Source organism: Planococcus sp. MB-3u-03 (genome assembly GCF_002833405.1).
Taxonomy (GTDB): Bacteria; Bacillota; Bacilli; order Bacillales_A; family Planococcaceae; genus Planococcus.
In genome coordinates this window covers 1,948,652-2,063,994 of sequence record NZ_CP025135.1, presented here as the reverse complement: position 1 = coordinate 2,063,994, position 115,343 = coordinate 1,948,652, and the positions used below count along the sequence as shown (strand labels likewise).

Genomic DNA, 115,343 nt, shown 5'->3' with positions numbered 1-115,343 from the left:
GATTGCCGCTTGAAATTGCAGGGCAAGGCTTCGCCATGACACAAAGCGTGGCAGAAGGAGCAGTGCCGGAGAAGGGTGAATCTGTTATCATCGAATTGCAGCCGCCCGAAGTGTTCTATCCGGAGCAATCGCTGAATGCTGAAGAGCCACAACAACAGCCTGATACGGAACCTGCTGCAACGGAAAGTCAAGAAGCTGCTGAACCCGCAACAGAACAGACAACAGAAGAACCAACTGAACAACCCGTGAATAACGAAAATGAATAAATGAACGAGTGTACTCGTCTTTAAAGGAGCTCTATTAATGGAAGGTATAAATATATTTGGATTTGGGATCGCATTGATCATGACTGTAGCATTGATGCCAGTATTCATCCCGCTATTGAAACGCATGAAATTCGGTCAAAGCATTCGCGAAGAAGGCCCGGAATCGCATTTGAAAAAAACGGGAACACCGACGATGGGCGGGTTGGTGTTCCTAATCTCCATCATCGTGACAGTATTGGTAGTCGCTGCATTTAACGGGGTATTGACGACTCAAGTGGTCATTTTGCTGATTGTCTTATTCGGTTACGGATTGATCGGATTTTTGGATGATTTCATCAAAGTGGTGCTCAAGCGCAATCTTGGGCTGACTTCGCTCCAGAAACTGCTGGCACAAATCGTTATCGCCGTGTTGTCATTCTTTTTGCTGCGCGCGAACGGATTTGACACAGCGCTCGGCATTCCGTTTACGGATGCATCCATCGAGCTCGGCTGGGTATATGTCTTGTTCATCGTATTCTGGTTGGTCGGCTTCTCAAACGCCGTCAACTTGACGGATGGGCTTGATGGGCTAGTCGCAGGAACGGCATCCATCGCTTTTGCTGCGTTCGGCATACTGGCAATCGTCCAGCAAGAAACCGAATCGCTTTGTTCACCTTTGCCGTAGCAGGCGGATTGATCGGATTTCTTGTCTTCAATAAATACCCAGCAAAAGTATTCATGGGCGATACAGGATCTTTGGCTCTTGGCGGTGCACTGGCCATGGTGTCGATCCTATTGAAACAGGAATTGCTCCTGCTCTTGATCGGTTTGGTGTTCGTCATTGAAACCGCTTCGGTCATTTTGCAGGTCGGAAGCTTTAAACTACGGAAAAACGCATATTCAAAATGAGCCCGATCCATCACCATTTTGAATTGAGCGGCTGGTCTGAGTGGAAAGTGGTCACCGTATTTTGGGGTGTCGGTTTCATCAGCGCCGCGATTGCCGTTTTATTGGAGGTCATGTAAATGAAAGATTTGCCGCAATTGCATCAAAAGAAAGTACTTGTGCTCGGATTGGCGAAAAGCGGCTTTACAGCTGCCCGCCTGTTACATAAACTCGGAGCATTCGTAACGGTCAATGATTCCAAGCCCTTCGAAGAAAATCCCGAAGCCCAGGAGCTATTGAATTTGGGTGTCACGGTCATTTGCGGGCGCCATCCGGAAGATTTGTTGGATGAAGGTTTCGAATTGGTCATCAAAAACCCAGGTATCCCATACCGCAACCACCTGATTCAAAAAGCTTTGGAAAAAGACATCCCGGTGTGGACGGAAATCGAGTTGGCTTACCGTATAAGCGAAGCGCCGTTTATCGGCATCACGGGATCGAACGGCAAAACCACGACGACGACCTTGTTGTTCCACATGCTCAACCAGGACGGCAAGTCACCGCTGATTGCAGGGAATATCGGCACGGTGGCAAGCGGCGTAGCAGAAAAAGCAACAGCTGACCACGTCATTGTCACTGAGCTTTCTTCCTTCCAATTAAAAGGGACGGAATCTTTCCGCCCACATATCTCGATCATCACCAATCTATACGAAGCGCATCTTGATTATCATGGATCGCTGGAAGATTATATCGGATCGAAAAAGAAAATCACAGAAAACCAGACTGCTGAAGATTATTTCATCTACAATGCTGACCAGCAAATGCTCGTAGACCATGCCAAGACGGTCAAAGCACAAGGCATTCCTTTCACATTGAAAGACCGTACAGAAGAAAGCATCAGCGCAGACAGCGAATATATTTATTGGCAAGGCGAGCCGTTGATCGAACGCAAACGGATCATGCTGGCAGGCGAGCACAATCTGGAGAATATTTTGTCCGCCACTGCGGCAATGCTTCTTTCCGGTGGAACGAAAGAAACCATCATCCGTGTATTGACTTCTTTCACTGGTGTCAAGCACCGTTCTCAATTTGTCGGGGAATGGCAAGGCAGACGGTTCTATAACGATTCGAAAGCTACGAATGAACTTGCCACTAAAAGTGCGCTGGAAGCTTTCAACGACAACATCATTTTGCTCGCGGGCGGACTGGAGCGACAGCATTCGCTGGAAGAATTGCGCCCATACATGGACCGCGTGAAAGTGCTCGTCACTTTCGGCGAAACGGCGGACCGTTTTGCTGAATTTGCAGAAAGCTGCCATGTCCCAACGGTCATCAAAGCCGGTTTGATGGACGATGCTGTCGAAAAAGCGGTCAGCAGTTCATCACCAGAGGATACGATCCTATTGTCTCCTGCTTGTGCGAGCTGGGATCAATACGAAAGTTTTGAAGTTCGGGGAGATGCGTTCATCGAAGCGGCCCGAAAATATACAGAAGCGAACGAATAAGGCGAAGGAGCGGCGGATATGGACAAAGTTATAGACATCGAAGAACGCATACCAACGCTCCGGGAGCGGCGCAGAAAAAGGTCGAACCGCAAGTTTGCGGCTTTATTGATCGTTTTCGTATCGTTGCTGTTCATTCTCTTATACAGCCAGTCCACTTACAGCGAAATTCGTGACATCAAAGTCACAGGCGCTGAATTATTCGATGGTGAGAGCTATAAGCAGGCCAGCACTTTGGCGGTTGGGGATTCGATGTGGTCATTTGACAGCGGGGAGATCGAACAAGAAATCGAATCGCTCGAGTGGGTCGAATCGGCAACTGTCGAAAAGAAATGGCTGAGCTCTGTTGAAATCGAAATCAAGGAATTTGTCGAGATGGGGTATTTGGACCAAGGCAATAGCTACCAGGTGGTCTTGTCGAATGGCGTCGTGCTCAATCAGCCAATCAGCGTCGTCGAAGGACCGATCTTTTCGAATTTCGAAGATGAAGCGAAACGGGAAGCGTTGATTGAACAATTGGTCAAAACCGACCCGGAAGTGCAGAACCTCATCTCCCAAGTTATTTTGGATACAGAAGAGGAACGTGCGGATTACATCACGATCTATATGAATGACGGAAACGAAATCAAGGCGATTCTATCGACTTTGGCAGAGAAGATTAATTATTATCCATCTGTCACCGCCCAACTGGAAGACCGCAAAGGCATTATCGACATGGAAGTCGGCATCTATTTCCGTTCCTATAACGATGTGTTTGGATTGGCGGAAGCGGGTGAGGAACTTGAAAATGTCGAAGAAGAATGACCGCAAAAGCATCAGCAAGTCGATCATCTTCTCGCTCGTTTTCTTGGTTCTCGGATTCATCATGGCCTATTCCTACAGTTTGTCGAACCAGCGGGAAACGGAAAATGATTTTACGGGAGCCAGCTTTTTCGAGCAAAAAGAACAATACCGTAAAGAATTGATCGAACAACAAGAGCGCAATAAAGAATTGCGCGCAGAGTTGGATGATAAGCAAAAAGCCGTCCAGGAATTCGAACGGTCTGTGGTGGATGGTGAGGAAAATTATACGGCATACGCCCGGGAGGCAGAAGAATTGAGACGCTTCCTCGGGCTTGTTCCGGTTAAAGGGCAAGGTTTGAAAGTAACTTTGCAGGATGGTGATTACACGGCTGACCATGTGAATCCGAACGACTATATTGTCCACGAAAGCCATGTATTTCAAGTGATTAACGAACTCTATATTTCTGGAGCAGAGGCCATTGCAGTGAACGGTCAGCGGATTCACGGCAATTCCCATATTGTCTGCACGGGCCCTGTCATCACAGTCGACGGCATCCAGCATCCTGCGCCATTCACCATCGAAGCGATCGGCAGCCCAGATGTTTTGACTGCCTCCATGAAGCTGTCGGGCGGCGTCCAGGACCAGCTCGTCAACGATAATATCATTGTAACGCTTGATTCAGGGCAAGCCATCCGCATGCCGGCACTTTTGTCGGAGTTGGATACAGGGGGATGACGATGAAAAAACGCATTACTGGCCGGTTTACGGTCATTCTTTTTGTCATCGGTTTCATGACTGCGACACAATACAATACTGTGAATACGGATGACAGCCGGGATTCCCGAGATACGTGGGAAATCCGCCAGCAATTATCGCGGGAAAAGCAACTGCATTCGGAATTGCTTTCGGAAATCAGTTTGCTTGATGATACACTCGGCAAGTATAGCGACGAGGCGACTCAAGATCCGGAGGCGGTGTTGAAAGAAACGGTCGAAGATTTACGGGTCTCCGCTGGATTTTCGCAAGTGACCGGCCCTGGAATCGAACTCGAGATCAGTCCATCCCTTGAAGCGATTGCGCTTGGAACCGAGATAACGGAAATTCCGCCGGATTTATTGATCCGCTTAGTGAATGAAATCAACCGCTTTAACGGCATCGAATTAGCGATCGCAGGCGAGCGTGTCATCAACACGACCGCCATACGCGATATCAATGGCTACACCACAGTGAACACAAAGCCAATCTCGACGCCGCCATTCACAATCGGCATTACGGCAACGAGCATGGAGGAAGCGCGGAAACTTGCAAGTCATCTGACGGCATCCGCGATTCATGATGATTTTTACATAGACGATTTGACGATAACTATTTCTGAGCCGCAGGAAAAATTGGCATTGCCGGCTTTTGATGGAGAAATCAATATGGAGCATCTTCAAGCCGGGGAGGGGGAGTAGGGATGTGGATATCGATTCTAGGATTGCTGTTGGGCATTTCGCTCGGCTTGTTGACAGATATCCAAATACCGCCTGAATACGCCAGTTATTTATCGATAGCAGTGCTGGCTTCACTTGATACGCTGTTTGGGGGCATACGGGCCCATTTGCAGCAGGTATACGATGATAAAGTTTTCGTTTCGGGTTTTTTCTTCAATATTGTGCTTGCGGCAGGCCTCGCTTTTCTCGGCGTCCATTTAGGTGTAGATTTGTATTTGGCAGCCATTTTCGCGTTCGGCGTCCGGCTATTCCAGAATATTGCGGTGATCCGCCGCATTTTGCTTTCGAAATGGGCTGAAAAAAAGAAGCTTGGTGAGGCAAATTGACGAATTGCAGGAAAATTTTCTAAGTTTCGCTATTTTACTTAGACAAGGTGTGTATTTTACAATAGAATGTAATGTAGAGAAGTTTTATAAGGAGGTGCCACGAGTTGAGTCAATCAGAATTATATGTAAGTTTGGATATCGGGTCTTCCTCCGTCAAAGTATTGATCGGGGAAATGACCAATAAATCGTTGCACGTCATCGGCGTTGGCAACGTCAAATCTAATGGAATTAAAAAAGGTGCGATTGTTGATATAGATGCAACTGTCCAGTCCATTAAAAAAGCTGTCGATCAGGCAGAGCGCATGATCGGCAAAGAAATCCACGAAGTCGTGCTGGGCATTCCAGCTAACCAAGTGGCATTGCAGCCCGTTAAAGGAATCGTTGCTGTAAACAGCGAGAACCGTGAAATCACAGACGAAGACCTAGAACGTGTTTTGGAAGCGGCACAAGTAATGTCGATCCCACCGGAACGTGAGCTGGTCAACATCATTCCTGAAGAATATGTCGTCGACCACCTCGGCGAAATCAAAGACCCTAGAGGCATGATCGGCATCCGTCTTGAAATGGATGGTACAATGGTGACGACTTCGAAAACGGTCTTGCACAATGTGCTTCGCTGTGTTGAACGCGCGGGCCTTGAAATCCGCGAGATATACGTCCAGCCGCTAGTAGCTGGAAGCTATGCGTTGACGGAAGATGAGAAAAACCACGGAACGGCCTGCATCGATATTGGCGGTGGATCGACTTCAATCGCAGTATTCCGCGATGGTCATCTGCGTGCGGCATCCGTCATTCCAGTCGGAGGCGATCATGTAACGAAAGATTTGTCGATTGTCTTGAAAACTCCGACAGAGCAGGCTGAAAAAATCAAGCTCGAACATGGCCACGCGTTCTTCGACGACGCTTCTGAAGAAGAAGTATTCGAAGTGCCGGTGATCGGTTCGGATTCAAGAGAACAATACAGCCAAAAATACATATCTGAAATAATCGGAGTTCGCATGGAAGAACTTTTCGAATTGATTTTGGATGAGTTATATCGCCTCGGCATCGATGAGCTGCCTGGCGGTGTCGTATTGACAGGCGGAATGGCTAAAATGGACGGCCTTCCTGAATTGGCAAGAAGCATTCTCCAAACGCGGGTGCGCCTGTTCACGCCTGAATTCATCGGAGTTCGTGAGCCGCAATACACAACAGCGGTCGGATTGATCCAATACGCTTATGCAGAAGATTTATTCTACGGAAACGTCGGCCATAGTTCAGCGACTGCACATTCGCAGAAACCCGAGTATGTGGAGCAGCAGCCGAAAAAGCAAAAACAGCCGAAACAACCGAAACAGGATAACGAAGGTGTCGTAAGCAAAGCCAAAAAAATGTTTGATCGTTTTTTTGAATAAAATCATCATTGTGTCCGGCTTATGTTCAAAAGCTGAGCAATCTTAGGAGGAAAAAAGAATGTTGGAATTTGATACAAATATCGATGCATTAGCCGTAATTAAAGTCATTGGTGTCGGTGGCGGCGGAAACAACGCAGTCAACCGGATGATCGAACATGGAGTTCAAGGGGTGGAATTCATCGCTGTCAACACAGATGCGCAAGCCTTGAACCTTTCGAAAGCGGAAACACGCCTGCAAATCGGCGGAAAACTGACGCGCGGCCTTGGCGCCGGCGCTAACCCGGATGTCGGGAAAAAAGCAGCGGAAGAAAGCAAAGAACAGATCGAAGAAGCTTTGCGCGGAGCCGATATGGTCTTCGTAACTGCCGGCATGGGTGGAGGCACTGGTACGGGTGCAGCACCTGTCATCGCAGGAATCGCAAAAGAGCTTGGCGCATTGACAGTGGGCGTCGTCACTCGCCCGTTCACATTCGAAGGGCGCAAGCGTTCGACTCAGGCTATCGGCGGAATCGCGACGATGAAAGAATCAGTCGATACATTGATCGTCATCCCGAACGACCGTCTACTCGAAATCGTCGACAAGAACACGCCGATGCTTGAAGCATTCCGTGAAGCGGATAATGTCCTTCGCCAAGGTGTACAAGGCATCTCTGATTTGATCGCAGTTCCTGGTCTTATCAACCTTGACTTCGCCGACGTGAAAACGATCATGTCGAACAAAGGCTCAGCACTTATGGGTATCGGTGTCTCTTCTGGAGAAAACCGCGCTGCCGAAGCTGCGAAAAAAGCTGTATCGAGCCCATTGCTTGAAGTATCTGTCGATGGAGCAAAAGGCGTCTTGATGAACATTACAGGCGGTTCGAACTTGAGCTTGTATGAAGTACAAGAAGCAGCCGATATCGTTGCATCCGCTTCTGATGAAGAAGTGAACATGATCTTCGGTTCCGTCATCAACGACAACTTGAAAGATGAAATCGTGGTAACGGTCATCGCTACAGGATTCAACGAAGAACAATTGAACCCAGCTGGACGCGCACCGCGTGGATCTGGATTGAACGCGAACCGCATCCAATCGATCCAGCAGCAAAACCCGGCTCCTTCCATCCGTGAAGCACGCCGCGAAGAACAGTCCCAGCGCCGCGAAGAGCAAACTCCTTACTACAACCAAGAGCCTCAGCGCCAGGATAAGCAAAGTGAAGATGCACTTGATATCCCGACATTCTTGCGCAACAGACAAAAACGCCGTTAATATGAAAACAGCTGCCGATTTGGCAGCTGTTTTTTTTATTATAGGCATCATTTAATGCTCTTTTAATGCAACTACCGCTTATACTTCATAATTTTGTTGAAAAATAGGCGGCTTTATTGTTTTAATGCCGGGCTGAATTGATAAATCAGCTTTGGCTTGGTACAATAAAGTAAACGTCTATAGAAAAGTTGTGAGCAGATGAAAGCGATTAAACCGAAATTTGAAGAAATGGCCCATACATTAAATCAAATCCATAGCGGCATTGAAATCGTCGCAGTCACTAAACAAGTCGGAGTCAATAGAACCCAGGAAGCTGTCGATGCGGGCATCCGCCATCTCGGCGAAAACCGCCCGGAAGGCCTCAAGCTGAAGCATGGGGAGATTAAAGGCGATGTCGCTTGGCATTATATCGGTACGCTTCAGTCTCGGAAAGTCAAAGAAGTGATCGGCCTCATCGATTATCTTCATTCACTGGACCGTCTGAGTTTGGCGAAAGAAATCCAAAAACGAGCCGATCACCCTGTCAATTGCTTTATCCAAGTCAATGTTTCAGGCGAGGATTCCAAAAGCGGCTTTTCTCCTGAGGAAGTTCCCGCTTTTATCGAATCTTTGAAGGAATTCGATAAGGTGCATGTGGTCGGGTTGATGACCATGGCGCCGAACACAGCAGATGAAACTTTATTGAGAGCGACATTTAAAGGATTGAAAGACTTGCAGCTGCAAATCGCAGCGAATAACTGGGAGCACGCCCCTTGCACAGAATTGTCGATGGGCATGTCGAACGATTACCTGATTGCGGCAGAAGAAGGCGCGACATTTGTCCGCGTCGGGACCGCTTTGGTAGGGTCGGAAAGTGAGGCGGAAAGATGAGCATGAAGGATAAATTCAAAAATTTCTTTTATCTGGACGAGTACGAGGAAGAGCCCGTCCAGGAAGAACGCAAGCAACGGCCCGTGCAGCGTTATGAAAAACCCGCACCGGCAGCTGCCGAACAGCCGCAAAAGAAAGCAATAAAAGCACCAAAGCCAGTGAAAGAACGCCGTGAGAATTTGGAGGAACCTACCGTGCAGAATTTAGTCAATTTGCAGAATTCATCTGCTTCTTCATCGAAAGTCAGCTTAGCGGAACCGCGTGTCTATGCGGAAGCGCAGGATATTGCAGAGAGCCTGAAAACAAAACAGGCCGTCGTGGTCAACTTGCAGCGCATTGAACGGGACCAGGGCCTCCGGATCATCGATTTCCTGAGCGGCACCGTCTATGCACTGGGTGGGGACATTCAGCGCATCGGGACCGACATTTTCCTCTGTGTGCCAGACACGGTCGAAGTGGATGGCGCCATCTCCGACTATTATCACGACGATCAACAATAGAAAGGTGCTAAAAATCGAATGTATCTTCTTGTAAATTTATTATTGAGCGCTATAAACATCTACTTTTATATCCTGATTATCAGCGTCTTCATGAGCTGGGTGCCGAGCATCAAGGAATCCGCGTTCGGGCAGATGATCTCCCGGATTACTGATCCTTATCTGGATATTTTCCGCCGCTTCATCCCGCCGATCGGCATGATCGATATCTCGCCGATCGTGGCAATTTTCACGTTGAGCCTCGCGAGCCAAGGAATCATTACATTGGCTGATTACCTTCTCTGATAAGAAGCTGAATAGATAGCAGCTGACATAGGAAGACGGAGAATCCATTTCTCTGTCTTTTTTATTTGCAACAAACTGCGAAAGGGTTTTTCTGCTGTTTGTAGAATGCTTGTTAAACAATGAACGAATCCAAGAACCGGGGGGAACCGCCCATGGAAGAGATATTCCAGCATTTCAGAAAAGATGAACAACAATTTATCGAACAGGCATCGGACTGGCTGCGAGATGTAGAAGATATGTATGCGCCGAAGCTGACGGACTTTCTGGACCCGCGCCAGCGTTTTATCGTCAAATCGCTGATCGGCGCCCAGGAAGTGGAAATGGCGGCGTCCGGCTTGTTCAGCCAGGCAGAGCGCCAGCGCGTGTTGTTACATCCCGCGTATTATGTCCCGGAAGAAAGTGATTTCCAAGTCACCATGTTTGAGCTGCGTTATCCGGTTAAATTCGTTACATTGAAGCATCCGGACATTCTTGGTGCGCTCATGTCGCTCGGTTTGGAACGTGGGAAATTCGGGGATATCCGGATTGGTGAAGGGACCGTACAGCTCGCGGTGATGGCAGAAGTCGCCCCGTATTTGCGCGCTAACTTCATCAGCGCCGGAAAAGTGAAAGTCCAGCTCGAAGAAGTGACCGATCCCGCCGACTATCTTCCGGTCATCGAGGAGTGGACGGAAGAAGCGCATACGGTCAGTTCGCTGCGGCTCGACACGGTCATGAGCTCGGTCTATAAAATTTCCCGCCAAAAAGCAGCCGCATTGATTAGCGGCGGCAAAGTGAAAGTCAATTGGACAGCACAAGAAAGTGTCTCGTTCGAATTGCACGAATCCGATTTGATTTCAGCGAGAGGGCTCGGGCGGGTGCAAATCATCGCAATCGAAGGACGGACGAAGAAGGACAAGATCCGCCTGCAGGTCGGTAAATTGGAATTGAAAAAATAAAACACTGGCGAATGTGGTGAATATTACTGAAATTTCTCGCCATGAGCGGTATAATGAGTGTAACCATGCAGAGAGTAAGGAGAGATACGATGCCTTTATCACCATTAGATATACATAATAAAGAGTTCAGCCGCGCATTCCGCGGTTATCAAGAAGATGAGGTCAATGAATTCCTCGAACAGATCATGAAAGATTACGAAAAAGTCATTAAAGAACGGACTGAAATGGAAGAGCGCATGAAATCCACGGATGAGCGCATGGGCCATTTCACCAATCTGGAAACGACTTTGCAGAAATCGATCTTCGTCGCTCAGGAAGCGTCAGAAGAAGTCCGCCGCAACGCCCAGAAAGAAGCGGATTTGATCGTTCAGGAAGCGGAGAAGAATGCAGACCGCATCGTCAATGAATCTTTGGCGAAAGCACGCCGCATCGCGACCGAAATCGAAGAGTTGAAAAAACAGTCGAAGATTTTCCGCAACCGCTTCAAGATGCTGGTGGAAGCCCAGTTGGATTTGATCGAAACGGAAGATTGGAACACATTGCTTGAATACGACCTGGACACGGATAATATCGACCAGATCGAAAAGAATGAAGCCGGAAGCGCCAAGGAATAAGCCCGCTCTTGACTGAGACCTATTCTGCTTCTATAATTACGACATACTTATAAACGCATTGATGGAGACAGTACGAAACGGAAATCCGATCGAGCGAGCCGGGGGCGGTGGAAGCCTGGCGCGGAGCCGTCTTGGAAAATCACTCCTGAGCTGGACCGGTGAACGCAAGTAGCCGGGCCCGTCCCCGCCACGTTACGGTGTAGAGTTGGCAGCATAAAGCTGCAACAAGGGTGGTACCGCGAGCTTCTCGTCCCTTTCCAGGGATGGGGGCTTTTTATTATGCTTACAGGAGGAATGGAAAATGGATTATAAAAACACATTATTGATGCCGAAAACCGAGTTCCCGATGCGCGGCAATTTGCCGAACCGGGAACCTGAAATGCAAAAGAAATGGGAAGAAATGGACATCTATAAAAAAGTCCAGGACCGGACGAAAGGCCGCCCGTTCTTCGTTCTTCATGACGGGCCGCCATATGCAAACGGCGATCTTCACATGGGACACGCCTTGAACAAAGTATTGAAGGATATGATCGTCCGCTCGCGCAGCATGATGGGCTTCCATGCCCCGTACGTTCCAGGCTGGGATACGCACGGTTTGCCGATCGAACAGGCATTGACCAATAAGGGCGTAAACCGCAAAGAATTGTCACTCGCGGAATTCCGCAAGCTATGCGAAGAATATGCATATGAACAGATCGACAGCCAGCGTTCACAATTCAAACGGATCGGCGTTCGCGGTGACTGGGAAAACCCATATGTGACCTTGAAACCTTCCTATGAAGCGCGCCAGATCGAAGTATTCGGCAAAATGGCCAATAAAGGCTATATCTATAAAGGCTTGAAACCGGTCTACTGGTCCCCTTCAAGTGAATCGTCACTTGCTGAAGCGGAAATCGAGTATCACGATAAAAAATCACCATCGATTTATGTATCCTTCTTGGTTACAGACGGAAAAGGCGTATTGGATGAAGGTGTCAAGTTGGTCATCTGGACGACGACGCCTTGGACGATCCCTGCCAACCTCGGAATTTCCGTGCATGCAGATCTGGATTACGTAGAAGTCGCACACGGCGGTTCGAAATTCGTCGTCGCGAAAGATTTGCTCGAAGAAGTGGCGAAAGAGCTGGAATGGGCGGATTATGAAGTCGTTCGCACAGTGAAAGGCCAGGAACTGGAGCATATCCAGGCGAAACACCCATTGTATGACCGTACGTCACTCGTCATGCTTGGCGATCACGTCACGACCGATTCCGGGACAGGCTGCGTCCATACAGCTCCTGGACACGGGGAAGATGACTTTTTGATCGGCAAGAAATACGGCTTGGATGTTCTATGCCCAGTTGATGAGCGCGGCGTCATGACAGACGAAGCGCCAGGATTTGCTGGCGAGTTCTATGACAAAGCGAACAAGTCGATCACCGAAGCGCTCGACGAAGCAGGCGCTCTAGAAGCCCTGTCATTCATCACCCACTCCTATCCGCATGACTGGCGCACGAAAAAGCCGGTCATCTACCGCGCGACGGCGCAGTGGTTCGTCTCGATCGATGCGTTCCGCGACCAGATCTTAAAAGCGATCGATGAGACATCGTTCACGCCAGCTTGGGGCGAGACCCGCCTTTACAATATGCTGCGCGACCGCGGAGACTGGAACATCTCCCGCCAACGTGTATGGGGCGTCCCGATTCCAGTATTCTACGCAGAAAACGGCGATCCGGTCATCACGGAAGAAACAATTGCGCATATCGCCGATCTATTCCGTGAGCATGGATCGAATATCTGGTTTGAACGTCCTGCAGCGGAATTATTGCCGGAAGGCTTTACGCACCCGAGCAGCCCGAATGGCATCTTCACGAAAGAAATGGACATCATGGACGTCTGGTTCGATTCCGGTTCGTCCCATCAGGCAGTGCTTGATGAGCGCGAAGACCTGCAATATCCTGCTGACCTCTACCTGGAAGGCTCTGACCAATACCGCGGTTGGTTCAACTCATCGCTTACAACGAGCGTCGCCATCAACGGCATCGCCCCGTATAAAGGCGTCTTGAGCCATGGCTTTACATTGGACGGCAACGGCCGCAAAATGAGCAAATCGCTCGGTAATACAATCGTGCCGGCAAAAGTCATGAACCAAATGGGAGCGGACATCCTGCGACTATGGGTTTCTTCTGTCGACTACACGGCGGATGTGCGCGTATCGGATGACAACTTCAAGCAAGTGTCTGAAGTGTACCGCAAAATCCGCAACACGCTGAAATTCCTTCACGGCAACTTGGCTGATTTCGATGAAAAGACAAATCGCGTGCCGTTTGAAGAGATGCGTGAAATGGACCAGTACATGGTCATGAAATTGAACAAATTGATCGATACGGCCACAAAAGGCTACGAGAAATATGAATTCTCTTCTGTCTATCACGCATTGAACGGCTATTGTGCCAATGACCTCAGCTCGTTCTATCTCGATGTCGCAAAAGACGTCGTCTATATCGAACGCGCCGACCATCCACACCGCCGTGCCATGCAGACAGTCATGTTCGACAGCTTGATGGCACTCGTTAAGCTTGCTTCACCGATCCTGCCGCATACGGCGGATGAAATGTGGTCGTATCTGGAATCCGCTTCTGAAGAAAGCGTCCAGTTGACGGACTTCCCAGAAGCAGTGGAACGTCCTGAATTCAAGGATCTTGAAGCGAAATGGAGCCGTTTCATGGACGTCCGCGACGATGTCCTGAAAGCACTTGAAGAAGCACGTGCGGCGAAAACGATCGGAAAATCGCTGGAAGCGAAAGTAACGGTCTTTGCCAGCGAAGAACTGGCGAACTTATTGCCAGCGATCGATTCGAATCTCGCGCAATTGTTCATCGTTTCCGAATATGAATTCGGTGGAGCGAGAGAGCAAGCGCCGGAAAACGCACTTTCACTTGATGAAGTATCAGTCGTCGTCGAAAAAGCGGAAGGCGAGAAATGCGGCCGCTGCTGGACGATCTCCAAGCACGTCGGCGAATCAGAAGCACATCCTGAGCTTTGCCCACGTTGTGCGGAAGTCGTTGAAATCGAATACGCTTGAGTTTGAACGGTCCGAAAGCCGGTTATCCGGTTTTCGGACTTTTTTCTTTTTTCGCCCGCTCTGTGTTAAAATGAATAGACTGATGAATGACGGAGGAAATACAAGTGATTTATTATGGGATTGCTCTACTTATTATTGCGTTGGATCAATGGACCAAATGGCTGGTCGTCAAAAATATGGAGCTCGGGGAACGGATTCCTGTGCTCGAACCGTATCTGGGATGGCTTTCCCACCGCAATCGCGGCGCGGCGTGGGGGATGCTGGAAGGGCAGATGTGGCTGTTTGCCATCATCACTGTCGTGGTGATCGTGGCGATTCTTTATTATTTCCATAAGCATGCCGGAGGGCAGCCGCTGTTTCAATTGGCACTGATGGTGCTATTAGGAGGCGCAATCGGTAATTTTATCGACCGGATGTACCGCGGTGAAGTCGTCGATTTTGTCGATGTGCTGATTCCAGTAATCAATTATGATTTTCCGATCTTCAATGTAGCGGATGCTGCATTGACCATTGGTGTCGTCTTAATGGTCATTTACGTGATCATGGATGAAAAACAACAAAAGAAAAAGGTGTCTTAATGGAAGAACTGACGATAAACATTACAGAAGAACAAAAAGGCGAACGTATTGACAAAGTGATTTCTGCCGTCGATGAGGAATGGTCGCGTTCACAGATCAGCAATTGGGTCAAAGATGGCCATATCAAAGTAAATGGTGAAACGGTGAAGCCGAATTATAAAGTGCGCCTGGAAGATGAGATCCTCATCACGCCGCCGCTGCTGGAAGAATTGGATGCAGAACCGGAAAATTTGAACCTCGATATCGTCTATGAAGATGAAGACGTGCTCGTCGTCAACAAACCGAAAGGCATGGTCGTCCACCCGGCGCCAGGACATGCGAGCGGGACGCTCGTCAACGGCCTCATGTACCATTGCACCGATCTTTCGGGCATCAATGGCATCGTGCGCCCAGGCATTGTCCACCGCATCGATAAAGATACGTCTGGCTTATTGATGGTCGCAAAAAACGACCTCGCACATGCATCTTTAGTGGATCAATTGGTCGAAAAATCGGTGACGCGCAAATACATCGCACTTGTCCACGGGCATATCGCCCACGACAAAGGCACCATTGATGCACCAATCGCGAGAGACCCGAAAGAGCGCCAGAAGATGGCTGTGGTCGATAAAGGCAAGCACGCAGTAACTCATTTCACCGTGCTTGAGCGTTTCGGCGATTTCACGTTGGTGGAATGCCGACTTGAAACCGGCCGCACGCACCAAATCCGTGTCCATATGCGTTATATCGGCTTCCCGCTTGTCGGCGACCCGAAATACGGACCGAGAAAAACGATGGATATCGGCGGCCAGGCCTTGCATGCAGCCGTCATCGGTTTTATCCATCCACGGACGAAGGAATACCTGGAGTTCTCGTCGGCTTTGCCGACAGAATTCGAGGAACTTCTCGAGACTCTCCGCTAAGGGGGCTTGACAAACGAAATGGCTGTTCTTTATACTTAGACCAGTCAACTGAATACGCATCACCTTTAAGAACAGTCCAGAGAGGCTGAAAAGGGATATTCGCAAAGCCGGAAGTGTGTCTTCCGGAAGGTTTTTTTCTGCGCTTATGCACCCTTCGCCTCTTCGGCGGAGGGTTTTTTCATGCAGAAATTTCGATGCAATCATAAAGGAGTGAAACACATGGCAGAAAAAGCGGTCATTCTCGATGATAAGGCAATCGGACGCGCGATTACACGGATCGCTCACGAAATCATCGAGCGCAATAAAGGGATCGACGGATGCATCTTAGTCGGCATCAAAACAAGGGGCGCATTCATCGCCAAGCGTTTGGCGGAGAAAATCGAACAAATCGAAGGCAAGCCCATTCTGACAGGCGAACTGGATATCACGCTTTACCGGGATGATTTAAGCCAGAAAAATCCGGGCCAGGAACCGCTTGTCCAGCAAGTCGATATCGAGCATAGCATTAAAGACCAGAAAGTCATCCTGGTCGATGATGTGCTTTATACGGGCCGTACAGTCCGCGCCGCAATGGACGCGGTCATGGACCTCGGCCGGCCGGCACAAATACAGCTCGCCGTATTGATCGACCGGGGACACCGGGAGTTGCCGATCCGCTCCGATTATGTCGGAAAAAACATCCCGACATCGAGCGAAGAACGGATCGTCGTGGAAATGACAGAAAGCGACAGCACCGACCGCGTCACCATCAACGATTAAGAATTACTATAGAGACAGGGGAGAAACAGCTTGAGCAATGCCATTCTAGACATACACGATAAACCAAAAACGGGGCAATGGATTTCCCTTAGCCTGCAGCACATGTTCGCCATGTTCGGCGCAACAATACTTGTGCCGCAGCTAGTTGGCTTGAGCCCCGCGATCGCGCTATTGACGAGCGGCATCGCCACCATCATCTTCGTCCTCATCACCCAATTCAAAGTTCCGGCTTACCTCGGGTCTTCATTCGCCTTTATCGTCCCGATACAGATCGCGACGGAAACAGGGGGCATCGGCTCAGCGATGATCGGCGCGATGTTCGTCTCGCTCGTCTACGCGATCGTCGCGCTAGTCATTTGGAAGACCGGCTACAAATGGCTCATGAAACTGCTGCCGCCGATTGTCGTCGGCCCGGTCATCATCGTCATCGGGCTGGCTCTGTCCGGCACAGCGGTCGACATGGCCATGAACATCCCGACGGCAGACGGCGGCTCTGAGTACAGCCTGCTGCATTTCTCAGCCGCTTTGGTTACGCTCGCTACCGCCATCATCTGCAATATTTACTTCAAGAACATCATCTCGCTCATGCCGATCCTGATCGGCATCATCGCCGGTTACGTCTACTCGGCACTGATCGGCATCATCGACTTCAGCCCGGTAGCTGCTGCGAACTGGTTCCAAGTACCGGAATTCCTGGTGCCGGGCGTCGATTATTCTTTCCAAGTGACGCCGACACTGCTGTTCGTCATGGTGCCGATCGCCATTGTCACGATCTCTGAGCATATTGGGCATCAGCTTGTCCTCGGGAAGATCGTCGACCGCAATTACATAAAAGACCCGGGACTTCACCGCTCGATTTTGGGCGACGGCATCGGGACGTTCATCTCCTCGCTTGTCGGGGGGCCGCCGAAAACCACTTACGGCGAGAACATCGGCGTACTTGCCATCACGAAAGTGTTCAGCGTCTATGTCATCATCGGCGCGGCAGTGTTCGCGATCCTGTTCTCCTTCTTCGGAAAACTGATGGCGGTCATCGACACCATCCCGACAGCGGTGCTCGGAGGCATCTCGATCTTGTTGTTCGGCATCATCGCCTCATCGGGACTGCGAATGCTTGTCGATAACGGCATCGACTTCGGCAACAACCGCAACTTGGTCATCTCGTCGGTCATCCTGGTCATCGGGATCGGCGGTGCGAAACTCGAGTTCAGTGAATCGTTCGCGATCGAAGGAATGGCGCTGGCCGCTATCGTCGGTGTGATACTGAACATGATCCTCCCTGGGCTTGATAAACAGGAGTTGGATGATGGAACTGAATAAACTTACCTTTTAAGGAATGTCCAGAGAGGCATGGAAAGGGTTATGGATAGGGGTGCAGTCTACCCTTATTTCCTTACACCTTCCTGCCCCTGGGAAGGTGTTTTTTTGTACAGTCAACGAAAGGGCGTGAGCAAATTGCCGAATCTGTTAACGATGAACAATCTTGAAAACGACAAAATCATGAACTTGCTGAAGCGTGCCGAGCAGTTTGAAAGTGGCGAAAAGGCCTCACTCGACGGGGCAGTCGTCAATTTATTCTTTGAACCAAGCACACGGACGAAGATGAGCTTCGAGATGGCTGAACATCGGCTTGGGCTATCCGTATTGCCATTCGAAACGGCCTTTTCCAGTATTCTAAAAGGTGAAACGCTCTATGACACGGTGAAAACGATGGAAGCAATCGGCGTCAAAGCGGTCATCATCCGCCACGAGGAAGAAGAGTATTACCAGCAGCTAGCAGGCTGTAAGGTAGCCGTCATCAACGGCGGCGACGGCTCGGGCCAGCACCCGACGCAATCATTGCTCGATTTGTACACGATCCACCAAGAGTTCGGGCGCATCGACGGCATCCACGTAACGATCGTCGGGGATATCGCCCATAGCCGTGTCGCCAAATCGAATGCAGCCGCACTGAAACAACTCGGTGCAAAAGTCAGCTTCGTATGCCCGGAGGAATGGAGCGGCGAGTACGACACAAGCGATGATTTAGATGCCTTGATCGACGAAACCGACGTCGTCATGATGCTCCGCGTGCAACATGAACGGCACGCCGTCTCCGCTCTTTTTTCCAAAGAACGCTATCATATTGAGTTCGGGTTGACAGAAGCACGAGAGCGCAAAATGAAGAAAGACGCCATCATCATGCATCCGGCACCGATCAACCGGGGAGTGGAGATTGCGGATTCGCTAGTCGAGTGCAAGCGCTCGAGAATCTTCAAACAAATGGAAAACGGCGTCTTCGTCCGAATGGCAGTACTAGAATATGCAATGAAAGGGAGAGAATAAAATGGGATTATTCATTAAGAACGTAAAGATGTTGAACGGAGAACAATTGGAGGAAACGAACATCCGCGTCAAGGATGGCCGCATCGAGGAGATCGGCGCACACTTGCACGGGCAGGGAGAAACGGAAATCGACGGCAAAGGCCGAATGATTGCACCAGGATTTGTGGACGTCCATGTCCATCTGCGTGAACCGGGGGGAGAGAAAAAGGAAACCATCGAAAGCGGCACGAAATCAGCGGCGCGCGGCGGCTATACGACCATCTGCGCCATGCCAAATACACGGCCGGTACCGGACACGAAAGAAAATCTCGATCACGTCAATGGCTTGATCGAAAAAAATGCGCTCATTCGGGTTTTGCCGTACGCCTCCATCACAATCCGCGAAGCGGGCAAAGAACGGACCAATTTGAAAGAGCTGAAAGAACATGGAGCGTTCGCGTTTACCGACGACGGGGTAGGCATCCAGGAAGCGGGGATGATGCTCGAGACGATGAAAGAAGCGGCAGGGCTCGATATGGCTGTCGTCGCGCATTGCGAAGACAATAGCTTGATCTACGGCGGCGTCATGCATGACGGCAAACGAAGCCGAGAGCTAGGGCTTCCGGGAATCCCGTCAGTTGCGGAATCGGTGCATATCGCACGCGACATCCTGCTCGCTGAAGCGGCCGGCGCCCATTATCACGTCTGCCACGTCAGCACGAAAGAGTCGGTGCGCGTCATCCGCGATGCAAAACGGGCAGGCGTCCGCGTCACGGCGGAAGTGACACCCCATCATCTCTTGCTGACAGAAGATGACATCCCGGGCGACGATGCGAATTACAAAATGAACCCGCCGCTTCGCGCACAAGAAGATTACCAAGCGCTTCACGAAGGGTTGCTCGACGGCACACTCGATTTCATCGCGACCGACCACGCCCCGCATGCTGCGGAAGAAAAAGCGAACGGCATGGAAAAAGCGCCATTCGGCATCGTCGGATTCGAAACGGCATTCCCGCTCCTTTATACGGAATTTGTCCAAAGCGGCAAATGGACACTCCAGCAATTGATCGGCTGGTTGACGAAAAAGCCGGCAGATGTGTTCGGCCTTCCATACGGGACGATTGAGGGAGGGCAAGCAGCCGACCTGGTGCTGCTCGACTTGGACAAACAGCAGGAAATCCGCACAGAAGATTTCCTTTCCAAAGGAACGAATACGCCATTTGGCGGACAAACTTGCACCGGCTGGCCAGTAATGACCATTTTCGGAGGTGACATCGTATGGCAGGAGGAAAACTGATGAAACGTTATTTGATCTTAGAAGACGGCACAGTATTCGCGGGGGAAGCATTCGGCGCACAAACGGCATCATTCGGGGAAGTGGTGTTCAACACGAGCATGACCGGCTATCAGGAAATCCTCTCCGACCCATCCTATTGCGGGCAGATCGTCACCATGACTTACCCGCTGCAAGGCAATTACGGCATCAACAGTGATGACTTCGAATCGATCGACCCAGCTGTCAAAGGCATGGTCGTCCGGGAAGCAGCAGATTTCCCGTCGAATTTCAGAAGCACGATGAGCTTAAGCGAATTGCTCGAGAAAAAGGGCATCCCGGGTATCGCGGGAATCGATACACGAAAGTTGACTCGGCTGATCCGCGTCAATGGATCGATCAAAGGGATTTTGACGGCTGCTGGGGAAGAACCGGATTTTGCACAAGTAATCGCGAAGCTGAAAGAAACCCATTTACCGACCGACCAAGTGGCGCAAGTGTCGATTTCGCGCCCTTATCCAAGCCCGGGACGCGGCAAGCGCGTCGTATTGATCGATTACGGCATGAAGCACGGGATTTTGCGTGAATTGAACAAACGCAAATGTGACGTCATCGTCGTGCCGCATAATACGAGCGCGCAGGAAATTCTCGCCTGGGGTCCGGACGGCGTCATGCTGTCAAATGGCCCGGGAGACCCGAAAAACGTTCCTGAATGTGTGGAAGTCGTCGGCGAATTGCTCGGCGAAGTGCCGATTTTCGGAATTTGCCTCGGCCATCAATTGTTCGCAAGAGCGTGCGGTGCCGAGACGTTCAAGCTGAAGTTCGGCCACCGCGGCGGCAACCATCCAGTGCGCGATCTTGTAACCGGCAAAATCGAAATCACTTCACAAAACCACGGCTACGCAGTCGATGAAGAAACCTTGCAAGGAACGCGCCTGAAAGTGACGCATAGCGCACTCAATGATGGAACGAACGAAGGGCTCGCGCATCTCGATTACCCAGCTTTCACCGTGCAATACCACCCGGAATCCTCACCGGGTCCGGAAGACTCGAATTATCTATTCGACCGATTTTTGGAAATGATGAACGCACAGCGGAAGGAGCAACAACATGCCTAAAAGACAAGATATCAAAAGCATCCTCGTAATTGGTTCAGGCCCGATCGTCATCGGCCAAGCTGCAGAATTCGACTACGCGGGCACACAAGCCTGCCTCGCCTTGAAAGAAGAAGGCTACCGCGTCATCTTGATCAACTCCAATCCGGCGACGATCATGACCGATACCGAAATCGCCGATAAAGTGTATATCGAGCCGATCACTTTGGAATTTGTCAGCCGCATCTTGCGCAAGGAACGGCCGGATGCCCTGCTTGCGACACTTGGCGGGCAGACGGGGCTGAACATGGCTATCGAACTGGACGAATCTGGGATTTTGGATGAACTGGAGATTGAAATCTTAGGGACCAAGCTGGAAGCGATCCATAAAGCGGAAGACCGCGATTTGTTCCGCACCTTGATGAACGAACTCGGTGAACCGGTACCGGATTCTGACATCATCCACAATATGGAAGAAGCGAAGCGGTTTGTAGAGAGAATTGGTTATCCAGTCATCGTCCGTCCAGCCTTCACGCTTGGCGGAACGGGCGGCGGCATCTGCCATAACGACGAGCAATTGCACGAAATCGTAGCGAGCGGCTTGAAATACAGCCCGGTGACACAATGCTTGCTGGAAAAATCGATCGCCGGATTCAAGGAAATCGAATACGAAGTGATGCGCGATGCGGAAGATACCGCCATCGTCGTCTGCAATATGGAAAACATCGACCCTGTCGGCATCCATACCGGTGACTCGATCGTCGTTGCGCCGAGCCAGACTTTATCGGACCGCGAATACCAGATGCTCCGCAACGTGTCATTGAAAATCATCCGCGCCTTGAAGATTGAAGGCGGCTGCAACGTCCAGCTCGCGCTCGACCCGCATAGCTTCGATTATTACATCATCGAAGTGAACCCGCGCGTCAGCCGTTCCTCTGCGCTGGCATCGAAAGCGACCGGCTACCCGATCGCCAAACTGGCGGCTAAAATCGCGGTCGGTTTAACGCTTGGGGAAATGATGAACCCGGTGACAGGGCGCACTTACGCCGCATTCGAACCGGCACTCGACTATGTCGTATCGAAAATCCCGCGCTGGCCGTTCGATAAATTCGAATCGGCAAAACGCAACCTCGGCACGCAAATGAAAGCAACCGGCGAAGTCATGGCAATGGGCCGGACGTTTGAGGAATCGATGCTGAAAGCGGTCCGTTCGCTGGAAACAGGGCAATTCCATCTCGAGCTGAAAAACGGCACGGACATGAGCGATGAATGGATCGAAAAACGCATCCGCAAAGCCGGCGACGAGCGGCTGTTCTTTATCGGTGAAGCGCTGCGCCGCGGGGTGACGATCGAAACGATTCACGACTGGAGCCAAATCGATTTGTTCTTCCTGGAGAAGTTCGATAAAATCGTCCGCTTTGAAGAAGTTTTGCAGCAAAACCCGTTTGACTATGAGACAACGAGAAAAGCCAAACGCATGGGCTTTGCAGACAGAACGATCGCCAAACTATGGGATACGCAAGAAGCAAAAGTATACGAATGGCGCAAAGAGCAAAACTTGATGCCGGTCTATAAAATGGTCGACACATGCGCTGCGGAATTCGAATCGGAAACGCCTTATTTCTATGCCAGCTACGAAGACGAAAACGAATCGATTCGCACCGACAAAGAAAGCGTCATCGTGCTCGGATCAGGCCCGATCCGCATCGGCCAAGGCGTCGAATTTGATTACGCAACGGTCCATTCCGTCTGGGCGATCAAAGAAGCCGGGTACGAAGCAATCATCATCAACAACAACCCGGAGACGGTGTCGACCGATTTCTCCATTTCCGACAAGCTCTACTTTGAACCGCTGACAATTGAAGATGTCATGCACATCATCGACCTCGAACAACCGAAAGGCGTCGTCGTCCAGTTCGGTGGGCAGACGGCAATTAACTTGGCCGACAAGCTCGAGAAAAATGGCGTGAAGATTCTCGGCACGACGCTTGAAGACATCGACAGAGCGGAAAACCGCAATAAATTCGAAGCGGCGCTCCATGAAATCGGCATCCCGCAGCCACTCGGTAAAACGGCCGTGTCGACAGAAGAAGCGGTGGTCATCGCTTCGGACATCGGCTACCCGGTGCTGGTCCGCCCGTCTTACGTACTCGGCGGCCGTGCAATGGAAATCGTCTACAACGAAAGTGACTTGATCCACTACATGGAACACGCAGTCGAAGCAAGCCCTGAGCATCCGGTGTTAGTCGACCGTTACTTGACAGGCGAAGAAATTGAAGTCGATGCGATCTGCGACGGCGAGAATGTCCTGATTCCTGGAATCATGGAACATATTGAACGGGCAGGGGTACACTCCGGTGACTCGATTGCCGTCTATCCGCCGCAAAACATCTCGCAACAGCAAATCGAGACTTTGAAGGATTACACGACACGGCTTGCCAAAGGCTTAAACATCGTCGGCCTGTTGAACATCCAGTACGTCATCTCAAAAGGTGAAGTGTTCGTCATCGAAGTCAATCCGCGCTCAAGCCGCACGGTGCCGTTCCTCAGCAAAATCACCGGCATTCCGATGGCGAATATCGCAACGAAAGCAATTTTGGGACAGAGCATTATTGAACAAGGTTACACCACGGGGCTAGCGCCGCTGAAAAAAGGCGTCTACGTCAAAGTGCCGGTCTTCTCATTCGCGAAACTGCGCCGCGTCGATATTACGCTCGGGCCGGAAATGAAATCGACCGGAGAAGTGATGGGCAAAGACGTCACGCTTGAAAAAGCACTCTATAAAGGGCTAGCTGCAGCTGGCATGGAAGTAAAAGACCATGGCACCGTGCTTCTCACCGTCTCGGATAAGGATAAAGAAGAAGCAGTTGGACTGGCGAAGCGCTTCCGAGATATCGGATACCAAATTATGGCAACTGGCGGTACGGCTCAAGCTTTCGAAACTGCAGGCATTGCCGTTGCTGAAGTTGGGAAAATCGGTGCGGAAGGACGTACTTTGCTAGATGTCATCCAAAACGGCGACGCGCAGATTGTCATCAACACGCTGACAAAAGGCAAGCAGCCAGAACGTGACGGGTTCCGCATCCGCCGGGAATCGGTTGAAAACGGAGTGCCGTGCCTGACTTCACTCGACACAGCGGAAGCGATGCTTCGCGTCATCGAATCGATGACATTCCAAGCAGAGGAAATGGGGGCAGGTGTATGATCAAACAGGAGAAAATGGCGATCGTCTCCCAAATCGAAATCGCAAAGAACATTTTTGAACTGACCGTAGCAGGATCTTTAGTGCAGGAAATGAACGAACCGGGGCAATTTGTCCATGTGCGCGTGGCGGACAGCTTTGAACCGCTATTACGCCGGCCGATCTCGGTGGCGAAAATCGACAAGGAAGCATCGAGCTTCACGATGATCTACCGTTCGGAAGGGCGCGGGACCAGCTTATTGTCCCAAAAGACAGAACGCGACACACTTGATGTCCTGGGGCCGCTCGGACATGGTTTCCCGGTTGATGAAGCTGGAAAAAAAGCTTATTTGATCGGCGGGGGGATCGGCGTGCCGCCGCTATACGAACTGGCATTGCAATTGAATGCGAGAGGTGTGGAAACCGTCCACATTCTCGGCTTCGAAAGCAGTGAAGCGGTGTTTTATGAAGACAAATTCAGGGCTCTCGGTGATACGCATATTGCGACAGTCGATGGTTCGCACGGGACGGAAGGTTTCGTGACCCATATTTTGAATGCCTTGCCGAACGATTTCGATACCTATTATTCCTGCGGGCCGACGCCAATGCTCGAAGCGGTGCAATGGGCGTACCCGCAGAAAAAAGGGTTTTTATCTTATGAACAGCGCATGGGCTGCGGCATCGGTGCCTGCTTCGCGTGCGTCTGCCGGACGACTAGAAGCGAAACGGATTACATCAAAGTATGTTCAGATGGCCCCGTATTTCCAGCAGGGGTGGTGATTTCATGACGGATTTAAGCGTGAAATTGCCTGGCCTCGACTTGAAAAACCCGATCATGCCGGCATCCGGCTGTTTCGGATTCGGGAAAGAATACGCCCAGCTCTATGATTTATCGAAACTCGGCTCAATCATGATCAAAGCGACAACTGCCGAGATGCGGCTCGGAAATCCGACGCCGCGCGTTGCGGAAACTTCATCCGGCATGCTCAATGCCATCGGGCTGCAAAACCCTGGGCTTGAAAAAGTGTTCGGCGAAGAACTGCCGTGGCTCAATCAATTCGACGTGCCGATCATCGCCAATGTTGCCGGGTCGCTCGCAGAGGATTATGTGGAAGTGGCAAGAACCATTTCACAAGCGCCGAATGTCCATGCACTGGAATTGAATATTTCCTGCCCGAACGTCAAGCAAGGCGGCATCACCTTCGGGACAGATCCGAATGTTGCAAAAGAATTGACGCGCATGGTAAAAGACGTATCGGATGTGCCGGTCTATGTGAAACTATCGCCGAACGTCACCGATGTCGTCCAGTTGGCCAAAGCAGTCGAAGAAGGCGGAGCGGATGGGATCACGATGATCAATACGCTGCTCGGCATGCGGCTTGACCCGAAAACGGGACGCCCGGTCATCGCCAATATCACAGGCGGTTTGTCAGGCCCCGCGATCAAACCCGTGGCATTGCGCATGGTTTACGAGGTGAGACGCCATACAGATTTGCCGATCATCGGCATGGGCGGCGTCGCGGAAGTAGATGACGTCATCGACTTTCTGTCAGCGGGAGCGAATGCTGTCGCGGTCGGCACAGCGAACTTCGTCAATCCGTTCGTGTGCCCTGAACTGATCGACAAACTGCCGGAACGATTGCATGAACTGGGCTATGAATCGGTTCATGAGTTAATTGGAAGGAGCCATCGCCTATGACCAGCAAACCGATCATTGCACTCGATTTCCCGTCGAAGCTCGATGTGGAAGAATTTTTATCGGAGTTTACGGAACCCTTGTTCCTGAAAGTCGGAATGGAATTGTTCTACCAGGAAGGGCCGGAACTCGTCCAGACATTGAATCACTACGGCCACGACATTTTCCTGGATTTAAAATTGCACGATATCCCGAATACCGTCGAATCTGCCATGCGCCGCATTGCAGAACTCGGCGTCGATATGGTCAATGTCCACGCGGCGGGAGGCCTTGCCATGATGGAAGCCGCAAAACGCGGGCTTGCAGGCAGCGGCACAAAGTTGATCGCTGTGACGCAATTGACCTCGACAAGCGAAGAACAGATGCAACAAGAACAATTGATTGCAGTGAGCCTGGAACAATCGGTCTTGCATTACGCGAAACTGGCGAAACATGCGGGGCTTGACGGTGTCGTCTGTTCAGTCCATGAAGCGAAAGCGATCGGCGAAGCATGCGGCGGCGATTTCCTGCGCGTCACTCCAGGCATCCGCCCGGCTGCATCGGAAAGCCATGACCAAAAGCGCATCGCGACACCGAGTGATGCAAAAGCACTTGGCTCGACCCATATCGTCGTCGGGAGAGCCATCACCCGCTCGGAAAACCCGCAAAAAAGCTATCACTACATTAACGGAGAATGGAGCGGTCGTTCATGAAAAAACAAATTGCACAACAGCTATTATCAATCGGCGCGGTGGAGCTGCGCCCGAACGATCCTTTTACTTGGGCCTCAGGCGTCAAATCGCCGATTTACTGCGACAATCGGCTGACGATGTCCTATCCGGAAGTCCGCAAGGCGATCGCTGATGGGCTCGCGGAAACGATACGCCGCGAGTATCCGGATGCGCAAGTGATTGCAGGAACCGCGACGGCGGGCATCCCGCATGCGGCATGGGTGGCCGAACGCCTTGATCTGCCAATGGTCTATGTGCGTTCGAAACCGAAAGGCCACGGACAATCGAATTTGATTGAAGGAAAAATAGAGCGAGGCCAAAAAGCGGTCGTCATCGAAGACTTGATCTCCAAAGGCGGATCCGTGCTGCAGGCGGCACAAGCCTTACAAGATGCCGGCTTTGAAGTGGCTGGAATTGCTGCGATCTTCACTTATGGGCTGCCTCAAGCACAGCAAGCGATAGAGGAAGCCGGATTCACCTTCCATACTTTGACGGATTTCCCGGCACTGGTTGAACAAGCCCAAGAAAGCGGAGCGATAGCGGCAGAAGATTTGCCGATGCTCAGCGAATGGCACGAAAAACTAAAAGCCGGCGCATTGACTTCATAAGAAAACCTTCGCCCATCAACAGGATGGGCGAAGGTTTTTTTTAGCTGGTCAGGGAAATAAAGAAAGCGAAAAGTGGTATGGTACAACTAACGATAAGGAGGCGGTAGACATGGGGCTTACCAAACAAGAAATCCACAAATGGACGGATGAGCATCCGCTGATGGCAGATTTGCTCGACTTGAAGCCAGTCGTCTGGCTGAACCCGAAGCGCAGGGAAATGGATCAAGTACAAGGCTTGCCGGTGACGATCGATGACCTGGAGGAGGCGGAGCAATTGTGGATGCGCTTCGCCCCGTATTTGGTGAAAGTGTTCCCCGAGACGGTTAAAACGGGAGGGATCATCGAATCGGAATTGCGGGAAGCCGAGCACATGCATACGCAATTGGAATCGTATTACGGCCAGCAGCTGCCAGGAAAATTATACGTCAAATGCGACAACGAACTGCCCGTTGCAGGATCGGTGAAGGCACGAGGCGGATTTTTTGAAGTGCTGTGCTATGCAGAGAACCTGGCACTAAAAGAAGGGCTTATTACGCATGAGGATTCTTATGAATGGTTTGCAACGGAACAAGCAAAAAAATTCTTCGGAAGCTATCCTGTCGGCGTCGGCTCGACCGGTAATTTGGGGCTTAGCATCGGCATCATCAGTGCCGAGCTCGGCTTCAAGGTCTCCGTCTATATGTCAGCCGATGCCAAAGGGTGGAAAAAAGAATTGCTTCGGAAAAAAGGCGTCCGCGTCGTCGAATTCAGCGGCGACTTCAGTGAAGCGGTCACGGCAGGTCGCGAAGAGACGCTTCATCTGCCGAACGGTTATTTTGTCGATGACGAGAAATCACGCGAATTGTTTCTCGGCTATAGCGTGGCGGCACTTCGTTTGAAACATCAACTGGAACAAAGGGATATTCCGGTAGACAAAGAGCATCCGCTATTCGTCTACTTGCCATGCGGTGTCGGCGGTGCACCAGGAGGGATCGCATTCGGGCTGCGCCACATGTTCGGTGATCACGTCCACCCGGTGTTCATCGAACCGACGCATTCGCCGGCTGTCTTGCTCGGTCTCATGACGGGCTTGAAGAGCGGCATCTGCGTCCAGGACATTGGTATCGACAACAGGACAGAAGCGGACGGGCTCGCAGTCGGCAGGGCATCGAGCTTCGCGTCGACAAGTTCTGAGCAATTGATTTCAGGGATTGCGACGGTCGAAGATGAAGAGTTGTTTCCGCTGCTCGCCATGCTGAAGGATAGCGAAGAAATCAAAATCGAACCTTCCGCAGCAGCCGGGTTTGCCGGGCCGTTCATGATGGCAGCGACAAACTATACTGAAGACCATGGCATCGATCCGGAAAAAGCGACACATATCGTTTGGCTGACAGGAGGGGCGCTCGTCCCCGAACAAGAGATGGCAGGATTTTATGCAAGAGGGTTGAAGAAACTGAAATGATAGGCAGGATTTTCAGTTCATTCCACGAATAGGAGAGTGAACGATAAACGAAAAAGAAGGGAAGCGGAGACATGGCCATTCAAGCGAACCAGATTTTCGTTAATTTGCCGGTTAAGGATTTGGAGAGATCGATGAAGTTTTTTGGCGAGATGGGCTTTGATTTCGATGAGCGGATGACGGACAATAACGCCACCTGCATGATCATCGGCCACAATATGTACGCCATGCTGCTGGTGGAAGACTTCTTCAAAAGCTTCACCCATAAAGACATTGCCGACACATCCAAATGTGCAGAGGCGATCATTGCCTTATCGGCGTCTAGCCGGGAGGCCGTTGATGAATGGGTGGAAAAAGCGATGGCAGCCGGCGGCAGTTCCGCAAACGAGCCGATGGACAATAAGTTTATGTATTCTTGGAGTTTTCACGACCCGGACGGCCATTTATGGGAAGTCATGTATATGGAAGACGAGGCATTCGAATAAAAAAACCGCACCGGATAAAGTTCCGGTGCGGTTTTCAGGCTGTCAAGAAACTCAGGAAACCGTATTTTCCGAAGCTTATCGCTCGCTTTCCGTGGGGCGGGAATCGAGCCTCCTCAGTCGCTTTGAAACCCTTGTGCTCTCACATCTGCGTGGCAGATGCGTCGCAAATGAATGTGCTCAGCTAAACTTCGCTCATTCATTCCTTGCGGGGTCTCAGTCGTCTCGCTGATCCACTGGAAAGATAAGGTCGACCTACGGGAGACCTTATCTTTGCGAAAGTAATGCGCAGCATTATTGAGCAGAAGGGGTTACGAGCGAACGCTTCTCCAAATACTTAGAAAGATCATTGATTTTTGAATGTAGAAAAAAACACTTCATTCTAATTCGTAATGGATTAATAGACTTCTTCAACACTCTGAAAACCGCACCGGATAAAGTTCCGGTGCGGTTTTAGGTTTATAGGTATTCAGCGTAGCGTTTTTCCAGATAGTTCTGCAGCACGGTCATGACTGTGCAGATGGCCCAGTAGATGAGTGCGACCAGGATGAGCAACGTCAACAGGTCGTATTCCCGTGCGCCGACAATTCGCGCTTTTTGGAAAATCTCAGGCACCGTGATCATGGCCGCGAGCGATGATGCTTTGATCAGGTCCAAATAGACATTCGATAAAGGTGGCACCGCAATGCGCACCGATTGCGGCAGGATGATCCGGCGCATGGTCTGCCAATAGCTGAGGCCGAGTGCAGTGGATGATTCCCATTGGCCTTTGTCGACAGAGGCAAGAGCCGACCGGAACACTTCCGCGATATAGGCGGCGCTATTGATCGTGAAGCCGATGAGCGCTGCTTGCAAGGCGGTGAATTCAAGGCCGATGACAGGGAGTGCGAAATACAGCAAAAACAAGATGACGAGAATCGGCACACCGCGCATAAAGGAAATATAAAGGCGCGCCGGCAGATGGAGCAGCGGCTGTTTTGATGTCCTGGCGAGCGCCAGGAAAAAGCCGATGACCAGTCCGCCCAGCATGCTGCCCATTGAAATCAACAGCGTTAACCAAATGCCCTCGAGCACATAGGGCAGGGAATTGATCGCAAGTTCAGGATCAAATAACAGCCCCCATTCGATATCGCTCATGAAAGTGGCCTCCTTTAGTTTTCCTCTTCGATGTCTGGTTCAATGGAGACATCGGCTCCGTCGAAAAACTCAGCTGAAATCTCGCTGATGGTGCCGTCCGACAGCATTTCCTCGAGCGTCGCATTCACTTGTTCAAGCAATTCTTCGTTGTCTTCATTGACGACAAGGCCGACTTCAGAAGGCAAGTATTTGATGTCCGGGTGGATGGTGATGTTGAGCTCCGGGAAAGCTGCCACTCCGAAAGTCGATAAATAATAATCGTTTAGGATGACGTCGGTTCGGCCGATCGACACATCGCGCAGATAGATTTCATTTGTCGCGTTGTCATAGGTCACTTCTTCCGCCCCATAATCGCGGGCGATCTGCATATAGACCGATGTCGAGACGCCGGCTGCTTTTTTGCCTTCCAAGTCTTCCAGTGATTCGATGCCGGATAAGTCATCTTTTCGGACGACTGCCGTCCCGTAGGAATATTTGATCGGAGTGGAGAACAGGAATTGATCGGTCATGTCTTCCGTCACCTCGATATCGTTCGCTGCCATATCGAGCTGCCCCGTACTGACGCTTGTCAACATTTCGTCGAATCCGAGTTCGCGGAATTCGATTTCAAGGTCCAGGCGTTCGCCGAGTTCCCGTACGACTTCAACTTCAAAGCCCGTCAATTCTCCGCTTTCCTCGTCGCGGAACGAAGTGGCCAACAGCGTTCCGGAAGTACCGACAGTCAAGACGCCTTCTTCCTGGATGCCGTCCCATTCCGATGGCTGTTCAGTTTCTGCAGCTTCATCTCCGCAAGCTGATAATGCAATTGCTGCCGTGCCGAACAGGGCGGCAGTTATGTATGTTCGTTTCGTCATGATATTCAATGATAGGCCCCCTTAATTGATGTCCTATAAAAAGATAGCATTAACTATAGCTTGGGGCAATGCTTTGTCGAATAAATTTTATTATAATATTATTATGTAAACTAAATAGGTTTTATAAGAAATACCCGCACTGGCAAAAGGCCGGTACGGGCAGGTCAAAACTCATTTTTTCAATTTCAACACCAAGTCTTCATCAGGCGTGACGTAGACGGTTTTCTGTTCGAAATAAATCACGAAGCCCGGCTTGGCGCCGCTCGGTTTTTTCACTTGGCGGACTTCGGTGTAATCGACCGGGACGGAAGCGGATTCGCGCGCTTTGCTGAAATAAGCGGCGATGCTGGCAGCTTCTAGGATGGTGTCTTCATCCGGTTCTTGCGAGTGGATGATGACATGGGACCCTGGAATGTCTTTCGTATGCAGCCATGTATCGGATTTCGATGCGACCTTGAAGGTCACATAATCGTTTTGTTTATTGTTTTTGCCGACTGAAATCGGAATGCCGGTGCTCGATACATAATGCTCGACATTCGGCTTTTGCGGCTTTTTCTTTTTCTTCGATTTCTGTGCTTTCATATAGCCTTGTTCAGCCAATTCTTCGCGGATTTCTTCGATATCGGAGAGCCCCGCCTGTTGCACTTGTTGCATGAGCAATTCGAAATAGCGGATGTCTTCTTCGGTCTTTTCGATTTGCTCATGCGTTTTGACGACGGCCGTTTTGGCTTTTTGGTAACGCGAGTAGTATTTCTGGGAATTCTCGATCGGTGTCTTGCGCGGGTCGAGCGTGATCGTCACAGTTTCTTCATTATAATAATTGACGACTTCCGCTTGTTTCATTCCCTTTTTGATGGTGTGCAGATTGGCCATGATCAATTCGCCGTTCAATTGCAATTGATCGCGTTTTTGTGCTTGGTCCTGTTCTTTCTGAAGCTTTTTCAGCTTTAGTTTCAATTTGGAGATTTCGTTTTGAAGCCAGCGCTCCAAATCGCCTGCCTGTTGTTTGACACGGTCGCGCTCGGCTTTCGCATAAAAAATCCGGTCGAGCAGTTCGGATAAATTGTCAAAACGCATATTGTCCTGTCCGAGATGCGTCAATTCTGTTGCGGAAAAATAGCTTTTTCCTTGCTGTTCGACGTAATAGCCGGTCGGTTCCGGAGCATTGAAATCCTGCAAAAAGGCAGCTGCGCTTTCCGGATCCTGTTCGAGCCGGTAGTTCAGCTCTTTCGCCGTCAGCGGGGAAAAGCCGGCAAACTGGGAGACGATTTCCTTGTCGGTGAGTCCGCTGAAGTCTGCATCCGCCGCAAATGGATCTTGTTTATCTTGGGACGGCGGGAAAATATAATCCTGGCCCGGCAAAATCGTCCGGTAGGAGTTGACGCTCGGCGGCAAATGCTTGAGGCTGTCGAGAATCATGTCGCGTTCGGCGTCGACTAAAATGATATTCGAATGCCGGCCCATCATTTCAACATGGAGCTCGCGTTCGATTTCATCGCCGATTTCGTTGCGGGCGCGGATGCGCAGGATGATCAGCCGGTCGGATCCGTGCTGCTCGACGCCTGTGATGACGCCGCCTTCAATATGCTTGCGGAGCAGCATGCAGAACATCGGCGGTTCCGATGGATTGACGTTTGCCGTGTTGGTCAAATGAATCCGCGAATAGGACGGGTGGATCGAGATGAGCAATTTATGGTTTTTTCCTTGTGCGCGTATATGCAGGAGTAGTTCGAGCTGATTAGGCTGATGAACTTTTGAAATCCTTCCGGTGATGAGCTGTTGCAATTCGCTCGTCATCGCTTTCGTAAATAATCCATCAAATGCCATGAAAAATCCCTCTTTCAAATCGTTTTGTTCCATCTTATCATTTTCACGGAAGAATATGATATAATAAGACAGTTAGTTTTAAGCGTGAATATATTACTTGAGCATCGATGGCGGTGAGGAAGATGAAGAGAAAGCTGAAGTTCATATCCATCGGGGCGGGAAATGCGGTGTCAGTGAACCGCATCGTTTCGATGATCCAGCCGGATTCGGCGCCTTCCAAGCGCTTGATGCAGGAAGCGCGCAGCAAAGGCTTGCTCGTCGATGCGACAGGCGGCAAGAAGACCAAGTCGATCTTTATCATGGATAGCGATCATGTGGTCATTTCCGCTTTGTCGATCGAGACGGCACTTGCGCGGATTGAAGAAAATGATGATGAGGCAAGCGAGGGATAAAATGAGAAAACATCGTGGACTGCTCATCGTGCTGTCCGGGCCTTCGGGCGTCGGCAAAGGCACGGTGCGAAAAGAGCTGTTCCAACAGCCGGATACAAATTATGAATATTCCATCTCCATGACGACACGCGCGCCGCGTGAAGGGGAAGTGGACGAAGTCGATTATTTCTTCAAGACCCGTCATGAGTTTGAAGAACTGATCGACCAGGGACAATTGCTTGAATATGCCGAGTACGTCGGCAATTATTACGGCACGCCGCTCGAGTACGTCAATAAAATGCGCGATGCCGGACGTGATGTGTTCCTAGAAATCGAAGTGCAAGGGGCAGCGCAAGTGCGCGATAAAGTGCCGGATGGCTTGTTCATCTTCCTTGCGCCGCCTAGCCTTTTGGAACTCGAAGAGCGCTTGGTCGGCCGCGGCACGGAGTCGGATGAAGTGATCGCATCACGCATCCATGCCGCCAGGAAAGAACTCGAGATGATGAACCTATATGATTACGTCGTCGAAAACGATGAAGTCGAACACGCATGCGATCGCATCAATGCCATCATCATCGCAGAACATTGCAAGCGGGAACGCGTCGAAAAAAGATACTTAGATATGCTAAAGGAGAATGCCTGATGTTATACCCATCCGTTGATAAACTAAAAAGCCGCATCGATTCGAAATACTCACTGGTCGCTTTGGCGTCCAAGAGAGCCCGCCAATTGCACGAACATGGCGATGAGAAACTGGATTCCTACGTATCCCATAAAGCGGTTGGAAAAGCGCTTGAAGAGATTGCAGCTGGCGCATTGACGCCGGTTCAGCAAGATGCATCCGCGATTTACGAAGACGAAATTTAACTTATGATCTCAATTGACGACTCCCAGAGCGAAACTGTTCTTTGGGAGTTTGTTGTTTAGAAAGGGTGTTTAGCGGTGTTGGCAAATCGAAAAATCCTATTATGTGTAAGCGGCGGCATCGCCGTCTATAAAGCGGTCGCCCTCGTCAGCAAATTGTCCCAGGCAGGGGCGGAAGTGAAAGTCATCATGACAGAATCGGCGAAGCAATTCGTCCAGCCTTTATCGTTCCAAGTCATGTCCAGAAACGATGTCTATTTTGATACATTCGATGAAAAAGATTCTTCAGTCATTGCCCATATCGATTTGGCGGATTGGGCAGACCTCGTGATCGTCGCGCCTGCGACCGCCAATATGATCGCTAAAATGGCGAATGGTTTAGGCGATGATATGGTATCGACGGTGCTACTTGCGACGACTGCACCGATTTGGGTTGCTCCTGCGATGAACGTCCATATGTACGACCATCCGGCAGTCAAACGCAATATCGACCGTTTGCATCATGACGGCATCCGTTTCATCGAGCCGTCTGAAGGCTTTTTGGCCTGTGGTTATGTCGGCAAAGGGCGTTTGGAGGAACCGGAGAAAATCACTGAACTGGTGGCCGGCCATTTTACAAAAAACAAGCCGTTAAAAGGCAAGAAAGTGGTCGTGACGGCTGGGCCGACTCGGGAACGAATCGACCCGGTGCGTTTCTTGACGAATTTTTCAAGCGGCAAGATGGGCTATGCCATGGCAGAAGCGGCAGCGGAACTCGGTGCTGACACGATATTGATTAGCGGCCCAGTGTCATTGCCGGTGCCAAGCGGTGTCAAGCGAGTTCAAGTCGAGAGCGCACAGCAGATGCTTGAAGCGGTGCTTGGTGAATACGATAGTGCAGACTTGGTTGTCAAGACAGCAGCTGTCGCAGATTACCGCCCGGCGGCTATTGCGGGGCAGAAGCTTAAGAAAAAAGAAGGCAATTCGGTTCTTGAGCTGGAGCGCACGACAGATATCCTGCAGCAGCTCGGCCAACTGAAGAGCCATCAAATCCTGGTCGGCTTCGCGGCAGAGACCGATCATGTGGCGCACTATGCCAAAGATAAACTCGAGCGGAAAAATGCTGATTATATCATCGCCAACGACGTCAGTGCAGACCAAGCGGGCTTTGATCATGATACGAATGCAGTGACGGTATACGGGCGCGGGGAATTCGAGAAGACCTTCCCGGTCATGCCGAAAAAAGCGCTTGCGCTCGATTTGCTATCGCTCATCACTGAAAAGGAATTTGCAAAATGATTGCCGAAGTCATCGTCGATGTTGCCGCACATCCGATTGACCGGCCGTTCGATTATGCAGTGCCGGAAAAATTCCAGGCGCTCACCGAGCCGGGCATGCGCGTCAAAGTGCCTTTTGGCAACCGCAAAGTGCTCGGCTTTATTACAACTATCAAAGAAACATCTGAATTTGACCCGAAACGGCTGAAGCCGATCCACGAATTGATGGATGTCGTGCCCGTTTTGAACGGAGAAATGCTCGAGCTTGCACAGTGGATGAAACGGCAGACGGTCTGTTTTGAAATCGATGCCCTGCAAGTCATGGTGCCAGCAGCACTTCGCGCCAAATACGAGAAGCGGTTCGTGTTGAATGCCGCTATTGAAGAGCTGCCGAAAGAGCTGCATCCGTATTTCGGCACGCGTGACTTTGTCCGTGCCCAGGAAGCGGAAGCGGTCTATGGGCTGATGAAAAAGGAAATGGACAAAGGCACGGTGTTGGCGGATACGAATATCCAGCAGAAAACCGGTGTGAAAAAGTACGCATGATCCATATTACAGATTCTGTAGAGGATATAGAAAATATTTCCATAAGAGCGAACGCCAAGCAGCAATTGAAGCTGCAAGAGTTTTCCTGAAACATTTGGGCCAAAGCTTTGAATCTTCCCAACTGCAAAAGCTGGCGGGTGTTTCGCTCCCGACAATCAACGCATTGGCGGAAAAAGGCATGGCCAATTTTTCGTCTATGGAATCGTATAGAGACCCTTCACTTCTGACAGCCATTGAACAAAAGATCGCCTTGGATTTGACGGATGAACAGCAAACGGCATTCGATGCTATTCAATCCTCGCTCAACACGGAAAAAACCTTTTTGCTTCATGGCATCACCGGCAGTGGAAAAACGGAGATTTATTTACAGACGATCGCCCAAGTGCTTGAAGAAGGCAAGGAAGCGATCATGCTCGTCCCGGAAATTTCCTTGACGCCCCAGATGACCATCCGTTTCAAGGAACGTTTCGGCGATTTGGTCGCAGTGCTGCACAGTGGCTTATCAGCAGGGGAAAAATACGATGAATGGCGTAAAATCCAGCGTGCGGAAGTGAAAGTCGTCGTAGGGGCCCGTTCGGCGATTTTTGCGCCGTTTCAAAATCTCGGCTTGATCATCCTCGACGAAGAGCACGAATCGAGCTATAAACAAGACGATTCGCCCCGCTACCACGCACGGGATGTGGCGATTTGGCGCAGCCAGCAGCATCAATGCCCCGTCATTCTTGGAAGCGCGACGCCATCACTTGAATCGTATGCGCGCGCCCAAAAAGGCGTCTATGAATTACTGGCGCTGAAAAACCGGGCGAAAAACCAGCCGCTGCCTGAGGTTCATATTGTCGATATGCGCGAAGAGCTGCGCACCGGCAACCGGTCGATGTTTTCTGTGGTATTGGCAGAAGCGATACGGGAGCGCCTGGCGCGGAAAGAGCAAGTCGTACTGTTTTTGAACAAGCGCGGCTACTCGTCATTCGTCTTATGCCGCGATTGCGGAACGGTGTTGCAATGCCCGAACTGCGATATTTCGCTAACCTATCACCGGGCGAGCGAACGCATGAAATGCCATTATTGCGGCTATGATGAACCCGTGCCTACGACTTGCCCGGAATGCGAAAGCGACCATATCCGCTTTTTCGGCACAGGGACCCAAAAAGTTGAAGAGGAACTGGCGAAGCTCGTGCCGGATGCGCGCGTGTTGCGGATGGATGTCGATACGACCCGCAATAAAGGCGCACATGAAAAGATCTTGTCAGCATTCGGCGAGGGCAAAGCCGATATTCTCCTCGGCACGCAAATGATCGCCAAAGGCTTGGATTTCCCGAATATTACATTGGTCGGAGTCTTGTCAGCGGATACGACTTTGCATTTGCCGGATTTCCGGGCAGCTGAGAAAACCTATCAATTATTGACGCAAGTGAGCGGGCGTGCAGGACGCGACGTATTGCCGGGAGAAGTGTATGTGCAGACCTATACGCCGGAGCATTATGCGATCACGCTCGCAAAAGACCAATTATACGAACCATTCTATGAGCAGGAAATGGCCATGCGACGGGCGAGCGGATACCCTCCGTATTATTATGTCGTCAATATCCAGTTCACCCATGAGGATTTGATGACGGTGTCGGGCTATGCCCAGCAGATGACTGAATACCTGCGCCACCGCCTGTCGCCCAAAACCATTATTATCGGGCCTTCCGCATCGCTCGTTGCGCGTGTGAACAATAGATATCGCTATCAATGTTTGATAAAATACAAAAATGAACCGAAGCTGGCTGAAGCGCTGCAGCAATTGATCAAAATCTACCGCAGCGACTGGATTAAAACGGGTGCAACTTTGTCCATCGACATGAATCCAACAACAGTCATGTAGCAGAAATGAGGAATAGAAATGGCAATCCGTAAAATTGTGAAACATCCGAACGAAGTATTGGAAACCCCTTGCAAGACGGTCACTGAATTCGACCGTCAGCTCGCTGTTTTATTGGACGATATGCACGAGACAATGATCGAAGCGGACGGTGTCGGCATTGCCGCACCGCAAGTAGGTGTCTCACTGCGCGTCGCGATCGTTGATTTCCAAGAAGGTCAGGAGCCGATTGAAATGATCAATCCGGAACTCGCGCTATTCGAAGGGAAAGAGACGGATATCGAAGGCTGTTTGAGCTTCCCGGGTATTTTCGGGGAAGTCGAGCGCCACGGCCGCATCAAAATCAAAGCCCAGGAACGCGACGGCTCTTGGTATGAGCTAGAGGCAGAAGGTTACGAAGCGCGTGCTATCCTTCATGAAATGGACCACTTGGACGGCGTGCTGTTCACGAGCAAAATCGAGAAATATGTCACCCAAGAAGAATTGGACGAACTGATCCGCCAGCAGGAAGAGGAGGATTCGCTTTGACCAAAATTGTTTTCATGGGAACGCCGGCATTTTCGGCTCCAATCCTGAAGATGCTTGCCGAAGAAGGATACGACATCGTTTCGGTCGTCACACAGCCCGACCGCCCTGTCGGCAGGAAGAAAATCCTGACGCCGACGCCGGTGAAAGAGCAAGCCTTGGAACTTGGATTGCCGGTCTACCAACCGGAAAAACTGAAAGATCCAGAACAAGCGCAAAAAATTCTCGACCTAAAGCCGGATTTGATCGTGACAGCGGCATTCGGGCAAATCTTGCCGACATCGGTACTCGAAGCCCCGAAACTGGGCGCCATCAACGTGCACGCCTCGCTGCTTCCGGAATACCGCGGCGGTGCACCGATCCACCAGGCGATCATTGACGGCAAAAAAGAAACTGGTGTAACGATCATGTATATGGTGGACCGTTTGGATGCAGGGGATATCATTTCACAAAAATCGGTACCGATCGAAGAAACGGACCATACCGGCAGCATGTTCGAGAAATTGAGTGTGGCAGGAATGGAGTTGTTGAAAGCAACCTTGCCGTCGATCATCGACGGGACCAATGCGCGAACTCCACAGGACGAAGAGCGTGTCACGTTTGCGCGCAATATTTCACGGGAGCAGGAACGCATCGACTGGAACAAATCCGCAAGCGAACTCTACAACCAAGTGCGCGGGTTGCATCCATGGCCGGTCGCGTTCACGACTTTAGCAGACGCCAATGTCAAATTGTGGTGGACGGAAATTGCCGACAGCCAGAAAACCGGCGCGCCGGGTGAAATCATCGAATTGACAAAAGATGCCATTATCGTCCAAACCGGTGAAGGTGCGCTTGCCATCAAAGAATTGCAGCCGGCTGGGAAAAAACGCATGACGGCTGAAGATTATTTACGCGGGCCGAAATTACAGGCAGGGGACCGATTCGAATGAAAAACAAAAAAATCCACGGCAATGTAAGAGATGCAGCATTGTCGATTCTCTATGCCGTGGAAAACAAACAGGCATATAGCAACCTCTTATTGAATACAACAATGGACAGCTACGGCATTTCCGCCAAAAACAAAGGCTTGTTGACGGAAATCACTTATGGCACGCTGCAGCATCAAATGACCTTGGACTATTATTTAGAACCGTATATTAAAGGCAAGCTCGATCCATGGGTGCGGACGCTTCTGCGCTTATCGCTCTATCAAATCGTTTACTTGGACCGCATCCCGTTCCATGCCGTCATCAACGAAGCAGTGGAAATCGCCAAACGGCGCGGGCATGGCGGCATTGCGTCTGTCGTTAACGGCATTCTGCGTTCCGTCCAGCGTACAGGCGTGCGTTCATTCAATGAAATTGCCGACCCAATCGAAAAGATTTCCATCGAAACGAGCCACCCGGCTTGGATGATCAAGCGCTGGTCGGAACAATTCGGCATGCAAAAAGCCCGCGAAATGGCGCTCGAGAACAATAAAGCGCCACTCCAGACGGTGCGTGTCAATACCGTGCAGGCGACGCCGGAACAAGTAATCGAAATGCTTGAGTCGGAAGGATTGACTGCCGAACCGAGCAAGATCATCCCGGAATGCCTTGTCGTTACGGGCGGGCAACCGGTTCGCACACAAACATTCGAAAAAGGCTTCATCACCATACAAGATGAAAGTTCAATGCTGCCGGCTTATGCACTGCAAGTGGAGCCTGGCATGACCGTGCTCGATATGTGTGCGGCGCCTGGCGGGAAGACGACCCATATCGCCGAAAAGCTTGAAGGACATGGGGCGGTGCTGGCGATGGATTTGCACGCCCATAAAGTTAAATTGATTGAAGAAACCGCAAAACGCTTGGGCCACCAGACAATCGAAACCACAGTCGGAGACGGCCGTGAAAGCAGCGAGCGCTTCGGCGAAGAAAAATTCGACCGGATCCTGGTGGACGCACCTTGCAGCGGGCTTGGTGTCATCAAGCGCAAGCCGGATATCAAATACACGAAAACGCCGGATGATTTCGGGCGCTTGCAGACGATTCAGCTTGCGCTTCTCGATGAAGCGGTGAAGCTGTTGAAGCCCGGCGGCATTCTCGTCTACAGCACGTGTACGGTCGATACCGAAGAGAACCGCGGAACTGCCGAGAAATTCATGAACACACATCCGCAAATGGAACAGATCCCTGCTGAATTGCCTGCTGCTTTCAAAAGCAAAGGCAAAGGATTTGTCCAAGTCTTCCCGCAGGATTTCGGGAGTGACGGATTTTTTATCGCAAGCTTCAGAAAAACCGACGGCCAAGTTGCCGAAAGCTAAAAAGCGGGGTGTACACTATTGTTTCAGTATGTAATTGAAAGCGATACCGGTAGAAAAAGGGAAGTCAATGAAGACCGCGTCGCTGTGCTCAAACGCCCTGGCGGATTGTTGCTCGCACTTGTCGCAGACGGCATGGGCGGCCATAATGCAGGAGACGTTGCAAGCCGGATGACAGTCGATGAACTCGGCAGAAGATTCATGGAAGCGGACGGAGCAAGGTTCGAGAACACAGAAGAAAAGACGGCCTGGCTGTCTGGCCAAGTATTGCAAGTCAACCGGCTTGTGTATGAACATTCCATCACCCATAGTGAATGCAAAGGGATGGGCACGACTCTGATCGCCGCATTGATCGAAGAGGATGATTGCGTGCTGTGCCATATCGGCGACAGCCGTGCGTATGTCATCGGCCCGTCGATGGCGCAAGTGACACGGGACCATTCCTATGTCAACGTGCTGGTCGATAACGGGGAAATTACGCAACAGCAGGCGGAAGATCATCCGAAGAAAAACTGGATCCTGCGCTCACTTGGCACAGAACCTGACATCGAACGGGAAATGCACCATTTTTCTCTCGCTGGCACTTCTTATTTCTTGATATGCACTGATGGCTTAAGCAATAAATTGAACGAGCGGGACATTTCGTCGATTGTCCGCTCGAAAGCCTCATTGTCACAAAAAGGCAAAGCCTTAATTGCGCTGGCCAATGACCTCGGCGGAGAAGACAATATTTCATTTGTATTGTTGACGGCGCTTGGTGAGGAGGTGTAGCGATGTTAGTTGGAAAACGAATCAACGGCCGCTATAAGGTGCTAGAAGCGATCGGCAGCGGAGGCATGTCCAATGTTTATTTGGCGCATGATATGATCCTTGACCGCGACGTCGCCATCAAAGTGCTGCGCTACGACTTCAACAATGAAGAGGAATTGCGCCGCCGCTTTAAACGGGAAGCGCTGTCTTCGACAAGTCTTGGCCACCCGAACATCGTCAGTATTTTTGATGTCGGGGAAGACAATGACTTGCCGTATCTCGTCATGGAGTATGTACCTGGAGATACGTTGAAAGAATACATCATCAAGCATTCACCGGTTGAACCGGAACGCGCTGTGGAAATCATGAAGCAATTGGCATCTGCCCTTGCGCATGCCCACCATAATCATATTGTCCACCGGGATATCAAGCCGCAAAACGTGCTGGTGGACGAAGACGGCAACGTCAAAATTTCGGATTTTGGCATTGCCATGGCATTGAGTGCCACTTCCTACACACAGACCAACTCGGTGCTCGGGACTGTTCATTACTTGTCTCCCGAACAGGCGAGAGGCGGCACCGCCAATAAGAAATCCGATATTTATTCGCTCGGCATCGTCATGTATGAATTGTTGACTGGAAAGCTGCCGTTTTCAGGTGAATCAGCTGTGGCTATCGCCTTGAAGCATCTGCAAACGGAAACGCCTTCATTGAAAGAAACTGTACCGGACCTGCCGCAAAGCCTTGAAAATATCGTATTGAAAGCGACTGCCAAAAATCCACAATACCGCTATGCCTCAGCAGATGAAATGGCAGAAGACCTTTCGACGGCGCTCACTCCGGAACGAATCAACGAACCGAAATTTGCTGTGCCGGTAGACGAAGGGGAAACCCGTGCCATGCCGGCGATTAAAGATTCGGGCACATATGAACAGGCCGATGCGACCAAAACGATGGCGCTGCCGGTCCAAGAAGATAAAAAAGCGCCGAAAAAACCAGCTGACAAGAAAAAACGCAAGAAGACACCGATTGTCCTGGCGATTATTGCAGCTTTGGTATTGATTGGCTTAATCCTGGTATTCGCCTTTCCCGAATTGTTCCAGCCGCGGCAAGTCGCCGTGCCGGATGTTTCCGGAATGGAACGGGAAGCGGCACATGAAGAACTGACCGCTGCCGGCTTTGTCGTTGCTGAAGAATCCGAACAATTCTCTGAAGAAGTCGATGAGAACCATGTAATCCGCACCATTCCTGAAGCCGGAAAAATGCGCGATCCGGAGTCGAGCATCAGCTTATTTATTAGCATGGGCAAAGAAACGGCTGAGTTCGGCGATTATGTCGGCGATTCGCTTGACCAGGCACAGCGTATGCTCGAAGATTCGAATTATGCTTCAGTCGATTCACGGGAAGAATTTTCCGATGAAGCGCCCGGCACGATCTTGAGCCAAAGCCCTGAAGCGGGAAGTGAAGTCGTCATCAGTGAAACCGCTGTCGAATTCGTCGTCAGCAAAGGGCCGGACATGCGCGAAGTGGAAGATTTGAGCGGCTACGGTGAAGCGGAATTAAATGAATACGCCCGTTCTTCAGGTTTCAATATCCGCATCGTCCGTGAAGAAGAATCCGATTCCGTGGAAGCGGGGTTGGTGCTGTCACAGAACGTTGCGGGAGGAGAGATGCTCGAAGTCGGAAGCACGATTGAAGTCGTGTTGTCTTCTGGCAGTGCGGAACTTCCGGTGAATACCTATGTCGAAACGGTGGAAATCCCTTATGAGCCGGCAGAGCCTGCAGAAGAAGGTGAAGACCCGGTCGAACAGACAATCCGCGTCTATATCCAGGACCAGAACCAAACCATGGTCGAACCCGTCGAGGAATTCACCATTACGGAGACGACTGAACACCAGATTGAAATGCAGATTGTCGAAGGCGGCAGTGCTTCTTACCGAATCGTCAGGGATGCCACGATCATTCTGGAAGAGACAGTGGACTATGAGAACGCAGATTGAGGAAATTACAATAAAGGATAAGGGGTGGTGCTATGCCGAAAGGTCAGATCAGAAAAGCGTTAAGCGGCTTCTATTATGTACTCGATGAAGATGGGGAGCGTTACACGCAATGCCGCGGACGCGGGATTTTCCGCAACCGCCAAATCACGCCGCTTGTCGGGGATTTTGTCGAGTACAAAGCGGATAACGAGCGCGAAGGGACGATACTGGATATTGAAGAACGCAAAAATGAACTGGTGCGCCCGCCGATCGCCAATATCGACCAAGCGATTCTAGTGTTTTCGGCCAAGCAGCCCGATTTCCATCCGCTGCTATTGGACCGTTTTCTAGTAGCTGTTGAATCGTTCGATATCCAGCCGGTCATTTGCTTGACGAAAACCGACCTATTGTCGGATGCGGAACGCGAAGAACTGGACCGCTATGCAGACGATTACCGGACAATCGGCTATGATGTCATTGAATCTTTCATAGACGACCCGACATTGCAGGAGAGGCTGATGCCGGTCCTCGAAGGCAAGACAAGCGTGCTTGCCGGGCAGTCTGGCGTCGGGAAATCAACTTTGCTGAATACGATTTTGCCGTCGCTGAAGTTGAAGACCGATGACATCTCGCAAGCCTTGAACCGAGGCAAGCATACAACGCGCCATGTGGAATTGATCGAAGTGAATGGCGGCTTGCTGGCGGATACGCCGGGATTCAGCTCGTTCGACTTTGAACAGCTCGAGAAAGAACAATTGTCGGCATGCTTCCCGGAAATGGAACAACGCGCAGGCGGCTGTAAATTCCGCGAATGCCTGCATTTGAATGAACCGAAATGCGTTATCAAAAAAGCGGTTGAGACAGGGGACATCCCTGAATACCGCTATAAGCACTACTTGAAATTTTTGGAAGAAATAATGAATCGAAAGCCGAGGTATTCACATGATTAAAATTGCACCGTCTATTCTAGCAGCAGATTTTGCAAAACTTGGACAAGAAGTACAGGAAGTCGAAAAAGCAGGAGCCGATTGGATCCATATCGATGTCATGGATGGCCATTTCGTCCCGAATATCACGATGGGGCCGATTGTGGTCGACGCGCTCCGCCCGTTGACAGAGCTTCCGCTTGATGTCCATTTGATGATCGAGAACCCGGACCGCTATATCGAGGATTTTGCCAAGGCGGGGGCGGATTATATTACCGTCCATGTCGAAGCATGCCCGCATCTTCACCGCACCATCCAATTGATCCGTTCGTTCGGCGTCAAACCGGGTGTCGTCTTGAACCCGCATACGCCGATCGAAACGATCCAGCATGTTCTGGAAGATATCGATTTAGTGCTGTTCATGACCGTTAACCCTGGATTTGGCGGACAGAAGTTCATCCATTCAGTGGTCCCGAAAGTTGCGGCATTGTCGCAATTGATTAAAGACAAAGGCTTGTCTGTCGATATCCAGATCGACGGCGGCATCAATGAAGAAACGATCGTACCGTGCGCGCAAGCTGGTGCGAACGTATTTGTGGCCGGTTCTGCCATTTTCGGCAAACAAGACCGCACGCAAGCGTTGCAGGCGATCAAAAAAGCGGGGCAAGGAGTTATCTCGTGATTATCGTAGTAACAGCAGGAGGTCCGGCAGACGAACTGCCGGACCTTTCTTCATATAAAGGAGCGTCCTATATCGGGGTGGATGCAGGGGTCATGACGCTGCTCGGGCAAGGCATTGAACCAGTGGAAGCAGTCGGGGATTTTGATTCGGTGACAGACAGCGAGTATGAAAAAATCCGCTCGGTTTTTCCGTCACTGGAACGGTCGCCGGCGGAGAAAGATGAATCGGATACAGAATTGGCTTTGAATAAAGCGATGCATTACAATCCCGATACTGTCATTGTCACCGGCGTGACCGGCGGCAGGCTCGACCATTATATGGCTGCCTTGCACACCGTCTTTGCCTACCAAAGAAGCTATCCGCAAATCGATTTCAGGATCGTGAACAAGCAGAATCGCATCCGTTTCATGGAACCCGGAACGTATCGCCTGGAAGCTGATCAAGCTTTCAAATACGTTTCCTTTTATCCGTTCGCGGAAGAAGTGAGCGGCTTTACGATAAAAGGGGTTAAATATCCAGTGACAGAGGAGCGGATTCCGTTCGGCTCGACACGCTTTATCAGCAACGAATTGCTGGAAGAGGCAAAGCTTGAATTCACGGGTGGCCATTTAATCGTCATCGAAAGTTCCGATTGAACGCACGAAAAAATGCCAGGCTGACGGATGTCAGACCTGGCATTATTCATGAGCGGTTTAGACGCGCTCAACTTTTCCTGATTTCAATGCTCTCGCGGAAACCCATACACGTTTCGGCTTGCCGTCTACAAGGATGCGAACTTTTTGAAGGTTTGCTCCCCATGTACGTTTTGTCGAGTTCAACGCGTGTGAACGGCTGTTTCCTGCACGAGCTTTACGTCCAGATACTGCACATACTTTTGGCATGTAAGTCCCTCCTCACAAGTGAAGCTGAAAATTATAATAGAATTTCAGTTCGTTTTTCGTTTCACATACTTTAATAATTTACCATAGAAAAAAGACAGGCGCAAGTGAAATTCACAGCCTTTCAAGAAAAAAACCTTTACAGGCTAAAACGTTGGCTTTTCTTATAAAGGGCTTTCATGTAGAATGAAAAGAGTGAAATAGGACTCGAGGAGGAATTTTAATGTCGATTGAGTTGAATAATGAATATGGTCAAATCGATATTTCCAATGATGTGATAGCCCAAATAGCCGGCGGTGCTGCGATCGAATGCTACGGCATCGTAGGAATGGCAACTAAACACCAGATCCGCGACGGCCTCACGGACATTCTCCGCAAAGAGAACTTCGCCAAAGGAGTCCTTGTGCGCCAAGAAGACGGCGATTTGGTCATTGATATGTATGTAATTATCAGCTACGGAACGAAAATTTCGGAAGTGGCGTATCAAGTCCAATCCAAAGTGAAATATACAATTACAAAAACATTGGGCATGCCGGTTAAAGCGGTAAACATTTATGTCCAGGGCGTTCGTGTGACGAACCCGTAAGAGGAGGAAAATTCGGTTATGAAGTCATTAAACGGAGTGAAATTCGCTGAAATGGTGCAGATGGGTTCGCATCATCTATACCAAAATGCGGATTATGTAGATGCATTGAACGTCTTCCCGGTGCCGGACGGCGATACTGGGACGAACATGAATTTATCGATGACATCCGGTGCAAAAGAGACAGAAGCCCATGCGCAAGAACATATCGGGAAAACAGCAAGCGCTTTATCAAAAGGCTTGCTTATGGGCGCGCGCGGCAACTCAGGCGTTATTTTGTCCCAGTTGTTCCGCGGGTTCGGCAAATTTATTGTCGATGAGCAGGAGCTTTCTGCGAAGAAACTGGCGCACGCTTTGCAACACGGCGTCGAGACCGCTTATAAAGCCGTCATGAAACCGGTCGAAGGCACCATTCTGACGGTCGCGAAAGATGCGGCGGCTAAAGGAATGAGCCTGGCAGACAGTGAAGAAGATATCATCGTGCTGTTCGAAGCAATCGTCACTGAATCGAAAGCATCGCTTGAGAGAACACCGGACCTGTTGCCGGTACTGAAAGAAGTTGGAGTTGTCGACAGCGGCGGGCAAGGCCTCGTCTATGTCTACGAAGGATTTCTTGCATCATTGAAAGGCGAAGCATTGCCGGAGAAGCATGTCGATAATTCGATGGATGAATTGGTCAGTGCCGAGCACCATAAGAACATCGCGGGCTTCATGAACACAGAAGATATCGAATTCGGCTATTGCACGGAATTCATGGTCAAATTTGAAGACGACAAACGCTCATTCAATGAAGCCGCATTCCGGACAGATTTGAGCGCTTACGGCGATTCCCTACTGGTCATTTCAGATGATGAAATCGCGAAAATCCATATCCACTCCGAAGAGCCTGGGAAAGTCCTTACATACGGCCAGGAATACGGAAGCCTGATCAGCATGAAAATCGAGAACATGCGTCAGCAGCATACCGACATTGTCGGCGAAGGCCATAAAAAGACCGCTGCCGTTGAAGAAGCCAAGCATCCATATGCGATCGTCACGGTAGCGATGGGCGAAGGCGTAGCGGAATTGCTCCGTTCAATCGGCGCTTCCTACGTCATCGAAGGCGGCCAGACGATGAACCCGTCAACGGAAGATATCGTCAATGCCGTCCGTTCGATCGGCGCAGAGCGAGTGCTGATTTTACCGAACAATAAAAACATCATCATGGCAGCGGAACAAGCGGCAGAGCTTCTTGATATCGAAGCGGCTGTCGTGCCGACAAAAGATGTCCCACAAGGCATGTCGGCTCTTCTTGCTTTCAATCCGGAAGCGGCTGTCGCGGACAACCAACAAGCGATGGGAGATGCGATCAAGCACGTCAAGTCGGGGTCGGTCACTTTTGCGGTGCGCGATACATCGATCGACGGCGTCTCCATCAAGAAAGACGATTTCATGGGAATTTCTGAAGGCAAGATCGTCGTGTCGGATGAAAGCCTTGAAAAAGTCACGGAAGAACTATGCAAAAAGCTGGTCGATGCTGATGCAGAGATCGTCACGATCCTCTTCGGCGAAGATGTTAGTGAAGCGGATGCCGAAAAGCTCGGCGCGTTCATCGAATCATTGAACGGCGACGTCGAAGTGGAAATCCACAACGGCAAGCAGCCGCTCTATCCATATATCTGGCAGTTGAATAATGTTAGGCGGAGGTCCGGGAACAAGACACCGGGTTTCCGCTTTTATTTTCCACAATAGAAAAGCGCCGTGCGAAGTGGGGAATGGCGCTAAACGCGAAAAGCCTTTACGGGCAGCGGGAAAAGCCCACGGTTAAGACTATGTATGCGCTTTATTATCTTTGTTTCCTCGGCGCTTTTCATGTAAAATGAAATTATACGAGACGGAAAGTGAGGGGTTTGAGCATGAAGTTCAAATCTGTTTTTGATATAATCGGCCCGGTAATGATCGGGCCATCATCTTCGCATACTGCAGGTGCGGCACGCATCGGCAGGGTAGCGCGCGACCTGTTCGGCAGGCAGCCTTCATGGGCGAAGATCCATTTGTACGGGTCTTTCGCAGAAACCTTTAAAGGGCATTCGACCGATGTAGCGATCGTCGGCGGCCTACTAGATTACGATACATTCGATGAACGCATCAAAACCGCTTTTGAAGAAGCGGAAAAGCTCGGCATGAGCTATGAATTCATTCCGGAAACGGGGAATGTCGATCATCCGAATACGGCGCGCATCGTCATCGGGGATGAAAAATCCGAAATGTCGATGATGGGAATCTCTATCGGCGGAGGCAAGATCGAAATTACGGAACTGAACGGTTTCCCGCTCAGGCTATCCGGCAACCACCCGGCGATCCTCGTCGTCCACGACGACCGCTCGGGATGTATCGCAAGCGTAGCGAATTGTTTATATAAATACGACATCAATATCGGCCATATGGAAGTATCCCGCAAAGAGCGCGGGGACATGGCGTTGATGGTCATCGAAGTCGATCAGACGGTAGATGTAGAAGTAATGGGCGAATTGCGCGAGTTGCCGAATATTACGCAAGTCACACGCATCGCCGACTAAACTGGAGGTAAGAGAAATGGATGTTCTATTCCGAAATGTAAGGGAGCTCGTCGAACGGGCAGAGAAAGAAGGCAAGCTCATTTCCGAGATCATGATTGAACAGGAAATGCTCATCACAGACCGTTCACGGGAAGATATCATGCAGCAGATGGAGCGCAATTTGACTGTCATGGAAGAAGCGGTCGAAAAAGGCTTGCAAGGCGTTCATTCCGTTTCCGGTTTGACCGGTGGCGACGCAGTGCTTCTCCAAAAATACATGCAGCAAGGCAATAGCCTGTCCGGCGATCTGCTGCTTGATGCCGTCAGCAAGGCCGTCGCGACCAATGAAGTGAACGCAGCGATGGGCACGATCTGTGCAACGCCGACTGCAGGATCCGCAGGGGTTGTCCCGGGCACTTTATTTGCTGTGAAGAATAAATTGAACCCGACGCGTGAACAGATGATCCGTTACCTGTTCACATCCGGTGCTTTCGGCTTTGTCGTGGCCAATAACGCCTCGATTTCCGGAGCAGCTGGCGGATGCCAGGCGGAAGTCGGCTCTGCAGCGGCGATGGCTTCTGCTGCCATCATCGAAATGGCTGGAGGCACACCTCAGCAAAGTTCTGAAGCTTTTGCCATTACCTTGAAGAATATGCTCGGTCTAGTCTGCGACCCTGTGGCGGGGCTCGTAGAAGTGCCATGCGTGAAGCGCAATGCGATGGGTGCATCCAATGCGGTCGTCGCAGCCGATATGGCGCTCGCTGGCGTGACCAGTCGCATTCCGTGCGACGAAGTCATCAGCGCGATGTTCGAAATCGGGCAAGCGATGCCTAGCGCGTTCCGTGAAACGGCAAAAGGCGGATTGGCAGCGACACCGACCGGCAAATGGCTTGAATCGAAAATCTTCGGCGGATCGGTAGTCGGCAGTGGACAATAAAGCACCCGTCTCGTCATTGAAGGGTGTCGGGAAGCAAGCGGCTGAGACCTTGCGGGACATGAAGATCGAAAGTCTTGAAGACTTGATCATGACCTTCCCGTATCGCCACGAGGATTTCCAGCTCAAAGATCTGGCTGAAACGCCCCATAATGAACGGGTAACGGTGGAGGGAAGGGTCGAAAATGAGCCTTCCGTCCTTTTTTTAGGAAAAAATAAATCACGGACGACTGTGACGGTGCTTGTCGGCCGCCATCTCGTCAAAGCGGTATTCTTCAACCAGCATTACGTGAAAGCCAAACTTCAAATCGGGGCGGTCGTCACTTTGACCGGTAAATGGGACCGGGGCCGCCAATTGATCACGGTTTCCAGCCATTCGATCGGCCCGCGGACAGATGGCGCGGATTTTGAGCCGGTTTACAGCCTGAAAGGTTCGATGCATCAGAAAACGTTCCGCAAGCTGATGCGGCAGGGACTGGATGCCACAAAAGGCGGTCTCCAGGATTGCCTGCCCGTATCAATCCGCGAAGAATATCAGTTGCTGCCGTTTGAAGAAGCGCTCGAGACCGTCCATTTTCCGGAAGATGCAGCATCACTCAAGCAGGCGCGCCGGCGCTTTGTGTATGAAGAGCTATTGCTGTTTCAATTGAAGATGCAGGCGCTGCGCAAGAAAAATCGCGAAGCGGAGGGCGGTTCGTTCATCGATTACGATTTGAATCGCTTGAAAGCGTTCATCGATGCCTTGCCGTTCGATTTGACCAGTGCCCAAAAGCGCGTCGTCAATGAAATCTGCCGAGACATGAAAGAACCGTTCCGGATGAACCGCCTATTGCAGGGGGATGTCGGTTCCGGCAAGACCGTCGTCGCCGCGATCGCTTTGTATGCCGCCGTCACAGCAGGCAAACAAGGGGCGCTCATGGCCCCGACGGAAATCCTCGCTGAGCAGCATGCCAATACGCTCGAAGAATGGTTCCGGCCCTTTGGCGTCAGCGTCGCCTTATTGACGGGATCGGTTAAAGGCAAGAGGCGCAAGGAAGTGTTGAAACGTCTAGTGGACGGCGAAATCGACATTCTGATCGGCACTCATGCATTAATCCAGCCGGAAGTTTTGTTCAAAAGCCTAGGATTGGTCATCACAGATGAGCAGCACCGCTTCGGCGTGGATCAGCGGCGTGTGCTGAAAGATAAAGCCTTGAACCCGGATGTCCTGTTCATGACCGCGACGCCGATTCCACGTACGCTCGCGATTTCGGCTTTCGGTGAAATGGATGTCTCGATCATCGATGAAATGCCGGCCGGGCGAAAAGAGATCGAAACCTATTGGATGAAAAAAGAAATGTTCGGCAAGATTGTCGGCCGAATGGAAAAAGAACTTCTCGCCGGACGGCAGGCGTATGTCATCGCACCGCTAATCGAAGAATCCGAAACTTTGGAATATCAGAATGCGGTCGAGCTGTACCAGCAATTGACGGTATATTTCGAAGGCCGCCATACCGTGGGCTTGATGCACGGCCGTCTGCATCCTGACGAAAAAGAGCAAACGATGCGCGAATTTGCGGAAGGAAAGATTGCAGTGCTTGTATCGACGACCGTCGTCGAAGTCGGCGTCAACGTCCCGAATGCTTCCTTCATGCTTATTTATGACGCGGAACGCTTTGGGTTGTCCCAGCTCCATCAATTGCGTGGGCGTGTGGGCCGCGGCAGCGATCAGTCCTATTGTGTGCTATTGGCGGACCCGAAAACGGAGATTGGCAAAGAGCGCATGAATTCGATGACGGAAACGAACGACGGCTTTATCCTTGCCGAAAAGGATCTGGAGCTGCGCGGCCCTGGCGATTTCTTCGGCCGCAAGCAAAGCGGCATCCCGGAATTCCGCATGGCGGATTTGGTCCATGATTACCGTGCGCTGGAAGCGGCGAGAAAAGACGCGGAAGCATTGATCGCGAGCGAGTCATTTTGGGTCTCGGATGAAACGAAATGCCTGCGGGCGATGCTTGAAGAGTCCGGCATTCTCGAAGGCGGAAGGCTTGATTAGGATGCAGGGAGACCGATTTTCCTTGCATTCTTTTTTTGTTGTTTATATACTCATATTAGTACCAAGTGCTAATAGCGGGCGGTGACATAGTGAGAAAACCTAAAAAAGAGCGGCAGGCTGCGCTGAAATCCTCTATCAAATACAATCCGTTCGTTACCGATGAAGAATTGTCGGCCGAGTTCGGGGTCAGTGTCCAGACCATCCGTCTCGACAGGATGGAGCTTTCGATTCCTGAACTTCGGGAGCGCATTAAACATGTTGCCGAGAAGACTTTTGATGATGAAGTGAAATCCTTGCCGATTGACGAAGTGATTGGCGAGATTATCGATATAGAATTGGACAATAAAGCCATTTCGATTTTTGATGTCAAGCCGGAACACGTTTTCCAGCGCAATAGAATTGCCAGGGGGCATCATCTGTTTGCACAGGCGAATTCCTTGGCGGTAGCGGTGATGAACGAGGAATTGGCGTTGACGGTGAAATCGGAATTGCAATTTTTGAAGCCGGTTAAAGCCGGGCAGCGGGTCGTCGCGAAAGCGCAAGTGACCGACAGGCAGCCGCAAAAGCACCGCGCATTTGTCAAAGTGGTGTCGACGGTTGACCAGGCAGTAGTTTTTATCGGGACATTTGAAATGTACCGCATGACTGAACAAAGTGAAGGTGACAATTCGTGAAAATAGCGATTGATGCAATGGGCGGGGACAACGCCCCGAAAGAAATTATCGAAGGTGTCAAACAAGCACTCGAAGCGTTCAGCGACGTGGAGATTTTGCTTTACGGGCAACAGGACAAAATTGACGAATACATAAAACCGCAAGACCATTTGACCATTATCCATTGCGCTGAAGTGATCGAATCGGAAGACGATCCGGTCCGTTCGGTGCGACGCAAAAAAGATGCATCGATGGTCCGTATGGCCGAAGCGGTCAAAGAAGGAACCGCGGACGCGGCAGTATCTGCCGGCAATACAGGAGCCCTTATGTCAGCTGGCTTGTTTATCGTCGGCCGCATCGACGGTGTCGACCGCCCGGCGCTTGCACCGACTTTGCCGACGATGGACGGAAAAGGCTTTCTCATGCTGGACCTCGGCGCCAATGCCGATGCCAAGCCGGAGCACCTTGTGCAATACGCCATCATGGGCAGCATTTACGCCGAAAAAGTACGCGGCGTTCAAAATCCGACAGTCGGCTTGCTGAATATCGGAACAGAAGAGAAAAAAGGCAATGAACTGACGAAAGCGGCATTTCCGCTGCTTAAAGAAGCGCCCGTCAATTTCATCGGAAACGTGGAGTCGCGTGACTTGTTGAACGGCGCCGCCGATGTGGTCGTCACGGACGGCTTTACCGGCAATATGGTATTGAAGACGATCGAAGGGACTGCGATGAATGTATTCGCGATGATCAAAGATGTCTTTATGGCTTCAACCAAAACCAAAATTGCGGCGATGCTCGTGAAAAATGATTTGAGTGCGTTAAAAGGCATGTTGGATTACAGCGAATACGGCGGTGCAGGATTATTCGGGCTAAAGGCGCCGGTCATCAAAGCGCACGGTTCATCCAATGGCACCGCATTTTATAACGCCATCCGCCAGGCGCGGACGATGGTCGAGCATGATGTGGCCGGCAAGATTTACAGCACTTTGAAGGAGGAACAATCGTCATGAGAAAGCAAATCGCATTTATCTATCCTGGGCAAGGCTCACAGACAGTGGGCATGGGCGAAAGCTTTCTGGAAGATGATAAGAGCCGCCAATTTTACGAAAGCGCCGACCAAGTGCTTGGTATGGGTTTGTCGAAATTGATGCTCGAAGGCCCGCAAGAAGAATTGACCTTGACTTATCATGCACAGCCAGCGCTTTTGACAGTCAGCTCGATGATTACGGAACGACTGATTCGTGCAGGCGTTCGTCCGGATTATACAGCTGGGCATAGCCTTGGTGAATACAGTGCCCTTGTCGCTTCGAATGTCCTGGAATTTCCGAAAGCGGTGGAAGTGGTCCACAAGCGCGGATTATTCATGAATGAAGCAGTCCCTGCCGGTGAAGGCGCAATGGCCGCCATTCTGGGAATGGACGCAGACAAGCTGGAGGAAGTGACGGATGATGCGACCCATAGCGCAGGAGTTGTCCAATTGGCAAACTTGAACTGTCCTGGTCAAATCGTTATTTCCGGAACGAAAGCAGGCGTGGAAAAAGCGTGTGAGTTGGCGAAAGAGCGCGGTGCAAAGCGTGCCATCCCGCTCGATGTCAGCGGCCCGTTCCACTCGGAATTGATGCGCTCCGCGTCCCATGACTTGGCAAAAGTGCTGAGTGATTCATTCTTGCTTAATGCGAAAATTCCTGTCGTGACGAATTTTAGAGCCGAACCGGAAACAAACGCGACGCAATTGCAGGACATGTTGATCCATCAATTGTACTCGCCTGTTCTATGGGAACAATCGGTGCGGAAGATGATCGACCTTGGCGTTACCACCTTTGTCGAAGTTGGTCCTGGCAAGGTGTTGAGCGGCTTGGTGAAGAAAATCGACCGTTCGGTCACAGTGATTCCGGTCCATGACCTGGCGTCATTCGAAAAAGCGGTAGAGGAGTTGACAACATGAGCAAATTAACTGGAAAAACAGCCATCGTTACAGGGGCATCTCGCGGTATCGGAGCTGCCATCGCACGGCGCTTTGCTGAAGAAGGCGCAAATATCGTCGTCAACTACAGCGGCAGCCAGGACAAGGCAGAAGCCGTCGTAGCTGAGATCGAACAAGCAGGTGGCAAAGCCATTGCCGTCAAGGCCAATGTCGCAGATGCCGATGCAGTGAAAGCGATGGCGGATGCGGCGATGAAGGAATTCGGCTCAATCGATATCCTCGTCAATAATGCCGGCATCACGCGCGATAATTTGATGATGCGCATGAAAGAAGACGAATGGGATGACGTGATCAACACGAACTTGAAAGGTGTTTTCCTGTGCACGAAAGCTGTGACACGCCAAATGATGAAACAGCGCGCGGGGCGCATCGTCAATATCGCCTCGATTGTCGGCGTCATGGGCAATGCAGGACAAGCGAATTACGTAGCAGCGAAAGCGGGCGTCATCGGTTTGACGAAGACGACAGCGAGGGAACTTGCGAGCCGCGGCATTACGGCAAATGCAGTCGCTCCTGGATTCATCACGACCGACATGACGGAAAAGCTCGGCGATGATGTACAATCGAGCATGCTTGCCCAAATTCCGCTTGCCCGTTTCGGGGCGCCGGAAGATGTGGCGAATGCGGCATTGTTCTTGGCTTCGGATGAAGCAAGTTATGTAACCGGCCAGACTTTGCATCTGGACGGCGGCATGGTCATGTAGTTCACAATTATGTATACTGATTTGAGGGGAGGTGACGGCATTGTCAACAGTATTGGAGCGAGTAACCAAAGTAATCGTAGATCGTCTTGGTGTGGAAGAGAGCGAAGTGAAACCTGAAGCATCTTTCACAAACGACCTTGGAGCAGACTCATTGGATGTAGTTGAATTGGTCATGGAGCTAGAAGACGAATTCGATATGGAAATTTCCGATGAAGATGCAGAAGGAATGTCAACAGTAGGCGACGCAGTAACTTACATCGAAAAAAAACAAGCTTAAGTTGAATAAACGGGATCCGTCCCAGCTTGATAGCACAAAAGATTGACGCACAGCCTAGCTGTGCGTCAATTCTCTTTTTGCACAATGCCCGAAAAACAGGTAAAATCAACAAGAGAACAATAGAGGAAGGCAGATAAAAATGGCGATGAAACGAAAACCGAAACACACCAAACAAATGGCGCTTAATGAAAGCGCAAAACAGGCATTTGAGCAATTGCAAAAAGAGCTGGACATCCAGTTTGAACAACCTGCCCTTCTGCAGCAGGCATTTACCCATTCATCTTATGTGAATGAGCATCGAAGAAGACAATTCACGGACAATGAGCGCCTGGAATTTTTAGGCGACGCCGTATTGGAATTGTCGGTATCGCATTTCCTCTATATGAAATATCCCGAAATGGCTGAAGGCGAACTGACCAAACTTCGCGCATCGATCGTATGTGAGCCGTCTCTTGTCCTATTCGCCAACGAACTGGGCTTCGGCAAATACATTCTGCTCGGCAAAGGCGAGGAATTGACAGGGGGCAGAACGCGCCCGGCACTTCTTGCGGACGTTTTCGAATCATTCGTCGGGGCGCTTTATTTGGATCAGGGACTGGAGAAGGTCGTGGCCTTTTTAGAGGTAGTGCTATTCCCGAAAGTGGAAGTCGGTGCTTTTTCTCATGCGATGGATTATAAAAGCCAATTGCAGGAGCTGGTGCAGCAGAAGAATACCGGTACCTTGAATTATGAAATCATCGAAGAAAAGGGTCCTGCACATAGCCGGATTTTGTGACGCGCGTTTCCTTGGGCGACCAGGAACTGGGCCTAGGCGACGGGCGCTCCAAAAAGAAGCGGAGCAGAAGGCAGCGCAGCTTGCCATCCTTAAATTGCAGGAAACAGCGGAGGATTGAACATGTTTTGAAAAGATTGGAAGTAATCGGGTTTAAATCGTTCGCTGACCGTGTCGGCATCGATTTCGTCCCTGGCGTTACCGCCGTTGTCGGGCCGAATGGCAGCGGCAAAAGCAATGTAACCGATGCGATCCGTTGGGTGCTCGGCGAGCAATCCGCGAAATCGCTGCGCGGGGCAAAAATGGAAGACGTGATTTTTGCCGGAAGCGATTCGAGGAAAGCGCTTAATTTTGCGGAAGTCACATTAGTTTTGGATAATACGGACGGCAAAGCCCCTCTCGATTACAGCGAAATCAGCGTAACGAGAAGGGTTTTTCGCAGTGGGGAAAGTGCCTATCTGCTGAACAAACAGCCATGCCGATTAAAAGATATCACCGATATGTTCATGGATTCGGGACTGGGCAAGGAAGCGTTTTCCATCATTTCCCAAGGTCGAGTCGATGAAATCCTCAATAGCAAAGCGGACGAGCGGCGTTCCATTTTCGAAGAAGCGGCTGGCGTATTGAAATACAAACAGCGCAAGCGGAAAGCCGAGTTCAAATTAAATGAAACAGACGAGAATTTGAACCGTGTGCTGGATATCCTGCATGAACTCGACGGACGAATGGAGCCGCTGCAAATGCAAGCATCCGCAGCACGCGATTATCTCGACATGAGCGCACAATTGAAAGACGCGGATATAGCGCTGTTGGCACACGATGCCAATGCATTGAAGGCACAACTTTCCGAGTTGTCGCAAGAAGCTTTGCAGCACGCAGCGGAAGAACAGCGGCTAGCGGGTGAAATTTCGGAAACGGAACAATTGATAGCCGCTTCGAAGCGATCCGTGCATGCGCTGGATAAAAAAATCGACGCGGCACAAGCGGCGCTGGTCGAAGCTAGCTCAGAGTCCGAAAAATGGGAAGGCCGCAAATTGCTCATGTCCGAGAAAAAGCATAATGCAGACCGCCAGCGCCAGGCATTGGAAGAGTCCATCAAGGCCGAGCGCGAGGAAACAGCCAAGCTTGAACAGCGCCATGCGGAACAAAGCGCTTCTCTCGAACAGCAGAAAATGGAGCAGCAGAAGACCCGCAAGTCGATTCAGCAGCTAGAAGCGCAATTGAACTTGACACCTGCCGATATCGACAATGAAATTGAAGCGAAGAAATCCCTTTATATCGAATTGATGAACGAGCAGGCAGGGCTGAAAAACGAACTGAAAAACATCGATTTCCAACAGCAGCAAATGACGGAGTCGAGCGGCCGCATCGCTGCGCAAGAACAATCCTTCGAAAAGGAACTAGCGCGCCTGTTGAAAGAAAAACAGCAAGCGGAAAAAGCATACGAAGAAATCCATGCGGACCTTGAGCTCAAACGCCAACATTTTAAAGAACAGGAAACCGGCGCAAAACAATTAGCCGCGGATTACGACCATAAGAAATCCCTATTGTTCCAGGCGTACCAATCCCATAAACAGCTATCAGCCCGCATCGAGACTTTGCAGGACTTGGAAGCGGATTACTCCGGATTCTTTCATGGTGTGCGAGAAGTCTTGCAGGCAAGAGAGCGCAACGAACTAAATGGCATCATCGGCGCTGTGGCAGAGTTGGCAGATGTCCAAAAGCCCTACGCAAAAGCGATCGAAACGGCATTCGGCGCAGCCAGCCAGCACATCGTCACGAGTGATGAAAAAAGTGCCAGCGAAGCGATCCGCTTTCTGAGAACGAAACGCGCAGGGCGTTCCACGTTCCTGCCGATGACGGTCATGAAGCCGAGGCAGATTTCCCAGCAAGTGGTGCAATCGGTTTCGGCGCATCCGGCATTCGTGGATATCGCCGCACAGCTTGTCAGCTATGACGAAAAATATGCGATGATTTTCCAAAACCTGCTTGGCAATGTTGTGGTAGCCAAAGATCTTGAAGGCGCTACATCGATAGCCAAAGCAATCGGTCATAGGTACCGTGTCGTGACATTGGATGGTGATGTCATCAATGCCGGAGGTTCCATGACAGGCGGCGCGACGAAAAACCAGGCCTCGTTCTTTACGAGAAAGGCAGAACTGGAACAATTGCAACAACAGGCAGCTGAACTTCAAGGCACGATTGCAGAAGCCGAACAGAAAGTTCGTGAATTGCAATCACGTGCAGAAATCGCGAAAGAGCAATTGGAGCAGCTTCGCACAGAAGGAGAGCGCTACAGGGAACTTGAAGCGGAAAGCGCGATTCATCTGCGGGAAATCGAAGCGGTATGGAAAACGACCGACAGCCGCTTTGCGCTATTCCGTGCTGAACAGCAGACCAAGCAGGATCTTTCCGGACTTGCTTCACGCAGGGACGAGGCAGCTGAGCGCATGTCCGCTATCGCAAGCGAACTGGAAGACTTGAATGGCGAAATCGAGGAATTGACCGGTTTCAAGCAGCAAAAAGAAACGGCCAGAGGCGAATTGCTGGCGAAACTCGCCGAATTCAAATCAGACATGGCAGTTCGCAAAGAGCGCATCCAGCAGCTCACTGCGCAAGTGGACGAACTATTGGAACGCCGCACAGCCAGCTGCAACAGGCTCGGGGAGCTTGAACGCGAGCTGGAATGGATTCAATCAGATGAAGCTTCCAAAAGCTTTTCGGATGAAGAAATCGAGGCAGAAATTGAAAAATGGTCCGCTGCACGGAAGTCAGCAAACACCACCGTCGATGCCTCCCGAAAAGAGCGCCAAAAGCTGCAGCACGCGCTCGACGAAGAAGAACAGCAGCTGCGCGAACAAACCCGCATCCATAAAGGCTTTACAGAAGCCGTGCGCATTTGTGAAGTGAAGACGACGCGCCTTGAAGTTCAATTGCAGGGACTCCTCGGACAGCTCGAGGATCATTACGAGATGAATCTTGAAGCGGCAAGCAGCTACCCGCTAGAAGGCGAGGAAGCCACTGTCAGAAAGCAAGTGAAGCTTCTCAAGCAATCGATTGAAGAACTCGGCAGCGTCAATATCGGCGCCATCGAGGAATATGAACATGTCGCAGAACGCCATCGCTTCCTGAGCGAGCAGCGGGATGACCTGAATGAAGCGAAAGATACGCTCCGCACCTTGATCGAGGAAATGGACGAAGAGATGACTTTGCGCTTCGACGAAACATTCCACGCCATCCGCAGCCATTTCCGCCATGTATTCCGCGAATTGTTCGGCGGAGGCTCTGCGGACCTAGTTTTGACTAAGCCATCGGATCTCCTTATGACGGGCGTCGATATCATCGCACAGCCGCCAGGCAAGAAGCTGCAGAATTTGAGCTTGTTGTCTGGTGGAGAGCGGGCGCTTACGGCGATCGCTTTACTTTTCGCCATCTTGAAAGTGCGCCCCGTGCCGTTCTGTGTTCTTGACGAAGTCGAAGCAGCGCTTGATGAATCGAATGTCGTGCGTTACAGTCAGTACTTGAAAAAATTCAGTGAAGACACACAGTTCATCGTCATCACCCACCGCAAAGGCACGATGGAAGGCGCTGATGTGCTATACGGCATCACGATGCAGGAATCCGGCATTTCCAAACTGGTTTCCGTGAAACTGCAGGAAGACATCAAATAAGGAGTGATTCGATGAGTTTCTTTAAGAAATTGAAAGATAAATTCAGCAACAGTGTAGAAGAAGAACAATCAACTGAGAAATACCGCGAAGGCTTAAGCAAAACGCGGACCGGCTTCACGTCAAAGATCAATGATTTGGTCGCTCGTTACCGCAAAGTCGACGAAGACTTTTTCGAAGAATTGGAAGAAGTGCTATTGCAAGCCGACGTCGGCTTTGAGACGGTCATCGAACTGATGGAAGAACTGCGTTATGAAGTGCAGCGCCAGAATGTCAAAGACACTTCCAACGTGCAGTCGGTCATTTCCGAAAAGCTTGTCGAAATCTATGAGGCAGGCGATCAGGAATTGAGCGAATTGACCTTTGCCGAATCCGGCCCGACCGTCATCTTGATGGTCGGCGTCAACGGCGTCGGAAAAACGACGACCATCGGGAAGTTGGCACAGCGCCTGAAAAATGAAGGCAAGTCCGTCATGCTCGCAGCGGGTGACACGTTCCGCGCCGGAGCGATCGACCAGCTCGACGTGTGGGGGCAGCGCGTCGGCGTTGAAACCATCAAGCAAAGCGAAGGCTCCGACCCGGCAGCAGTCATGTACGACGCCGTGCGGGCCGCGAAATCGCGCAATATCGACGTCTTAATTTGCGATACGGCAGGCCGCCTGCAGAATAAAGTCAATTTAATGAATGAATTGCAGAAAGTCCATCGTGTCATTGCCCGTGAAATTCCAGGAGCGCCTCATGAAGTGCTGTTTGCACTTGATGCGACGACAGGGCAAAACGCCATGATCCAAGCCCAAACCTTCAAAGAGGTGACGGAAGTGACAGGCATCGTCTTGACGAAACTCGACGGAACCGCAAAAGGCGGCATTGTCCTGGCCATCCGCAATAAACTCAATATCCCGGTGAAATTCATCGGCTCGGTGAAAACTCGATGACCTTCAGCCGTTCGACCCACAAAAATACGTCTACGGTTTATTTGCCGAAGGCTTGGACCGGGAAGAGCAGGAAGAAATGGGCTCAGACAAGTAAAATTACTTGACGGAGGCTTCGGGATTCAGTATGGTATACAGGAGTATGAATGGGGTGAGCGTCATTGATGGGACTGGAAAAACGACACGAATGAACTATCTTTTGATTTCTATCAGAGCTGCTGACGCCCAAACAGCGCAGCTATATGAGCTTGTATTATTTGGACGACCATTCGCTCGGCGAAATTGCCGAAGAGTATGAAATCACCCGCCAAGCGGTGTACGACAATATCCGCCGGACCGAAGCGATGCTTGAAGAATATGAGGAGAAGTTGCAGCTGTTCGAGAAATTCCAGCGGCGCCAGCAACTCGTCTCGACTTTTGAAAACAGCCATTCACTGATGACAATGTCCAGAAGTTTTGGATGAATTGAAGGAATGGGACTAGGAGGCGGTAATAGTGGCATTTGAAGGATTATCTGAACGCTTGCAAGGAACGATGACCAAAATCAAAGGCAAAGGAAATTGTCCGAAGCAGACGTAAAAGAGATGATGCGCGAAGTCCGCTTTGCCTTGATCGAAGCGGATGTCAACTTGAAAGTCGTCAAATCGTTCATCAAGAAAGTCAGCGAACGCGCTGTCGGACTTGAAGTGATGGAGAGTTTGACGCCAGGCCAGCAAGTCGTAAAATCGTCAAAGATGAACTGACTGAATTAATGGGCGGCGAACAAAGCAAAATTGAATTTGCGACACGCCAACCAACCGTCATCATGATGGTCGGTTTGCAAGGGCGGTAAGACAACGACGACCGGTAAGCTTGCAGGCGTGCTCCGCAAAAGAATAATCGCAAGCCATTGCTCGTCGCAGCGGACGTTTACCGCCCGGCTGCGATCAACCAGCTCGAGACGATCGGCAAACAATTATCGTTGCCGGTGTTCTCCAAAGGCACGGAAGCAAACCCTGTCGATATCGCCCGTGAAGCGATCGAACACGCTAAAGCGGAACATCTCGATACGGTCATCATCGATACGGCGGGCCGCCTGCATGTCGATGAGCAATTGATGCAGGAATTGAAAGATATCCGTTCGATCAAAGAACCGGATGAAATTTTCCTCGTCGTCGATGCGATGACCGGCCAGGATGCAGTCAACGTGGCGCAGAGCTTCGATGACGCAATCGGCATCACAGGGTCGTTTTGACGAAGCTTGACGGCGATACGCGCGGCGGTGCGGCATTGTCGATCCGTACCGTCACCGAAAACCGATCAAGTATATCGGTACAGGCGAGAAGATGGACGCGCTTGAACCATTCCACCCAGAGCGCATGGCTTCCCGCATACTCGGCATGGGCGATATGCTCTCCTTGATTGAAAAGCGCAAACGAACGTCGATGAGGCCAAGGCGAAGGAATTAAAGAGAAATTCCGTACGTCTTCGTTCACTTTCGATGATTTCCTTGAGCAATTGGATCAAGTGAAGCAAATGGGGCCGCTCGATGAAATTTTGAAGATGCTCCCAGGCGCGGGTAAAATTAAAGGCCTCGAAAACGCCAAAGTGGACGAGAGCCAAATGGGGCGTGTCGAAGCGATCATCCGCTCGATGACGGTCCAGGAGAAGACGACTCCCGAAATCATCAATGCAAACCGTAAAAAACGGATTGCCCGCGGTTCCGGAACGTCCATCCAAGATGTCAACAGGCTGCTCAAGCAGTTTGAAGACATGAAGAAAATGATGAAACAAATGTCCGGAATGGCCGGCAAAAAGGGCAAGAAAAAGATGTCGATGCCAGGCCTGGACTCGCTTTTCAAGTAAATTTGGTAGTGTTAAGAAAAAATACTTTACAAACCTTTTAAAGCTTGCTAATATAATATCTTGTGTGAAACTATTCGGAGGTGCTTTATAAAATGGCAGTAAAAATTCGCTTAAAACGTATGGGAGCTAAAAAGTCTCCTTTCTACCGTATCGTAGTCGCTGATTCACGTGCTCCACGTGACGGCCGTCAAATCAAAACAGTAGGTACTTACAACCCGCTGACAGTTCCAGCTGAAGTTAAAATCGACGAAGAATTGGCGTTGAAATGGCTTCACGATGGCGCTAAACCATCTGACACAGTACGCAACTTGTTCTCTCAGAACGGCATTATGGAGAAATTCCATAACGAAAAACTAAACAAGTAAGGGAGCGTTCTTATGGAGCAGCTGATTGAAACGATCGTCAAGCCGCTAGTTGATTATCCGGAAGCAGTTCGTATTGAAAAAGACGAAAATACTAACCGAGTCGTCTACAAGCTTTCCGTGCATCAAAGCGATACAGGGAAAGTGATCGGCAAGCAAGGACGTGTGGCGAAAGCTGTACGCTCTGTCGTCTATTCAGCAGCAGGAAATTATCATAAGAAGAAAACGTACCTTGATATTGTGGATTGAAAGGAAGGAGCCCCGGTTCCTTCCTTTTTTTTCAGGAAAAAATACAGGAAGGGTGTTTGTGCGTGGAATGGTTTAACGTAGGAAAAATAGTCAATACCCACGGGATCCGCGGTGAAGTGCGCGTGATGTCCCGTACCGATTTCCCGGAAGAACGGTTTGCGATCGGCAATAAGCTTGGCTTGTTTACAGCGGGTGCGAAAAAGCCGATCATGGTGAAAGTGGCGAGCCACCGTACCCATAAAAACTTCAATCTTTTATCTTTTGAAGGCTACCCGACCATCAACGATGTCGAACCTTTCAAGGAAGGCTATCTGAAAATCGCTGAACACGATCTCGGCGATTTGGAGGAAGGCGCTTTTTACCATCACGAAATTCTCGGCTGCCAAGTGTTTTCTATTGAAGGCGAGGAAATTGGCGAAGTGACCGAGATTTTGGAGACAGGTGCCAATGATGTCTGGGAAGTAACGCCGGCAAAAGGCAAAAAGCATTATATCCCTTATATCGAAGACGTGGTCAAAGAAGTCGATATCGATGAAAAGAAAATCACCATCGATGTATTGGATGGCCTTTTATCATGATGAACATCCAAGTGTTGTCTCTTTTTCCTCCCATGTTCGAAGGGGTGTTCCAGCATTCGATCATGAAAAAAGCGCAGGACAAAGGTGCGGTAACTTTAGGGGTTGTCGACATCCGCGAATTTGCCGACAATAAGCGCCAAGTGGATGATTACCCGTTCGGCGGGGGCGCTGGCATGGTGCTGAAACCCGAACCGGTTTTCAATGCGGTCGAAAGCATCACAAATGACGGCAAGAAGCCGCGCGTCATCTTGATGTGCCCGCAAGGCGAGCGCTTTACGCAGAAAAAGGCGGAAGAACTTGCCCGTGAAGAGGAACTGGTCTTCATTTGCGGCCATTACGAAGGCTATGATGAACGCATCCGCGAACATCTGGTCACCGACGAAATCTCCATCGGCGATTTTGTGTTGACTGGCGGGGAGTTGGCGGCCATGACCGTGATCGACAGCGTCGTAAGGCTGCTCCCGGGTGTTCTTGGCAATAGCGATTCTCCGGTCCGCGATTCCTTTTCGACCGGCCTCCTGGAGCATCCGCATTACACGCGGCCAGCTGACTTCAGGGGGATGGTTGTCCCAAGCGTTTTGACGTCTGGGAACCACGCTAAAATTGAAGATTGGCGGGAAGAGCAAGGAATGAAGCGTACATTCGAACGCCGTCCGGACCTTCTCGACCATGTCGAACTTAGCGATAAGCAGAAAAACATACTGGCTCGTTTACAAGCCGAAAAATAAATCAGGATAGCTCTTGCAGCCGGACAAGCAAAGTGATAGTATGGAGAATGTACTTTTATGTAAAGTACACGAATCACGGTGTTCCGCTGCAAAGATTCCAGCGTGCAAGAGCATCTGTAGAAGGAGAGAAAAAACATGCAAAACATCATTGCTGAAATCACTAAAGAACAACTTCGTGCGGATCTTCCAGATTTCCGTCCAGGAGATACTGTTCGCGTCCACGTGAAAGTTGTCGAGGGAACTCGCGAACGTATCCAGGTATACGAAGGAGTCGTTATCAGCCGTCGCGGAGGCGGAATCAGTGAATCATTCACTGTCCGTAAAATCTCCTACGGGGTAGGTGTTGAACGTACATTCCCTGTACACACACCGAAAATCGCTCAGCTTGAAGTTACTCGCCGTGGTAAAGTACGTCGTGCTAAATTGTACTACTTGCGCAACCTACGCGGTAAAGCAGCTCGTATCAAAGAAATCCGTTAATATCGCAAACAAGGAAGAAGGCGTTAAGCCTTCTTCTTTTGCATTTAAAAGGCCTGGGCCCATCGCCTGGGCCTTTTAATGTGCCGTTTTCATGGCGCCAAGGGCATAAGGAATGCAGACAGATAGCTTTTCTTTTCTTTGCTAAACACCCTGTTTCGCTGTACAATTAGAGCATTAAGCGCGGGGAGGAACACGCATGGAAGCTGAAGGGAAAAAGAAAAATGAAGTGTGGGAATGGTCCAAAGCTCTATTGATCGCGTTCGGCCTTGCGGCAATTATCCGGTTTTTCCTATTCACACCCATTGTGGTGGACGGGGAATCGATGATGCCGACTCTTGAACACGGAGACCGGATGATCGTCAACAAAATCGGCTATAATATCGGCGAACCGGATCGATTTGACATCATCGTTTTTCATGCGCCAGAACAAAAAGACTATATCAAGCGGGTCATCGGATTGCCGGGCGACCATGTTGCCTATGAGGAAGACCAGCTCTTTATAAATGGAGAAGCAGTGGAAGAACCTTATCTTGACCAGTACAAGACAGGCATTACCGGCACCTTGACAGAAGATTTTGTGCTTGAGGATATCACCAGCTATTCCACCATCCCGGACGGCTATGTATTCGTCATGGGGGATAACCGCAGGGCGAGTAAAGACAGCCGCCACATCGGGCTGGTGCCGATCGATGAAGTGATCGGCAATACGAATTTCGTTTTTTGGCCGGTGGATGAAGCCGGCATCGTAAAATAAGGAGTGGTTTCATGACGATTCAATGGTTTCCCGGACATATGGCGAAAGCGCGCCGGGAAGTAACAGAAAAACTGAAGTTGGTGGATATCATCTTTGAATTGGTGGATGCACGCTTGCCGTTGTCATCACGCAACCCGATGATCGACCAAGTGATCCAGCAAAAACCTCGCCTCATCATCCTCAATAAAATGGATATGGCAGACGAGCGGGAAACAAAAAAATGGATCGAGCATTTCGAACGGGAAGGCACACGCGCCGTAGCGATTAATTCCTTGGAAGGAAAAGGGCTTCAGGCAGTCACCAAAGCCTCGAAGGAGATTCTTAAGGAGAAATGGGACCGTATGGAAGCGAAAGGCATTAAGCCGCGCGCCATCCGAGCCATGATTGTCGGCATCCCGAACGTCGGGAAATCGACATTGATCAACCGCCTCGCCAAGAAAAGCTTGGCGAAAACCGGCAATATGCCGGGCGTCACGAAAGCGCAGCAATGGATCAAAGTAGGCAAGGAAATCGAATTGCTCGATACACCAGGGATTCTTTGGCCGAAATTTGAGGACCAGGAGACCGGCCAGAAACTTGCGGTTACGGGGGCAATCAAAGATTCGGTCATCCAAATGCAGGAATTGGCGATCTATGCGCTGAAATTTTGGAAAAGCGGTATCCGGACCGTTTGATGGACCGTTACGGCATTGATCATATCGATGAAGACTTGGTAAAGACTTTCGACCATATCGGCAAAAACGCTATATGATCGGCCCGGACAACGAAGTCGATTATGAAATGACAGCCGAGATCATCATCCGCGACATCCGCAACCAGCATCTTGGGTGCATCACGTTCGATTACCGGGATGAAATGATTGAGGAACAAGACGAATTGGCATAACACAGCGGGTCCTCAAACAGGGCCCGCTATTTCTTTGCGAAAAGGAAGTGGCTACTTGGAGACGACAGCATCAATCAAGGAAAAATTACTGCAGGCAGAAACATTCGAGCCATGGATGGAGGAGTTGAAAAGCGATTCACGCAAAAGCGTCCAGCAATTGCTCGCCTCCTGGCAGCGCCGTTTCGACAAAAAACTTTCCTTGCTGCGGAACTTGGAAGAAAAGCAGGGCTTCGATCGGCAGTTCAAGGCGCAGGCAGATGCGCTCGTCGCCGGCATCGACGAGGCAGGACGCGGGCCACTTGCTGGACCGGTCGTAACGGCGGCCGTCATCTTGCCGGAAGATTGCAGCGCATTCATCGGATTGGACGATTCGAAAATAATAGCGAAAGCGAAGCGCAACGAATTAGCGCAGCTCATCAAACAACAGGCGATCAGTTGGTCAGTCCATATCCAGCCGCCTGAAGCTATCGACCGGCTGAATATTTACCAGGCGACAAAACAATCGATGGAAGCAGCAGCAATCAGTTTGGGCACGGCACCTGATGTCGTGTTGGCTGATGCCATGAAACTGACGCTTCCGATGCCTTCTGAAGCAATCATCAAAGGCGATGCAAAAAGTTTATGCATCGCTGCCGCGTCGATCTTAGCGAAGACCGGCAGGGATGATCTAATGGATGAATACGCCGAGATGTATCCACAATACGGCTTTTCGAAGCATGCTGGATACGGTACGAAAGACCATCTCGCGGCGCTTGAAGCGCATGGCCCATGCCCAATCCACCGCAAGACCTTTGAGCCAGTGAAATCGATGGCCCAAAGACCGTAAGAGATAGAAAATTCGAAGTTTTATGCAGAGTGGCTGTCAGCTGTGGACATTCTATGGCAACTTTAATACAATGGTAGAGGCAATAAAATTAAGAGACAGATGTTTGATTGGAGGATGACAGATGAATATCCATGAATATCAGGGAAAACAGGTCCTGAAACAATATGGCGTATCAGTACCAGAAGGCCATGTTGCTTTTTCACCTGAAGAAGCAGTCAAAGCAGCGAAAGAACTTGGTTCGGATGTTGTCGTTGTTAAAGCCCAAATCCACGCAGGTGGACGAGGCAAGGCAGGCGGCGTCAAGCTGGCGAAAAACTTGGACGAAGTGCGTGAGTACGCGAAGGAATTGCTTGGCAAGGTCCTCGTAACGCATCAGACAGGCCCAGAAGGCAAAGAAGTTAAACGCCTTTACATCGAAGCGGGCAGCAACATCGAAAAAGAATACTATCTTGGATTAGTTCTTGACCGTGAAACTTCCCTAGTCAACTTGATGGGATCAGAAGAAGGCGGAATGGACATCGAGGAAGTGGCAGCAAACACACCGGAGCGTATCTTCTATGAAGCAATCGATCCTGTTGTCGGTTTGACTGGCTTCCAAGCTCGCCGCATGGCATTCAACATGAACATCCCGGCTAAGCTTGTCAACAAAGCCGCGAAATTGATGCTTGGCCTTTATCAGGCTTATGTAGAGAAAGACGCAGCAATCGTTGAAATCAACCCATTGGTCGTTACAGGCGACGGGCAGGTAGTAGCTTTGGATGCGAAGTTCAACTTCGATGCAAACGCATTATACCGTCACCAGGACATCATGGAAATGCGCGATTACGATGAAGAAGATGCTAAAGAAATCGAAGCTTCCAAGTATGACTTGAGCTACATCTCTTTGGACGGAAACATCGGCTGTATGGTTAACGGTGCCGGCCTTGCTATGGCAACAATGGATACGATTAACTATTACGGCGGCTCACCCGCTAACTTCCTTGACGTTGGGGGCGGTGCCACTGCTGAGAAAGTAACGGAAGCATTCAAGATCATTCTTTCCGATAAGAATGTTAAAGGAATCTTCGTTAACATTTTCGGCGGGATCATGAAGTGTGACATCATTGCGGAAGGTGTTATCCAAGCGGCTAAAGAAGTCAGCCTGGAAGTGCCGCTTGTCGTCCGTCTTGAGGGCACAAACGTAGAAATCGGTAAAAAACTGCTGAACGAATCAGGTCTGAACATCGTAGCTGCTGGCACTATGGCAGATGGCGCGAAACAGATCGTAGAACTTGTAGGCTAAAGAAGGGCAGGGACAAAAATGAGCGTATACATTAATAAAGACACAAAAGTGCTTGTACAGGGAATTACAGGGTCAACTGCCCTTTTCCATACAAAGCAAATGCTTGAATACGGAACGAAAATTGTTGCGGGTGTAACACCAGGCAAAGGCGGAACTGAAGTAGAAGGCGTACCTGTATTCAACACAGTTCAAGATGCCGTTGAAGCAACAGGTGCTAATGTATCTGTAATTTATGTGCCGGCTCCTTTTGCTGCTGACGCAATTCTTGAAGCAACAGAAGCTGAGTTGGATATGGCAATCTGCATCACTGAGCATATTCCGGTACTGGATATGGTCAAAGTGAAGCGTTATATGGAAGGCAAGAAAACACGTCTTGTCGGCCCGAACTGCCCGGGTGTCATCACTCCGGACGAATGTAAGATCGGCATTATGCCTGGATACATTCACAAAAAAGGACATGTCGGCGTTGTTTCTCGCTCTGGTACATTGACGTATGAAGCGACTCACCAATTGTCTGAAGAAGGTATTGGCCAATCAACAGCTGTTGGTATCGGCGGAGACCCGGTCAACGGAACCAACTTTATCGATGTATTGAAAGAATTCAACGAAGATGAAGATACGTATGCGGTTGTCATGATCGGTGAAATCGGCGGAACAGCTGAAGAAGAAGCTGCAGAATGGGTTAAAGCAAACATGACGAAACCTGTTGTCGGCTTTATCGGCGGCCAAACGGCTCCAGAAGGAAAACGCATGGGCCACGCTGGTGCGATCATTTCCGGAGGTAAAGGGACTGCTGCAGACAAGATTAAAGCAATGAACGCTGCTGGAATTGAAGTTGCAGACACACCATCCGTCATTGGTGAAACTTTGATCAAAGTGATCAAGGAAAAAGGCCTTTACGACGCTTGTAAAACTCATTAATACACGGATCCCCGAAGCATCTTTTTAGATGCTTCGGGGATTTTTTTGTTTTCTGGCAATCAGTAGAAAGAATTCGAGCGATTATGCAGCAGTTTTTGCCAATCCTCATCTATAATGGAATGAATAGCATCATGCGCAAGTAGGAGGGCACGGAATGGAAGCAGAATGGGTCTTGGGGATAGCAGCAGGGGCGATCGCTGCAGTCTCTGGAATGAAGATGGCGAACAATCGGACGAAAAGCAAGAAGCAGGAACTAAAAGAACAGACGATCATGGATGAATTCATCGTGCCGTTTCTACCGGATGTGATAGGATTTTACCAGTTGGAAGTGTTGGGAAAAGGCCCGCTTTCTGCTATAGACAGGGAAAAGTTGGTGGATGGGATTTATCGACAGAGCCTCGCCCGGGAATATCGGCGCTTTGACCGCCATGATGCGCTGGACCGGTTAGAGGATTTGGCACAAGCTGCACAAAACAGCCAGCTCGATATGCTCAAGTTCTTGTTTTGGTATCTTGATTTTTCGAACGGAATTTTAAAGGATGTGCTGGCACAATCGAACCCTTTGCTGCGGGAAGCCAGGCTGCTTGAGAAACAATTGGCAGTGTGGTGTATTTGCCATGAGGAATTACAGAACGATGCGCCCGATAGCATCCCTGAATTGATCCACCATAGTTCGTATTTTGCCGGTGTGTTGAAAGAAATTGAAGCCGGGGTTTTCCGTGAAATGATGGGAGATGATGAGCTGCGCGATGAGCGCCGGGGAAATTTTGTACGCATCATTTTCCAAGCATTTGAAAAGGAAGCCCAAGGGAAAGTGGAGTTGAAAGCAGTCGAACAATTCCATGAACATTACGATAAACGTTATACACATCGCAATAAAGGGCAAATCCGTTTTTAAAAATATTTACGGATTGTGCCTGAAGCTCTATGATAAGTGTAGGCGCAGCTTTTTTGCGCTGACCTTTAATGGAGGAGGATTGTCATGAATGATGAATTCACTCAACGTTTGCTTGCCTTGCATTATGTGTACCCAAAGCCTTTGAACCGCTTGTCTCCCCTGATGAAAGATGACCCGGACCTTGAATACCTGCGTTTTCGAAGCCCCGTCGACCTTGCAGAAACGATGAAAATCCCCTTGGAGAAAGCGAATGCCTTGAAGCGCTCATACCTCCACTATGCCAACACCCCATTTCTAAAAATCTACGGCCAACAGCAAATCTGCCCCCTTGTTTATCGCGATCCCCTTTATCCATCCTCTTTGCAAGAATTGATCGACCCGCCCGCTGTACTTTACTTGAAAGGCGATTGCGCTTTGCTGGATGCACCTGAAAAATAGCGGTCATCGGTTCGCGAAAAGCCGACAGCTATTCGCAATCGGTTATTCAACAATTGCTTCCGCCTTTACTGGCAGAAGGCTTCGTCATCGTCAGCGGCTTGGCGAAAGGAGCAGATGCGATGGCGCATCGATGTGCCATCGATTCCGGCGGCAAAACCATTGCCGTCATAGGGAGTGGCTTTTTGCACCGCTACCCGAAAGTCAACGATGGGCTGTCCTTTATAATAGAAGAAACTCAATTGCTGGTGAGTGAATATCCACCATATATGCCCCCTAGAAAGTGGAATTTCCCGATGCGCAACCGCATCATCAGTGGATTGTCGAAGGGGGTCATCGTCACGCAGGCAGAAGTGAAAAGCGGAACTTTAAGCACCATTGAGCACGCATTGGACCACGGTAAAGATATCTTCGCCGTTCCTGGGGATATCTTTTCCCCGCTTTCCGCCGGCCCTCATAAATTAATTGCAGAAGGCGCAAAACCCGTCTGGAACGGGGCTCAAGTGCTGGAAGAATACCGCCAATTGAGAAGCTGAAAACTGGCGCTTCGACGAAAAGCCTTGCAATCAGCCAAAAACTGTTATACATTTTGCATCAGGTGATTCTTTACACAATTTGAAGAGACCTCTATGAGGAGGAGTATGAATGGCGGATTATTTGGTGATTGTCGAATCGCCCGCAAAGGCGAAGACAATTGAACGGTATTTGGGTAAAAAGTATAAAGTGAAAGCCTCTCTCGGCCATTTGCGCGATTTGCCGCGCAGCCAGATGGGGGTAGATGTCGAAAACAATTACGAGCCCCGCTATATCACGATTCGCGGAAAAGGCCCGATTTTACAGGATCTGAAAAAAGAAGCGAAAAAAGCGAAAAAAGTCTTTCTCGCGGCTGACCCCGACAGAGAAGGTGAAGCGATCGCCTGGCATTTAGCGAACGCGCTCGGGGTGGACGTCGATTCGGATTGCCGCGTAGTGTTCAACGAAATTACGAAAGACGCAGTAAAAGATGCATTCAAGCAACCGCGCAAATTGGATATGGATTTGGTCGATGCCCAGCAGGCGCGACGCATCCTAGACCGTCTTGTCGGCTATAGCATTAGCCCGATCCTATGGAAAAAAGTAAAAAAAGGCTTGTCGGCCGGCCGTGTTCAATCGGTTGCATTAGGCCTCATCATCGACCGCGAGAACGAAATCAAGAATTTCGAACCTGAAGAGTATTGGTCGATTACAGGCGAATTCGAAAAAGCGAAAAAAATATTCGAGGCACAGTTTTACGGAACTCCCGAAAAGAAACTGAAGCTCTCCAATGAAGAAGATGTCAAAGCCGTCCTGGCTACGATGAAAGGCAAGGATTTCCTTGTGAAGAGCGTTGTCAAAAAAGAACGCAAACGCAATCCTTCCCCATCTTTCACCACATCCTCTCTCCAGCAGGAAGCAGCACGCAAGCTGAATTTCCGTGCCAAGAAAACGATGATGCTCGCCCAGCAGCTCTATGAAGGGATCTCGGTCGGGAAAGAAGGCGTAACCGGTTTGATCACGTATATGCGTACGGATTCCACGCGGATCTCCGAATCGGCCAAGCAAGATACGATCGGTTTTATCCTTGATAAATACGGCGAAGAATATGTGACGCAGAAGCCTGCAGCGAAACAATCCCAAAAATCGCAGGATGCCCACGAAGCTGTCCGCCCGACTACCGTACACCGCACGCCGGAATCGCTGAAGAGCATTTTGTCCCGCGACCTTTACCGCTTGTACAAATTGATCTGGGATCGTTTTGTAGCGAGCCAGATGTCACCCGCTGTCCTTGATACGGTAATGGCAGAGCTGCAAAACGGTGAAGCAATTTTCCGTGCCAACGGTTCTCAAGTGAAGTTTCCTGGTTTCATGAAGCTTTATATTGAAGGGACCGACGATAAAAAAGAAGAAAAAGACAATATCCTCCCGGAAATGAAGGAAGGCGATAAAGTCAAAGCGACTGAAATTACGCCGAACCAGCATTTCACCCAGCCGCCTCCGCGCTATACGGAAGCGCGCCTGGTGCGTACTTTGGAAGAGCTCGGAATAGGCCGCCCGTCGACCTATGCGCCGACTTTGGATACTATTCAAAAGCGCGGCTATGTTGCATTGGACGCGAAGCGTTTCATCCCGACCGAACTTGGGGAAATCGTCCATCAATTGGTGCGTGATTTCTTCCCGGACATTTTGAATATTGAGTTTACCGCGAAAATGGAAAACGATTTGGACAGCATCGAAGAAAGTGAAGTCGACTGGCGCGCAATCATCGATGTCTTCTACAAAGAGTTCGCCAAAGATCTCGAAGTGGCGGAGAATGAAATGGAGAAAGTCCAGATCAAAGACGAGCCCGCTGGAGAAGATTGCGAGGAATGCGGTTCGCCGATGGTGTTCAAACTTGGGCGCTACGGCAAGTTCATGGCCTGCAGCAACTTCCCCGAATGCCGCAACACGAAAGCAATCGTCAAGCATATCGGCGTCAAATGCCCGACTTGTAAAGAAGGCGAGATCGTCGAGCGGAAAAGCAAGAAGCGCCGTGTATTCTACGGCTGCGAACGCTATCCGGAATGTGAATTCGTGTCTTGGGACAAGCCGATCGAACGTCCTTGCCCGAAATGCAGCAGCTTGATGGTGGAAAAGAAAGTGAAAAAAGGCGTGCAGATCAATTGCACGGCATGCGACTACAAAGAAGAAGTTCAATAATTATATAGAGGTGTTTTATCATGACGAAAATTGTAAATGTAATTGGTGCCGGACTTGCAGGAAGCGAAGCGGCATGGCAAATCGCCAAACGGGGCGTCAATGTCAGGCTTTATGAAATGCGCCCGGTCAAACAAACGCCGGCACACCATACGGATAAATTTGCGGAACTGGTCTGCAGCAACTCGCTGCGCGCCAATTCATTGACCAATGCGGTCGGCGTCATCAAAGAAGAAATGCGCAAACTGGATTCGGTCATCATCGATGCAGCTGATAAAGCATCGGTACCGGCCGGCGGCGCGCTTGCGGTCGACCGTCACGAGTTTGCAGGGATGGTCACGGAAAATGTCCGCAACCACCCGCTCGTCGAAGTGATCAATGAAGAAGTGACGGAGATCCCGGAAGGCATCACCATCATCGCAACTGGCCCATTGACTTCGCCCGCGCTTGCCGAGAAAGTGCGCAAGCTGACTGGCGAAGAATATCTCTATTTCTACGACGCGGCAGCACCGATCGTCGAAAAAGACAGCATCGATATGGACAAAGTCTATTTGAAATCACGCTACGATAAAGGCGAAGCCGCTTATCTGAACTGCCCAATGACAGAAGAAGAGTTCCGCCGCTTCCATATGGCTTTGGTCGAAGCGGAAGTCGTGCCGCTTAAGGAATTCGAAAAAGAAATCTATTTCGAAGGCTGCATGCCGGTCGAAGTGATGGCTGCCAGAGGCGATAAGACCTTGACCTTCGGGCCGATGAAACCTGTCGGGCTCGAAGACCCGAAAACCGGCAAGCGCCCTTACGCGGTTGTGCAATTGCGCCAGGACGATGCAGCTGGCACGCTATACAACATCGTCGGGTTCCAGACCCATTTGAAATGGGGAGCGCAAAAAGAAATCCTGCGTATGATCCCGGGGCTCGAGAATGTCGAGATCGTCCGCTACGGCGTCATGCACCGCAATACATTCATCAACTCACCGAATGTCTTGAAGCCGACCTATCAATTGAAAGCCGACCCGAATATTTTCTTCGCCGGCCAAATGACAGGCGTCGAAGGCTATGTGGAATCTGCGGGAAGCGGCTTGCTCGCGGGCATCAACGCGGCGAAATTGGCACTTGGCGAGGAGCCGGTCGTATTGCCGGCAGAAACGGCACTTGGCAGCATGGCGCGTTATATTACCGAAGCGGATTCGAAGAACTTCCAGCCGATGAACATCAATTTCGGCTTGTTCCCGGATCTCGGCGAACGCATCAAGTCCAAACAGGAGCGCGCTGAACGCCACGCCAACCGAGCGTTGGAATCAATTCAAAATTATATGAATTCAGTGACGGTTTAATTGAAAAAAGCCTCTAAGTATTGGTATACTTTAGAGGCTTTTTTAATTGCCTGAAAGGCGGCGTGCCAGATGACGAAAGAACAGATGCTCGAATCGTTCATGAGCTATATCCAATTGGAAAAGAATTATTCCGCCCACACTGTCCACCAGTACCTACAGGATCTGGAGGGTTTTTTTCTGTTCCTGGAACAAGAAGGCGCGAGTGATCTGCACGAAGTCGAATACCTTCATGCGCGAAATTATGTAACGAAACTATATGAAGCCGAATTATCCAGAACATCAATCTCGCGGAAAATCTCCGCAATCCGGTCGTTTTTCCGCTACGGCAACCGCGAATTCGGGCTCAGTGAAGCAGCGTTCCGTTCGCTGTTCCATCCGAAGAAAGAAGAACGGCTGCCGCAGTTTTTCTACGAGGAAGAGCTTGAGCAGCTGTTCGCTTCACTCACGGGTGAGGATGCGCTGTCGCTCCGGAACCGCGCCATGCTGGAATTGCTTTATGCGACCGGCATGCGCGTCAGTGAATGCGTATCGATTAAGATGAAAGATTTGGACCGCCATATGCATATTGTTAAAGTGCTCGGCAAGGGCAGGAAAGAGCGCTACATCCCATACGGCCAGTTTGCCCACGACGCGCTGGAACTTTATATCGACTCGGCCCGTCCAAGGTTGATGAAGTCGAAAGAGCATGACAAGCTATTCGTCAATAGCCGGGGAGATGGGGTGACGGATCGGGGCATCCGCCATATCCTGAACGAATGCATGAAAAAGGCATCGCTCAATTCATCGATCTACCCCCATATGATCCGCCATACATTCGCTACCCATCTATTGAACAATGGGGCGGACATGCGCACGGTCCAGGAATTATTGGGCCATGCACATCTCAGTTCCACGCAAGTCTATACGCATGTGACGAAAGACCATTTGCGCAATACGTATTTAAAAGCCCATCCAAGGGCGTAAGGAGGAGAACCTTAACATGCAGGAATTTCATGCAACCACGATCTTTGCCGTAAAGCATAAAGGCAAATCGGCCATGGCAGGAGATGGGCAAGTGACGTTCGGCAATGCCGTCGTCATGAAACATACCGCGAAAAAAGTGCGCCGGCTCTACAATAACGAAGTGCTGACGGGATTTGCCGGTTCCGTGGCGGATGCCTTCACGCTGTTTGAAATGTTTGAAGGCAAGCTCACCGAATTCAACGGCAATCTTCAGCGTGCTGCCGTCGAACTCGCGAAGCAATGGCGCGGTGATAAAATGCTGCGGCAGCTGGAAGCGATGCTCATTGTCATGAACAAAGATGAACTATTGCTCGTCTCTGGCACCGGCGAAGTCATCGAGCCGGATGATGGGATCCTGGCAATCGGCTCAGGCGGCAATTATGCGCTTGCGGCTGGCCGGGCATTGAAGAAATATGCAGGCGACCAACTGACGGCAGGCGAAATTGCCCAATCCGCGCTTGAAACGGCTGCAGATATTTGCGTCTACACCAACCACCAAATCATCATGGAGGAGTTGTCAGAATGAAAACACAAACCGATTTAACTCCCCGGCAGATTACCGATCACTTGGACCGTTTCATCGTCGGGCAGAAAGATGCCAAGCGCTCAATCGCGATTGCGCTGCGCAACCGCTATCGCCGCAGTCGACTAGACGAAGAAATGCAGGATGAAGTCATCCCGAAGAATATTTTAATGATCGGCCCGACCGGCGTCGGAAAAACGGAAATCGCGCGCCGCATTGCAAAACTGACCGGTGCGCCATTCATCAAAGTCGAAGCGACGAAGTTTACGGAAGTCGGATATGTCGGCCGCGACGTGGAGTCGATGGTGCGTGATTTAGTGGAAGCATCCGTGCGCATCGTCAAAGAAGAAAAATACGAAGCCGTGAAAGAACGCGCAGAATCCTCTGCCAACGACCGCCTCGTGAAATTGCTGGCGCCGTCGATGAAGAAAAAGCAAACTGCGCAAAATCCGCTTGAAATGTTCTTCGGCCAAAAACAAGAGCAGGAAGAGGAAGATCCGGAAGCTGAAGTGGAAGTGCGCGTCAAGCGCCGCGAAATTGCCGCTGACCTGAAAGCTGGCAAGTTGGAAGACGAGTGGGTAACCGTCGAAGTGACAGAAAACACGGCTTCCATGTTTGACGCTTTCCAAGGGTCGGGAATGGAGCAGATGGGCGAAAACATGCAGGATGCCTTGTCTTCCTTGATGCCGAAGAAAAAGAAAAAGCGCCGTATGCAAGTGAAAGACGCACGGCGCGTATTGACGGCTGAAGAATCGGAAAAACTGGTCGACAGCGAGGAAATCTCGTCTGAGGCGATCCGCCGCGCTGAACAGCATGGCATCATCTTCATCGACGAAATGGACAAAATCGCCAGCAAAAGTTCCACTTCTTCTGCGGATGTTTCAAGGGAAGGGGTCCAGCGCGACATCTTGCCGATTGTCGAAGGTTCAACTGTATCGACGAAATACGGAGCGGTGAAGACCGATTATATGCTGTTTGTTGCAGCCGGTGCATTCCATATGTCGAAGCCGTCAGATTTGATCCCGGAATTACAGGGCCGCTTCCCGATTCGCGTCGAATTGACCAAGCTGGAAGTCGATGATTTCGTGAAGATTTTGACGGAACCGAAACATTCCTTGCTCAATCAGTATAAAGCCCTTCTCGAAACAGAGGGAGTTATGGTACACTTTACTGATGCGTCAATCGTCAGACTTGCGGAAATTGCTTATGAAGTAAATCAACAGACGGATAATATCGGCGCTCGCCGACTTCATACAATATTGGAACGCTTATTGGAGGACCTATCATTTGAGGCATCTGAGATTTCACCTGCCCAAATCGATATCACTCCTCAATACGTTAACGAAAAACTTGAAAATGTGGCGAAAAACAAAGATTTGTCACAATTTATCTTGTAGAACAAGGCGTATTGGTTTCATTAAAGTGTAAAAACCTTTAGAATATTGAATAAACGGTGCGAAATACGTACGAATCATGTAGGAGGTTCATAATTATGAATTTATTGGGAAAAACAAGACGCATTAACTCTATGCTGCAAGCAGCAGCCGGCAAGCCGGTAAACTTTAAGGACATGGCTGAAACATTGAGCGAAGTCATCGAAGCAAATGTCTTCGTCGTCAGCCGCAAAGGGAAGGTTCTTGGCTATGCTGTCAACCAGCAGATCGAAAACGACCGCATGAAGAACATGTTGGAAGAACGCCAATTCCCGATCGAGTACACACAAAACCTTTCGAACGTTACTGAAACATCCGCTAACATGGATGTAAACAGTGAGCACACGATCTTCCCTGTGGAAGAGCGTGAATTGTTCAAGAACGGCTTGACGACGATCGTTCCGATCATCGGCGGCGGCGAACGCCTTGGCACATTATTGCTAGGACGCGTCAACGACCAGTTCGGCGATGACGATTTGATCCTAGGCGAATACGGCGCGACAGTTGTCGGCATGGAGATCCTCCGTGAAAAAGGCGACCGCATCGAAGAGGAAGCACGCAGCAAAGCTGTCGTTCAAATGGCGATCAGCTCGCTTTCATACAGCGAACTTGAAGCGATCGAGCATATCTTCGAAGAACTAGACGGCAATGAAGGTTTGCTTGTTGCATCTAAAATTGCTGACCGTGTCGGCATCACGCGTTCGGTCATCGTTAACGCACTCCGTAAACTTGAGAGTGCTGGCGTCATCGAATCGCGTTCACTCGGCATGAAAGGTACGTATATCAAAGTATTGAATACGAAATTCCTTGCAGAGCTTGAACAATTGAAAATGAATTAAACCCACACGCCGCCCCGGACTATCCAATAGTTCCGGGGTGGCTTTTGCGTTCTGCAGTGTTCCCGATCGCCGTTCAATATTGCAATCGGTTGTTTTTATAAATATCAGTTGCAGGCACCAGCAACTGCGTGGTATAATTTCAAATGGTGTTAAATACACACGCATTCCGATCTGTTCCGCAGGTGCCTTTATTGGTAACGGTTCAGAAGCGAAGAGTGCGGAGGCAAACAAAAACCTATTAGGAGGAAACACATCATGGCAGTAATTTCAATGAAACAATTGCTCGAAGCTGGTGTTCACTTTGGCCACCAGACTCGTCGTTGGAACCCGAAAATGAAAAAATACATCTTCGTGGAACGTAACGGCATCTACATCATCGACCTTCAAAAGACGGTCCGCAAACTTGAGGAAGCTTACAACTTCATGAAGCAAGTGGGCGAAGAAGGCGGTAAAGTCTTGTTCGTAGGAACAAAAAAACAAGCTCAGGACGCGATCAAAGAAGAAGCAGAACGTTCTGGCAACTACTACATCAACCAACGCTGGTTGGGTGGTACTTTGACTAACTTCGGCACGATCCAAAAACGTGTTAACCGCATGAAACAGATCGAGCGCATGGAAGAAGACGGCACTTTCGAAGTCCTTCCGAAAAAGAAGTAGTCCAATTGAAAACAACACGAACGCTTGGAGAAATTCCTAGGCGGTATCCGTGACATGAACGGTCTTCCAGACGTAATGTTCGTCGTAGACCCTCGTAAAGAACGCATCGCAGTAGCAGAAGCTATGAAATTGAACATTCCAATCGTAGGTATCGTTGATACAAACTGCGACCCGGACGAAATCGATTACGTAATCCCTGCAAACGATGATGCTATCCGTGCGGTCAAACTATTGACTGGCAAAATGGCTGACGCTCTTCTTGAGTCTAAGCCGGAAGAAGACGAAGAAGCATCAGCGGAAACTGCTGAGTAATTCGCAATGTTTACAGGTGATAAGCGGCCAACCCCACTTATCACCTTTTTTTGAGAAAACACAGACAAGTTGAAGGAGGAATTTAATCATGGCAGTTACAGCTCAAATGGTTAAAGAATTGCGCGAAAAAACAGGCGCAGGTATGATGGATTGCAAAAAAGCTTTAGTACAAACAGATGGTGACATCGACGCGGCTCTTGATTTCCTTCGCGAAAAAGGATTGTCCAGCGCTTCTAAAAAAGCGGACCGCATCGCAGCTGAAGGGATTACTTCAATCCTTGAAGAAGGAAACGAAGCAGTCATCTACGAAGTCAACGCTGAAACGGATTTCGTAGCGAAAAACGAAGGTTTCCAGACTTTGGTCAAAGAAATCGGCGAACACTTGCTTGCAACTAAACCGGCAACAATCGACGAAGCGAACGCTTCGACAATGTCTAACGGCTTGTCAGTAGCGGACCACATCTCAAACGCCATCGCTAAAATCGGCGAAAAAATTACATTGCGCCGCTTTGAAATCCGCACAAAATCGGACAACGATTCTTTCGGCCCTTACTTGCACATGGGCGGCCGCATCGGCGTTCTAGTTGTATTGGAAGGTTCTTCCGATTCACAAGCTGCACGCGATATCGCAATGCACATCGCTGCGCTTAACCCGAAATACATTTCACGTGACGAAGTGTCTGCTGACGAAGTAGAACGCGAGCGCAAAGTATTAACTGAGCAAGCGTTGAACGAAGGCAAGCCTGAAAAAATCGTTGAAAAAATGGTTGAAGGCCGTCTTGGAAAATACTTCGAGGATATCTGCTTGCTTGACCAAGCATTCGTTAAAAACTCTGACCAGAAAGTCCGCGAATTCGCAGCATCTGTTGGCGGTACTGTAAAAGAGTTCATCCGTTACGAAGTTGGCGAAGGCATCGAAAAACGCGAAGATAACTTCGCTGACGAAGTTATGAGCCAAGTCAACAAAAAATAATCCAATTTTTATAAGAGTTATCCGGGGAGCACAATGTTGTGTTCCCTGTTTTTCAATAAACGTGTAACGGAGGGTACCGATGAGTGTTCCAAAATACAAACGCATTGTACTGAAATTAAGTGGAGAAGCGATGGCAGGCGGACAAGGTTTCGGTCTTTCCCCTGAAATCATCAAATCCGTCGCAGCGCAAGTGAAAGAAATCGTTGACCTTGGCGTTGAAGTAGCGGTAGTGGTCGGCGGAGGAAATATCTGGCGCGGCAAAGTCGGTTCGGAGATGGGCATGGATCGTGCGACTGCAGACTATATGGGAATGCTTGCAACTGTCATGAACTCACTAGCTTTGCAGGATTCGCTCGAGAAACAAGACGTGGAAACGCGTGTATTGTCTTCAATTGAGATGCGCCAAGTAGCAGAACCGTATATCCGCAGAAGAGCGATCCGCCACCTCGAGAAAAAGCGTGTCGTCATTTTCTCGGCTGGAACCGGAAATCCTTACTTCTCGACTGATACGACAGCTGCGTTGCGAGCTGCAGAGATCGAGGCAGATGTCATCTTGATGGCGAAAAACAACGTGGACGGCGTTTATTCCGCTGATCCAAAAACCGATGTTGAAGCAGTCAAATACGATGAACTATCGTACTTCGACGTCATTCAGCAAGGGCTTCAAGTGATGGATTCGACAGCTTCCACATTATGTATGGACAATGATATTCCACTCGTAGTATTCTCTATAATGGAAAAAGGAAACATAAAACGAGCTGTTCTTGGTGAAAAGATCGGGACAGTAGTGAGGAGATCATTATAATGCCGAAAACAATCATGAACGATACGAAAACGAAAATGAGCAATGCGATTCAAGCTTTTTCACGTGATTTGGCTTCTATCCGCGCGGGGCGTGCGACGCCTTCATTGCTCGACAAGATTACAGTCGAGTACTACGGTGCCCCGACACCGGTCAACCAAGTAGCCGGCATTTCGGTCCCGGAAGCGCGTTTGATCATGATCCAGCCTTACGATAAGACCGTATTGCCGGAAATCGAAAAAGCGATCCTGAAATCGGATCTTGGACTCAGCCCTTCAAACGACGGCAACGTCATCCGTCTTGCGGTTCCAGCTCTTACAGAAGAGCGCCGCAAAGATTTGGTTAAGCAAGTGAAGAAAGAAGGGGAAGATGCAAAAGTCGTCATCCGCAATATTCGCCGCGATGCCAACGACGATTTGAAAAAGCTTGAGAAAAAGAGCGAGATTACAACCGATGACTTGCGCGGCTATTCGGATGATGTGCAAGATATGACAAACACGCATATCGCTAAGATCGACGACATGGTCAAAGACAAAGAAACTGAGATCATGGCAGTTTAAGCGAACTTCATCTGTTCCCGGGCGTCCTGTATATCAGGACGCTTTTTTCATGCCAAAATTTCGGAAGTGCTTTGAAAGTTCACGCACAACGCGCATTTTTGATATGATAAGCAATAGACATTCCGATTGGTTACAAGTGGAGGATTAATTATGTTCAATAAACTATTAAAGAGAAATATAGAGCCGGTAGTGGTGGAATACGGGGAGCGTGCCATGGCTGTAGCCGGCGCAGGCGTACCATCCCATGTGGCGATCATCATGGACGGCAACGGGCGCTGGGCGAAAAAGCGTTCGATGCCGAGAGTGGCAGGCCACCACGAAGGAATGAAGACAGTCCGCAAAATAACGAAACTCGCAAGCCATCTTGGCGTCGACGTTTTGACTTTATATGCGTTTTCGACGGAAAATTGGAAGCGCCCGAAAATGGAAGTCGACTTCCTGATGCGTTTGCCGGAAGAGTTTCTATCGAGTTTTTTGCCGGAGCTGATCGAAGAAAACGTCCGTGTGGAAATGATGGGCTATGTGGATGATCTGCCTGCCCACACGATCCAGGCGATCCAAAAAGCGAAAGAGGCAACCAAGCATAACGATGGATTGGTGTTGAACTTTGCATTGAATTACGGCAGCCGCGCGGAAATCGTTGACGCTGTGAAGAACTTGGCCGCTTTGGTGCAGGCCGGAGAACTGGATCCATCCGAAATTTCAGAAGACATGATCACGAGCCGCCTCATGACGAGCGGTTTGCCGGAGCCTGATTTATTGATCCGAACGAGCGGGGAGGTTCGTTTGAGCAACTTCATGCTTTGGCAATTGGCTTATACGGAATTTTGGTTTACCGACACTTTATGGCCGGATTTCGGTGAAGACTGCTTGCTTGAGGCATTTGAGGTTTATCAGAAACGAAATCGGCGTTATGGTGGCTTGAAGGGGGAAGAAGCAAATTGAAGCAACGCATTATTACGGGAGCTATAGCAGCTGCTCTATTTATTCCATTTGTCATTATCGGCGGAATTCCGTTTATTCTTTTGGTATACGTCCTTGCAACAATCGGTTTTCAGGAATTGCTTAAAATGAAAGGCCGGAGCCTCATGAGCGTGCCCGGCCTTATTTCTCTTGTGGCCTTATATGCATTCATGCTGCCAGGCGATTGGTCGCAGCAAGTGTATGAATGGACCGGCTATTTGAAAGTGGAGTTCGTCTTCATGGCGGTCATCTTATTGCTTATACATACGGTTGTCGTCAAAAACAGCTTTACTTTTGACGATGCCGCGTTCGCGATCCTCGGCACGCTATATGTGGGCCTAGGATTCTATTACTTAATCGAAACACGGGAATCGGGGCTCGCGGTATTGATTTTTGCCTTGCTTGTCGTCTGGTTCACCGATTCCGGCGCTTATTTCACAGGGCGCAAAATCGGAAAACGCAAACTGTGGCCAGAAATTTCGCCGAATAAGACCATTGAAGGATTTGTCGGCGGTATCATCTGGGCTGTCGGTATCGCATTGATCTTCGCCTATTTTGCCGGCATGGAACAGCCATTGCTATTGGTCATCATCGTCGCGATTGTCGCTTCGATTTTCGGCCAATTGGGCGATTTGGTGGAATCGGCCTTGAAACGCCATTTCAATGTCAAGGATTCCGGAAAGATGCTCCCTGGGCATGGGGGCATTTTAGACCGCTTTGACAGCATCTTTTTTGTCATGCCGCTATTGCATTTCCTGCATTTTATTTAAGAGAGGATTGTTTCATAGATGAAAAAAATCATATTGCTCGGCGCGACCGGTTCAATCGGCATCCAGACAGCCGATATCATCCGGGAACATCCCGAAGAATTTTCGCTGGTCGGATTATCTGCCGGTAAGAACATGGAAAAAACACGCGAGCTAATTCAGGAGTTCCAACCTGAGATCGTCTGTGTCCAGCTCGCTGAAGACGCGCGACAGCTGCAGCAGGAATTCAAGGGCATTCTATTCGTCCATGGCAATAAAGGCCTGATTGATGCTTCGACCTACGAAGCGGATGTTTTGGTCAATGCCGTAATCGGCAGCGTCGGGCTCGAGCCGACTTTGGAAGCGATCAAGCTCGGCCGCACGATTGCCATCGCCAATAAGGAAACGCTTGTGACTGCAGGCCATCTGGTCATGCAAAGCGCTAAAAAATACGGCGCCGATATCTTGCCAGTGGACAGTGAACATTCGGCTTTGTTCCAAGCGCTCAACGGCGAAAAGATTGAACAGGCAAGCCGGTTGATCCTGACAGCTTCAGGTGGCAGCTTCCGTGACAAAACGCGCGATGAACTCGCTGACGTCACAGTGGAAGATGCACTCAATCACCCGAACTGGTCGATGGGATCCAAAATCACAATCGATTCCGCGACGATGTTGAATAAAGGTTTGGAAGTGATCGAAGCGCATGTGCTGTTCGATTTTGACTATGATGATATCGATGTGCTATTGCACCGGGAGAGCATCATCCACTCCATGGTTGAATTCCAGGATACGAGCGTCATGGCGCAGCTCGGGACGCCCGATATGAGAGTGCCGATCCAGTATGCGCTGTCCTATCCGGACCGGCTGCCGCGCCAAGCTGCCAAACGGCTGGACCTGGCGGAAATCGCCCAGCTGAATTTCCGGGCGATGGATTACGAGCGATTCCGTGCTTTGCAGCTTGCATTTGACGCCGGCCGGAAGGCGGCACGATGACGACTGTCTTGAATGCCGCCAATGAGCAGGCAGTCGCGATGTTCTTAAACCGTCAAATCGGTTTTTGCAAATTGAGGAATTCATCGAACGGGCAATGCTTGTCCATCAGACGATCGCTTCGCCGGATCTTGAAACGATTCTCGCAGCAGATTCTGAAACGAGAAAAACTGTGGAAAACATGCTAAAATAGCGACAGATTAAAACCGAATAAGGTTTATTAAGGATGGTTCAAAATGGAGACAGTATTAGCGTTCATAATCATTTTCGGCGCGTTAGTGTTTTCCACGAGCTGGGCCATTTCCTGTTCGCTAAGCGGGCCGGGATTCTCGTTCGTGAATTCGCTATCGGAATGGGCCCTAAGATTTTAGGCATCACACGAGGCGAGACGCTGTATACGGTTAGATTGCTTCCGATTGGCGGATATGTCCGCATGGCGGGCGAAGAAATGGATGCCATCCATCTGCAGGCAGGCCATCGCATCGGATTGCTATTGGATGAAAAGGACAGGCAAAGAAAGTCATCCTCAACCAAAAGCATGTCTATCCTGATATCCTATTTCTGGAAGTGGAACAAGCAGACCTCGAAAAGACCTTTTCATTAAAGGCTACGACGAAGACGAGCAATTAGTGAATATCAAAGTTGCCCGTGATGCGGTTGTTGAAGAAAACGGCCGTGAAACGATCTTGGCGCCTTATGACCGCACATTCGATGCAAAAATTTGCCGAACCGTTTCATGACAATTTTGCTGGGCCGTTCTTCAACTTTATCTTGGCATTTTCATCTTCACGGCAATCGGCATGATGCAGGGGTTCCAACTTTGAACCGGTCATTTCCGAAGTGACGGAAGACAGCCCTGCTGAACAGGCAGGCATGCAAGACGGCGATTTGGTGACAGAAATCGAAGGCCAATCGATCAGCACGTGGGACGAGTTGGTAGAATCTGTTCAAGAAAGTGCAGGAACAGCGCTTGACTTCCAAGTGGAACGTGACGGCGAGCCTTTGAACTTCACGATCACGCCTGAACTGTCCGAGCAATCGGCAGAACAAGTGGGTGTCATCGGCGTCTTGTACCAAAGCCCGGTGGAAAAAGACTTTTTCGGTTCATTCGCTTATGGTGCTGAACAGACAATCTTTTGGTTCAAAGAAATATTCCGACTGCTCGGCATGCTTTTGACAGGCCAATTTACCATCGATGCCCTGTCCGGCCCTGTCGGCATTTACAAAACGACTGAAGAAGTCGCGCAGTACGGCATCTTTACGCTCATGAGCTGGGCTGGCATGCTCAGCATCAACCTAGGGATCATGAACTTGTTGCCGCTGCCAGCGCTTGATGGCGGTCGTCTCATGTTCTTCGTTCTTGAAGCGCTGAGAGGCAAGCCAGTCGATAAGCAAAAAGAAGGAATGGTCCATTTTGTCGGAATCATGCTGTTGATGCTCTTAATGATTGTCGTCACATGGAATGACATTCAACGATTTTTCTTTTAATGAATGAAAGGGAAGCGTTTATCGCTTTCCTTTCTCTGCTACATAGGGATTTACAAATACAATAACCAGTCGAGGTGTATTCGGATATGAGACAAACATTAAGCTTTATCCCGACGTTGCGGGAAACTCCAGCTGATGCAGAAGTGAAATCGCATCAATTATTGCTGCGTGCGGGATTCATCCGCCAAAACACTAGCGGGATCTATTCCTTCCTTCCGCTCGGCAAACGTGTTCTGCACAAAGTCGAGAAAATCATCCGTGAAGAAATGGAAGCGATCAATAGCGTGGAAGTATTCATGCCTGCCCTTCAGCAAGCTGAACTATGGCAGGAAACTGGGCGCTGGTATTCTTACGGCGACGAATTGATGCGTTTGAAAGACCGCAACGACCGCGAGTTTGCGCTAGGCGCGACGCATGAAGAAATCATCACGAGCCTATTGCGCGACGAAATCAAGTCCTATAAGAAATTGCCGTTGACCTTGTATCAGATCCAGTCGAAGTTCCGCGATGAAAAACGCCCACGCTTCGGTTTGTTGCGCGGACGCGAATTCCTCATGAAAGATGCATATTCTTTCCATGCGACACCAGAGAGCCTGGATAAAACTTACGATGATATGATGCAAGCCTATAGCAATATTTTCAGCCGCCTTGGATTGAACTTCCGTGCCGTCATCGCGGATTCAGGGGCAATCGGTGGCAAGGACAACCACGAATTCATGGTGCTGTCGGAAATCGGGGAAGACACGATTGCGTATTCGGACAGTTCGCCATATGCCGCGAATATTGAAATGGCCGCCGTAAATGTGGATTATCCTAAATCCGATGAACAAGCGCACCCAATTGAAAAAGTAGCGACACCTGACCAGAAGACCATTGCACAAGTGGCGGATTTCCTCGACACGACGCCTGAAAATTGCATTAAAACGCTTGTGTTCAAAGCGGACGACGAACTTATCGTCGTGTTGTCACGCGGCGACCATGAAGTGAACGACGTAAAAGTCAAGCATATTTCAGGTGCTAAGCTGATCGATATGGCGACTCCTGAAGACGTGCGCGAATTGCTGTCCTGCGATATTGGATCGATCGGGCCAGTGGGCTTGCCTGCAGGCGTCCGCGTATTTGCGGACAACGCCGTCAAATCGATCGTTAACGGTGTGGCAGGCGCCAACGAAGACGGTGTCCATTTGAAAAACGTTACGCCTGATGAAGATTTCACGGTAGAAGCATATGGAGATTTGCGTTTTGTAAAAGAAGGTGACCCATCGCCTGACGGAAACGGCACGATCCAATTTGCTAAAGGAATTGAAGTCGGCCATATTTTCAAGCTCGGCACGACTTATAGCGAACCGATGAAAGCGACCTTCCTGAATGACCAAGGTAAAGCGATGCCTTATATCATGGGCTGCTACGGCATCGGCGTTTCACGCATTGTCGCGGCTGTCGCTGAACAATTCCAGGATGATTCCGGCTTCACTTGGCCGAATGCGGTCGCACCGTATGAAGTCCACGTCGTGCCGGTCAACGTCAAAGACGATGTGCAACGCGAAACTGGAGAAGAAATTTATGAACAATTGAAAGCTCAAGGATTCGAAGTGCTGCTCGATGACCGCAAAGAGCGCGCAGGCGTAAAATTCGCTGATGCCGATTTGATTGGCTTGCCGATCCGCATCACTGTCGGCAAGCGTGCCGGTGAAGGAATCCTTGAAGTGAAAATCCGCGAAACCAATGAAACAGTCGAATGGCATAAAGATGAAGTGCTCGACAAGGTACGCGAATTCTTTAAGAAATGAATAATAATCTGATATGATAAAAGGAAAGTACAAACGTACTTTCCTTTCTTTTTCTGAAATAAATGGCGAAGGGGATAATCATGATAAATGAGCAAGACGCCAAAATGAGATTTAAATTGCTGCTGCAGCATCTGGAGTTAACCGACGATGTCCATATGCCATATTTTGAAGGGGCGGAATTGACACGCATGACCGTTCATAAGAAAGACCGGGCATGGCGTTTTATCGTCAAACTCAAGCAAGTGCTGCCGCTTGAATTATTTATTATTTTCCGCGAGCGGCTGCAAGCCAAGTTTTCATCGATTGCAAGCGTTCAAGTGCATATAGAAACACCCACGCAACAAGCAGAAGGCGAACAAGTCGCAGCATACTGGCGACATGTCGTCGACGAATTGGCGGATATGGCACCGCCACTACGCGAGCGCCTGCTGTCACAAGCACCTGTATGGAATGGCAATAAATTGATCGTCGACTGCTGCCATGAACATGAAATGATGGCATTGAAATCCAAATACACTGATAAATTAAGCCAGGTTTTCCAACAATTCGGATTTCCGGCATTTTCGATCGATTTCCAGCTATCGGCAGAAGACCAACAGGAAGCGCGCGCTGCCTTTATGGAAGAGCGCAAAGCCGAAGAAGAAGCGATGGCGAAACGAGCTGTCGCAGACATGAAGAAACGGGAAACCGAGCGCAAAGAAAATGGCGCACCATCCGGTCCATTCCAGATGGGATCTGCCATCAAACCGGATGAGCCGATCGTCGAGATCCGTTCGATTGTCGACGAAGAACGCCGCGTGACCATCGAAGGCTTCGTTTTTGATGTTGAAGTCCGCGAGCTGCGCAGCGGCCGTTCGCTATTGACCGTCAAGATGACCGATTATACGGATTCGATTCTCGTCAAAATGTTCTCACGCGATAAAGAAGACGCGGAGCTCATGGCCCAAGCGAAAAAAGGCATGTGGCTGAGAGCAAGAGGCTCGATCCAAACCGATACATTCGTCAGGGATCTGGTCATGATGTCGAATGATATGGTCGAAATCAATCCGTCCGTCCGCAAAGACACAGCTGAAACCAAACGCGCGGAATTGCACCTCCATTCTCCGATGAGCCAAATGGACGCTGTTTCTTCCATTGAATCATTGGTCGCCCAAGCGGCAAAATGGGGACATCCGGCGATCGCAGTCACGGACCACGCAGGCGTCCAGGCCTTTCCGGATGCTTATGCCGCAAGCCAAAAGCACGGCATCAAGGCGATATTCGGCTTGGAAGCGAACTTAGTCGATGACGGCGTCCCGATTGCCTATGAAGAACGCCATGCTTTGCTTGAGGAAGAGACTTTTGTCGTCTTTGACTTAGAGACGACTGGGTTATCCGCTGTTTACGACACGATCATCGAGCTGGCAGCGGTCAAAATCAAGGGCGGGAATATCATCGATAAATTCGAGCGATTCGCCAATCCGCACCATCCTTTGTCGGCGACGACGATCGACTTGACGGGCATTACGGATGATATGGTCCGAAACGCACCGGAAGTCGAAGACGTCATCCGCGAATACCATGAATGGGCAGGCGATCATATCATGGTCGCGCATAACGCCTCGTTCGATATGGGCTTCCTCTATGTCGCCTATAAGAAATACGGCATCGATAAAACGCATGCCACGATTGATACGCTAGAACTTGCCCGCATGCTTCACCCGGAAATGAAAAACCACCGTTTGAACACGCTGGCGAAGAAATTCAATATCGAACTGACGCAGCATCACCGCGCCATCTACGATACGGAAGCGACCGCTTACCTGTTGACGCATCTATTGAAAGAAGCGGACGATAAAGGCATCCTTTACCACGATCAATTGAATGATTATGTCGGGACGGGGGATTCCTATAAACGCTCACGGCCGACTCATTGCACACTTTTGGCAAAAGACCAGGAAGGCTTGAAAAACCTGTTCAAGCTCGTTTCAGCCTCCCATATCAATTATTTCTACCGTGTCCCGCGCATCCCGCGTTCGCTTTTGCAGCGCCACCGAAAAGGCTTGCTCGTCGGTTCGGGCTGCGATAAAGGCGAAGTGTTCGAAGCGGTCATGCAGAAATCGATGGAAGAAGTGGAACGCACTGCACAGTTCTATGATTATTTGGAAGTGCATCCGAAAGAAGTGTACCAGCCATTGATCGACCGCGAATTGATCCGCGACGAATGGAATCTAGAAGACATCATCCGCAAGCTGGCCAAAGTGAGCCGCAAGCTCGATAAGCCGCTGGTCGCGACAGGAAATGTCCATTACCTTGATGAAACGGATGCCATCTTCCGTCAAGTGCTGATCGGTTCCCAAGGCGGGGCGAATCCGCTGAACCGTTCGACCTTGCCGAAAGTTCATTTCCGGACGACGAATGAAATGCTCGATGCTTTCGATTTTCTTGGGGAAGAGACGGCTCGTGAGATTGTAGTCGACAATTCCTTAAAGATTGCCGATATGATCGATGTCGTCAAACCGATCAAAGACGAATTGTATACACCGAAAATTGAAGGAGCGGATGAGGAAGTCCGTGAACTCAGCTATACGATGGCCCGCTCGATTTACGGAGACGACTTGCCGGAAATCGTCGAGGCGCGCATCGAGAAGGAATTGAAGTCGATCATCGGCCATGGGTTTGCGGTCATCTATTTGATTTCGCATAAACTGGTAAAAAAATCGCTTGATGACGGCTATCTCGTTGGTTCCCGGGGGTCTGTCGGATCGTCCCTTGTCGCGACGCTGACGGAAATTACGGAAGTCAACCCTTTGCCGCCTCATTATGTATGCCGGAAATGCAAGAAATCCGAGTTCTTCGATGACGGCTCTGTCGGTTCCGGCTTTGACTTGAAAGATAAGGATTGCCCGGATTGCGGGATTCCGTATAAGAAAGATGGACAGGACATTCCCTTTGAAACCTTCCTTGGATTTAAAGGAGACAAAGTTCCCGATATCGATTTGAACTTCAGTGGCGAATATCAGCCGCAAGCGCATAATTACACGAAAGTGCTGTTCGGCGAAGACAATGTCTTCCGGGCAGGCACGATCGGGACGGTAGCAGAAAAAACAGCCTACGGGTATGTGCGCGGCTACGCCAATGACCGCGATATGACGATGCGCGGCGCAGAGATCGACCGTTTGGTGCAAGGCTGTTCTGGCGTCAAGCGCAGCACAGGCCAGCACCCGGGCGGCATCATCGTTGTGCCCGATTATATGGACATCTACGATTTCTCGCCGATCCAATTTCCAGCGGATGCGCAAGATTCCGAATGGAAGACGACTCATTTCGACTTCCACTCGATCCACGATAATTTATTGAAGCTCGATATTCTCGGGCATGATGACCCGACAGTGATCCGCATGTTGCAGGATCTGTCCGGCATCGACCCGAAGACGATCCCGACAGATGATCCGGAAGTGATGAAGATTTTCGCTGGCCCCGAATCGCTCGGCGTCACGAAAGAGCAGATCGGCTGTAAAACCGGAACGCTCGGCATCCCGGAGTTCGGGACGCGCTTCGTCCGCCAAATGCTCGAAGATACGAAACCGACGACGTTCTCTGAACTCGTGCAGATTTCCGGATTGTCGCACGGCACGGATGTTTGGCTCGGCAATGCCCAGGAATTGATCCACAACGGCACTTGCCAACTGTCCGACGTCATCGGCTGCCGGGATGACATCATGGTCTACTTAATTTATCAAGGGCTTGAGTCATCTTTGGCGTTCAAGATCATGGAATCGGTACGGAAAGGGAAAGGCTTGACGCCGGAGATGGAAGCGGCGATGAAAGAAAAAGCCGTCCCGAACTGGTATATCGAATCATGTAAAAAGATCAAGTACATGTTCCCGAAAGCGCACGCCGCCGCTTACGTCTTGATGGCGGTCCGCATCGCTTATTTCAAAGTTCATTTCCCGGTCCTTTACTACGCCGCGTACTTCACGGTGCGTGCAGAAGATTTCGATGTCAACGCCATGGCGAAAGGATCCCAGTCGATCCGTGCCAAAGTGGACGAAATCAACTCAAGAGGACTCGAAGCTTCGACGAAAGAAAAGAACTTGCTGACGGTCATGGAACTGGCGCTTGAAATGGTCGAACGCGGCTATTCATTCCAGAAAGTCGATTTGTATAAATCGTCTGCGGATCAATTCCTGATTGAAGGCAATACATTGATCCCACCGTTCAATGCCATTCCAGGACTCGGCACGAATGCCGCGAAATCGATCGTCGCCGCAAGAGCGGAAGGCGAATTCCTGTCGAAGGAAGATTTGCAGCAGCGCGGCCGCGTTTCAAAAACGATCATCGAGTACATGGATGACCATGGCTGCCTGGAAGGGATGCCTGATGCCAATCAGCTATCCTTGTTCTAGTCAGTTGCGCCGCACCGCCAAGCATGGTATTATTGTAATAACATTTACTGATAGCTCTGTCGCAGAAGAGTGGGTTCTCCCGCTCTTTTCTGTTTGTTATGGCATATTATTGGCAGGAGGCATTTTATGAGCAAAATTACTGAACAAATCGAAGCAATGGCACAACCGATCATCGATGAGCTGGAACTTGAACTGGTCGATGTCGAGTTCGTGAAAGAAGGAAAGAACTGGTTCTTGCGCGTTTATGTGGACAATCCACAGGAGCCGATCGATATCGACCAATGCGCAATCGTCAGCGAACGTTTAAGCGAAGAGCTGGATGCAACCGACCCGATCGAACAGAACTACTTCCTTGAAGTATCTTCACCGGGGGCAGAACGTCCGTTGAAGAAGGAAAAGGATTTCGAAAAAGCCTTGGAGAATTTCATCTATATCAAAACGTACGAGCCGGTGGAAGATGCTAAAGAATTCGAAGGTTATTTGAAGTCGTTTGATGAAGAACAAGTGGAGATCGAGATCAAGATCAAGACCCGCAGAAAAACCATCAGCATCCCGAGAAAGAAAATTGCCATGATCCGTCTGGCGATCGATTTTTCTGCAAGCTGAATAGAAGAATTTAGGAGTGAATAACTATGAGCAGTGAGCTATTGGATGCTTTAGAAGTGTTGGAGAAACAAAAAGGAATATCACGCGATGTGCTGATCGAAGCGATCGAAGCAGCACTTGTCACCGCTTATAAGCGCAATTTCAACCAAGCGCAGAACGTCCGCGTCGATTTGAACCTTGATACCGGGACGATGCTCGTCTATTCCCGCAAGGATGTCGTTGAGGAAGTCGAAGATGACCGCCTGCAAATCTCATTGGAAGATGCGCATGCACTCAACCCGGTTTATGAAATCGGCGATATCGTGGAAGAGGAAGTCACACCGCGCAATTTCGGCCGAATCGCTGCCCAAACCGCGAAACAAGTCGTCACACAGCGCGTACGCGAAGCAGAGCGCGGGTTGATCTTTGAAGAGTATGTAGACCGCGCGGATGATATCGTCAACGGTATCGTTGAACGCATGGATGCCCGCAATCTGTATGTCGGTTTAGGAAAAGTCGAAGCGGTATTGCCGCAGACGGAACAAATGCCGAACGAAAGCTACCAGCCGCATGACCGCATCAAAGTCTATATTACTAAAGTCGAACGCACAACACGCGGCCCACAAGTGTTCGTTTCGCGCACACATCCAGGACTTTTACGCCGTTTGTTCGAAAACGAAGTGCCGGAAATCTATGACGGCATCGTCGAAATCAAATCGATTGCGCGTGAAGCGGGAGACCGTTCGAAAATCTCCGTCCACGCTAACGATGAAGAAGTGGATCCAGTCGGTTCATGCGTCGGATCACGAGGCGGCCGAGTGCAAACCATCGTCAACGAACTGGGCGGCGAGAAAATCGACATCGTGGAATGGTCAGAAGACCCGGTCGTATTCGTAGCGAACGCCCTTAGCCCATCCAAAGTTTTGGATGTGCAAGTGAGTGAGGACGATAAATCGACGACAGTTGTCGTACCGGATTACCAATTGTCTCTTGCGATCGGCAAACGCGGGCAAAATGCGCGTCTGGCTGCGAAATTGACAGGTTGGAAAATCGATATCAAGAGTGAAACGGATGCACGTGAACTAGGGATTTATCCGCCTGAAGGCGCGGTAATCGTGAAGTCGGATGCTGAAGCTGACACAGATGACTTTGATTTTTACGACGAAGAAGAATAAGCTGAGAAGGTGATATCCGTTGGCTATGCAAAAGAAAATTCCGCTGAGAAAATGCGTCGCGACCGGTGAAATGCATCCGAAAAAGGAAATGATCCGCGTCGTGCGTTCCAAAGAAGGAGAAGTATTCGTCGATCTTACCGGCAAAAAGTCAGGAAGAGGCGCATATGTATCCAAATCGGAAGATGCCATCGAACTGGCACGCAAAAAGAAGGTTTTGGACAAGCAGCTTGAAGTGAAAGTTCCAGGCGAAATTTACGAAGAGCTGGTCCATGCCGTACGCAGAGAGCAGCTGAAATCATGAATAAAGAAAAAATCCTGCAGTTTTTAGGGCTTGCCACGCGTGCACGCAAGCTGGTAACCGGTGAAGAACTGGTCATCAGCGAAGTGCGCCGCGGCAACGCGAAATTAGTCATTGTGGCTGAAGATGCGTCTGAAAACACGAGAAAAAAACTGCACGATAAATGCAATTCCTATAACGTCCCAGTGCGCATAGGCGCTAGCCGCTATGAGATTGGGCATGCAATAGGAAAAGAAGCACGCGTCGTTCTGGCGATTACCGATAATGGTTTTGCCAAGAAAATGACGAGCTTGTTTGATGAAAACTAACCGGGGGTGAGCAGATGACCAAAATTCGAGTACATGAATACGCAAAAAAAGTAAATAAACCGAGCAAAGACATCATCGACGAATTGTCAAAAATGAATATTAAAGTCAATAACCATATGGCGACACTAGAAGATACTGCTGTAACGAAATTGGACGGCATTTATAAAAAACCTGCACAAGGAAACCGTGCACAAGGTTCACAATCCCGCCCGCAAGGCCAAAACCAGCGCCGTGGACAAAGCGGACAAGGAAGCCAAGGCGGACAAAATCGCCCACAAGGCGGACAATCCCGTCCTCAAAGCGGACAAGGCCAGAACCGTACAGCTGGACAAGGCGGACAAAACCGCTCACAAGGCTCACAAGGCAGCCAGAACCGCACGCAATCTACGCAGCAAGGAACGAGCCAAGCAGGGCGCGGTTCCAACTTCACGCCAAAAGCTGCAAAACCAGCTCCAGGACCAGGCCAACGCGGCCGTTCGAACGGACCAGGGCGCGGCGGGCAAAACCGCAACCGCAAAGGCAAACAGCAGCGTCCGGTGAACCCGATGCCGCCAATGCCGAAGAGAGAAAAAGAATTGCCGTCAAAAATCACATTCAGTGAATCTTTGACTGTTGGCGATTTGGCGAAAAAACTTGGCCGTGAGCCTTCTGAAATCATCAAAAAATTGTTCATGCTTGGCGTTATGGCAACCATCAACCAAGAGTTGGATAAAGATGCCATTGAGCTTGTCTGTGCAGAATACGATGTGGAAGTAGAAGAAGAAATCTTGGTCGATAAAACCGATTTGGAAGTCTACTTCGAACCTGAAGAAGAAGCTAAAAAAGAAGAACGCCCGTCTGTTGTTACAATCATGGGCCACGTCGACCACGGTAAAACAACCTTGCTGGATTCAATCCGCCACACGAAAGTGACTGCTGGAGAAGCAGGTGGGATTACACAGCATATCGGTGCTTACCAAGTCGAGGAAGACGGCAAGAAAATCACATTCCTGGATACACCAGGCCACGCAGCGTTCACGACGATGCGTGCGCGCGGTGCGAAAGTAACGGATATTGCCATTATCGTTGTTGCTGCTGATGACGGCGTTATGCCGCAGACAGTGGAAGCGATCAATCACGCAAAAGCTGCCGAAGTTCCGATCATCATCGCAGTCAATAAAATGGATAAACCGTCCGCAAACCCGGACCGCGTTATGCAGGAATTGACTGAGCACGGTTTAGTGCCTGAAGCATGGGGTGGCGATACGATTTTCGTTCCGCTTTCCGCTTTGACTGGAGACGGAATCGACACGCTACTTGAAATGATCTTGCTTGTTTCTGAAGTCGGGGAATTGAAAGCGAATCCTGGCCGCCGTGCAATCGGTACGGTCATTGAAGCGGAGCTAGATAAAGGCCGCGGATCTGTTGCGACTTTGCTCGTACAGGATGGCACTTTGCATGTCGGCGACCCGATCGTTGTCGGCAATACATTCGGGCGCGTGCGCGCAATGGTTAACGATCTTGGCCGCCGCGTGAAAACAGCTGGCCCATCAACGCCTGTTGAAATTACTGGACTTAGTGATGTACCGCAAGCCGGCGACCGTTTTGTCGTGTTTGAAGACGAGAAAACTGCTCGTCAAATCGGTGAAGCCCGTTCGGCTACAGCGTTGCAGGAAATGCGTTCTGAAAAGAACCGCGTCACGCTGGATAACTTGTTTGATCAATTGAAACAAGGCGAAATGAAAGAGTTGAACTTGATCGTCAAAGCTGACGTTCAAGGGACAGTGGAAGCCATGGCTGCTTCACTCTTGAAAATCGATGTGGAAGGCGTCAACGTAAAGTCATCCATACAGGCGCCGGAGCGATCACGGAATCCGATGTGTCACTGGCGGCAGCATCCAATGCCATCATAATCGGCTTTAACGTCCGCCCGGATGTCAACGCCAAGCGCGCAGCAGATGCAGAAGGCGTCGATATCCGCTTGCACCGCATCATCTATAAAGTAATCGAAGAAATCGAAGCAGCGATGAAAGGCCTCTTGGACCCAGAGTTCGAAGAGAAAATCATCGGGCAAGCGGAAATCCGCAGCACGTTCAAAGTGTCTAAAGTCGGAACGATTGCCGGAAGCTACGTAACTGAAGGCAAGATCACCCGCGACAGCGGCGTGCGTGTCATCCGTGATGGCATTGTCGTCTTCGAAGGCGAAATCGATACCTTGAAACGCTTTAAAGATGACGCGAAAGAAGTCGCAAAAGGCTACGAATGCGGTGTGACAATCAAAACTTCAACGATGTTAAAGAAGGCGACATCATCGAAGCGTTCATCATGGAAGAAATCGAAAGAAAATGATCCTTTCGATGGAATGCGAATTCTTTATCCCTACCGCGCATTCATTGAAAGATAAACGTGCAGTCGTCAAAAGCATGATGACCCGCACAAAGCAGAAATTCAATGATCGGCGGCGGAAGTCGATCACCAGGAAGTTTGGCAGCGCACGCGCCTCGCGTTCGTCACCGTTTCTTCTTCGAAAGAAGCAGCGGAGCGTGAAATGGAGCAGGTGCTGCGCTATCTGGAAAGCAATCCGTCGTGGGAATGCATGGCAATAGAGAAAGAATATTTGTAAGAACGGAGTGGATTCGAAATGTCATCAATGCGCTCGAATCGTGTAGCTGAGCAGATGAAAAAAGAGCTCGGCGATATTATCGGCAGAAAACTGAAAGATCCGCGCATCGGATTTGTCACAGTGACAGATGTCGAAGTGACGGGCGACCTTCAGCAGGCAACAGTCTATATTAGCGTGCTGGGCGATGACAAGGCGAAAGAGCAGACTTTGCTCGGCCTTGCCAAGTCCAAAGGATTCATCCGCTCGGAAATCGGGCAGCGGATCCGTTTGCGCAAGACTCCTGAATTGGCGTTTGAAATCGATTCGTCTGTCGCATACGGCAATCGGATTGAATCATTGCTGCGGGATATCAAAGATCCAACAGAAGAGTAAACCGAAAGCCTGCCAGTCTATTTTTAGACAGCAGGCTTTTTTCTACATACTATATAGTTCGGTCCTAGTGCCGATGAAGAGAGGGGCTTCCGATATGGAACCGAATGGGATTCTTCCATTATGGAAAGAACCGGGCATGACGTCCCACGATTGCGTTTTTCGCTTGCGGAAAATCCTGAAAACGAAAAAAGTCGGGCATACCGGGACGCTCGATCCCCAAGTGGACGGCGTATTGCCCATTTGCCTCGGGCGATCGACCAAAGTGGCAGAGTATATCACTGATCAAGGAAAAACGTACGAAGCGGAAGTATTGATCGGGTTTTCAACGGAAACAGAAGATGCAGAAGGCGCAGTAGTGGAGCAAGACACGGGGGACAAGACGATTACCCGAAAGCAGCTAGAAGGCGTATTGCAAAGCCTGACCGGCGACATTGAACAAATCCCGCCGATGTATTCCGCCGTCAAAGTGAACGGCAGAAAGCTTTACGAATACGCGCGCAAAGGCGAAGCGGTGGAACGCCCGGTGCGGATCGTGCATATTGACTCGATTGAACTTTTGGATGACGCGGACATTTGGCAAGGGCAGAATATCCGTTTCCGCATCCGCATCCGCTGTGGCAAAGGAACCTATATCCGGACGCTTGCTGTCCAGATCGGTGAAGCGCTTGGCTATCCGGCTCATATGTCACAGCTGACACGCACGCAATCCGGCAGTTTTACGAAACAACAATGTGTGACGCTTGCCGAAGTGGAGGAAATTGCGCAAAATGGGGATATCGGTTCTATTTTGCAGCCTCTTGCCTATGGCTTAAGTGCATTTCCTTTTGAAGAAATCACGCCGGATTTATTGTTCGGCATCAAGAATGGCCAAGTACTTGAGGCGCATCCGGTCTTGAAGGCGGAACCGTTTGTCGTTTTCACGTATCAAGGCGTACCGGCAGCGTTGTATAAACGGCATCCGGATAAGCCGGGCAAAATGAAACCCGAAAAAATGTTTGGATTTCCTCCAACGGACGAGGTGTAGTATGAAAATCATTCACTTGAGTTATCCTCACGAGATGAAAGCACAAGAACACGGCCCGCTGTCGATGGCGATCGGATTTTTTGACGGCGTTCACCGCGGACACCAGAAAGTGATCGGCACGGCAATTGATAAAGCGCAGGCAGGCGGGATGAAATCCGCTGTTATGACCTTCGACCCGCATCCATCACTCGTGCTCGGCGGCCGGAAAGAAGAAGTTTTTTATATCACGCCGCTTGGCCAGAAAATGGAGATCTTGCAGGAAATGGGCGTCGACATCTGCTATATCGTTCGTTTTACTTCAGAGTTCGCGAAACTTTCCCCTGAACAATTCATCGAGCATTTCATCGATGGCCTCGGCGTCAAAGAAGTCGTTGCCGGTTTTGATTTTTCGTTCGGCTTTAAAGGCGGCGGGGATATGGCGCTCATGGAATCGTACGGGAGCGGCCGGTATCATGTCACGACAGTCGGCAAAATTGAAGCGGAAAATGAAAAGGTCAGTTCGACCCGCATCCGCCACCTGTTGAAAGATGGGCTGGTTGAGCCGGTCCATCACCTGCTTGGCAGGCCATACCGGATTTCCGGAACGGTCGTCAACGGCGACAAGCGCGGGCGGACGATCGGCTTTCCTACGGCGAACGTCGAACCAGAGCTCGGCACATTCGTTCCGAAGCGCGGTGTCTACGCAGTTCGGATCGAAGTGCAAGGCGCTTATTTCGATGGTGTCTGCAATGTAGGCTACAAGCCGACATTCAATAATCCCGATGTCAAAAACCTGGTCATCGAAGTCCATATCCTGGATTTCGATAAGTCGATCTATGGCGAGAAAGTTGTCGTCGAATGGCATAAGCGCATCCGCGATGAACAGAAATTTTCAGGCATCGATGAACTGAAAATCCAAATCGGCCGGGACAAAGATACCGCAAAGCAATATTTTGAAGTGTAAGGTGCACAGTTGATTTCAGGAAATCACTGTGCTATGATATCAAAGTACTGAACGTACTAACCGTTGCTTGGCAAATCGAATCACCAACGTTTGCTAGGTAATAGGGGCTATCAGAGAATAGGAGGTGGAACAGCATGGCAATCACTCAAGAACGTAAAAATGAATTGATCAATGAATACAAAGTGCATGACACTGATACTGGTTCTCCAGAAATTCAGATCGCCATTCTTACAGAAGACATCAACAACTTGAACGAGCACTTGCGTACCCACAAGAAAGATCACCATTCACGTCGTGGTCTATTCAAAATGGTTGGACGCCGTCGTAACTTGCTTAAATACCTACGCGAGAACGATGTACAACGCTACCGTGAGTTAATCGCAAGACTTGGCCTACGCCGATAATAGCAAGCAGAGAAAGCGGGATTCGTCCCGCTTTTTCTTTATGCTTAAAACTTATCATTGAATCGCACTTGATGTGCTTTTTTGATACACTATTTAAAGATACATACTACACGAAACACGGTAAGAGAGGAGCTCGACTATGGAGCAAACAAAAAAGGTTTACACATTTGACTGGGCTGGCCGCGAGCTGAAGGTCGAAGTCGGTCAACTGGCAAAACAAGCAAACGGAGCGGCATTGATCCGTTATGGCGATACAGCAGTGCTGTCCACTGCAACCGCATCAAAATCACCGAAGCCTTTGGATTTCTTCCCGCTGACTGTGAACTATGAAGAGCGCCAATACGCTGTCGGGAAAATCCCGGGCGGATTCATTAAACGCGAAGGACGCCCATCTGAAAAGCAACTTTGATCAGCCGCTTGATCGACCGTCCGCTGCGTCCATTGTTCCCGGACGGTTTCCGCAACGAAGTACAGGTCATTTCAATGGTTATGTCAGTCGATCAGGATTGCCCATCTGAAATGGCAGCGATGTTCGGGTCTTCTTTGGCATTGATGATTTCCGATATTCCGTTTGACGGGCCGATTGCTGGCGTCATCGTCGGAATGGTGGATGGCGAGTACATCATCAATCCGACAGGCGAGCAAATGGAAAAAAGCTCGATCAACTTGACGGTTGCCGGCACGAAAGACGCCATCAATATGGTAGAAGCCGGTGCCAAAGAAGTGTCCGAAGAAGTGATCCTTGAAGCGATCATGTTCGGCCACGAAGAAATCAAGAAATTGATCGCTTTCCAGGAAGAAATTGCTGCGGAAGTAGCCAAAGAAAAATCAGCTGTTCAATTGTATGAATTGGATGCTGACTTGACGGCAGAATTGAAAACAGCTGTTGAAGAAGACATGAATGCTGCAGTTCAAGTGAACGAAAAGCAGGCGCGCAATGAAGCCATTGCGGCTGTCCGAGAACGTGCGCTTGAAGCGTATGCAGATTCAGAAGACGATATTAAGAAACAAGCGGGCCAAGTGCTCGATAAAATGGTCAAAGACGAAGTCCGCCGCTTGATCACGGATGAAAAGATCCGCCCAGACGGCCGCGGTCCTTCTGAAATCCGTGCGCTATCTTCTGAAGTCGGCGTCCTTGCGCGCACTCACGGATCCGGTCTCTTTACGCGCGGCCAAACACAGGCAATGAGCATCTGTACGCTCGGCGCTCTCGGCGATGTGCAAATCATCGACGGCCTCGGCTTGGAAGAAACGAAGCGTTTTATGCATCATTATAATTTCCCGTTGTTCTCCGTTGGGGAAACTGGCTTCCTGCGCGGCCCTGGCCGCCGTGAAATCGGCCACGGCGCTTTAGGCGAACGTGCGCTTGAAGCAGTCATTCCAAATGAAAAAGATTTCCCATATACGATCCGCCTCGTTTCCGAAGTATTGGAATCGAACGGTTCCACATCACAAGCAAGCATCTGCGCGTCAACTTTGGCGATGATGGATGCAGGTGTGCCAATCAAAGCACCAGTTGCCGGCATTGCGATGGGCCTTGTGAAAAAAGGCGAGAACTATACAGTTCTTTCCGATATCCAAGGGATGGAAGACCATCTTGGCGATATGGACTTTAAAGTCGCTGGAACAGCAGAAGGCGTCACAGCCTTACAAATGGACATCAAAATCGACGGCTTGTCACGTGAAATCCTGGAAGAAGCATTGACGCAAGCGAAAATCGGGCGTCTGCACATCCTGGAATCGATGATTGCCACAATCAATACACCGCGCACGACTTTGTCTAAATTCGCGCCGAAGATCATCATGGTGAAAATCAACCCAGACAAGATCCGCGACGTCATCGGGCCTGGCGGAAAAGTCATCAATAAAATTATCGATGAAACGGGCGTCAAGATCGACACCGAGCAAGATGGCACGATTTTCATCTCTTCCGTTGATGAAGAAATGAACGCCAAAGCGAAAGCGATGATCGAGAATATCGTACGCGAAGCGAAAGTCGGCGAATATTACGAAGGCGCGGTCAAGCGCATCGAGAAATTCGGCGCATTCGTCGAGTTGTTCCCTGGTAAAGACGGGCTTCTCCACATTTCTGAAATCCAGGAAGAACGGACGAAAGAAGTGGAAGACGTCTTGAAGATGGGCGATATCATCAAGGTGAAAGTTATCGAAATCGACCGTCAAGGACGCGTCAATTTGTCCCGCAAAACGGTTTTGAAAGAAGAAAAAGAAGCTGCCGAAAAGGCTTGAAACAGTAAATGAAACAGATTGGAAAAATTGCCGGTGGCACTCGCCGGCAATTTTTTTCATATACAGGAGGGCTTTCAATGGTTACCACTTATACTTGCCAAAATGGCTTGCGCATCGTCTCTGAACATATTCCGCATTTCCGCTCAGTAGCAGTCGGTGTATTCGTCAATACAGGGTCACGTGATGAGCGCCCGGAAGAAAACGGCATCACGCATTTTATTGAACATCTCTTGTTCAAAGGTACCGAAAAACGCAGCGCCAAAGATATTGCGCGGGAATTCGACCGCATTGGCGGTGATTTGAACGCCTATACTTCAAAAGAATATACTTGCTATTACGCCAAAGTGCTTGACCATCATGCGCCGCTGGCAGTCGAAGTGTTAGCTGATATGTTTTTCAATTCGGTGATGGACCCGGTAGAGATCGATAAAGAGCGGCTCGTCGTCAAAGAGGAAATCAGCATGACTGAAGATATGGCGGATGACGATGTCCACGAGCAATTATGGCGGGTCATGTACCCCGACAATGCAATCGGCGCCCCAATTTTAGGTACCGTCGAAACACTGGACAGGTTTTCAAGACAGCAGATTTTGGATTATATGGAGCGCCATTACACCCCGTCGAACACGGTCATTTCCGTGGCAGGCCATATCGAAGGAAAATTGCTCAGCCAAATCGAATCTTTATTCGGTTCATTTGAACGGAAAAGCCCCGAAAACGCGCATGTCATGCCGACCTTTGTGCCTGGTCAGTCGATCAAGCATAAAGAAACGGAACAAGCGCATATCTGTCTTGGATATCCAGGGCTGTCGCTGAAAGACGATCAGTTGTTTGCACTCGCGGTATTGAACAATATCATCGGCGGCTCGATGTCGTCCCGGCTATTCCAGGAAATCCGCGAAGACCGGGGACTTGCCTATTCGGTCTATTCCTATCATTCCGCCTACTCTGACCACGGCACGCTCGCTATTTACGGGGGCACTGCCGACCATCAAGTCGGGGAAGTGGAAGAATTGATTCGTACATCGCTGCAGCGCATGCGAGAAGGGGACATCAGCGATTTGGAAATTACGGATTCCCGTGAGCAATTGAAAGGCAATTTGCTGCTTGGGCTAGAAAGCACGGGATCCAGAATGAGCCGCAACGGAAAATATGAATTGCTTCACGGCAAACATCAATCCGCTGATGACATCATCCACTTGATCGATGCAGTGGAGCGTGAACATGTGCTGGATTTGATGCAATTGACTGCCACTGCGCCTGCCGTCTCCATCATCCGTTCCCAATGAAAGAGCAGGAATTGCGACAATTTGTCGCATTAACGCGATAAATTATGTTACAATAACGCAAATTAGTCAAGAAGGAGAGAGTCGAGTGAAAACCTATAATGTAGCGATCATGGGCGCAACCGGTGCCGTCGGTCAGCAAATGAAAGACCAGCTGGAGAAGCGCAATTTCCTGTAGGGGACATCAAATTCCTGTCTTCTGCACGCTCTGCCGGCAAGGAAATCGAATTCAACGGACAAACCTATACAGTAGAGGAAGCGGTGCCCGAATCATTTGAAGGCGTGGATATCGCTTTGTTCAGCGCAGGCGGCAGCATCTCAGAAAAGTTTGCCCCTGAAGCCGTAAAACGCGGCGCAGTCGTTGTCGATAATACGAGCGCATTCCGCATGAATGAAGATGTACCGCTCGTCGTCCCTGAAGTGAATAAATCGGCGCTAAAAGGACATTCCGGCGTGATCGCCAACCCAAATTGCTCGACGATTCAAATGGTATGCGCATTGCAGCCGCTAAAAGAGCAATTCGGCTTGCAGAAAATCATCGTTTCCACTTACCAGGCGGTTTCTGGCGCTGGCATCGATGCGATCAATGAATTGAAAGAACAGGCAGCAGATTTCGATAACGCAGCAACTGCCGAAGCGAAAGTCTTGCCCGTGAAGTCAGCCGATCGCCATTACCCGATCGCTTTCAATGCCGTGCCGCAGATCGACCAATTCGCGGACAACGGCTATACGCTGGAAGAAATGAAAATGATCAACGAAACGAAGAAAATCATGAGCGACCAAGGCTTGGCGGTCGCGGCGACTTGTGTGCGCCTGCCGGTCGTGACGGGCCACTCCGAATCCGTTTATGTGGAACTGGGTGACGCACCGTCCGTCGAGCAAGTGAGAGATGCGCTGAGCGGCGCGCCAGGCGTTGTGCTGCAAGACAATCCCGCCAACCAGGAATACCCGATGCCTTTGATGGCCGCTGGAAAAGATGAGGTGTTCGTCGGCCGTATCCGCAAGGACCTCGACAACCCGAACGGCTATCATTTGTGGATCGTCTCCGATAATTTGATCAAAGGCGCGGCATTGAACTCGGTTCAAATCGCCGAAGCGCTCATCGAAGAACAATTGCTGTAAGCTGTCAGGCAATCATCCGGCAGCGGGTGATCTGCTGGCGCATGTAAAATCTCTGGCCATCCGGTGCCGCTTGGAAGTCGTTTCTTCCTCGTGTGTGCGGATGGCTTTTTTTGTTTCGCAGACGGATGTTTTTGCGGCAGGCACGTGGGGCAAATGGCTGCAGATATTTTTTCTTTGGACTGTTACCGGTGATTACCGTATAATGAAGTCTATGGATCTGTACGGGTGAAATATTTTTAGGAGGAAATCAATTGAGTAAAATTAAAAATGAAGTCATAAGAGTCATTCCGCTTGGCGGAGTAGGAGAGATCGGGAAAGCGATGTACGTCATCGATATCGACGATGACCTGTTCGTCGTCGACAGCGGTTTGATGTTTCCGGAAGATGAGATGCTCGGCGTCGATATCGTCATTCCGGATGTCACATATCTCGAAGAAAACAAAGACCGTGTCAAAGGGATCTTCCTGACGCACGGCCATGAAGATGCGATCGGATCGATTGCTTATCTATTGAAGAAAGTCCAGGCACCGGTGTACGGCTCGAAGCTGACCATCGCGCTTGCCAAAGAGCATGTAAAAGAGCTCGGCTCGCTCAAGCACCATAAGTTCTTTGAAGTCACCAATAAGAGCCGCATGAATTTCGACAAGACACATGTCACCTTTTTCCATACGACACACAGTATTCCGGATGCACTTGGCATCGTCTTCCATACTTCGGAAGGCGCCATCGTCCATACCGGTGAATTTAAATTCGACCAGTCGATGCAAGGCAGCTACCGCCCGGATTACGCCAAAATGGCGAAGCTTGGCGAAGACGGCGTCTTGATGCTGCTATCGGATTCCACCGAAGCCGAACGCCCAGGCTATACGACGTCTGAAACGGTCGTTGCCGATCATATCCTGACGGCCTTCCACCAGGCACCGGGGCGCATTCTCGTATCACTTTATTCATCCAACTTCATCCGTATCCAGCAAGTGTTCGACATCGCGCACCAAACCGGCAAGAAAGTCGCCGTCATCGGCAAAAGCCTGGAGAAGAGCTATGAAGTCGGCTTGCGACTCGGGTATCTAGAAGTTGACGAAGACACGGTCATTTCTTTGAAAGACTTGGAAAAATACAATGATGATGAAGTCGTCATCATCGTGACCGGCAACCAGGGCGAACCACTCGAAGCACTGGATAAAATGGTCAGACGCCAGCATAAAGATGTGCGCATCAATGAAACGGATACAGTATTGATCACCTTTACGCCGTCGCCAGGCATGGAAGTGCCAATGTTCCAGACAATGAACAATTGGCGAAAGCCGGGGCGAAAGTGCTGACATCCAATAAGAAAGTCCACGTTTCCGGCCACGGCAGCCAGGAAGATTTGAAAATGATGCTGAACTTGATGAAGCCGAAGTATTTTGTCCCAATCCAAGGGGAATACAAAATGCTTATCGCCCACTCGAAATTGGCACAACAAGTCGGAATTGCGAAATCGGATATCTTCATCGCCGATAAAGGCGATATCGTCGAATACAGAAAAGAAAAAGTGCGCATGAGCGGCCGTGTCACGACGGGCAATGTCTTGATTGATGGAATCGGCATCGGGGATGTTGGCAACATCGTCCTCCGCGACCGCAAGCTTCTGTCACAGGACGGGATCTTTATCATCGTCGTTACCTTGAACCGCAAAGAAAAACGCATCGCTTCAGGCCCTGAAATCATTTCCAGAGGCTTTGTCTATGTCCGCGAATCGGAACAATTGCTTGATGAATCGAGCCAATTGGTACGCAAAGTCGTCGATAAATACGTGACGCGCGATGCGTTCGAATGGAACAACATCAAACAGGAAATCCGCGACACGCTCAATTCGTATCTGTACCAGCAGACGAAGCGGCGTCCGATGATCATTCCGATCATCATGGAATACTAAGAATACAAGTAAAGGGATTCCATACCGATTTTATCGGCAGGAATCCTTTTTCATTACGTAAGAAAAGAGGGAATCCCATGGCGCCAAGCCGTACGAACAAAAAAACTACTACCACTAAGCCGCGTACCAAGCCGCGCACGAAACCCAGACCGAAACCGAAAGCGAAGAAGAAGCGTCAGCCGGTGCCGATGATTGCCTACGAAGTGACGGGCCTCATCATGATCGGCATCGCAATCTTGATGGTCTTCAGGCTCGGGTTGATCGGCCGCATGTTCAATAATATGGCTGAGTACCTGCTCGGCTATTTGGCCTTTCTCGCACCCCTGGCATTGATTGCAGCTGCACTTCACATCATGGTGAAGCGCGGGTTGCCGAAAATCCGGCCGAAAATTGCAGCCGGCTCTGTATTTCTGCTGGCCGGTGCTTTATTGATCAGCCATTTAATCTGGGCAGCCGGTTCCATACTGCCGATCACTTCTGCGAATGTCTTGTCGGAAACATCGAAAATGACGCAAATGACCGGAACGATCTGGGGCAATTACGAAGCGACCGGCGGCGGCTTTTTCGGCGCTGTGCTGTATGCGTTGCTTCACGTGCTATTTGCGACAGCCGGCACATGGGTCATCGCCATCATCCTATTGTCGATCGGCGCCATCATCTTGACCGGTAAAACGGCTGCGCCCGTTATTGCAGAGCGCTTGCCGGTAGTCGGCGAAGCGATGCGGTCACTCGCAGAACGCTTCAAGCCGGAACGCAAACCGGCGAAGAAACAACAGCCGCGCAGAAAAAATGCGCCAGAAAAGGTATTGGAAATGAACGAACAATTAGCTTATGACGATGCGCTGGAAGAAACAGAAACAGAAACGACGCTAGTCTTTGATCAGGAGACCGAGCGCGAGCAAGAAGAGGAAAAGGAACCGATCATTTCTGCCTTCACGGAAAAGGTCAAGCCGAAGCGCCAGAATGCGGAGGAGGAGAAACCGAAAACCGAGGCTTCTGAAGAAATCAGGCATGTCGATCCAGAAACCGGGGAGATCTTGAAAGAGCCGGTCATGTCGATGAAAGAGGAAGCGGAAAATGAAGATTATGCGTTGCCGCCGATCGATCTATTGACCTTGCCGCCGCATAGCGACCAAAGCGGCGAGTATTCGGGCATCCAAAAAAACGCCAAGAAACTCGAGAAAACTTTCCAAAGTTTCGGCGTTCGCGCGAAAGTGACACAAGTCCATTTGGGGCCTGCCGTCACGAAATACGAAGTGCTGCCGGATGTCGGCGTGAAAGTCAGCAAAATCGTCAGCCTTCACGACGATTTGGCATTGGCGCTTGCCGCCCGCGATATCCGCATTGAAGCCCCGATCCCCGGAAAATCGGCGATCGGCATTGAAGTGCCGAATACGGAAGTCGCAGTCGTGAGCCTTAGGGAAGTATTGGAATCGGAAGAAAACAACCGCCCCGACTCGAAACTATTGTTCGGGCTCGGCCGCGACGTGACGGGCCAGGCTGTCATGACCGAACTCAATAAAATGCCCCATCTGCTCGTTGCAGGTTCTACCGGCAGCGGGAAATCGGTATGCATCAACGGTATCATCACAAGCATCATTATGCGCGCCAAGCCGCATGAAGTGAAGATGATGATGATCGATCCGAAAATGGTCGAATTGAATGTCTATAACGGCATTCCCCATCTGCTTGCGCCGGTCGTAACGGATCCGCGCAAAGCGGCACAAGCCTTAAAGAAAATCGTCTCGGAAATGGAGCGGCGCTATGAGCTGTTTTCCCATACCGGCACACGCAATATTGAAGGATATAACGATTATGTCGACACATTCAACGCAGAAAACGAAGAAAAGCATCCGAAGCTTCCATTTATCGTTGTCATCGTCGATGAATTGGCGGATTTGATGATGGTCGCTTCGAATGAAGTGGAAGATGCCATCACACGGCTTGCGCAAATGGCACGTGCTGCCGGCATCCATTTGATCATCGCTACACAGCGCCCGAGCGTCAATGTCATCACCGGCGTTATCAAGGCGAACATCCCATCGCGCATCGCCTTTGCGGTGTCATCCGCGATCGATTCACGCACCATTCTCGACATGGGCGGGGCAGAGAAATTGCTCGGCCGCGGCGATATGCTATTCCTTGGTGCTGGCCAATCAAAACCGGTGCGTGTGCAAGGGGCGTTCCTGTCGGATACAGAAGTGGAAAAAATCGTCGACTTTTCAATCGAACAGCAAAAAGCGCAATACCAGGAAGACATGATCCCGTCGGATGTAGAAGAAGTGAGCATCGATCAGGAGACGGATGAACTTTACGACGAAGCGGTGCAATTGGTCACGGAAATGCAGACAGCATCCGTGTCAATGTTGCAGCGCCGGTTCCGTGTCGGCTATTCCCGTGCCGCCAGAATTATAGACCAAATGGAGCAGCGCGGGGTCGTCGGACCTTATGAAGGCAGTAAGCCACGCCATGTCCTGGTTCCTAAGCAGGAAGAATACTGATCGGTCAATAGCTGATTTGTGACAAAATGTTTAGTATTTGAGAAAGCTTGTACAGGAAAATTCGCAGAATTCGACAAATTGCTATTTATTTCATTTCTATTAAATGGTATAGTAATTCTGATTAGTAGGAATGTTTTACATCAGATGTCTGATCTCTGTCATGGGTGGTGAATCGTATGACAATCAAATCGGATCACCGTGCATTGTATCTCCAAGTGATCGATCGAATGAAGCAGGATATTGCTTCGGGTGTCTATAAAGAGAAAGAGAAATTGCCATCCGAGTTCGAATTATCGAAATCACTTGGAGTGAGCCGCGCGACTCTACGCGAGGCGCTGCGGCTTCTGGAAGAAGATAATGTAATCGTCAGGCGCCACGGTGTCGGAACGTTTGTCAATTCGAAACCGGTATTTTCATCGGGCATCGAGGAATTGACAAGCGTCTCCGATATGATCCGGCAGGCGGGAATGGAACCCGGAGTGGTCTACTTGAGCACTTCGGAGTCCGTTTGTTCTGAAGAAGATGTTAACCGCTTTCATTGCAATCCGGATGATACTGTCATTTCCATTGAACGCGTCCGCACGGCAAACGGGGAGCCTGTCGTCTATTGCATCGACAAAGTGCCTTCCGTCTACATGCCCGAAGGTTTTCTCGGACGCAAAGAAAGCTCCATTTTCTCGGCGCTTGAAGAATCCGGCGATATCCGCATCTCGTACGCGGTCACCTTCATCGACCCAACAGGGTATCACGAAGAAGCGTCGCCGATTCTTGAATGCGATCCAGAAACTGCATTACTCGTATTAAAACAGCATCATTACGATGAAAACGATCGCTTGGTACTGTATTCCAAGAACTATTTCCGGGCTGATAAATTCAGTTTCCACGTAGTTCGCAAACGGCTGTAAACATCTGATTCCTGCTATTATCAAAAAAACCTTGGGGGTTATCACATTGATTAAACGTAAATTTGGCGTAGGTTTTTCATTAATGCTGGCGGCTGGAGTTCTTGCAGCATGCGGAAGCGAAGAAGACACTTCAAACGGCGGCGACTCTGCTGAAGGCGGAGAAGGCACTGAAGAAGCAAGTGATTTCTCTGTAGCAATGGTTACAGATGTCGGCGGTGTGGATGATAAATCCTTCAACCAATCAGCTTGGGAAGGCATCCAAAAATTCGGTGAAGACAATGGCCTTGAAAAAGGCGATGGCGGGTTTGATTACCTCCAGTCCGCTTCCGACGCTGATTACAACACCAACTTGAACAACTTGATCCGCCGTGATTTTGACGTCGTCTTCGGTATCGGCTTCCTGATGGAAGGTGCTGTTAAGGAAATCGCTGAGCAGCAGCCGGATGCACAAATCGCTATCATCGATGCAGTAGTGGATGCTCCAAACGTGGCAAGCGTCATGTTTAAAGAGCAAGAAGGCGCATTCCTTGCAGGTGTTGCTGCAGCATTGATGACTGAAACCGACAAAATCGGTTTTGTCGGCGGTATGGAAATCCCGGTTATCGAGCGCTTTGAAGCTGGATTCCTTGAAGGCGTAAAAGCTGTTGATGATTCAATCGAAGTCGATGTTCAATACACAGGTGCTTTTGATAAAGCGGAATTGGGTAAAACGACAGCAAACCGTATGTACAGCGCTGGAGCTGATATTATTTTCCACGCAGCAGGCGGAACTGGTAACGGCGTATTCACTGAAGCCAAAGAACGCAAAGAAGCCAATCCTGACGAAAACGTATGGGTTATCGGCGTTGATGCTGACCAATACGAAGAGGGCCAAACTGGCGATGCGAACGTTACTTTGACTTCTGTATTGAAACGCGTTGACAATGCAGTTATCGACATCTCAGAACAAGCAATGAACGGTGAATTCCCAGGCGGGGAAACTATCACTTACGGCTTGTCTGATGAAGGGGTAGCTCTTGCGGATTCACGCGGCGCGATTCCAGAAGATGTCATGAGCCAGATTGAAGAATACAAAGAGAAAGTTATTTCAGGAGAAATCGAAGTTCCTGAAACAGTCTCTGAATAAGCTGTAGTCAAATACGGTCATCATAAAGACCGGGTATCCGGTCTTTATGATTTTTTTTTCGTCTATTTTTCGAAAGATTAATAGATGAAAGGTTTCTGACAAAAGAAGCCTTTCATGTATTAATTCATTTAAAAAAAGAACTAACCAGTCTCCGAGGGAGTGAGAACCGTGGAATATGTTATTGAAATGCTGAATATCCGCAAAGAGTTCGGGAACTTTGTCGCCAACGACAATATCACCCTGCAGCTTGAAAAAGGGGAAATTCATGCACTGCTCGGTGAGAACGGGGCAGGAAAATCCACTTTGATGAACGTCTTGTTTGGATTGTATCAACCAGAAGGCGGGGAAATCCGCGTCAGAGGGAAGAAAGTGGACATTTCCAACCCGAACGTAGCGAACGATCTCGGAATCGGCATGGTGCATCAACACTTTATGCTGGTCGAGAATTTCAGTGTCACCGAAAACATCATTCTCGGCAGCGAGCCGACAAAGATGGGCGTGACGAATAAAAAAGATGCCGCACAAAAAGTGGCGAAATTATCGGAGCAATATGGCTTGAATGTCGATCCATATGCCATCATCGAAGACATCTCAGTCGGCATGCAGCAGCGCGTAGAAATTTTGAAAACTCTTTATCGCGGAGCGGAAATCCTCATATTCGATGAGCCAACAGCTTCGCTTACTCCGCAGGAAATCACGGAATTGATCCAGATCATGAAGCGGTTGATCGCTGAAGGCAAATCGATCATCCTCATCACCCATAAATTGAAAGAGATCATGGACGTGTCTGACCGCGTAACCGTCATTCGCAAAGGCCAGGGGATCGGCACCGTCACAACAGCGGAAACGAACCCGAACGAATTGGCTGCTTTGATGGTCGGCCGTCAAGTGACATTCAAAACCGAAAAAGGGCCGGCACACCCGACAGAAGAAACCCTGACCGTCCAAGACCTTGTCGTCGAAGATTACCGCGGCATCGCCAAAGTCAAGAACTTGAATCTCAACGTTCGCAAAGGCGAAATTGTCGGAATTGCGGGAATCGATGGCAACGGCCAATCGGAATTGATCGAAGCGATCACCGGGCTGCGCAAAGTCAAAAGCGGCAAAGTGCTGATCCACGGCAAGGACGTCACCGGCATGAAGCCAAGAAAAGTGACAGAGTTCGGCGTCGGCCATATTCCACAAGACCGCCATAAGCACGGTTTGGTGCTCGATTTCCCGATCGGCCACAATATTGCATTGCAAACTTATTATATGGCACCGATCTCGAAGTCGGGAATCATGGACTACAACAAGATTACGGAAAAAGCCCAGCAAATCATCAAAGATTTCGATGTCCGGACGCAAGGGCCGCACGAACCGGCGCGGGCGTTGTCCGGGGGCAACCAGCAAAAAGCGATTATTGGCCGTGAAGTCGACCGCAATCCGGATCTGCTCATTGCGGCACTTCCGACGCGCGGTTTGGACGTCGGGGCTATCGAATTTATCCATAGCCGTTTGATCGAACAGCGTGACAATGGAAAAGCGGTGCTATTGATTTCTTTCGAACTGGATGAAGTCATGAATGTTTCCGACCGGATCGCCGTTATCCACGACGGTGAAATCGTGGATGTGGTCATTCCTGAAGAAACGACCGAACAAGAACTGGGTCTTCTCATGGCAGGACATGCGGACAAAGACAAGAAAGGCGGGAAGCACCGTGTCGAATAGAGCGACAAACTTGCTGGTCCCGATCGTTTCCGTCGTGCTTGGCCTGATCGTTGGGGCGATCATCATGCTCGTCAGCGGCTATAGCCCGATCGAAGGCTATGCTGCATTATGGAACGGTATTTTTGGGGACCTTTACACTATCGGCGAAACGCTTCGCCAAATTACACCTTATCTATTGGCTGGTTTAGCCGTTGCATTCGCTTTCCGCTCAGGACTTTTCAATATCGGGGTCGAAGGGCAATTGATCGTTGGGTGGTTCGCTGCAGCTTATGTCGGCGTAGCGGTTGAACTGCCGAAAATCATCCACTTGCCGCTGGCGATTTTGGCGGCGGCTGTAGCAGGGGCTTTATGGGGCTTTGTTCCCGGGCTATTGAAAGCCAAGTTCCGCGTGCATGAAGTCATCGTCACCATCATGATGAACTATATTGCGCTTCACGTGACCAACGCATTGATCCGGACGGTATCGGAAGGGGGAGACCGCACGGAGCGAATTTTCGCCAGTGCTTCCCTTCGTTCTGAATTTCTGGAGAACTTGACGGAATTTTCCCGCTTGCACTTGGGATTATTGCTGGCGCTCATCATGGTTGGCGTCATGTGGCTTATCCTGGAGAAGACGACGCTTGGCTTCGAGCTGAAAGCGGTCGGTTTCAACCAGCATGCTTCTGAATATGCAGGGATGAACGTCAACAAAAACATCATCATGGCAATGGTCATTTCCGGTGCTTTTGCCGGTCTAGCGGGCGCGATGGAAGCGCTTGGGACCTTCGAGTACGTTTCGTCCAAAGGCGGCTTCACCGGAATCGGCTTTGACGGCATCGCCGTTGCGCTTCTCGGGATGAATACGCCGCTTGGTGTCATTTTTGGGGCCACGTTATTCGGTTCCTTGAAATACGGCGCACTCAATATGCCGAATGCTGCGGGCATTCCGATTGAGATCGTTGAAATTGTCATCGCCGTGATCATCTTCTTCGTAGCATCCGGCTATATCATTCGTTTGCTGCTGCTCCGAGCGGCCGGCAAAAAGAAGGAGGCGAAGTGATATGAGCTTTTTGGATATCCTATATTTCATCGTCCCTTCGGCGATTTTCTATGCAGCACCGCTTATTCTCGTCGCAATCGGCGGGGTGTTCTCTGAACGCTCGGGCGTCGTCAACATCGGCCTGGAGGGCTTGATGGTCATCGGCGCATTTGTCGGGATTTTGTTCAACTTGCTGTTCGCCGATACATTCGGCGGCATGACGCCATGGCTGGCATTGATTGCCGCGATGGTCGCAGCGCTGCTGTTGTCGCTGCTACACGCCGTCGCATCGATTTCATTCCGCGCCGACCAAGTCGTTTCAGGTGTCGCTATCAACTTATTGGCGATTGCACTGGCACTTTACTTGGTGAAGAGCATTTTCGACAAAGGCCAGACGGATTTCATCAGCGAACGCTTTGCGCGCTATAACGTGCCGGTGTTATCTGAGATTCCTGTCATCGGACCATTATTTTTCACATCGGTCTACAATACGTCATTCTTTGCGATCGGTGTTGCGATCCTGGCGTGGTTCGTCATCTATAAAACGCCGTTCGGCTTGCGTTTGCGCGCGGTCGGCGAGCATCCGATGGCAGCTGATACGATGGGGATCAATGTCGCGAGAATGCGCTATGTAGCGGTCATGATTTCCGGCGCTCTCGCTGGAATCGGCGGCGCGATTTACGCGCAGACGATTACAGGAGACTTCGGACATGCGACGATCAACGGCCAAGGGTTCATGGCGCTTGCTGCAATGATCTTCGGAAAATGGCATCCGCTCGGTGCAATGGGCGCAGCCTTGTTCTTCGGCTTCGCACAATCCTTGAGTATTGTCGGTTCTTCGATTCCGGTCATCCAGGAAATTCCGAACGTCTTCCTGTTGATCCTGCCGTATGTCTTGACGATCTTCGCGCTAGCTGGGTTTATCGGCCGCGCCAATGCTCCGAAAGCGAACGGGAAACCATATATCAAAGGACAGCGTTAAACAGATGCCGCATATCAGCGGGCAAAAGAAACAGGTGGGGAGTTCCCCGCCTGTTTTTTTGTGGAAAAAATC

Annotated in this window: 95 protein-coding genes, 15 pseudogenes and 1 other annotated feature (1 of these 111 cut by a window edge); of the genes and pseudogenes, 106 read left to right on the top strand and 4 right to left on the bottom strand. The window is 50.1% G+C overall.

Annotation, left to right across the window (positions count from 1 at the left end):
- From CW734_RS11650 to CW734_RS11510, 29 genes and pseudogenes are all read left to right on the top strand, one after another.
- Positions 1 to 266 carry the end of a penicillin-binding protein gene (locus tag CW734_RS11650; protein ID WP_101190579.1) on the top strand. 2,038 nt of this gene lie to the left of the window's left edge, so 266 of the gene's 2,304 nt are visible here — the last part of the coding sequence; the start codon falls outside the window, past its left edge; the stop codon is at positions 264 to 266.
- Positions 267 to 303: 37 nt separating this feature from the next.
- Positions 304 to 1,270, top strand: a pseudogene (gene mraY / locus CW734_RS11645) (phospho-N-acetylmuramoyl-pentapeptide-transferase).
- Positions 1,271 to 2,635 (top strand): UDP-N-acetylmuramoyl-L-alanine--D-glutamate ligase, encoded by a 1,365-nt coding sequence (gene murD / locus CW734_RS11640; RefSeq protein ID WP_101190578.1) that lies wholly within the window; start codon positions 1,271 to 1,273, stop codon positions 2,633 to 2,635.
- Positions 2,636 to 2,653: 18 nt separating this feature from the next.
- Positions 2,654 to 3,436 carry a cell division protein FtsQ/DivIB gene (locus CW734_RS11635; RefSeq protein WP_101190577.1) on the top strand — a complete coding sequence of 261 codons (783 nt, stop codon included), beginning with the start codon at positions 2,654 to 2,656 and terminating at the stop codon, positions 3,434 to 3,436.
- Complete coding sequence (locus tag CW734_RS11630; protein WP_407952172.1) at positions 3,420 to 4,151, top strand: DUF881 domain-containing protein; 732 nt, start codon at positions 3,420 to 3,422, stop codon at positions 4,149 to 4,151. Before CW734_RS11635 ends, CW734_RS11630 begins: the two co-directional genes overlap by 17 nt.
- 2 nt (positions 4,152 to 4,153) lie before the next feature.
- Positions 4,154 to 4,870, top strand: coding sequence for a DUF881 domain-containing protein (locus tag CW734_RS11625; RefSeq protein WP_101190575.1), 717 nt, complete (start codon positions 4,154 to 4,156; stop codon positions 4,868 to 4,870).
- Between the two features lie 2 nt (positions 4,871 to 4,872).
- Positions 4,873 to 5,235: a small basic family protein gene (locus CW734_RS11620; protein WP_101190574.1), complete on the top strand. Its 363-nt coding sequence runs from the start codon at positions 4,873 to 4,875 to the stop codon at positions 5,233 to 5,235.
- A 104-nt stretch (positions 5,236 to 5,339) separates the two neighbouring features.
- The gene (gene ftsA / locus CW734_RS11615) at positions 5,340 to 6,629 is read left to right on the top strand and encodes a cell division protein FtsA (protein WP_101190573.1); all 1,290 of its coding nucleotides are present in this window, start codon (positions 5,340 to 5,342) and stop codon (positions 6,627 to 6,629) included.
- 58 nt (positions 6,630 to 6,687) lie between these two features.
- A complete protein-coding gene (gene ftsZ / locus CW734_RS11610; RefSeq protein WP_058383516.1) occupies positions 6,688 to 7,878 on the top strand; it encodes a cell division protein FtsZ in 1,191 nt (396 codons plus the stop codon).
- Positions 7,879 to 8,076: 198 nt separating this feature from the next.
- Positions 8,077 to 8,748 (top strand): YggS family pyridoxal phosphate-dependent enzyme, encoded by a 672-nt coding sequence (locus CW734_RS11605; protein WP_101190572.1) that lies wholly within the window; start codon positions 8,077 to 8,079, stop codon positions 8,746 to 8,748.
- Positions 8,745 to 9,248: a cell division protein SepF gene (locus CW734_RS11600; RefSeq protein ID WP_101190571.1), complete on the top strand. Its 504-nt coding sequence runs from the start codon at positions 8,745 to 8,747 to the stop codon at positions 9,246 to 9,248. Before CW734_RS11605 ends, CW734_RS11600 begins: the two co-directional genes overlap by 4 nt.
- 18 nt (positions 9,249 to 9,266) lie before the next feature.
- Positions 9,267 to 9,530: a YggT family protein gene (locus tag CW734_RS11595; RefSeq protein ID WP_101190570.1), complete on the top strand. Its 264-nt coding sequence runs from the start codon at positions 9,267 to 9,269 to the stop codon at positions 9,528 to 9,530.
- A 152-nt stretch (positions 9,531 to 9,682) separates the two neighbouring features.
- Complete coding sequence (locus CW734_RS11590) at positions 9,683 to 10,468, top strand: YlmH family RNA-binding protein (protein WP_101190569.1); 786 nt, start codon at positions 9,683 to 9,685, stop codon at positions 10,466 to 10,468.
- An 89-nt stretch (positions 10,469 to 10,557) separates the two neighbouring features.
- Complete coding sequence (locus CW734_RS11585) at positions 10,558 to 11,082, top strand: DivIVA domain-containing protein (protein WP_101190568.1); 525 nt, start codon at positions 10,558 to 10,560, stop codon at positions 11,080 to 11,082.
- A gap of 49 nt (positions 11,083 to 11,131) precedes the next feature.
- Positions 11,132 to 11,340 (top strand) — a binding site (T-box leader).
- A gap of 43 nt (positions 11,341 to 11,383) precedes the next feature.
- The gene (gene ileS, locus CW734_RS11580) at positions 11,384 to 14,146 is read left to right on the top strand and encodes an isoleucine--tRNA ligase (RefSeq protein WP_101190567.1); all 2,763 of its coding nucleotides are present in this window, start codon (positions 11,384 to 11,386) and stop codon (positions 14,144 to 14,146) included.
- A 104-nt stretch (positions 14,147 to 14,250) separates the two neighbouring features.
- Positions 14,251 to 14,724, top strand: a complete 474-nt coding sequence (gene lspA, locus CW734_RS11575) for a signal peptidase II (RefSeq protein ID WP_175578498.1) — start codon at positions 14,251 to 14,253, stop codon at positions 14,722 to 14,724.
- Positions 14,724 to 15,626: an RluA family pseudouridine synthase gene (locus CW734_RS11570; protein ID WP_101190565.1), complete on the top strand. Its 903-nt coding sequence runs from the start codon at positions 14,724 to 14,726 to the stop codon at positions 15,624 to 15,626. The genes lspA and CW734_RS11570 overlap by 1 nt, the downstream gene beginning before the upstream one ends.
- Positions 15,627 to 15,845: 219 nt before the next feature.
- Complete coding sequence (gene pyrR, locus CW734_RS11565) at positions 15,846 to 16,385, top strand: bifunctional pyr operon transcriptional regulator/uracil phosphoribosyltransferase PyrR (RefSeq protein WP_058383525.1); 540 nt, start codon at positions 15,846 to 15,848, stop codon at positions 16,383 to 16,385.
- 30 nt (positions 16,386 to 16,415) lie between these two features.
- Positions 16,416 to 17,705 (top strand): solute carrier family 23 protein, encoded by a 1,290-nt coding sequence (locus CW734_RS11560; RefSeq protein WP_101190564.1) that lies wholly within the window; start codon positions 16,416 to 16,418, stop codon positions 17,703 to 17,705.
- A gap of 135 nt (positions 17,706 to 17,840) precedes the next feature.
- Positions 17,841 to 18,710 (top strand): aspartate carbamoyltransferase catalytic subunit, encoded by an 870-nt coding sequence (locus CW734_RS11555; RefSeq protein WP_101192186.1) that lies wholly within the window; start codon positions 17,841 to 17,843, stop codon positions 18,708 to 18,710.
- A gap of 1 nt (position 18,711) precedes the next feature.
- Positions 18,712 to 19,986: a dihydroorotase gene (locus CW734_RS11550; protein ID WP_101190563.1), complete on the top strand. Its 1,275-nt coding sequence runs from the start codon at positions 18,712 to 18,714 to the stop codon at positions 19,984 to 19,986.
- A complete protein-coding gene (locus CW734_RS11545) occupies positions 19,986 to 21,080 on the top strand; it encodes a carbamoyl phosphate synthase small subunit (protein WP_180956212.1) in 1,095 nt (364 codons plus the stop codon). The genes CW734_RS11550 and CW734_RS11545 overlap by 1 nt, the downstream gene beginning before the upstream one ends.
- Positions 21,073 to 24,261, top strand: coding sequence for a carbamoyl-phosphate synthase large subunit (gene carB / locus CW734_RS11540; protein WP_101190562.1), 3,189 nt, complete (start codon positions 21,073 to 21,075; stop codon positions 24,259 to 24,261). Before CW734_RS11545 ends, carB begins: the two co-directional genes overlap by 8 nt.
- Entirely contained in the window at positions 24,258 to 25,025 is a 768-nt protein-coding gene (locus CW734_RS11535; protein WP_101190561.1) for a dihydroorotate dehydrogenase electron transfer subunit, read from the top strand. The genes carB and CW734_RS11535 overlap by 4 nt, the downstream gene beginning before the upstream one ends.
- Entirely contained in the window at positions 25,022 to 25,936 is a 915-nt protein-coding gene (locus CW734_RS11530; protein ID WP_101190560.1) for a dihydroorotate dehydrogenase, read from the top strand. Before CW734_RS11535 ends, CW734_RS11530 begins: the two co-directional genes overlap by 4 nt.
- Positions 25,933 to 26,625, top strand: coding sequence for an orotidine-5'-phosphate decarboxylase (gene pyrF / locus CW734_RS11525; protein ID WP_101190559.1), 693 nt, complete (start codon positions 25,933 to 25,935; stop codon positions 26,623 to 26,625). Before CW734_RS11530 ends, pyrF begins: the two co-directional genes overlap by 4 nt.
- Positions 26,622 to 27,251, top strand: a complete 630-nt coding sequence (gene pyrE / locus CW734_RS11520; RefSeq protein ID WP_101190558.1) for an orotate phosphoribosyltransferase — start codon at positions 26,622 to 26,624, stop codon at positions 27,249 to 27,251. Before pyrF ends, pyrE begins: the two co-directional genes overlap by 4 nt.
- 109 nt (positions 27,252 to 27,360) lie before the next feature.
- Positions 27,361 to 28,692 (top strand): D-serine ammonia-lyase, encoded by a 1,332-nt coding sequence (locus CW734_RS11515; protein ID WP_101190557.1) that lies wholly within the window; start codon positions 27,361 to 27,363, stop codon positions 28,690 to 28,692.
- Positions 28,693 to 28,763: 71 nt separating this feature from the next.
- Positions 28,764 to 29,174, top strand: coding sequence for a VOC family protein (locus tag CW734_RS11510; RefSeq protein WP_101190556.1), 411 nt, complete (start codon positions 28,764 to 28,766; stop codon positions 29,172 to 29,174).
- 456 nt (positions 29,175 to 29,630) lie between these two features.
- On the opposite strand, the gene CW734_RS11505 is transcribed toward CW734_RS11510, so the two are convergent.
- The 3 genes from CW734_RS11505 to CW734_RS11495 all read right to left on the bottom strand — a co-directional run bounded on the left by CW734_RS11505 (position 29,631) and on the right by CW734_RS11495 (position 32,989).
- Positions 29,631 to 30,308, bottom strand: coding sequence for an amino acid ABC transporter permease (locus CW734_RS11505; RefSeq protein WP_101190555.1), 678 nt, complete (start codon positions 30,306 to 30,308; stop codon positions 29,631 to 29,633).
- A gap of 14 nt (positions 30,309 to 30,322) precedes the next feature.
- On the bottom strand, positions 30,323 to 31,162 hold the full coding sequence (locus CW734_RS11500) for a transporter substrate-binding domain-containing protein (RefSeq protein WP_101192184.1): 840 nt from the start codon (positions 31,160 to 31,162) through the stop codon (positions 30,323 to 30,325).
- A gap of 171 nt (positions 31,163 to 31,333) precedes the next feature.
- Entirely contained in the window at positions 31,334 to 32,989 is a 1,656-nt protein-coding gene (locus CW734_RS11495; RefSeq protein ID WP_101190554.1) for an Rqc2 family fibronectin-binding protein, read from the bottom strand.
- A gap of 122 nt (positions 32,990 to 33,111) precedes the next feature.
- Between CW734_RS11495 and CW734_RS11490 the strand changes: the two genes are divergently transcribed.
- From CW734_RS11490 to CW734_RS11430, 13 genes and pseudogenes are all read left to right on the top strand, one after another.
- Positions 33,112 to 33,381 (top strand): extracellular matrix/biofilm biosynthesis regulator RemA family protein, encoded by a 270-nt coding sequence (locus CW734_RS11490; RefSeq protein WP_101190553.1) that lies wholly within the window; start codon positions 33,112 to 33,114, stop codon positions 33,379 to 33,381.
- A 1-nt stretch (position 33,382) separates the two neighbouring features.
- Complete coding sequence (gene gmk / locus CW734_RS11485; protein WP_101190552.1) at positions 33,383 to 34,003, top strand: guanylate kinase; 621 nt, start codon at positions 33,383 to 33,385, stop codon at positions 34,001 to 34,003.
- Entirely contained in the window at positions 34,003 to 34,227 is a 225-nt protein-coding gene (rpoZ, locus tag CW734_RS11480) for a DNA-directed RNA polymerase subunit omega (protein WP_101190551.1), read from the top strand. Before gmk ends, rpoZ begins: the two co-directional genes overlap by 1 nt.
- A gap of 75 nt (positions 34,228 to 34,302) precedes the next feature.
- Positions 34,303 to 35,502 carry a bifunctional phosphopantothenoylcysteine decarboxylase/phosphopantothenate--cysteine ligase CoaBC gene (coaBC, locus tag CW734_RS11475; RefSeq protein WP_101190550.1) on the top strand — a complete coding sequence of 400 codons (1,200 nt, stop codon included), beginning with the start codon at positions 34,303 to 34,305 and terminating at the stop codon, positions 35,500 to 35,502.
- Positions 35,499 to 37,893: pseudogene (gene priA / locus CW734_RS11470) on the top strand (primosomal protein N'). Before coaBC ends, priA begins: the two are co-directional and overlap by 4 nt.
- A gap of 18 nt (positions 37,894 to 37,911) precedes the next feature.
- Positions 37,912 to 38,418: a peptide deformylase gene (def, locus tag CW734_RS11465; RefSeq protein WP_101190549.1), complete on the top strand. Its 507-nt coding sequence runs from the start codon at positions 37,912 to 37,914 to the stop codon at positions 38,416 to 38,418.
- The gene (gene fmt, locus CW734_RS11460) at positions 38,415 to 39,347 is read left to right on the top strand and encodes a methionyl-tRNA formyltransferase (protein WP_058383544.1); all 933 of its coding nucleotides are present in this window, start codon (positions 38,415 to 38,417) and stop codon (positions 39,345 to 39,347) included. Before def ends, fmt begins: the two co-directional genes overlap by 4 nt.
- Positions 39,344 to 40,699 (top strand): 16S rRNA (cytosine(967)-C(5))-methyltransferase RsmB, encoded by a 1,356-nt coding sequence (gene rsmB, locus CW734_RS11455; protein ID WP_101190548.1) that lies wholly within the window; start codon positions 39,344 to 39,346, stop codon positions 40,697 to 40,699. The genes fmt and rsmB overlap by 4 nt, the downstream gene beginning before the upstream one ends.
- A gap of 18 nt (positions 40,700 to 40,717) precedes the next feature.
- Complete coding sequence (locus CW734_RS11450; protein WP_101190547.1) at positions 40,718 to 41,467, top strand: Stp1/IreP family PP2C-type Ser/Thr phosphatase; 750 nt, start codon at positions 40,718 to 40,720, stop codon at positions 41,465 to 41,467.
- 2 nt (positions 41,468 to 41,469) lie between these two features.
- Positions 41,470 to 43,446 carry a Stk1 family PASTA domain-containing Ser/Thr kinase gene (pknB, locus tag CW734_RS11445; protein ID WP_101190546.1) on the top strand — a complete coding sequence of 659 codons (1,977 nt, stop codon included), beginning with the start codon at positions 41,470 to 41,472 and terminating at the stop codon, positions 43,444 to 43,446.
- A 32-nt stretch (positions 43,447 to 43,478) separates the two neighbouring features.
- The gene (rsgA, locus tag CW734_RS11440; protein WP_101190545.1) at positions 43,479 to 44,375 is read left to right on the top strand and encodes a ribosome small subunit-dependent GTPase A; all 897 of its coding nucleotides are present in this window, start codon (positions 43,479 to 43,481) and stop codon (positions 44,373 to 44,375) included.
- Positions 44,368 to 45,033, top strand: coding sequence for a ribulose-phosphate 3-epimerase (rpe, locus tag CW734_RS11435; RefSeq protein ID WP_101190544.1), 666 nt, complete (start codon positions 44,368 to 44,370; stop codon positions 45,031 to 45,033). The genes rsgA and rpe overlap by 8 nt, the downstream gene beginning before the upstream one ends.
- Entirely contained in the window at positions 45,030 to 45,668 is a 639-nt protein-coding gene (locus CW734_RS11430; RefSeq protein ID WP_101190543.1) for a thiamine diphosphokinase, read from the top strand. Before rpe ends, CW734_RS11430 begins: the two co-directional genes overlap by 4 nt.
- A 57-nt stretch (positions 45,669 to 45,725) precedes the next feature.
- Here the strand turns inward: CW734_RS11430 and rpmB are convergent, their stop codons facing one another.
- Positions 45,726 to 45,914, bottom strand: a complete 189-nt coding sequence (gene rpmB, locus CW734_RS11425; RefSeq protein ID WP_058383551.1) for a 50S ribosomal protein L28 — start codon at positions 45,912 to 45,914, stop codon at positions 45,726 to 45,728.
- Positions 45,915 to 46,134: 220 nt separating this feature from the next.
- On the opposite strand from rpmB, the gene CW734_RS11420 reads away from it, so the two are divergent.
- The 64 genes and pseudogenes from CW734_RS11420 to CW734_RS11110 all read left to right on the top strand — a co-directional run bounded on the left by CW734_RS11420 (position 46,135) and on the right by CW734_RS11110 (position 115,271).
- Positions 46,135 to 46,497, top strand: coding sequence for an Asp23/Gls24 family envelope stress response protein (locus CW734_RS11420; protein WP_101190542.1), 363 nt, complete (start codon positions 46,135 to 46,137; stop codon positions 46,495 to 46,497).
- Positions 46,498 to 46,515: 18 nt separating this feature from the next.
- Positions 46,516 to 48,225 (top strand): DAK2 domain-containing protein, encoded by a 1,710-nt coding sequence (locus CW734_RS11415; RefSeq protein ID WP_101190541.1) that lies wholly within the window; start codon positions 46,516 to 46,518, stop codon positions 48,223 to 48,225.
- Between the two features lie 164 nt (positions 48,226 to 48,389).
- Positions 48,390 to 49,052 carry an L-serine ammonia-lyase, iron-sulfur-dependent subunit beta gene (gene sdaAB, locus CW734_RS11410; RefSeq protein ID WP_101190540.1) on the top strand — a complete coding sequence of 221 codons (663 nt, stop codon included), beginning with the start codon at positions 48,390 to 48,392 and terminating at the stop codon, positions 49,050 to 49,052.
- A 16-nt stretch (positions 49,053 to 49,068) separates the two neighbouring features.
- On the top strand, positions 49,069 to 49,968 hold the full coding sequence (sdaAA, locus tag CW734_RS11405) for an L-serine ammonia-lyase, iron-sulfur-dependent, subunit alpha (protein ID WP_058383555.1): 900 nt from the start codon (positions 49,069 to 49,071) through the stop codon (positions 49,966 to 49,968).
- Positions 49,958 to 52,000, top strand: coding sequence for an ATP-dependent DNA helicase RecG (gene recG / locus CW734_RS11400; RefSeq protein ID WP_101190539.1), 2,043 nt, complete (start codon positions 49,958 to 49,960; stop codon positions 51,998 to 52,000). The genes sdaAA and recG overlap by 11 nt, the downstream gene beginning before the upstream one ends.
- Before the next feature lie 89 nt (positions 52,001 to 52,089).
- Positions 52,090 to 52,674 carry a transcription factor FapR gene (fapR, locus tag CW734_RS11395; protein ID WP_101190538.1) on the top strand — a complete coding sequence of 195 codons (585 nt, stop codon included), beginning with the start codon at positions 52,090 to 52,092 and terminating at the stop codon, positions 52,672 to 52,674.
- Positions 52,671 to 53,663 carry a phosphate acyltransferase PlsX gene (plsX, locus tag CW734_RS11390; protein WP_101190537.1) on the top strand — a complete coding sequence of 331 codons (993 nt, stop codon included), beginning with the start codon at positions 52,671 to 52,673 and terminating at the stop codon, positions 53,661 to 53,663. The genes fapR and plsX overlap by 4 nt, the downstream gene beginning before the upstream one ends.
- Positions 53,660 to 54,598, top strand: coding sequence for an ACP S-malonyltransferase (gene fabD, locus CW734_RS11385; protein ID WP_101190536.1), 939 nt, complete (start codon positions 53,660 to 53,662; stop codon positions 54,596 to 54,598). The genes plsX and fabD overlap by 4 nt, the downstream gene beginning before the upstream one ends.
- Positions 54,595 to 55,341 (top strand): 3-oxoacyl-[acyl-carrier-protein] reductase, encoded by a 747-nt coding sequence (gene fabG, locus CW734_RS11380; RefSeq protein WP_101190535.1) that lies wholly within the window; start codon positions 54,595 to 54,597, stop codon positions 55,339 to 55,341. Before fabD ends, fabG begins: the two co-directional genes overlap by 4 nt.
- Positions 55,342 to 55,381: 40 nt before the next feature.
- Entirely contained in the window at positions 55,382 to 55,618 is a 237-nt protein-coding gene (locus CW734_RS11375) for an acyl carrier protein (RefSeq protein ID WP_058383561.1), read from the top strand.
- A gap of 139 nt (positions 55,619 to 55,757) precedes the next feature.
- A pseudogene (gene rnc, locus CW734_RS11370) lies at positions 55,758 to 56,511 on the top strand (ribonuclease III).
- 7 nt (positions 56,512 to 56,518) lie between these two features.
- Positions 56,519 to 60,061, top strand: coding sequence for a chromosome segregation protein SMC (gene smc / locus CW734_RS11365; RefSeq protein WP_101190534.1), 3,543 nt, complete (start codon positions 56,519 to 56,521; stop codon positions 60,059 to 60,061).
- An 11-nt stretch (positions 60,062 to 60,072) separates the two neighbouring features.
- Positions 60,073 to 61,087, top strand: a pseudogene (ftsY, locus tag CW734_RS11360) (signal recognition particle-docking protein FtsY).
- Between the two features lie 45 nt (positions 61,088 to 61,132).
- Positions 61,133 to 61,454, top strand: a pseudogene (locus CW734_RS20055) (putative DNA-binding protein).
- A gap of 31 nt (positions 61,455 to 61,485) precedes the next feature.
- Positions 61,486 to 62,835 (top strand): annotated as a pseudogene (gene ffh, locus CW734_RS19435) (signal recognition particle protein).
- A gap of 92 nt (positions 62,836 to 62,927) precedes the next feature.
- Positions 62,928 to 63,200: a 30S ribosomal protein S16 gene (rpsP, locus tag CW734_RS11345; protein WP_058383567.1), complete on the top strand. Its 273-nt coding sequence runs from the start codon at positions 62,928 to 62,930 to the stop codon at positions 63,198 to 63,200.
- Between the two features lie 12 nt (positions 63,201 to 63,212).
- Complete coding sequence (locus CW734_RS11340; RefSeq protein WP_101190532.1) at positions 63,213 to 63,446, top strand: KH domain-containing protein; 234 nt, start codon at positions 63,213 to 63,215, stop codon at positions 63,444 to 63,446.
- A gap of 62 nt (positions 63,447 to 63,508) precedes the next feature.
- Positions 63,509 to 64,024: a ribosome maturation factor RimM gene (gene rimM, locus CW734_RS11335; RefSeq protein ID WP_101190531.1), complete on the top strand. Its 516-nt coding sequence runs from the start codon at positions 63,509 to 63,511 to the stop codon at positions 64,022 to 64,024.
- Positions 64,024 to 64,752, top strand: coding sequence for a tRNA (guanosine(37)-N1)-methyltransferase TrmD (gene trmD / locus CW734_RS11330; protein ID WP_101192183.1), 729 nt, complete (start codon positions 64,024 to 64,026; stop codon positions 64,750 to 64,752). Before rimM ends, trmD begins: the two co-directional genes overlap by 1 nt.
- A gap of 135 nt (positions 64,753 to 64,887) precedes the next feature.
- Complete coding sequence (rplS, locus tag CW734_RS11325) at positions 64,888 to 65,232, top strand: 50S ribosomal protein L19 (protein ID WP_058383570.1); 345 nt, start codon at positions 64,888 to 64,890, stop codon at positions 65,230 to 65,232.
- A 196-nt stretch (positions 65,233 to 65,428) separates the two neighbouring features.
- Positions 65,429 to 65,986 (top strand): signal peptidase I, encoded by a 558-nt coding sequence (gene lepB, locus CW734_RS11320; RefSeq protein ID WP_101190530.1) that lies wholly within the window; start codon positions 65,429 to 65,431, stop codon positions 65,984 to 65,986.
- 11 nt (positions 65,987 to 65,997) lie between these two features.
- Positions 65,998 to 66,871: pseudogene (gene ylqF / locus CW734_RS11315) on the top strand (ribosome biogenesis GTPase YlqF).
- 55 nt (positions 66,872 to 66,926) lie between these two features.
- The gene (locus tag CW734_RS11310; RefSeq protein WP_101190529.1) at positions 66,927 to 67,697 is read left to right on the top strand and encodes a ribonuclease HII; all 771 of its coding nucleotides are present in this window, start codon (positions 66,927 to 66,929) and stop codon (positions 67,695 to 67,697) included.
- Between the two features lie 121 nt (positions 67,698 to 67,818).
- Positions 67,819 to 68,979 (top strand): ADP-forming succinate--CoA ligase subunit beta, encoded by a 1,161-nt coding sequence (gene sucC / locus CW734_RS11305; RefSeq protein ID WP_058383573.1) that lies wholly within the window; start codon positions 67,819 to 67,821, stop codon positions 68,977 to 68,979.
- An 18-nt stretch (positions 68,980 to 68,997) separates the two neighbouring features.
- Positions 68,998 to 69,900: a succinate--CoA ligase subunit alpha gene (gene sucD, locus CW734_RS11300; protein ID WP_101190528.1), complete on the top strand. Its 903-nt coding sequence runs from the start codon at positions 68,998 to 69,000 to the stop codon at positions 69,898 to 69,900.
- 154 nt (positions 69,901 to 70,054) lie between these two features.
- Positions 70,055 to 70,798 carry a hypothetical protein gene (locus CW734_RS11295; protein ID WP_101190527.1) on the top strand — a complete coding sequence of 248 codons (744 nt, stop codon included), beginning with the start codon at positions 70,055 to 70,057 and terminating at the stop codon, positions 70,796 to 70,798.
- Between the two features lie 84 nt (positions 70,799 to 70,882).
- Entirely contained in the window at positions 70,883 to 71,236 is a 354-nt protein-coding gene (locus tag CW734_RS19040) for a DNA-protecting protein DprA (protein WP_232787038.1), read from the top strand.
- 53 nt (positions 71,237 to 71,289) lie between these two features.
- Positions 71,290 to 71,769 carry a DNA-processing protein DprA gene (locus CW734_RS19035; RefSeq protein WP_232787037.1) on the top strand — a complete coding sequence of 160 codons (480 nt, stop codon included), beginning with the start codon at positions 71,290 to 71,292 and terminating at the stop codon, positions 71,767 to 71,769.
- Between the two features lie 109 nt (positions 71,770 to 71,878).
- Complete coding sequence (gene topA / locus CW734_RS11285; RefSeq protein ID WP_101190526.1) at positions 71,879 to 73,948, top strand: type I DNA topoisomerase; 2,070 nt, start codon at positions 71,879 to 71,881, stop codon at positions 73,946 to 73,948.
- Positions 73,949 to 73,968: 20 nt separating this feature from the next.
- Positions 73,969 to 75,279: an FADH(2)-oxidizing methylenetetrahydrofolate--tRNA-(uracil(54)-C(5))-methyltransferase TrmFO gene (gene trmFO, locus CW734_RS11280; protein WP_180956211.1), complete on the top strand. Its 1,311-nt coding sequence runs from the start codon at positions 73,969 to 73,971 to the stop codon at positions 75,277 to 75,279.
- Positions 75,280 to 75,348: 69 nt separating this feature from the next.
- Positions 75,349 to 76,242: a tyrosine recombinase XerC gene (xerC, locus tag CW734_RS11275; protein WP_101190524.1), complete on the top strand. Its 894-nt coding sequence runs from the start codon at positions 75,349 to 75,351 to the stop codon at positions 76,240 to 76,242.
- A gap of 16 nt (positions 76,243 to 76,258) precedes the next feature.
- The gene (gene hslV / locus CW734_RS11270) at positions 76,259 to 76,807 is read left to right on the top strand and encodes an ATP-dependent protease subunit HslV (RefSeq protein ID WP_058380455.1); all 549 of its coding nucleotides are present in this window, start codon (positions 76,259 to 76,261) and stop codon (positions 76,805 to 76,807) included.
- Positions 76,804 to 78,201 (top strand): ATP-dependent protease ATPase subunit HslU, encoded by a 1,398-nt coding sequence (gene hslU, locus CW734_RS11265; RefSeq protein WP_101190523.1) that lies wholly within the window; start codon positions 76,804 to 76,806, stop codon positions 78,199 to 78,201. The genes hslV and hslU overlap by 4 nt, the downstream gene beginning before the upstream one ends.
- 95 nt (positions 78,202 to 78,296) lie before the next feature.
- Positions 78,297 to 79,076, top strand: coding sequence for a GTP-sensing pleiotropic transcriptional regulator CodY (gene codY, locus CW734_RS11260; protein ID WP_101190522.1), 780 nt, complete (start codon positions 78,297 to 78,299; stop codon positions 79,074 to 79,076).
- Between the two features lie 255 nt (positions 79,077 to 79,331).
- Positions 79,332 to 80,045: pseudogene (rpsB, locus tag CW734_RS11255) on the top strand (30S ribosomal protein S2).
- A gap of 88 nt (positions 80,046 to 80,133) precedes the next feature.
- Positions 80,134 to 81,018, top strand: a complete 885-nt coding sequence (gene tsf / locus CW734_RS11250; protein ID WP_101190521.1) for a translation elongation factor Ts — start codon at positions 80,134 to 80,136, stop codon at positions 81,016 to 81,018.
- 79 nt (positions 81,019 to 81,097) lie between these two features.
- Positions 81,098 to 81,823: a UMP kinase gene (gene pyrH, locus CW734_RS11245; protein WP_101190520.1), complete on the top strand. Its 726-nt coding sequence runs from the start codon at positions 81,098 to 81,100 to the stop codon at positions 81,821 to 81,823.
- Positions 81,823 to 82,380 (top strand): ribosome recycling factor, encoded by a 558-nt coding sequence (gene frr, locus CW734_RS11240; RefSeq protein ID WP_101190519.1) that lies wholly within the window; start codon positions 81,823 to 81,825, stop codon positions 82,378 to 82,380. The genes pyrH and frr overlap by 1 nt, the downstream gene beginning before the upstream one ends.
- A 150-nt stretch (positions 82,381 to 82,530) precedes the next feature.
- Positions 82,531 to 83,325: an undecaprenyl pyrophosphate synthase gene (locus CW734_RS11235; protein WP_101190518.1), complete on the top strand. Its 795-nt coding sequence runs from the start codon at positions 82,531 to 82,533 to the stop codon at positions 83,323 to 83,325.
- A complete protein-coding gene (locus CW734_RS11230) occupies positions 83,322 to 84,113 on the top strand; it encodes a phosphatidate cytidylyltransferase (protein ID WP_101190517.1) in 792 nt (263 codons plus the stop codon). The genes CW734_RS11235 and CW734_RS11230 overlap by 4 nt, the downstream gene beginning before the upstream one ends.
- Before the next feature lie 18 nt (positions 84,114 to 84,131).
- Positions 84,132 to 85,272, top strand: a pseudogene (gene dxr / locus CW734_RS11225) (1-deoxy-D-xylulose-5-phosphate reductoisomerase).
- Positions 85,273 to 85,315: 43 nt separating this feature from the next.
- Positions 85,316 to 86,567 (top strand): annotated as a pseudogene (gene rseP / locus CW734_RS20050) (RIP metalloprotease RseP).
- Positions 86,568 to 86,653: 86 nt separating this feature from the next.
- Positions 86,654 to 88,357, top strand: a complete 1,704-nt coding sequence (locus CW734_RS11215; protein WP_101190516.1) for a proline--tRNA ligase — start codon at positions 86,654 to 86,656, stop codon at positions 88,355 to 88,357.
- Positions 88,358 to 88,437: 80 nt separating this feature from the next.
- The gene (locus CW734_RS11210) at positions 88,438 to 92,745 is read left to right on the top strand and encodes a PolC-type DNA polymerase III (RefSeq protein WP_101190515.1); all 4,308 of its coding nucleotides are present in this window, start codon (positions 88,438 to 88,440) and stop codon (positions 92,743 to 92,745) included.
- A 126-nt stretch (positions 92,746 to 92,871) separates the two neighbouring features.
- Complete coding sequence (rimP, locus tag CW734_RS11205; protein WP_101190514.1) at positions 92,872 to 93,351, top strand: ribosome maturation factor RimP; 480 nt, start codon at positions 92,872 to 92,874, stop codon at positions 93,349 to 93,351.
- A gap of 26 nt (positions 93,352 to 93,377) precedes the next feature.
- Positions 93,378 to 94,505 carry a transcription termination factor NusA gene (gene nusA, locus CW734_RS11200; RefSeq protein WP_101190513.1) on the top strand — a complete coding sequence of 376 codons (1,128 nt, stop codon included), beginning with the start codon at positions 93,378 to 93,380 and terminating at the stop codon, positions 94,503 to 94,505.
- A 19-nt stretch (positions 94,506 to 94,524) separates the two neighbouring features.
- On the top strand, positions 94,525 to 94,806 hold the full coding sequence (rnpM, locus tag CW734_RS11195) for an RNase P modulator RnpM (RefSeq protein ID WP_058380470.1): 282 nt from the start codon (positions 94,525 to 94,527) through the stop codon (positions 94,804 to 94,806).
- On the top strand, positions 94,803 to 95,111 hold the full coding sequence (locus tag CW734_RS11190; protein ID WP_058380471.1) for a YlxQ family RNA-binding protein: 309 nt from the start codon (positions 94,803 to 94,805) through the stop codon (positions 95,109 to 95,111). Before rnpM ends, CW734_RS11190 begins: the two co-directional genes overlap by 4 nt.
- Before the next feature lie 14 nt (positions 95,112 to 95,125).
- Positions 95,126 to 97,439 (top strand): annotated as a pseudogene (gene infB, locus CW734_RS11185) (translation initiation factor IF-2).
- Positions 97,436 to 97,713, top strand: a pseudogene (locus tag CW734_RS20045) (DUF503 domain-containing protein). The pseudogenes infB and CW734_RS20045 overlap by 4 nt, the downstream one beginning before the upstream one ends.
- Positions 97,714 to 97,731: 18 nt before the next feature.
- Entirely contained in the window at positions 97,732 to 98,085 is a 354-nt protein-coding gene (rbfA, locus tag CW734_RS11175; protein ID WP_101190512.1) for a 30S ribosome-binding factor RbfA, read from the top strand.
- 94 nt (positions 98,086 to 98,179) lie between these two features.
- The gene (gene truB / locus CW734_RS11170; RefSeq protein ID WP_101190511.1) at positions 98,180 to 99,109 is read left to right on the top strand and encodes a tRNA pseudouridine(55) synthase TruB; all 930 of its coding nucleotides are present in this window, start codon (positions 98,180 to 98,182) and stop codon (positions 99,107 to 99,109) included.
- A 1-nt stretch (position 99,110) separates the two neighbouring features.
- Positions 99,111 to 100,052 carry a riboflavin biosynthesis protein RibF gene (ribF, locus tag CW734_RS11165; RefSeq protein WP_101190510.1) on the top strand — a complete coding sequence of 314 codons (942 nt, stop codon included), beginning with the start codon at positions 99,111 to 99,113 and terminating at the stop codon, positions 100,050 to 100,052.
- Positions 100,053 to 100,186: 134 nt separating this feature from the next.
- Positions 100,187 to 100,456: a 30S ribosomal protein S15 gene (rpsO, locus tag CW734_RS11160; RefSeq protein ID WP_058380477.1), complete on the top strand. Its 270-nt coding sequence runs from the start codon at positions 100,187 to 100,189 to the stop codon at positions 100,454 to 100,456.
- A 139-nt stretch (positions 100,457 to 100,595) separates the two neighbouring features.
- A pseudogene (gene pnp / locus CW734_RS11155) lies at positions 100,596 to 102,703 on the top strand (polyribonucleotide nucleotidyltransferase).
- Between the two features lie 77 nt (positions 102,704 to 102,780).
- On the top strand, positions 102,781 to 103,992 hold the full coding sequence (locus CW734_RS11150; protein WP_101190509.1) for a M16 family metallopeptidase: 1,212 nt from the start codon (positions 102,781 to 102,783) through the stop codon (positions 103,990 to 103,992).
- Between the two features lie 109 nt (positions 103,993 to 104,101).
- Positions 104,102 to 105,111 (top strand): annotated as a pseudogene (locus CW734_RS11145) (aspartate-semialdehyde dehydrogenase).
- A gap of 251 nt (positions 105,112 to 105,362) precedes the next feature.
- Positions 105,363 to 107,029 (top strand): annotated as a pseudogene (locus CW734_RS11140) (ribonuclease J).
- Between the two features lie 77 nt (positions 107,030 to 107,106).
- The gene (locus tag CW734_RS11135; protein WP_101190508.1) at positions 107,107 to 109,530 is read left to right on the top strand and encodes an FtsK/SpoIIIE family DNA translocase; all 2,424 of its coding nucleotides are present in this window, start codon (positions 107,107 to 107,109) and stop codon (positions 109,528 to 109,530) included.
- Between the two features lie 176 nt (positions 109,531 to 109,706).
- The gene (locus CW734_RS11130) at positions 109,707 to 110,435 is read left to right on the top strand and encodes a GntR family transcriptional regulator (RefSeq protein ID WP_101190507.1); all 729 of its coding nucleotides are present in this window, start codon (positions 109,707 to 109,709) and stop codon (positions 110,433 to 110,435) included.
- 46 nt (positions 110,436 to 110,481) lie between these two features.
- Positions 110,482 to 111,561 (top strand): BMP family lipoprotein, encoded by a 1,080-nt coding sequence (locus CW734_RS11125; protein ID WP_101190506.1) that lies wholly within the window; start codon positions 110,482 to 110,484, stop codon positions 111,559 to 111,561.
- Between the two features lie 168 nt (positions 111,562 to 111,729).
- Positions 111,730 to 113,271 carry an ABC transporter ATP-binding protein gene (locus CW734_RS11120; RefSeq protein WP_101190505.1) on the top strand — a complete coding sequence of 514 codons (1,542 nt, stop codon included), beginning with the start codon at positions 111,730 to 111,732 and terminating at the stop codon, positions 113,269 to 113,271.
- Entirely contained in the window at positions 113,261 to 114,310 is a 1,050-nt protein-coding gene (locus CW734_RS11115; protein ID WP_101190504.1) for an ABC transporter permease, read from the top strand. Before CW734_RS11120 ends, CW734_RS11115 begins: the two co-directional genes overlap by 11 nt.
- Before the next feature lies 1 nt (position 114,311).
- Entirely contained in the window at positions 114,312 to 115,271 is a 960-nt protein-coding gene (locus CW734_RS11110; protein WP_101190503.1) for an ABC transporter permease, read from the top strand.
- The last annotated feature ends 72 nt before the right edge of the window (positions 115,272 to 115,343 follow it).

Bases quoted from the DNA above. Each gene is read 5' to 3' on its own strand.
- rpsP (WP_058383567.1), top strand. From the start codon at position 62,928: ATGGCAGTAAAAATTCGCTTAAAACGTATGGGAGCTAAAAAGTCTCCT.
- rpmB (WP_058383551.1), bottom strand. From the start codon at position 45,914: ATGCCAAAAGTATGTGCAGTATCTGGACGTAAAGCTCGTGCAGGAAAC.
- CW734_RS11630 (WP_407952172.1), top strand. From the start codon at position 3,420: ATGTCGAAGAAGAATGACCGCAAAAGCATCAGCAAGTCGATCATCTTC.
- CW734_RS11550 (WP_101190563.1), top strand. From the start codon at position 18,712: ATGGGATTATTCATTAAGAACGTAAAGATGTTGAACGGAGAACAATTG.
- CW734_RS11590 (WP_101190569.1), top strand. From the start codon at position 9,683: ATGGAAGAGATATTCCAGCATTTCAGAAAAGATGAACAACAATTTATC.
- CW734_RS11235 (WP_101190518.1), top strand. From the start codon at position 82,531: ATGTTCAATAAACTATTAAAGAGAAATATAGAGCCGGTAGTGGTGGAA.
- rpsO (WP_058380477.1), top strand. From the start codon at position 100,187: ATGGCAATCACTCAAGAACGTAAAAATGAATTGATCAATGAATACAAA.
- nusA (WP_101190513.1), top strand. From the start codon at position 93,378: ATGAGCAGTGAGCTATTGGATGCTTTAGAAGTGTTGGAGAAACAAAAA.
- ileS (WP_101190567.1), top strand. From the start codon at position 11,384: ATGGATTATAAAAACACATTATTGATGCCGAAAACCGAGTTCCCGATG.
- CW734_RS19040 (WP_232787038.1), top strand. From the start codon at position 70,883: ATGAATGATGAATTCACTCAACGTTTGCTTGCCTTGCATTATGTGTAC.
- CW734_RS11495 (WP_101190554.1), bottom strand. From the start codon at position 32,989: ATGGCATTTGATGGATTATTTACGAAAGCGATGACGAGCGAATTGCAA.
- carB (WP_101190562.1), top strand. From the start codon at position 21,073: ATGCCTAAAAGACAAGATATCAAAAGCATCCTCGTAATTGGTTCAGGC.
- CW734_RS11295 (WP_101190527.1), top strand. From the start codon at position 70,055: ATGGAAGCAGAATGGGTCTTGGGGATAGCAGCAGGGGCGATCGCTGCA.
- hslU (WP_101190523.1), top strand. From the start codon at position 76,804: ATGAAAACACAAACCGATTTAACTCCCCGGCAGATTACCGATCACTTG.
- CW734_RS11635 (WP_101190577.1), top strand. From the start codon at position 2,654: ATGGACAAAGTTATAGACATCGAAGAACGCATACCAACGCTCCGGGAG.
- sdaAA (WP_058383555.1), top strand. From the start codon at position 49,069: ATGGATGTTCTATTCCGAAATGTAAGGGAGCTCGTCGAACGGGCAGAG.
- codY (WP_101190522.1), top strand. From the start codon at position 78,297: ATGAATTTATTGGGAAAAACAAGACGCATTAACTCTATGCTGCAAGCA.
- CW734_RS11415 (WP_101190541.1), top strand. From the start codon at position 46,516: ATGAAGTCATTAAACGGAGTGAAATTCGCTGAAATGGTGCAGATGGGT.
- pyrF (WP_101190559.1), top strand. From the start codon at position 25,933: ATGACCAGCAAACCGATCATTGCACTCGATTTCCCGTCGAAGCTCGAT.
- truB (WP_101190511.1), top strand. From the start codon at position 98,180: ATGGAACCGAATGGGATTCTTCCATTATGGAAAGAACCGGGCATGACG.
- murD (WP_101190578.1), top strand. From the start codon at position 1,271: ATGAAAGATTTGCCGCAATTGCATCAAAAGAAAGTACTTGTGCTCGGA.
- rplS (WP_058383570.1), top strand. From the start codon at position 64,888: ATGCAAAACATCATTGCTGAAATCACTAAAGAACAACTTCGTGCGGAT.
- rpoZ (WP_101190551.1), top strand. From the start codon at position 34,003: ATGTTATACCCATCCGTTGATAAACTAAAAAGCCGCATCGATTCGAAA.
- xerC (WP_101190524.1), top strand. From the start codon at position 75,349: ATGACGAAAGAACAGATGCTCGAATCGTTCATGAGCTATATCCAATTG.
- CW734_RS11535 (WP_101190561.1), top strand. From the start codon at position 24,258: ATGATCAAACAGGAGAAAATGGCGATCGTCTCCCAAATCGAAATCGCA.
- ftsZ (WP_058383516.1), top strand. From the start codon at position 6,688: ATGTTGGAATTTGATACAAATATCGATGCATTAGCCGTAATTAAAGTC.
- sucC (WP_058383573.1), top strand. From the start codon at position 67,819: ATGAATATCCATGAATATCAGGGAAAACAGGTCCTGAAACAATATGGC.
- CW734_RS11215 (WP_101190516.1), top strand. From the start codon at position 86,654: ATGAGACAAACATTAAGCTTTATCCCGACGTTGCGGGAAACTCCAGCT.
- rsgA (WP_101190545.1), top strand. From the start codon at position 43,479: ATGCCGAAAGGTCAGATCAGAAAAGCGTTAAGCGGCTTCTATTATGTA.
- CW734_RS11570 (WP_101190565.1), top strand. From the start codon at position 14,724: ATGGAAGAACTGACGATAAACATTACAGAAGAACAAAAAGGCGAACGT.
- CW734_RS11600 (WP_101190571.1), top strand. From the start codon at position 8,745: ATGAGCATGAAGGATAAATTCAAAAATTTCTTTTATCTGGACGAGTAC.
- CW734_RS11150 (WP_101190509.1), top strand. From the start codon at position 102,781: ATGGTTACCACTTATACTTGCCAAAATGGCTTGCGCATCGTCTCTGAA.
- CW734_RS11110 (WP_101190503.1), top strand. From the start codon at position 114,312: ATGAGCTTTTTGGATATCCTATATTTCATCGTCCCTTCGGCGATTTTC.
- CW734_RS11530 (WP_101190560.1), top strand. From the start codon at position 25,022: ATGACGGATTTAAGCGTGAAATTGCCTGGCCTCGACTTGAAAAACCCG.
- def (WP_101190549.1), top strand. From the start codon at position 37,912: ATGGCAATCCGTAAAATTGTGAAACATCCGAACGAAGTATTGGAAACC.
- CW734_RS11135 (WP_101190508.1), top strand. From the start codon at position 107,107: ATGGCGCCAAGCCGTACGAACAAAAAAACTACTACCACTAAGCCGCGT.
- frr (WP_101190519.1), top strand. From the start codon at position 81,823: ATGCCGAAAACAATCATGAACGATACGAAAACGAAAATGAGCAATGCG.
- CW734_RS11505 (WP_101190555.1), bottom strand. From the start codon at position 30,308: ATGAGCGATATCGAATGGGGGCTGTTATTTGATCCTGAACTTGCGATC.
- fabD (WP_101190536.1), top strand. From the start codon at position 53,660: ATGAGAAAGCAAATCGCATTTATCTATCCTGGGCAAGGCTCACAGACA.
- CW734_RS11605 (WP_101190572.1), top strand. From the start codon at position 8,077: ATGAAAGCGATTAAACCGAAATTTGAAGAAATGGCCCATACATTAAAT.
- tsf (WP_101190521.1), top strand. From the start codon at position 80,134: ATGGCAGTTACAGCTCAAATGGTTAAAGAATTGCGCGAAAAAACAGGC.
- sucD (WP_101190528.1), top strand. From the start codon at position 68,998: ATGAGCGTATACATTAATAAAGACACAAAAGTGCTTGTACAGGGAATT.
- CW734_RS11510 (WP_101190556.1), top strand. From the start codon at position 28,764: ATGGCCATTCAAGCGAACCAGATTTTCGTTAATTTGCCGGTTAAGGAT.
- hslV (WP_058380455.1), top strand. From the start codon at position 76,259: ATGCAGGAATTTCATGCAACCACGATCTTTGCCGTAAAGCATAAAGGC.
- ribF (WP_101190510.1), top strand. From the start codon at position 99,111: ATGAAAATCATTCACTTGAGTTATCCTCACGAGATGAAAGCACAAGAA.
- topA (WP_101190526.1), top strand. From the start codon at position 71,879: ATGGCGGATTATTTGGTGATTGTCGAATCGCCCGCAAAGGCGAAGACA.
- rsmB (WP_101190548.1), top strand. From the start codon at position 39,344: ATGAAAAACAAAAAAATCCACGGCAATGTAAGAGATGCAGCATTGTCG.
- CW734_RS11585 (WP_101190568.1), top strand. From the start codon at position 10,558: ATGCCTTTATCACCATTAGATATACATAATAAAGAGTTCAGCCGCGCA.
- CW734_RS11210 (WP_101190515.1), top strand. From the start codon at position 88,438: ATGATAAATGAGCAAGACGCCAAAATGAGATTTAAATTGCTGCTGCAG.
- CW734_RS11625 (WP_101190575.1), top strand. From the start codon at position 4,154: ATGAAAAAACGCATTACTGGCCGGTTTACGGTCATTCTTTTTGTCATC.
- CW734_RS11500 (WP_101192184.1), bottom strand. From the start codon at position 31,162: ATGACGAAACGAACATACATAACTGCCGCCCTGTTCGGCACGGCAGCA.
- pyrE (WP_101190558.1), top strand. From the start codon at position 26,622: ATGAAAAAACAAATTGCACAACAGCTATTATCAATCGGCGCGGTGGAG.
- fabG (WP_101190535.1), top strand. From the start codon at position 54,595: ATGAGCAAATTAACTGGAAAAACAGCCATCGTTACAGGGGCATCTCGC.
- CW734_RS11595 (WP_101190570.1), top strand. From the start codon at position 9,267: ATGTATCTTCTTGTAAATTTATTATTGAGCGCTATAAACATCTACTTT.
- trmFO (WP_180956211.1), top strand. From the start codon at position 73,969: ATGACGAAAATTGTAAATGTAATTGGTGCCGGACTTGCAGGAAGCGAA.
- rpe (WP_101190544.1), top strand. From the start codon at position 44,368: ATGATTAAAATTGCACCGTCTATTCTAGCAGCAGATTTTGCAAAACTT.
- CW734_RS11515 (WP_101190557.1), top strand. From the start codon at position 27,361: ATGGGGCTTACCAAACAAGAAATCCACAAATGGACGGATGAGCATCCG.
- pknB (WP_101190546.1), top strand. From the start codon at position 41,470: ATGTTAGTTGGAAAACGAATCAACGGCCGCTATAAGGTGCTAGAAGCG.
- trmD (WP_101192183.1), top strand. From the start codon at position 64,024: ATGAACATCCAAGTGTTGTCTCTTTTTCCTCCCATGTTCGAAGGGGTG.
- lepB (WP_101190530.1), top strand. From the start codon at position 65,429: ATGGAAGCTGAAGGGAAAAAGAAAAATGAAGTGTGGGAATGGTCCAAA.
- CW734_RS11620 (WP_101190574.1), top strand. From the start codon at position 4,873: ATGTGGATATCGATTCTAGGATTGCTGTTGGGCATTTCGCTCGGCTTG.
- CW734_RS11490 (WP_101190553.1), top strand. From the start codon at position 33,112: ATGAAGAGAAAGCTGAAGTTCATATCCATCGGGGCGGGAAATGCGGTG.
- CW734_RS11420 (WP_101190542.1), top strand. From the start codon at position 46,135: ATGTCGATTGAGTTGAATAATGAATATGGTCAAATCGATATTTCCAAT.
- rimP (WP_101190514.1), top strand. From the start codon at position 92,872: ATGAGCAAAATTACTGAACAAATCGAAGCAATGGCACAACCGATCATC.
- CW734_RS11340 (WP_101190532.1), top strand. From the start codon at position 63,213: ATGGAGCAGCTGATTGAAACGATCGTCAAGCCGCTAGTTGATTATCCG.
- rbfA (WP_101190512.1), top strand. From the start codon at position 97,732: ATGTCATCAATGCGCTCGAATCGTGTAGCTGAGCAGATGAAAAAAGAG.
- CW734_RS11190 (WP_058380471.1), top strand. From the start codon at position 94,803: ATGAATAAAGAAAAAATCCTGCAGTTTTTAGGGCTTGCCACGCGTGCA.
- pyrH (WP_101190520.1), top strand. From the start codon at position 81,098: ATGAGTGTTCCAAAATACAAACGCATTGTACTGAAATTAAGTGGAGAA.
- gmk (WP_101190552.1), top strand. From the start codon at position 33,383: ATGAGAAAACATCGTGGACTGCTCATCGTGCTGTCCGGGCCTTCGGGC.
- CW734_RS11130 (WP_101190507.1), top strand. From the start codon at position 109,707: ATGACAATCAAATCGGATCACCGTGCATTGTATCTCCAAGTGATCGAT.
- sdaAB (WP_101190540.1), top strand. From the start codon at position 48,390: ATGAAGTTCAAATCTGTTTTTGATATAATCGGCCCGGTAATGATCGGG.
- CW734_RS11545 (WP_180956212.1), top strand. From the start codon at position 19,986: ATGAAACGTTATTTGATCTTAGAAGACGGCACAGTATTCGCGGGGGAA.
- pyrR (WP_058383525.1), top strand. From the start codon at position 15,846: ATGGCAGAAAAAGCGGTCATTCTCGATGATAAGGCAATCGGACGCGCG.